Source organism: Bacillus sp. Pc3, from assembly GCF_000815145.1.
Lineage (GTDB): Bacteria > Bacillota > Bacilli > Bacillales > Bacillaceae > Bacillus > Bacillus velezensis.
Genome location: NZ_CP010406.1, coordinates 2,368,529 through 2,481,864 on the forward strand (window position 1 = coordinate 2,368,529; position 113,336 = coordinate 2,481,864).

Here is a 113,336-nt window from a genome sequence, read left to right on the forward strand (position 1 = left end):
ACTATTTTAAGAGTCTGGCTGATTTTGAGCATCCCGATTCGATTTACTGGGCTCATGAAGATCATGACAAACCTGAGGAAGAAGTCGTCGAAGAAATCGTCAAGGTGGCCGGCATGTTCGCGGTTGACGCCATTACGACCAACAATGAACTGTTTATCGCTCCGATGGCAAAAGCGTGTGAACGTCTCGGCCTGCGGGGAGCGGGCGTACAGGCCGCTGAAAATGCCAGAGATAAAAACAAAATGAGAGCCGCCTTCAACCGGGCCGGCGTCAAGTCTATCAAAAACAAACGGGTGACGACGCTGGAAGATTTCCGCGCCGCGCTTCAGGAAATCGGAACGCCGCTCATTCTGAAGCCTACATATCTGGCGAGCTCCATCGGCGTGACGCTCATCAAAGAGAGGGAAACGGCAGAAGCCGAATTTAACAGAGTCAATGAATACCTGAAGTCGATCAACGTACCGAAAGCGGTCACGTTTGAAGCGCCGTTTATCGCGGAAGAATTTTTGCAGGGCGAGTATGACGACTGGTACGAAACAAGCGGTTATTCCGACTATATCAGCATAGAAGGCATCATGGCCGACGGAGAATACTTCCCTGTCGCAATTCATGATAAAACACCGCAAATCGGATTCACGGAGACATCGCATATTACGCCGTCCATCCTGGATGATGACGCGAAGCGGAAAATCGTCGAAGCAGCCAAAAAGGCGAATGAAGGACTCGGCCTCGAAAACTGCGCAACACATACAGAAATAAAATTAATGAAAAACCGGGAAGCCGGACTGATTGAATCAGCGGCACGATTTGCGGGCTGGAACATGATTCCGAATATTAAAAAGGTCTTCGGCGTCGATATGGCGCAGCTGTTATTGGATGTTCTCTGTTTCGGAAAAGAAGCCGATCTGCCGAAAGGATTATTGGAGCAGGAGCCATGCTATGTTGCCGACTGCCACTTGTATCCTCAGCATTTCAAAGAAAACGGCCAGCTGCCTGAGACGGCTGTCGATTTCGTCATTGAAAGCATTGACATTCCCGACGGCGTCTTAAAGGGAGACACCGAAATCGTTTCTTTCTCGGCGGCCGAGGCGGGTACATCCGTGGATCTGCGGCTGTTCGAAGCGTTCAACAGCATTGCGGCGTTCGAGCTGAAAGGAAGCAATTCGGGTGACGTGGCCGAATCAATCAAACAAATTCAGCAGCAGGCGAAGCTGACTGCAAAGTATGCGTTACCGGTATGAAACAGCTGAAACCGAACTCTAAGTATTTGCTTTTCGGGCAGGCGCTTTCGTTTATGGGAGACTATTGCGTTCTCCCGGCTCTGCTCATTTTGTCTACATACTATCACGACTACTGGGTGACGTCCGGCGTCATCGCGGTCCGCAGTATTCCGATGGTGTTTCAGCCGTTTTTAGGCGTGCTCGTGGACCGGCTCGACAGGGTGAAAATCATGCTGTGGACGGATGTGATCAGAGGTGTCATCTTTTTGGGGCTGACATTTCTCCCGAAAGGCGAATATCCGCTGCTTTTTCTGGCGCTGCTGTTTGTTTCTTACGGAAGCGGCGTGTTTTTTAACCCGGCACGTCTCGCGGTCATGTCGTCTTTAGAAGCGGATATTAAAAATATCAACACTTTGTTTGCAAAAGCCACGACGATTTCGATTATTGTCGGCGCTGCAGCCGGCGGACTTTTTCTGTTAGGCGGTTCTGTGGAGCTTGCCGTCGCGTTTAACGGGGTGACCTATCTTGTCTCCGCGTTTTTCATCAGCCGCATTAAGCTTCAATACGTGCCGATTCAGTCAGAAAACGTGAGAGAAGCTTTTCAGTCGTTTAAAGAAGGCCTGAAGGAAATCAAAACAAATGCTTTTGTGTTAAACGCCATGTTCACGATGATTACGATGGCGCTTTTGTGGGGTGTCGTCTACAGCTATTTCCCGATTGTCAGCCGCTTTTTAGGGGACGGTGAAATCGGCAATTTCATCCTGACGTTCTGTATCGGCTTCGGCGGCTTTATCGGCGCCGCTCTTGTCAGCAAATGGGGCTTTAACAACAATAAAGGGCTGATGTATTTTACAGTGTTATCGATCGTCTCGCTTGCGCTGTTTTTGTTTACCCCGATTTTCGCCGTGTCAGTCATTGCCGCCATTCTTTTCTTTATCGCAATGGAATACGGTGAAGTGCTGGCGAAGGTCAAAGTTCAGGAGAACGCGGCGAACCAGATTCAGGGCCGGATTTTTTCGGTGGCGGAGGCCTCCATCGGATTGTGCATCGCCGTCGGTTCCATGCTGATCAACATTGTAGACGCGGCAGTCATCATGGCGTTTATCGTCCTTTTGGTCAGCGGGCTGTTTCTGCATACAAAACTGGTCAATAAATCCTTTTCAGAACGGAATAACGAATCAGAGCAAATTCATTTATAAGGAGCCTTTCAGATGGAAATCATACCGTCCGACGTCATCAAGACACTTCCGAAACAGGAATTTTCGCTCGTTTTTCAAAAGGTAAAAGAGATGGAGAAAACGGGAGCCCAGATCATTAACCTCGGGCAGGGGAATCCCGATCTCCCCACACCGCCGCATATCGTTGAAACATTGCGGGAGGCTGCGCTGAATCCTTCGTATCACGGATACGGCCCGTTCAGAGGCTATCCGTTTCTGAAAGAAGCCATCGCGGAATTTTATGAGAGAGAGTACGGGGTATCGGTCAATCCGGAGACAGAAGTCGCGCTGTTCGGCGGAGGGAAAGCTGGTTTGTACGTTTTGACGCAATGCCTGCTGAATCCCGGCGATATCGCCTTAGTCCCGAATCCCGGCTACCCTGAGTATTTATCGGGCATTACAATGGCCAGAGCGGAGCTGCATGAGATGCCGCTTCATCCGGAAAACGGCTATCTGCCGGATTTTGAGCGGATTGATCCCGCCGTCCTGAAAAAAGCCAAGCTGATGTTTTTGAATTACCCGAATAACCCGACGGGCGCGACTGCGGATCAGGCGTTTTATGAAAAAGCGGCAGCGTTTGCAAAAAAACATGACATCCACCTTATTCACGATTTTGCATACGGCGCGTTCGAATTTGATCAGAACCCGGCCAGCTTTCTTCAGGCGAAAGAAGCGAAAACGGTCGGCGCGGAGCTTTATTCATTTTCGAAAACCTTCAATATGGCAGGCTGGAGAATGGCATTTGCCGTGGGGAATGAGAAAATCATTCAGGCGGTCAATGAGTTTCAGGATCACGTCTTCGTCGGCATGTTCGGCGGTCTTCAGCAGGCGGCAGCGGCGGCGCTGTCAGGAAATCCTGAGCATACCGGGCGTCTGAAGCGCACATATAAAGAACGGATTGACTTTTTCACGGCGTTATGTGAAAAGGAATTAGGCTGGAGCATTGAAAAACCGAAAGGGACATTTTATGTATGGGCTGAAATTCCGAATGAATTCGAGTCTTCACACCAGTTTTCGGACTATTTGCTGGAGCATGCCCATGTTGTCGTGACGCCCGGCGAGATTTTCGGCAGCGGCGGAAAGCGTTATGTCAGAATATCAATGGTGGCAAAACAGGGTGATTTAAGGGAATTCGTGCTGCGGATTCAAAAGCTCGGTTTGTCCTTTCCTTCATTACAAGAAATATCCCGCTGAGAGCGGGATGTTTTTATTATATGCTTTTCATGCTGCCGCCGTCGGCTGATACTTGCTGTCCGGTAATATAGGAGGCTTCTTCAGAGGCAAGAAAGGCAGCCAGCGCCGCGGTTTCTTCCGCAGTTCCGACACGCTTCATCGGGACGCCTGAGGCAATCCGTTCTTCCGCTTCCGCTTTAGAAATGCCGTTTTGCTTCATGACATTCTTCACGAATTGGTGATAACGGTCTGTGGCGATAAACCCGGGATTCAGACAGTTGACAGTAATGTGAAAAGGCGCAAGCTGAATGGCGATGTTTTTGCTGGCATTAATTAAAGCGGCGTTCATCATGCTGTTGGTAAACATATTGGCGCCGGGTTCTTTCCATAGGTTTCCGACGATATTAATGATTCTGCCGAATTCGTGCTGTTTCATGATTGCTGCGGCCGTTTTCATAGAGTCGATATAGGCGATCGTTTTATTCGTAAAGGTATTTGTCATATCCTCTATATCGCAGTTTTCAAAGGTATCCGGCGAGCCGCCCGGAATGTTGTTGATCAATACATCAAGCCGTCCGCATTGTGATCTGATCTCTTCAAAAATGCCGGCTCTTGTCTTCTGGTCCGACATATCCCCGGCCAGAACGGTGACGCCCGCATCCGGATGTTTGGCGAGGATCTCTTCTTTTACCGATTCGATATTTTCGGGAACTCGTGAATTAATGACGGTATGAAAGCCATTGTCCGCCAGTTTCAGAGCGATCGCTTTGCCGATCCCCTGACTGGCTCCCATAATAAACGCGGTTCGTTTTGACAACTGTCTGCACCCCTTTACCAAAATGGTATCTCCTTTACATCGTAAAAAAAAATGATAAAAATAGCAAATTTTATTTAAATTCTGACAAAGAAAAAACCCGCCGGACAGGCGGGTGGGTCTTACACGTGCAAAAACTTCGGAAGCGTGTCGAGAGACAAGCGGTTTCCGACAAAAAATGAACCGAATTCGCCGTAGCGCGCGCTGACTTCATCAAAGCGCATTTCGTATACAAGTTTTTTGAACTGAAGCACATCATCGCTGAAGAGCGTGACGCCCCATTCGTAATCGTCAAAACCGACAGATCCCGTGATAATCTGTTTGACTTTGCCGGCATAGCTCCGTCCGATCAAGCCGTGGCTTCTCATCAGGTTTCTGCGTTCATCCATAGAAAGCATGTACCAGTTGTCATTGCCGCTTCTTCTTTTATCCATCGGATAGAAGCAGACGTATTTCGCTTCCGGCAGCTCAGGATACAGGCGGGCGCGGACATGCGGATTTTCATACGGATCGCCTTCTCCGCTTGCGAGGTAGTTGCTCAGCTCAACCACGGACACGTAAGAATAAGCCGGGATTGTAAATTCAGCAAGCTTTGATTTGTTAAATTCAAGCTCGATTTCGTTCAGCTCTTCCATTGTCGGGCGAAGAATCATCAGCATAAAATCAGCTTTCTGTCCGACGATGCTGTAGATCGTTTGCGAGCCTTTGCCTTCTTTTTGGGCGACGCCCCATTTTTCAAGCAGTCCCGTAAATTCGTGAATAATCGACAGGCGCTCATCGCTGGATAACATCTTCCATGACGTCCAGTCCATTGTGCGGAAATCGTGAAGCGCGTACCAGCCGTCAAGCGTTTGGGCGGCTTCGTTCGTTTTTTGCTGCTCACTCATGTATCTTCACTCCTATATCTTTTCATTACATTGATGCCTTCACTATATCACAGTTTAACCGTTTCGGCTGTGGAGAAACCTTGAATAATCCGAAGCCTTGTGTCAGAAACTAAGCCGTGAAACAAACCGTCAATTAAATTAGTTAGAAAAATAAGATTTCTTTTTGAAAGCGCTATAATAGAAGTTGGTTATTTGAATTTAGCTGGAAGAAGAGTATGCTGTAAAAGTAAGCGTTTTTTGTCAACATAGAGGAGGGTATATCGTGGCAGATTTATTTACAAGAGTACAAGAAAAAGTCGCAGGAAAAGATGTGAAAATCGTATTTCCTGAAGGGTTGGACGAACGTATCCTGGTTGCGGTCAACAACTTGGCGGGCAACAAGGTATTAAAGCCGATCGTAGTCGGCAATAAAGAAGACATTCAAGCAAAAGCGAAAGAATTAAATCTTACGCTTGACGGCGTGGACATTTTTGACCCGCATACATATGAAGGCATGGAAGAACTCGTTCAGGCTTTCGTAGAACGCCGCAAAGGCAAAGCGACGGAAGAACAGGCCCGCAAAGCTTTGCTGGACGAAAACTATTTCGGCACGATGCTTGTGTACAAAGGTCTCGCAGACGGACTTGTCAGCGGAGCTGCACATTCTACTGCTGATACGGTGCGCCCTGCACTGCAAATCATCAAAACAAAAGAAGGCGTGAAAAAAACATCAGGCGTCTTCATCATGGCCCGCGGTGACGAGCAGTATGTGTTCGCTGATTGCGCGATCAACATTGCTCCTGACAGCCAGGACCTTGCCGAAATCGCCATTGAAAGCGCCAATACGGCTCAAATGTTTGACATTGACCCGCGCGTTGCCATGCTCAGCTTCTCTACAAAAGGATCGGCGAAATCAGACGAGACGGACAAAGTGGCTGAAGCCGTGAAAATTGCGAAGGAAAAAGCGCCTGAGCTTACGCTTGACGGCGAATTCCAATTCGACGCTGCATTTGTGCCGTCTGTCGCGGAGAAAAAAGCGCCGGACTCCGACATTAAAGGAGACGCGAATGTATTTGTATTCCCAAGCCTTGAAGCAGGAAACATCGGCTACAAAATCGCTCAGCGCTTAGGCGGCTTTGAAGCGGTCGGACCGATTCTGCAAGGATTAAATATGCCTGTAAACGATCTTTCCAGAGGATGTAATGCGGAAGACGTCTACAATCTTGCGTTAATTACGGCTGCTCAAGCGCTGTAGTCCGCAAAAGCCGGCCTTTACGAGGGCCGGCATTTTTTTATAGAAAGAATGTCACTGCGGCCCAGCCGAACAGGGACAAACAGAGAGAACCGATCAAGCCTGCTGCGAGCGCCCGCCAGCCGTTATGACGAAACGCCGATATATGGACTTTCAAACCGAGACCCGCCATCGCCATGCCGATGAAAACATAAGACACTTGAACAAGAAACGCGGAAAACGAGGCTGAAATAACGCCTGATGTATGGATGGCGCTCATTCCGAGAAATCCGAAGATAAACCAAGGGATGGGGAGCGAAGCGGCAGAAGCCGTCTTTGACTTTCCGCTGCGGCGCGCCCGCATTCCGAGCATGAATGCGGCCGGGACGAGCAGCGCGACCCGGGTCAGTTTGACGATCACCGCCATCTCGACGGCTGCTTTTCCTCCGGCGCTGCCGGCCGCCGCCGCATGCTGTCAGCGTGCTGAGTGTCTGATCTATACGGAACAGCCGGGACAGTCCGTATACAACGGCACCCGCAAACATCATACAGCAGACGGCAATTGCAAATACGTGCCAGCCCGCATGATAGATATCCGCCAGATTCAGTCTCATGCCAAGCAGGATGATGCCTGCTTTCAGCAAGTATTTGCTTGAGAACGCGATCCCCGGCTCTAATGCCGCCCGCTGTCCGAATACGGCGCGCCAGAGCATGCCGATCAGCATTGCAAGGACAAGCATTCCGAGCATTTGCAAAAACGGCAGGCGGCTGACATAGAAAGCCGCAAACGCAATTCCTGCGGTAACTGAAACACCTTTTACCATCTTCATCTCAGTCACTTCCCATTATCTTGATAACTCCACTTTACTGCGGTCTTAATCATTAGTAAAATATATTTATATGATCTAAACGATTAGGAAAAATAATGATTAGGGGCGATGCTTTTTGTATTATGGGGAACTGAAAACATTCATTGCCGTCGTGGAAGAAAAAAACTTTACAAAGGCGGCGCAGAAGCTGATGATTTCTCAGCCGAGCGTCAGCCTTCACATTAAAAACCTGGAGAAAGAATTTCAAACCGCCTTGCTGAACCGCTCTCCGAAGCACTTTACGACTACACCGACGGGGGACATTCTCTATCAGCGCGCCAAGCAGATGGTCTTTTTGTACGAACAGGCGAAATCCGAAATTTACGCCCATCATCATTATGTCAAAGGGAAGCTCAAAATCGCCGCGAGCTTTACCATCGGCGAATATATTCTGCCGCCGCTTCTCGCAAAGCTTCATAACGAGTATCCCGAGCTGAACCTGGACGTCATGATCGGAAACACGGAGGAGGTCAGCGAAGCGGTTCGGATGCTTCAAGCCGATATCGGATTAATTGAAGGGCATACGGGGAAAAACGAGCTCGACATTCAGCCGTTTATGGAGGATGAATTGTGCATTGCCGCACCGAACGGACACCCGCTCGCCGACAGAAAAAACATCCCGGCTGCCGAATTGCAAAATCAAGCGTGGGTGACGAGGGAGAAGGGTTCGGGAACGAGGGAATATTTAGACCACGTCCTTCAATCAAACGGACTGCGGCCGAAATCCATGATGACGATCAGCAGCAACCAGGGCGTCAAAGAAGCCGTGATCAGCGGAATGGGTCTTTCCGTTCTGTCAAAAAGCGTGCTGCAAAAGGATCTGCTTCACGGCAGCATTTCCGTGCTTGAGATAAAAGGATTCTCCTTAAAACGGAAACTGTCTATCATCCAATCTTCCATTATGGAGAACACAAAAAACAAAGAAATCTTCATCGCTCTTTTGAAAAGCCAATTTCAATCATCTCAAGCGGAGTGATATAATAAATACATGGAAAGCCTATGACGAAAGGGATTTAATATAGATGGGAAAGCAACCGATTGATTTACTGATGCAGCCGAGCTGGAGAATCATTGACCAATCCAGCCTCGGCCCTTATTTTGATGCGAAGCAGTCATTCGCAATGGATGATACGCTGTGCGCCTCCGTAGGCAAAGGGGAATCGCCTGCGACGGCACGCTCTTGGGTGCACCACCGGACGATCGTGCTCGGCATTCAGGACACGCGCCTGCCGTTTTTAGAGGACGGCGTGAAATTGCTGGAGGACGAAGGCTACCGTGTCATTGTCCGCAATTCCGGAGGCCTCGCCGTCGTACTGGACGAAGGCGTATTGAATATCTCGCTTATTTTTGAAGACGAGAAAAAAGGCATCGACATCGACAGAGGCTACGAGGCGATGACAGAACTGGTGCGGAGGATGCTGCGTCCGCACCATGCCGAAATTGAAGCATATGAAATTAAAGGATCGTACTGTCCGGGCAGCTATGATCTCAGCATCGGCGGCCGAAAATTCGCGGGAATCTCACAAAGACGCCTGCGGGGCGGAACCGCGGTTCAGATTTACCTCTGCGCCGATAAAAGCGGAAGCGAACGCGCCGATCTGATCAGACGTTTCTATCAAGCCGCTTTAAAAGACAAAAGCAACGATACAAAAGGCGTATATCCCGATATCCGGCCCGAAACGATGGCTTCATTAAGCGAATTGCTGCAAACGGACATTACCGTGCAGGACTTAATGCTGGCGCTTTTGACTGAACTGAAGGAACTCAGCGGACGCCTGTATGCAGCCGGATTATCGCCGGAAGAGGAAATGGTATTTGAAAAAAATCTGACCCGAATGCTGGAACGGAATGAGAAGGTGTTCGGCACGCAGGAAAGCTTGGACTAAGTCCGGGCTTTTTTGTTTTTGGTAATTATATACTATTTAGTTATAGTGAAAAAGAATCGTTATATCAAAACTAGTTTACATTATATACCTTATTTGATTAATATATTTATGTAGGTTCCAAATAATTCTATAAACTGAAGGAGATGGAGATATGAACTTTAAAAAAATAAAAGAAGAAAAAAGAATCACGATCCCGACACATTTGTTAGCCGGAGATGCGGAACAATCAGGCAATTCTTTCGCTTGGAGCGGGTGGGTGCTTGTAGTGCCGAGCCAAGAAGACAATCAAAACCCGAATTTGAATTTCTCTGATTTAGCCGCTCAAAAGTAGGATAATCACTGTTTGGAGCCTACACATCTGAGACGAGGCGGTGAGAGTGTGACACAAGAGTATATAAGAGAAATTAAGCGGGGAGCACTGTCATGGATTGTTAAAAATATCCATTATTTTGATATGAATCATAAAGTAGCGAATGATTTCAGGTGGCGCCTTAAAACATTTATAGAACTCATTTTTCTTACCAATTACCTGATCAGAAATCAGGCAGATGATAAGGAAGTTGCTGTTTTAACGGAGTTTATTACAGAAAGGCTCCGTAATGATCAGCTTGAAGAATTTATTCATTTTGATCCGGACGGTCTCGCCGGATTGGCTATTGCGGGTGAATTTCTTACCTTGACTGATCACCCGTCACGGGCTTCGGTGATATGGGAGCTGGAAAAATTCACGGCAGCGCGTTTTGATTGCAGCCTTGCTAAAGTTCCCTTTCGGAAAATGGATCTGAAGTACAGTCTGCAAAGAGCAGGCGTAACCTCAGAAATAACGGATTTTTCTGACTTATATCACTGCACAGCAGCTGGTCAGGATATCCCAAATACATATATGACGGATCATGATGCGTACAGCATCACTCATACGATTTTTTATATAACAGACATGGGATGTTCTTCGCTTACGGATAAAGAGTATCATCTGCCGTCCTTAAAAGAAAAGGTCCTGAAATTTCTCGGGATCTATATCTGTCTTGAGAATTTAGATATTACCAGCGAATTATTGATGTGCAGCTCTTTTTTACATATCAACATGGATAAGGACAACCATAAACCGCTCTATGAAGCAGCCTGGAATAAAATCTATCAGGGCCGAATGAAAGAGGGGAATGTCCCGAGCATCACCTATCAACATAAACCCGGTTTGACAGGTGAACAGCGAAGAGAAGATGTGTTCAAACATTGCTATCATACAACACTTGTCGCCGCTGGTGCCGCGCATGCCTGTCTTAGAGCAGAAAGGAACGATTAACTTGAATAGATTAGCTGAAGAGACAGATCAATTTTTATTATCTTTTGCTGAACAATCGCTTCCGGATCAAAAGAGCATTCAGCTGTTTGCCGGCTTCTGCAAGTACTACAGGAAGACGAGCCATTCTTCCGCTGTAAAAGAACATACTGAAAGGATTGCCTCCGCTTTCGTTGATAAGTCATGCTGGGAAGATCTGTTTCACTGTAACACGGCCATTGTCAATGAGTTGATTCATATCTATTTAACGGCAAAAGCTTATAAAAAGAAGCAGGGAATGGATTCGGATGATCAGGTCATACGTCACGGATTGCAAAACGGCTATCTTATAAAAAAAGAATGGCCTTATTTTAAATACGCCGAATTCGTCGGTTTGCTGAGCGAGCTGGGAATGTCAACTGACCATGAAAAAGTGCGCTTTTACAAGAATTCGATGTTTCAGCCTTTGCTCCATGACGCATGGAAAAGAACAGCTGAAAACGAGCTGGAGTTTGTCGAGTGCTGTCTTCTTCATTTGAATGAGGGAGAGCATCTGCTTCATCCCGGCTTGAAGGCGTCCATTCAAAAATGGCTTGTGTTTTGTCTCGGCAGCCGAAAAATGAAACAGCTGTGCAATATGTTATTTATCCAATCGTGTATCGATCCATTTTTTTATGGCTGTCAAGCGGCTCTTCATCATATAAATAACGAGAATCCATCCATTCATTGTGCTCCGGCTCTTCTGCCGGCGATTGAGATTCTGAATCTGGAGTGTGGAACATGCAGATAGTCAAGGAACATTTTAATATAAAAAAAACAGAAGAATGGCTGCTGGGTTTTTGGAAGAACATTCAGCTGCAGCCGGAAGAAATGGAAGCAGATGATCTCATGCACCTGTTTTGCGGTTTAGCGGCATGTCATCGTTTTGAAAGCAGAAAGGATACAGAAGAAGTTATTCTATTCCTAGACCGTTATTTCGGAGAAAAAACACACGAATGCCATCCGGTCCTGTTCGCGTATGCGTATCATGTGTACCGCAGGATAGATGCCGCAAAAAGCATCTTTTTTCATAACGGACTTGAACAAATGGCCCGCGGTTTACAAGAGGAACTGAAATCAGAGCCCTCCTCTATGATCCTCATGGTGTTAGGGGCTTATTTTGGGGCGGTGACTCCGGAAGAACTGATCGTGTTCTTAGAAACCGGGATGAAACGTGAGGCCGATTTGCTCATGGCACCGGGCGGCATCCAGCAAGAACAGGCGGATGCCCTTTATGCCGTCACTTATTTGCAAATGAATGAATTGCAGCCTTTTCTCACGGAATGGTACAAAACATCAGACTTTGCTTTTTCAGGTTTAATGTTAGCCGAGTGCAGAAAGTATCACATTGACGCCGTTGCAAAATACACTGCCATTATGAAATTTCTCCGATTCGATGAGGCGCTTTTTATACGGGAAGGGCGGGAATTTCTACGCTTTCAGCAGCGAAGCAGCGGGAGCTTCGGTTATTTGAATCCATTAGCGATGGACCAAGGGGCGGTCAGCGGCAAATTGCTGGACCGGCAGTATTTCCTGCCGTCCGCTCATTATGCCGCCGCCTCTCTGTCTATGCTGTAATGTCTCTCTTTTGAAAGACGGAAAAAGAAATCAATAAACAAATAAGAAAGTAGATCGCTATAACCGTCACGGAATAGGGGATGTTTAACGTTGAAATCGCATCACCCGCGCTTTTATTTACATAAGCAACGAGATTTAAATGCGGAAAGAGCGTAAATTTATACCACGTAAATTGGGCAAGCAAATCAGTTCCGCCCAATATACTGCCGGCAAACAGCAGTAAAATCGATAAGCAAAGGGAGAGCGCCTGGCTTTTGCACAATACTGACAAAGTGAACGCAATGGTGACAATGCTAATAATTGATATGAAACGCAAAAGCAGAATGATTCCGGATGCTTTTATTGAACTGATAGTATACAGACTGTCATTTAAATGAGTATAGACGAGCGGATATGAAGCATTGGAAAAACCGAATAACACGCCGCCGATCAGCAAGCAGCTCACACAGTAAAATAAGTAAATCATACCGGTAAACAGAAGGGAGGCCAGAAACTTCGATGTTAAAATCCGCCATCTTCGGTTCGGGCTTGTAGCGATAAATTTAATCGTCCCAAGGGCAAACTCTTTAGAAACAACCCCGCTGACGGTTAAAATCGCGGTCAAGCTGACGAAAATCTCAAGCCCGTTTGAAGTAACCGTGCCGAAAAACCTCCAGCCGTTCCATTCATAAGGGTTGATGTTATGCTCCAAATAATAGTCTTTATTCTTAACATCAGCAGAATAATAAACGCCTGTCGTTTCAGCGGGTTTATCAATTTCTTCCTGTTTTTTTTCGGCGAGAAGCCGTTCTTTCCAATTGTTATCCGAGGAAGCATCTAACTCATGATTCATAATAAGGCCGGCCAGCAAAACGATGAGAAACAGGAAAAAAAGAGATAAAAGTGTGCCTTTTTTTCGGGTTATTTTTATGAATTCGTTCTGCGCCAGATGAAATATGCTCATACCGCGTCCTCCTGATCTGTAATCATCATGTATTTCTCTTCCAATGACAAAGTTCTTGCAGAAACGCGGGAAATCAGAATCTCTTTCTCTGCCAAAGATTTAATGACATACGGGATGGTATCTTCTTCCGCTTCCAATTCAATGATGCGGCTGTCTTTTTGCTGTACTTGAAGAATACCGTCCTGCTCTAATATTTCTTTCGCCCTTGCCGGATGATCGACCGTGACGGTAAACAGCTTTTTCTGACCAAGGTCATGTCTGTTCTTCATGTCTTCAATTCCTAAAATCCGTCCCTTTTTAATATAGGCAACCCTATCGCAAATCTCCTCCATTTCCGACAATAAATGGCTTGATAATAAAATGGAAACCCCTTGCTTCGCTAAATCGGAAAGAATGGTGCGCAATTCTTTCATTCCTTTAGGATCGAGGCCGTTCATCGGTTCATCCAGAATTAATAATCCGGGATTGTGAAGAAGAGAATAAGCGAGCCCCAAGCGCTGTTTCATGCCTAATGAGAAATGTTTCACTTTTTTGCGGGCAGCCTGCTCTAGTCCGACTTTTGCAAGGGTATTCATAAGGTCATCCGTTCGCAGCGAGGTGCTGCGCAGTTTAGTAAAATATTTTAGGTTTTGCAAAGCGGTCATATTCGGATACATATCCGGGCCTTCAATGATAACCCCGATATGTCTCATAAAATATTCAAAGTCGCTGTCCGGTCTGCCTCTGAATGAAATGGCTCCTTCTGTTTTTTTAATAAGCTGTACGATCATTCTGAAAATAGTGGTTTTTCCTGAGCCGTTCGGCCCTAAAAGGCCGAATATCTCGCCTTTTCTCACATCGAAAGAAATTGACTGTACAATAGGGGTATGATTGATTGTTTTGGAGACATCTTTTAATATCAGGGCTGGTTCAGTCATGATATTTGCACACCTTCCTTATGATTTAGGGTAAAAGCCGTCAAAACCGAAGAACATGCTTCCGATCAGGCCGGCAGCGATTAAAATGAGAGCAATGCTATACCACATTTTTCGATTCAATGGTTTCCCTCCTTACAACGCTGACATTCCATTTGAAATAGCGCAAAAAGATGCGGAATATCAGTTTCGAAAGATCAAATCCGGCCATAAACACCGCCATACCCGCTCCAAGAACCATACACCCGTTAAAAATGGCTGTTATAATCGGCACTTTTACAAGGAGAAAGAATGATCCGGTCATCAGCATCAGGCCGATCGCCATCAAACTTAACACCGCAACAGAGGCAAAAAGAAACGGTGTCAGCATAAACATGAAGTTGAACATGCCCATCCCCAGCATCAGGCCGAATGCTTTGAAAAAGGAGCGCCATGTTTTCTGCTCCTCGGCATCACTGATGAAAATATCCGCTTTTAAGGCGCGCGCAAGTGTTTTGGGATTTCCTAAATTGCCGGCGATTTGTTCATCGCTTTTTCCTTCAGCGCCGCCCATTTGGAATATTTCGCCGATATCGGCGAGTATCTCTTTTTGCTCAAGTTCCGGCAGATCTTTTATTTCCCGCCGGAGATATTTTAAATATTGGTCTTTACACATTCATTTTCCCTCCTTAATGATGCTGTTCACTTTTTCGGACAGGTCAAGCCATTCCGATTTTAATGTGTGATGATATAAGGCGCCTTCTTCTGTTACTTTGTAATATTTGCGTGACGGGCCTTGATCGGAAGCTGCTGTATACGTTTTTAGGTAGTTATTTTTTGTGAGTCTTCGTAATATGGGGTAGATGGTGCCCTCCGATACAGGGAACGTTTCACTTATGATCTTGATTAATTCATAACCATATAAATCTTCATAAAGAAGCAGGGACAACACACAAAGTTCCAACGCTCCTTTTCGTAATTGGCTACTCATTTACTATCATTCCCATCATATCTAATAATTGTATTCTCTATACAGTGTATTGCACAGTAGCTAATCGATCAATAATTCCCAAGAACCATTTGGGGTGAGGAATTGAAGCTTTATGCTTATGTGCGGGCGGGGACCGAGATGCGCAGCCCTTGCGGGAAGAAGGCCTCCTGAACAATGTTTACATTAATATAGATCAGGATGCGCGTCATTGACAAATGGTAAAAACCCCTTTTTCCATGACAAGGAAAGGGGTTTTTTCGTTATTCGGCCATTTTTTCTAAATTGCCGTTCCGGTCCATTTTAAAGGACGGAGAGGCATGTTCGTCGTCTTCAAATAAAACTAGTTTTCTGGCTCTGTTCATAATTTTCACCAAGGTTTCGTAGTCTTCCTGAATGGTTTTTTGATCTTTTTCAAGCTTTTCGACGGCCGCTTCCAGCTGCTCGGTTTTAGACTGAAGTTCTTGGTTTTCCCGTTTTAAACGGTCATTTTCCATTTGCAGGGCGGAAGTTTGCTTTCCGCTTCCTTCATAGCTCTGCAGAAATTGAATGACGTCTGCCATTGTAAGCTCCGCCTTTTGGCTCGGCTGCTGAGGCGCCAGCAAATGTGATAAACTAGCTAACTCTTCCTTGAAGCTTTCATCGACATAAGGCATATGTTCGCCGGACATGACGGCTTGCCGATCCTCTTTTGGCGCTTCCGTTTGAACCGTCTCTTCGGCTGCGGTTTCCTGCATGATGTCCGCATCCGGCGCAGGCGGCTGATATAATAGTTTCTTCTTTGCCGGCTGGCCGTTTCCGAGCGCGCGCATCCGCTGTTTGCGCTGTTTTTTGGCGAGCTGAAGCGCTTTTTCGTATTGATGGCGGACGACGGCATTCCATCTGAAACCGCACGCTGCCGACGTTCTGTTTAATTTATCGCCTACCTCTTCAAAGGCGTTCAGCTGCGTGCTTCCTTCCCGAACGTGCCGAAGCACGGTTTCCGCAAGCAGCAGGTCATTTTCCTCCGACCAGGCGTCCTGTCTTTGTTTTGTCAATGTTCTCAACCCCCAATATCTTTGATGGTATTAGAATGTCCAGATTGGAAAATATTTATACAAATTGGCTGAAAGAATGAGAGATACGCAGAGCCTTGCAGGATAAGATGAATCCTTGTACAATGAGATGTGATGTGATTTTTTTCGTTTTTAAAATTAAGATTTAACATAGAGGAACATTGAATGAAGGGAAGCGTACATCATGGCTAATGAATTCCGAGTGTGTGATGATTGCCAGGCCACCAATATTAAGACTTTGCTGCCGCGTTTGAAAGAAGCTGACCCGGATGCAAAAGTGGAGGTCGGATGTCAGTCATATTGCGGGCCCGGACGCAAAAAATCGTTTGCTTTCGTAAACAACCGCCCGCTGTCGGCGCCGACTGAGGATGAGCTGATTGAGAAAGTGAAAAAGAAGATCAAAAAGTAAATGTGTATTTTACGACAGCCTCGCCCGATGGGTCAGGCTTTTTTGCTTCAAAAAATCAATGACGGAAAACTGGAACAAAACGCCGGACAAATTCAAGGATGTTTTCAAATTACAGAGCCGATATAATAGAATCACGGCTAAAAAAAAGAGGGAATGACGATGGCGTATCCAAACGGAAAATTATCAGAAGAAAAAGTGTTTAAAGATCCCGTTCACCGCTATGTTCATGTGCGGGACAAGCTGATCTGGGATTTGATCGGCACCCGTGAATTTCAGCGGCTGCGCCGGATCAAACAGCTCGGTACGACGTATTTGACGTTTCACGGCGCGGAACACAGCCGTTTTAACCATTCTCTCGGCGTCTATGAGATTGTCAGACGAATGGTTGATGATGTTTTTAAAGGGCGTCCTGAATGGGATGACAATGAACGCGAACTCTGTCTCAGCGCCGCGCTTTTGCACGATTTGGGACATGGGCCGTTTTCGCATTCCTTTGAAAAGGTTTTTCATCTGGATCATGAAGACTATACGAGGGAAATCATTCTCGGCGACACCGAGGTGAATCAGGTTCTCAGAAAGGCGGGACCGGGATTTCCGCAGGATGTTGCCGAAGTCATTGCCAAAACATACAAAAACAAACAGGTGGTCAGCCTGATTTCGAGCCAGATTGACGCCGACAGGATGGATTACCTTCAGCGGGACGCATACTATACGGGCGTCAGCTACGGACATTTTGATATGGAACGGATTTTAAGGGTGATGCGTCCGCGAGAGGACCAAATCGTCATTAAGCAAAGCGGCATGCACGCCGTCGAAGACTATATTATGAGCCGCTATCAAATGTACTGGCAGGTGTATTTTCATCCCGTGACGAGAAGCGCTGAAGTCATATTGACGAAAATTCTCCACCGTGCGAAGCAGCTCCATGAAGAAGGGTATATATTCACTCATGCTCCCGTTCATTTTTATTCCATTTTTGAAGGGAAGCTGACGCTTGCGGATTATCTGAAGCTTGATGAAGCCATCATTTTATATTATTTCCAGGCTTGGGAAGAAGAAGAGGACCCGATTCTGTCCGACTTGTGCCGCCGCTTCATTAACCGCCAGCTGTTTCAATATGCCGAATTTAACCCCAATGAGGAAATGTCGGCTTATTTTGAACTGACCGCTCTGTTTAAAGAGGCGGGAATTGATCCCAATTACTATTTAGTGGTCGATTCTTCATCGGATCTGCCGTATGATTTTTACCGGCCGGGTGAAGAGGAGGAGCGTCTGCCGATTCACCTGTTAACGCAGAACGGCCAGATCAAAGAGCTGTCCAGGCAGTCCGCCATTGTCGAATCCATTTCGGGCAAACGCCGGACGGACCATAAGCTCTACTATCCGATGGACCTCATTTGCGACGATTCAGAAAACCCTGAAGCAAAATTAAAAATCCGGCAGCTGCTGGGACTGACATAGAAGGATTTTGGTAAAGAAGGAAAAGGAGATGTCGGGAATTTGTTGAAAGAACATGCAAAACTGATGAAGGTGTTCTCGGATTCTGGAGAAATCATCGGGCGGAAAAAGCTGCAGAAAATCATTTATATCGCGAAGAAAATGCAGTATCCTTTCTACGAAAAATATGATTTTCATTTTTACGGCCCGTATTCCGAAGAACTGACGCTTCGAATTGAAGAGCTGTGCAATCTTGGGTTTCTGGATGAGGTGAAGGAAAAAAAGGGCGGCTACTTTCAATACCGGTACTCGCTGACGGAGACGGGAGCCGAGTTTTTACATCATGCGGAGCTTACGATGCCGGATATGAAGAAGTACATCGACAGCGTCAACAGCCGCTCATCCCGGTTTTTGGAGCTGGTGTCTACGATTTTGTATTTTGACGGCCTTGAAGCTGAGGAAAAGAAAGAGAAAGTGTTTACGATAAAAAGCAAACAGAAATATACGGATGAAGAATATGATGAGGCGCTTCACTACATAGAAGAGCTGAAACACATTTGTTAAAGGCGATGGCTTTCGTCTTTTTTGATGAAAAAACCAGGCCGCACATAAAGCGGGCCTGGTTTTGTTTATTGTCTCAATTTGCTGTGCTTGTACGAATATAAAAAGTAAACGATGACGCCGATGATCAGCCAGACGGCAAAATAAAGCCACGTTTTCAGCGGCAGATTGACCATTAAAAACAAACAGCAGATAATGGCCAAAATCGGCAGTACGGGTACAAAAGGCACTTTAAATCCCCGCGGCAGATCCTTATGGGTGCGGCGCAGAATCAGCACGGACAGACTGACCATGGCAAATGTCAATAGCGCGCCGATGTTTGAGAGATCCGACAGCTCTTTCAGATCTACAAAACCCGCGATGCAGGCGCTGATCAGTCCGATCAGCCACGTATTAAAGATCGGCGCTCCCGATTTCTTTCCGACAATGGTAAAGACTTTCGGCAGCATTCCGTCTCTTGCCATCGCAAAAGATATACGGGTCGCCGCATAGGTATGGGCGAGAACGACGGCCATCAGTCCGATCACCGCACCGGCAGCGATAACGCCCGCCACCGCGTTTTGTCCGACAGACTGCAACACATAAGACATGGCTTCCGGCACATTAAGCTGTGAATACGGGACCATCCCCGTCATGACGAGACAGACGATGACGTATACCAATGTACAGATCACCAGTGAACCGATAATACCGATCGGCAGGTTGCGCTGCGGTTTTTTGACTTCTTCAGCCGAAGCGGAAATCGCGTCAAATCCGAGAAACGCAAAAAAGACGGCAGAAGCCCCCGTAATGACGCCTTTGATTCCAAAAGGCATAAAAGGATGCCAATTGCCCGGCTTTACAAAAAAGCTTCCTGTGATGATAAACAGCAAAACAATTCCGATTTTTACGAGAACCATTATATTATTAAAGGTTTTGCTCTCCTTGGAGCCGCGTGACAGAACGACGGCAATTAATAGAGTAATGATGATGGCAGGAAGGTTGACGATGCCCCCCTGGCTCGGCACGTGCAGCAGACTGTCCGGCAAAGGCATGCCGATTTCGGCTAACAGATTATTAAAATAACTTGACCAGCCGCTTGCCACCGCCGACGCCGTCACCATATAAACGGATAAGAGCGTCCAGCCCATTAAATGGCCGACAATTTCTCCCATGGTAGTGTAAGAGTAAATATAGGCACTTCCGTAAACCGGGAGAACAGAAGCGATTTCGGCGTAACATAATGCTGCAAGGCTGCAGACAACGGCTGCAATGATAAAAGAAAAGATTACGGAAGGCCCGGCGTTTTTCGCGGCCGTAATGCCTGTAAGAACCATGACGCCCGTCCCGATGACGGCGCCGATGCCCAGTAATGTTAAATCAAATCCACCCATCGTTTTGGCAGTCTGCCTGTTTCTGCTTTGTTCAAGCAGCTGGGTGATGTCTTTTTTTTGTAGGATATTCCGCAACACGCATCCCTCCATCCAAAAGTAAAAGCCAAGAGGGCCTCTTTGGCTTTTACCCGTGTCACATCTTCTGTGTAATCGACAATCCTGTGTTCTGTTTCCCCGTCTGTTCCGTTTCTTTTCCAGTCATATTGTCTGCCGCATCCGATCAGATTATCCTTTCCGTCAAACGCAGTCACCCTTAATGATTTTACCTGAATCATGTCTATAAAACCAGCATTGCATAAAATGGATGGGTAAAAAAGCAGGAGATAATAGTCTGTATAGGGCAGGATAAAAGTTGTGGGCTTTCCGGCGGGAATTTTGACTTTCTCCGTAAGGTATCAGTAAAATGTAATAAAAAACAAACAATGATGATGGATGCATCTTGAAATGGGGAGTTTCTGCATGAAGCACGATATATTGCAAGCAAATGTACTGGATTACGCGCTCACGAAATATTTAAAGAGCACGAAAAAGCTTGATGAGGCGACAATTCCGAAGAGTATAAACAATATCAGAGGATTTATTCTCAGGATTATTTACCGACATGGCACGTGCACGATTAAAGATATATTGCAGGAAGTCACATTATCGCCTTCAGCCACGACAACCGCTCTGAATCACTTAGAAAAAGAGGGTTTCGTGGAAAGGTCGAGAAATAACGAAGACCGACGCACGGTATGGATGACGCTTTCCGAATCGGGAAAAATGGCGGCCATGCAAATGATTGAAAACCGGCAGATGCTCATTGACGAGCTGTTCGAGGCATTAACAGAAGAAGAAAAGAATACCTTTTTCAGCCTCGTTGAAAAAGTAATGAAATAAGCCGGCCTGACATAGCAGCGCCGGCCGTTATCAAGGATTACTCCGTATCGCTGATCCGTTTGCCGGCGACGGCGTAATGATCCTTTCTCATTTCTTCAATCATGACAATGATCTTTTCTTCGGCTGCGCCTGTCGTTTCTTTTACGGCTTCTGTCACTTTTTCAACCAGATTCCGTTTTTGTTCATCTGTGCGGCCTTCAAGCATTTTAACGGTTACGAGCGGCATGGTGCTGATCCTCCTTTATCGTTTCCTCTCTTTGGAAGAGAGGTCACTTATAGTATACTGAATGAAGGACAATCTTGCATTTTTTAAAAAAGGGGATTTTTACATTTGGACAGATTTTTATATTATCCGCTGGAGCTTATGCCCTATGTCGTGATTACGCTGATTGTGGCATTTACGATGCATGAACTGGCGCACGCGTATGTCGCGTATCGGTTCGGAGACGATACCGCGGCGAGACAGGGCAGATTAACGCTCAATCCGATTAAACATCTTGATGTTTTCGGAACGATTCTAATTTTGGTCGCGGGTTTCGGCTGGGCCCGTCCGGTGCCGGTGAACCGCCGCGCCTTTAAAAGACCGCGGCTGGCGGGAGTGCTGGTTTCCGTCGCCGGGCCTGTAAGCAACCTGCTTCTTGCCTTTATCGGTTTCTTTTTGCTAGTGTTGATGCATGCTTACGGAATGGAGCTGCTTTCTGCATTCAGCATGGGGCTTGACCGCTTTTTCTCTATTTGGATTCAGCTGAATCTCGCGCTGTGTTTATTCAACCTGCTGCCGCTTCCTCCGCTTGACGGCTACCGGATTATTGAGGATCTCGTGCCGCCGGGGGTGCGCGCCAAAATGACTCAGTTTGAGAGCTACGGGATTATCGTGTTTCTCGTGCTGTTTGTGACACCGGTCGGCTCCTATGTCGTGTGGCCGCTGTTAAGCGAGGGGAGAGACTGGATTCTCAAGGTATTTGCCATTATATTTCAACCGCTTTTGTAGGAGGGTATTTTCATGGAAGAAAAAAAGAAGAAAACAATCGGATTTAATATTATTAAAAGTGATCCGACCGACGGACATGGCGGTTTTGGCGCCGGGGCGCTGAGCCTTGACAATATTTCTCCGGTATTTGTCGATGTGGAAGAGAAGGAAGCCTTCGTTGACATCGGCGCCATGCATGCCCGCAGTGTCGTTGAAAAAGGCATCAAATTCCTGCCGAACAAAGATGAAGTGCCGAACGGAAAACCGTACTGGCTCGTGTGGGTCACCATCGACAGAAAAGAAGAAGGCCCTTATTACGCGGGTGTGACGGCTTGTGAAATGACCGTGGACAGAAGTATCCGCAGAGGCTATAAGTCATTGCCGGAGCATGTGAATTTAATGGATAAATCAATGAAACGCTGCATTATCGTGGACAAAATGGACGCCAGCTCAAAGCAGGTGCTTGCTGAATATCTGCAGAAGCATGACCAAGGGCTCTGGGAACGTTCATCCGATGAATTGAAAACAGGTCTGCTTCCGGAAGAAAAATAATTTGTGAACTTTTTGTGAACTTTATAAATATTTGCACTATTTTGCAATTGTACTGAGTAAACTGTTGATACAGAATCAGGACATGGAAAGTCCCGAGCCGAACCAAGACTCGGGGTTTTTCATGTTTACGCGGAGGTTTCATCATGTTCACCGTCTTTGAAATCGGGCCATGGGTCATTGAAGCAGATGCGGCGGAAACGAGAAAACAATACGAAAAATCATGGCCTGATCCTTGCGATTGCGGGAGCTGCCGGAACTTTTCCGAGGCGGTGAATCTCCTTCCCGCCGAGATAACAAGATTGTTTACGCAGTTTGGGATTCGTCCGGCTGTCTGTCACGACTTGGGGGAGCATGGAAAGGAAAACGGCCTGCATCACTATGCGGGCAGCTATCCGATTGTCGGCAGGCTTAGGGAAGGCTGGCCGAAGTTTCATATCGAGAGGGCGGGAGATATCCGCTTTTCGTTTTCATTGCCGAGTACAACATTTTTTATACCGAAGGGTTTTCCTGACCCTATTATCCATCTCGACTTTTCACTCTTGCTCCCATGGGTGCTTGAGGAAGACGCGGATTAAAGCCCGGCGCGCAATGCACCGGGCTCAGTCTTTTTTGCCGAGCCACTTATCCCACCACTTTTTGCGCGGAGCTTCTTTGCGGGCGGGGGCGTGTTCCTTTTCTTTTTTAGAAGGTTCCGGTCCGTAGCACACATCCGCGGGCTCAGTGCCTGCGATGAAATACGTATAATGCTTTGCGGCGCAGCCGGGTCCCGAAGTGTAGCCGGAAGCGGGATCGATATAGACGCCCGTGACGCCCTTCGGCGGTTTAAGCGCTATTTCCGGTTCTCCTTCGAGCGCCTTCTCCATAAAGTCCGCCCAAATCGTCTTCGCATAGCTTTTTTCCTCTACTGAATCAATCGTGCTGCTTTTGTCATAGCCTGTCCATACACCGGCGGCAAGAGCCGGGTTAAAGCCGATCATCCAGCTGTCTGCGCTGGTCGTGCCTGATTTACCGCCATAGGTTCGGGTCAGCCGGTCCGAAATGGTGCGTCCCGTGACGGAAGTATAGCCGTTTAAATCCTGATCAAACATGCCCGTCATCATGCTCGCCGTCACAAAAGCGGCTTTTTTATCAAGCGTCTGCTGATGTCCGCGCGGCTGTTCATACAAGACGTTGCCGGCGGTATCCGTCACTTTTGTGATAAAGGAAGGGGTGATTTGTTTTCCCCCGTTTGCGAGCATCGCGTAGGCATTAACCATCTCAATCGGGCGCACGGGTTCAGTTCCGAGCGCCAGAGACGGAAGAGGCTTTAAATGTTCGCTGATGCCGAATTCCTTTGCCGCCGACACGAGCTTATTCATGCCGAGAAAGAGATGGGTCTTCACGGCATAAATGTTGTCTGATAATGCAAGCGCCTGAAGCAGCGTAATCGGTTTATTGGCGTAGTAGCCGTTGTAATTGCTTGGAGAATAAGTATCTCCGTTGTCGTCAATCTTGAACTCTGTGGCTTCGCTTTTCATCAGCGTGACCGGTGTAAAGCCGCTTTGAATCGCTTTGTAGTACAAAAGCGGCTTGATCGTGGAAGCCGGCTGCCGTTTCGCCTGTGTCGCCCGGTCAAACGGGCTTTTTTCGTAGTCACGTCCGCCGAGAAGCGCAAGCACGCGCCCTGTTGCCGGATCAATCGCGGAAAAGCCGACCTGAATGTCAGAGCCGGTACGGATCGTATGTGCCACAGTGTTTTCCGCAATCCGCTGCATGCGCTTATCAAGCGTCGTATAAACACGCAATCCGCTCGTTGCCAGCTGTTCGCGCGTCATGCCTAGCTTTTTCTCGAGTTCTTTCATCGCATCATCGTAAAAATAAGGCGCCGTTTTCGCCGCGGTTCTGTTTTTCAGCGGCTGATAGGCAAGCGGCGTTTTCTTAAGCCTTTCCGCCTTTTCTTTTGAGATCATTTTTTGGCCGATCATCAGTCGGAGAATGGTTTCCTGGCGCTGTTTGGCCTTCTTTTCGCTGACATATGGCGAATAGCCGGACGGGCCTTTCGGTATGCCCGCCAAAAGCACGGCTTCCGCATCGTTCAGATCTTTGGCGTGTTTGCCGAAATACAGGCGCGAGGCGGCTTCAATTCCATATGCGCCGTGGCCGTAATATATCGTATTTACATAACCTTCTAAAATCTCGTTTTTAGAATAGTTCTGTTCAAGGCGGATCGTGTAAAATGCTTCGTTCCATTTTCGTTTCCATGTCTTATCATGCTCAAGGTAGAGATTTCTCGCGTATTGCTGGGTGATGGTGCTTGCGCCCTGAACCTTGGCCATTGCCTTTATGTCAGCCAGCGCGGCGGCGGCCATCCGCCGGTAATCAAAACCGTGGTGGTTGTAAAAGTTTTGATCCTCCACCGCAATGGCGGCCTGCACCGCTATCGGATTGATATCTTTTAACCGCACCCAGTAGCGCTTTTCCCCGAAATCGGTCTCACCTAGCTTTGAGCCGTCATTTGCATAAAGAATCGTAGACTGAGGAACCCGGACGGAGGGGGCCCCCTGCCATTTCGCTGCAAGAAGAACGGATGTGAAGCAGACGCCGGCCAGCATTCCGCCGATCAGTGTCAGAAAGATGCAGGCGCGGATGATTTTGAATGTGATTCTGAGCTGTTTTCCAGATACTTTATCCACTTTTGGGAACCCCCTTTTTCATGATTCTATTATTATGTGAAAAAAGGGGGTTTTTTAAACATATCAAACCGGACACTTCTTTACTTTTTCCCCTCCATCCTCTATACTTTTTCCTTAGGTGAAAATGAGATTTTAACCGGAATAAAAGCGATACAGACGCTTACAATAAATGAAATAAGCCTTGAAAGGGAGATGACAATTGAGCGAGCTTTGGTATACGGAGAAGCAGACGAAGAATTTCGGCATTACATTAAAGGTGAAACAAACATTACATACGGAACAGACGGAATTTCAGCATCTGGAAATGGTGGAGACAGAAGAATTCGGCAACATGCTGTTCTTAGACGGAATGGTCATGACTTCTGAAAAAGACGAATTTGTCTATCATGAAATGGTTGCGCACGTTCCGTTATTTACGCACCCGAATCCGGAAAACGTCCTCGTTGTCGGCGGCGGAGACGGCGGTGTCATCAGAGAGATTCTGAAGCACCCAAGCGTAAAAAAAGCGACGCTTGTCGACATTGACGGCAAGGTTATTGAATACTCTAAAAAATTCCTTCCGTCCATTGCGGGCAAGCTTGATGATCCGCGCGTCGACGTGAGAGTCGATGACGGTTTTATGCACATCGCGAAATCAGAGAATGAGTATGACGTCATCATGGTTGATTCAACAGAACCGGTCGGACCGGCCGTCAATCTGTTCTCAAAAGGCTTCTATGCCGGAATTTCCAAGGCGTTAAAAGAAGACGGCATCTTCGTCGCGCAGACGGACAACCCGTGGTTTACACCGGAACTGATTACAAACGTTCAGCGTGACGTGAAAGAAATCTTCCCGATCACCCGCCTGTATACGGCTAATATCCCGACGTACCCGAGCGGCCTGTGGACATTTACGATCGGTTCTAAAAAGTACGATCCGCTTGAAGTGGAGGACAGCCGTTTCTTTGACATCGACACGAAATATTACACGAAAGAGCTTCACAAAGCGGCATTTGTTCTTCCGAAATTTGTGAGCGACTTAATCAAATAAAAACGTACGGCGCAGGAGCGAATCTTGCGCTTTTTTACAGGAAAGCGAGGGTTTTATCATGAGGTTTGATGAAGCATATTCAGGAAAAGTATTTATCGCAAGCCGCCCCGACTGGAAAGAGGCGGACGCCATCCTTTACGGCATGCCGATGGATTGGACGGTCAGCTACCGTCCGGGTTCACGATTCGGCCCGGGGAGAATCCGCGAGGTGTCTATCGGTCTTGAAGAATACAGCCCGTATCTCGACCGTGACTTAGCTGATTTGAATTTCTTTGACGCCGGCGACATTCCGCTTCCGTTCGGCAATCCGCAAAGAAGCCTTGATATGATTGAAGAATACGTGGACAGCATTTTAGAAAAAGGAAAGTTCCCGCTCGGCATGGGAGGGGAGCACCTTGTATCATGGCCTGTCATAAAAGCCATGTATAAGAAATTTCCGGACCTTGCCATCATTCATTTTGACGCGCACACCGACCTGCGCACGGATTATGAAGGCGAACCGCTTTCCCACTCTACTCCGATCCGCAAAGCGGCCGAGCTCATCGGGCCGCAAAACGTATTTTCATTCGGCATCCGTTCCGGAATGAAGGAAGAATTTGAATGGGCGAAAGAAAACGGCATGCACATTTCTAAGTTTGAAGTGCTTGAGCCACTGAAAAAAGTGCTGCCGCAGCTTGCGGGACGCCCTGTTTATGTCACCATCGATATCGACGTTCTTGATCCCGCTCATGCGCCGGGAACGGGCACGGTTGACGCAGGAGGCATCACGTCTAAAGAATTGCTCGCGTCCATCCATGAAATCGCGCGCTCAGAAGTCAGCGTAAAAGGCGCTGACCTCGTAGAAGTCGCGCCGGTCTATGACCACTCAGAACAAACCGCAAACACGGCAAGCAAGATGATTCGTGAAATGCTGCTTGGGTTTGTGAAATAAAAGAATTTCCCCCGCTTGAAACATGCGGGGGATTTTTATATTGTATATAAACTACTTAGAAGTTAGTAAAAGCAACATATTATTTTACCATTAATCATTGATGTTATTGATAAAAATTATATAATAGGGTATTATTTAGTAAATACATCTTTAGAAAGGAAGTTAGAATGAAAACAGCAGTAGAAAATGAATTGGAATTAAAAAAGATTGAAATTTCAGTAATTAAACTGATAATTGCTGAAAAACCTAATAAAGAGATCGCTAAGTCATTAAACTACTCGCAGCGTAATGTCGAATATATCATAGCCGGTCTCTGTAAAAAGTGGAATGTGAGTACTAGAGTCGGTATTGTTTCGGAAGCATATAAAAGGAACTGTATACAGTGAACGAAATGAAAGAAAAACCCCTATTGAGGGGGTTTATTTATATATGCTAAAAAAACATTCTATACAGGAATGCCGTAAAAATAAAAACTGAGATTGTCAGGTAGTTCAAATTTGTTCTCCATTTCAGAAGAATAAACAAAAGAAATAAGTATGCAATATTGAACAAATCAAAGATAGAAAAAATCAAATGATTACTTGTGAAAAATAAACTAGTATTTGGATGTTCTGCGAAAATGTTTTTGAATGATATAAGAAAAAACTTAATTGCGACCGGGATGTTAGAAAACATAAATAGGGAATAAAAGGTTTTAATCTTAATTTGAGCGCCAAGAAAATTTATAATGAGAAATAATACAAATCCTTCAAAAATCACCCCGAACATTAAAAGAAACAGTGCGGCTATCGCAATGATATAATCTAAATGTTTTACTTGCTCAACAACTTGTATAGGGATGTTTTTGGGAATTAAACTTTTCATAAAAGGTAAAAGGGAACTTAAATAAAAAGCTAACCCGATAATATAAAACAAAAACGAGGACAAAAAATTAATGTTTCGTTCCTTAAATGAGGATAATTCAATTTGCATAATCTTAAGAGGCTCCTTTTATAAAGATAGGTGTAAGAAATGTTTCTAACATAGCTGCTATCATTAAACCGAGAAATATAATACCAATATATTTAAAAGTGAATTTTAAATTTATTTTGAGGAGTAATAAATCCAAAGTTAATTTCATTCCTACAGAGGCTGCAAGAAGCAATACCGGCACTTCAATTATTCCATGGGGAATAACAAGCAGTAAAAGGTTTAAATTGTCTTTGATGTTTCCTATCGCATTCCCTAAAATTAATCCATTAATAATTAAAACAGCAACCGTGCCAAGCGACAGCGTCAACGGTCCTAAAAAAACAAGCAGACTCGCTACTTTAATATTATTAAAGAAAATCTGAAAAAAATCCGGACGGATATTTCGATTTAGATTATTTACATTTGAAGCGGGATCTGTATAAAAATATGCTGTAAATAAAGCAATTAAAAATAAGATCAGACAGAGTATGTACAATTTGACTAAAACGTTCTTTTTAAACAAAGTATTTTCATCCATTCGTTTAAGGGACTGCCAGGGATATTGAATTTAATGTTTTATATTAAGCTGCTGCTGTACTTGCTGCAGCCAATTGTTCTAAAACGGCTAATGGCAAGCCTGCACCAAGAGATCCTAAAACAGTAATGATAGCCAGGACTGAACCCGTTGCAGTGATAGCACTGACAATCCAACTAGGAGCTATTATTCCAGCTCTGTTTAAAATATCGATGACATCCATGCTTAAATGATTATGTTTTATACTGAAAAGAGCGAGAACAATGATTCCTGATGCTACTAATGTAAAAATCGCTTTACTATTTTGTGTTTTTAAAAGTAGACTCATTTTTTCCTCCAATTTTTTCAATATCCCCAGCAAGTTAAATAATAAAATATATTGGAAGCTATTTGAATTGCGGATTTCCGAAAAAATATTTAAGAGGTGAAATCCGTTAAGGTATCTGCTGGCTTATTTCAGTACAAAGAAAGCCGGACCATATGTATGATCCGGCTTTCTTTGTACTGAAACATTTATACTTTTTTTTCAAGAATAATATCAAAATAATCGGCTGCCCCATAACCTGAAATAGGAGGAGCAAATATTTGAACCAGCTTCCATCCTTGCTGCGAATACTTTTCAATAATTTCTTTATAGTCTTCTTTAGGCTTTCCTTTCCATCGGTTTACTTCTACTTTTATGAACTTATATTCGTACATTGCTGTATAATCCTCCGGAAGTGTATTGGAATTGTTACCTTGTTTTTCGATTATGATAAACTTGAATCCATAAATAGAGCGCGCAGCCTATTAAAAGTATTGGGAATTGCCATCCTGTATTTCCGTTTTTAAAATAATCTATTAATGACCATATCAGTAAAGCGACAGTATAAAAACTAAATGCTATTCTGGCGGCTATACCCGATTGGTGTTTTTGCATCTCATCCATTTTCTTCATAAGAACCGCTCCCTTACTTTTTTTTGGCGTTATAGTTGAATACTTTATCTATTCCCGTATTTAATGCGTGAGCTATCGAAAAAGCCAGACTTAAAGTCGGGTCATATTTATTATTTTCAATTGCATTGATGGTTTGCCTGGTCACATTGCAGAGCTTAGCCAGATCATTTTGTGAAATATCAGCTGCTGTTCTAAGTTTTTTAATATTGTTATCCACTAAAACCCTCCTTAAAAATTTTTGTTTTTATTTTAAACTTTCAAATTTATATATATTTATTTTAAATAATATATGTATATGTGTCAAATACTTTTTACACATTTGAATTTTAAGGTATACTTTTTGTTTTTGCAATTAGTTGTTTATATAAAAAACGGCTTGCAGTTTAACCTGCAAGCCTAAAAGTAATCATCATTTAAATCATTCCGCGCTGAGCAACTTCAAATTGATGTTTTGGTGCACTTGCGATGTCGGCTGAAACAAAAACAGTGCTTATTGCCAAGCAAGTAAGTGCTAATTTATACTTCAATTTCATACAACTTCACACCTCCTTGAATCTGCTGTCTTGTTTCTTCCACCTTTAAAAAATATGCGGAAGCCTTCTCGAAATTTTCTCTTTCATGATAATATTTTGCCACATCTAAGGCAAAATCTTCAAGATCAGCATACATCGATTTATCTCTGAGAAAGTCAAAACATTCCATGATTGCTTCTTCATCAGGCTCACCGACATATAAAGATTCTAAAAATTCATACTCGACGATATATAGGGAATCTTCTGCTTCCTCTGCATAAGATACCCCTTTGTCATGATATTGTCTGGCTATGGCCATATTTCCGATTTTATAATGTATTTGTGTGATTAAGAAATAGGCTTGCGGGAGAGAAGTGATAATGTTCCCATCTTCAAAAACAGCTATTGCCCGTTTTATGTAATCAATGGCTGGTTTGTAATTTTCTTGGCTGTTAAAACAAAGTCCGATATTATATAGAGTCCGGCCCATTAATTGTGGCTGCTGTTCTGCCTCTGCCATGGCATAAGCCTTTTTAAAATGCTGAATTGCTTCATCATATTGCTTTAAGTCAAGAAAGTTGGTAGCGAACAATGAATGGCACTGAAGCACCCTTATATTATATGCCTCCTGCTTATGATAAATTTTATAAGCCTGCCGGGCATAATCCATAGAAAAATAAGTCTGTTTCATATAATAGTAGGACTCTGACATCTTAAAATAAAATTCAGCTTTCTCGATACAATCTTTGACAAAATCAAGCTTATATTCAGCTTTCTTAAAAAACTGAATCGCTGAAAGATATTCACGGCATTCCAGCTCATACATCCCCCGGAAAAAATTAAAATAATAATCAAGACGTCCGGTCAGCCGGGCCTGCTTTTTATCAATATCCGCGAGCAGATCCGATAGTCTAGGCTGTTCTTCTATCCGCTGCGATTCCAGCGGTTCGAGGTATTCGAGCATCAGATTATGGCGGAATTCCATGAGAGAATAGTATAGATGAAGATCCTGATCATCTTCCAGACCTGCAAGTTCTTCTTTGATTTCTCTCCGCAAGTACTCGGCGTCCGGGATGCTGAACCTTCGAATGTACATATACCATTCGTTGATTTTTTCTCCAACCGCTGAAGATGATAAAACACTCGCCACTATTCCGAATCCCTCCCTTCCACGTTATGTATATGACATATTTTATCATTTTCATTCGGAAGGATAGCGCAAAAATACCGCAATGTTTTCTTTCGTTAAAACCGCATGTCTGCGGATATCATTTCAAAAATCCACTATTATCCCCACAATTTGTACAAGCAAACAAATACACCTTCCCATATTCTGTTGTATCTGCGTGAGCAGTGTATGTCTGAAAAGGAAGTGAAGATATGAGAAATAACAAGCTTTCCTTTAAAGAAAAAGCAGGAGCCGCACAAGAAGAATGTTTATGTTTTTGCGAGGAAGAAGCAAGCCGTGAAGCGATGTTTCAAGCGCCGATTGAATTGCCTGAGGGGTTTGTCGTTGATCCGGCTGAAGCTGTTGCAAACGTGACGTGGAATGCAGACAGCCTTTCTTGTGTCATTGAACGCTGTTTCATTGAGACGGGGCCAGAGCCTGATGAAATCGGTGTTCAATTCGCAGTGCGCCTGCAGGGAACTGTTACGCTTCTCGTCAGTGTCTCACCAGTGCGAAATCAATATGGACAAGGGAACGGGTCTGTTTCTGTCATCCGCAATGCAGAGATTGACCAAGTCGTCTATTATTCTGATGAACCCGATGATTGCCCGGATGTCAGTGACATTACGATCGAGAACCTTGTTGTCGTTCCGCCATTCTATGGCAGTCCTTTATCGGTGACGGGCACGATTGTGTTTGTTCCTGAGCCGGAACCCGTTTATGCGTTTACAGCGAATCCAAATGATCAATCAGTTTCTGTGATTGATACAAACACTCATACTGTTGTGACAACGATTGCTCTACCGTACCTGCCGACAGGTATTGAAATAACTCCGGATAAAAGTGCTGTGTTTGTTTTGCACTTCAACAATAATGTGATTTCTGTCATCGATTATGACACTTTAACAGTGACAGCATCCATACTGCTGGATCAGCCGCCTAGATCGATAAAATGTATCCCAAATCATGAGTTTGCTTATGTTCTCGGCGATACTGCGATTTATGTGATTGGAATTGATACGTTAACTGTGGATAGGTCGATTCCTGTGGAAGGATTTGATTTTGCAATTGATCCCAATGGGTTATTCGCCTATGTTCTTGATTTTGGTTTAGTGCAAAAAGTGGACCTATTCACCGGTGAAGTCACAGGAACGATTGAACGAGAGCTTATCGTATCATCCATAGAAACAAATTGGCCGGAGCGGTATGCGTATGTCTTAGAACAAGAATTCTTATTCAATTATTTGACGGTTATTGACTTAAATACGTTTACGATCAGCATTACCCAAGAGCTGGAGCCTGATGGCCAATATGTAATGTTTACGAGTGGATCAGAGGTGTATTTACATGACAGCTTCACTGGCAATTTATATGCTGTCAGTCCGAATGGTGCAGGCGTTATAGGAAATGTTCCGCAATCGGCAAGAGACTTTGCGTTTACTCCGAATGGCGAATTTCTGTATGCTGCTCATTTTTTAGAGCAGAACATCACTGTTTACAACACGGATGATTATTCTGTGGAAACTGTGATATCTCTTGGGGTTTCACCGGGAGATATTGTGATTTAACCAACTGCATGCTGTACATTTCTAAAAGGACGTGAATTCATGAAAAAGAATGATCTGTCTGCTTTACAGGAAAATTGTTTCTGTTTTTGTGATGAGGAAATTAGCAGAGAAGCGCCGTTTCTAGTGCCGATTGACATTCCCGAGGGGTTCACCATTGATTCTGCCGAAGCAGCTGCGACGGTTACATGGAGTACTGATCATTTATTATGTATCAGTGAGCCTTGCTTAATCCAGACTGGGCCGGAACCAGAAGATATCGGTGTTCGATATGCCGTGAGAGTAAAAGGGACCGTTACGCTTCTTGTCAGTGTGTCGCCTGTACGAAATCAATATGGACAAGGGGACGGGTCTGTTTCTGTGATTCATACTGAAGAGATTGATCAAGTTGTTTATTATGCAGCGCAGTCTGGCCGCTGTCCTGATTTCAGTCAAATAACAGTGGAAGATCTTCTCATTGTACCGCCTTTCTACGGCAGTCCGCTTACGGTGACCGGGACACTTGTTTTACCGCCACCGCCAGACCCTCAATCGTATGTGTTTACAGCCAATTCAGGAGACAGCACGGTTTCGGTTATTGATTCAGATTTAAACACTGTTGTAAAAACAATCCCTTTTTCTGACGTGCCAACTAATCTAGGCGTTACTTTCGATAAAGCTTTCACGTATGTCCTCCATGGGAATACCAACCTTGTCTCAGTGCTAGATAATAAAACATTAACCATCATAAATACCGTCACTGTTGGAGGAGGGCCGAGAAAGGTTGAATTTGATTCAACAGATGAGTTCGCGTACGTGATGGCCGCCGGATCTATATATATGATCAACATGGCCTCTCAATCGGTCATTGATGTCATTCCGATACCCGGCGCTTTAGACTTTGCTCTTGATCCGAATGGACAGTATGTCTATACCGCTAATGGAAGCAGTTGGTCGGTTGATAAATATGATGTAAATACTGGGCAGTTGGTAGAAAGTATCATAGATACATTTGAATTTCCCAGTTTAATTGCCACTCCTTACGCTGGAAATTTTGCGTATGTGTTGAATGGTGAGCTGCTGCCGAAAGGGGTAACGGAGATCAGTTTGTCACCATTAAGCAGGGGAGGCGACTTCAACCGTTTATTTGAAACTCTGAGGACGATTGTATTTTCTCGCGATAGCACTAGGGCTTATTTTCTAGAGCCATATAGTGAACCGTTTCTCATTAATAACTTATACGTAGTTAATACGGCTGGACAGAGGATCATTGCAAACGTGTCTCTGCCCGGCGCCTTTGACCTCGCCGTAACACCTGATAATCAGTACATTTATGCAGCACAGCCCGACGACAATACCGTAACCGTGTACCGCACGAGTGATTATACAGCCATGACGGTGATTCCGGTTGGGACTGGTCCGTCAGCGATTGCGATGTAGCTTATTTCACAGGTTGAGAGAAGCAGAGCTGCGATAAAAAAATCGTTTATAAATAAATGAGCCGATCTGCTGGATGGCAGCCAGGATGATTAAAAACAGCAGTTCACTTACAGTGAAACTGAGCATCCGCCAAACCCCGGCTCCTGTCAGCGCTCCCGCATGCCCTTTTTTGAACAGGCTGACATGCTGGAAAAGCTGCAGCAAGTACGTCCGCATAAAATACAATAAATACAAAATCAGTAACACCGCGAGTCCCATTGATACGGCAAGGGGCGTGTGAAAGCGGAAAGGGACGGCTTTGACGATTTCGAACACGCAGCCGAATATGATGACTTGGCATAATACAGCAGCCATCACGTGTGTTTGGCGGACGTTTTTATAGCTGTCACGCAGCGCTTTGACATCGTTGGCATTTCTGCTGCACAATCTATGTTGCCGGAAGTCGCAGCAGCTTCGATGAGACTGTGTGAGTTTCTGAAAAGCTGCTGTCATGTTTTTTACGGATTGGGTGACATAGTGATATGATTTTCTCTTCTCATAAGGAACTGCTTTTTATGAGGTTTATCTTCAAATCTAATGAGCAATGATGGTAAGATAGAAGCAGTTGAAGTTTACAAGCTGAATGATTATACTATTCAAGTCAAAGTGGAATGATGAAAAGGACGTGTCAAAATGAAGCAAGAGACACCGATAACACTCCATGTGAAGTCTGTGATCGAGGATGACGGAAATGATGAAGTCATCGAATTCCGTACTACCGGATTTTACTATGTAAAACAACAAAAAGTGTATCTATCTTATTATGAAGAACACGACCTAGGCAAAGTAAAAACGATTGTGAAGGTGAGCGAAGGCGAAGTCCTGATCATGAGGTCAGGCGCTGTTAAAATGAATCAGCGTTTCATAACGGGAGCTTCCACAATTGCGAAATATAAAATGTCATTTGGTGAGCTTGAGCTGGAAACAAGCACAAAATCGATTCAATCTGATCTCGGTGAAGAAAAAGGCCGAATCAGCATCGCATATGACATGCATGTCGGAGACGGGCAGCAGCATTTACATAATATGACGATCACGTATGAGGGAGGAACTCACGCATGAACATTGCGGAACAAATGAAGGACGTGCTGAAGGAAGAAATCAAAGCGGCCGTTCTGAAAGCGGGCCTGGCGGAAGAAAGCCAGATTCCAAGCGTACTGTTAGAAACGCCGAAAGAAAAAACACACGGTGATTATTCCACAAACATGGCGATGCAGCTGGCGAGAATCGCAAAAAAAGCGCCGCGCCAAATCGCTGAGGAGATCGTGGCGTCATTTGATAAAGGCAAAGCTTCCATTGAAAAGATGGATATTGCGGGACCCGGCTTTATCAACTTTTACATGAACAACAGCTACTTAACAAAACTGATTCCGTCCGTGCTTGAAGCGGGTGAACATTACGGAGAGACAAACATCGGACAAGGCGAAAAGATTCAGGTCGAATTCGTATCAGCCAACCCGACGGGAGATCTTCACTTAGGCCATGCGCGCGGCGCGGCGGTAGGTGACGCGCTGTGCAGCGTTCTTTCTAAAGCGGGCTATGATGTGAGCCGCGAATACTATATTAATGATGCGGGCAACCAGATTAACAACCTGGCGCTTTCCGTTGAAGTCCGTTATTTTGAAGCGCTCGGTCTCGAGAAACCGATGCCGGAAGACGGCTACCGCGGCGAGGATATTATCGCCATCGGGAAAAAGCTTGCCGAAGATTTCGGCGACCGTTTCGTACACGAAGAGGAGAGCGAACGTCAGGCGTTTTTCCGTGAATACGGCTTAAAGTACGAGCTTGATAAACTTCGCTCCGACCTGGAAAATTTCCGCGTGCCGTTTGACGTATGGTATTCTGAAACGTCCCTGTACGAAAACGGAAAAATTGATCAGGCGCTCGAGACGCTTCGCGAAAAGGGCCATGTATACGAAGAGGACGGCGCGACATGGTTCCGCTCCACAACGTTCGGCGACGATAAAGACCGTGTGCTGATCAAAAAAGACGGCTCATACACTTATCTGCTGCCGGATATCGCATACCATAAAGACAAACTTGACCGCGGATTCGACAAGCTCATCAATGTATGGGGCGCGGATCACCACGGGTATATTCCGCGTATGAAAGCGGCAATTGAAGCGCTCGGTTACAAGAAAGGCACATTGGAAGTTGAGATCATTCAGCTCGTTCATTTATACAAAAACGGCGAAAAAATGAAGATGAGCAAACGTACGGGGAAAGCCGTAACGATGCGCGACTTGATTGAAGAAGTCGGCTTGGATGCCGTGCGTTATTTCTTCGCGATGCGCAGCGCTGATACGCACATGGATTTTGACTTGGATCTTGCCGTATCCACATCTAACGAAAACCCTGTGTATTATGCACAATACGCACATGCACGTATTTGCAGCATGCTTCGCCAAGGGGAGGAGCAGGGACTTAAACCGGCGGCAGATCTTGATTTCAGCCATATTCAATCAGAAAAAGAATATGACCTGCTGAAAACGATCGGCGGCTTCCCTGAGGCAGTGGCAGAAGCGGCGGAAAAACGCATTCCTCACCGTGTCACAAACTATATTTATGATCTGGCTTCCGCTCTGCACAGCTTCTACAATGCGGAGAAAGTCATCGATCCGGAAAATAAAGAGAAGAGCCGCGCGCGTCTCGCTTTAATGAAGGCGACGCAAATTACGCTGAACAATGCGCTTCAGCTGATCGGCGTATCCGCTCCGGAAAAAATGTAATGATGATCAAAGGACAAAGTCTTCGGGCTTTGTTCTTTTTTTGTATATAAAGCGTGTGATGTAATTCACAATCCCGCACACTGAGTTTTTGTATGATAAGACTGATATTGAATCAGTGAAAGGGGCAAGCCGAATGATCAATCGTCAACATATTCAATTATCGTTGCAGTCATTAAGCTTAGTGGCAGGGTTTATGGTGTGGGTGCTGATTTCATCGCTCATTTCTCAAATGACATCAGATATTCATTTAAGCAAAGGCGAAATTTCATTGGTGACGGCGATTCCCGTTATTCTCGGATCGCTTCTCCGTATTCCTTTAGGATATTTAACGAACAGGTACGGGGCGCGGCTGATGTTTATGATCAGCTTCATCCTGCTTTTGTTTCCTGTATTTTGGATCAGTATCGCGGATTCTTTATTTGATTTAATCGCGGGCGGCTTTTTCTTAGGGATTGGGGGAGCGGTATTCTCCATCGGAGTGACGTCCCTCCCGAAATATTATCCGAAAGAAAAGCACGGTGTCGTCAATGGGATTTACGGTGCCGGAAACATCGGGACCGCCGTTACTACCTTTGCGGCGCCGGTTATCGCTCAAGCCGCGGGATGGAAAGCAACCGTGCAGATGTATCTTGTTTTGCTGGCTGTTTTCGCATTACTGCACGTTTTGTTCGGCGACCGGCATGAGAAGAAAGTCAAAGTTTCCATAAAGACACAAATGAAAGCCGTTTACCGAAATCATGTGCTGTGGATGTTGAGCCTGTTTTATTTTATTACGTTCGGCGCCTTTGTCGCCTTTACCATCTATCTTCCGAATTTTTTGGTTGAGCATTTTGGGCTGAGCCCTGCGGACGCCGGTCTGCGGACGGCCGGCTTTATTGCGGTCTCTACGCTGCTCAGGCCTGTGGGAGGGTTTCTTGCAGATAAACTGAGCCCGCTCCGCATTCTGATGTTCGTTTTCGCAGGGCTTACGCTGTCAGGGGTCATGCTGTCATTCTCCCCGACGATCGGCCTTTATGCGTTCGGATCGCTGACGGTGGCAGTCTGCTCAGGGATTGGAAACGGGACGGTATTTAAACTGGTGCCTTTCTATTTTTCGAAGCAAGCGGGGATTGCCAACGGAATTGTGTCTGCCATGGGCGGACTGGGCGGTTTTTTCCCTCCGCTGATTCTGGCAAGTGTATTTCAGGCAACAGGCCAATACGCGATCGGGTTTATGGCGCTTTCAGAGGTCGCGTTAGCCAGCTTTGTTCTTGTGATCTGGATGTATTGGCAGGAAAGAATGAAAACACATACGGAGAGAAACAGTCAGAGCCTCAATTCATAATGATCCATTCACAAGATTGTTAGTTTTTTCTGGGTGAGTGCAAATCAAGTCACGTTACAATATACATACGCAACGTGACTTTCTTCGAGGTGAGCTCATGAATATTCTCTCTGTCCGAAAATCTGATAAAGAACTTCTTTCCCGCGAACTGCATGAATTGCTGGAATCGATCAGTACGAAAAGGAAAATGAAAAAACATACTTATTTGTTTCAAGAAGGAATGGATGCAAAAGAGCTTTATCTGATTCAATCAGGACTCATTGAAATCGGCAAGCTGACGTCTGACGGAAAAGACCTGACGCTTAGAATCTGCCAAAAAAACGATATTGTCGGGGAATTGACGCTATTCACAGATGAGCCGAGATATATGCTCAGTGCGAAAGTGTTAGAGGATGGCGAGGTGCTCGTCATTAATAAAAACAAGCTGGAAAAGGAATTGATCCAAAACGGTGTTTTGACGTTTGAATTTATGAAATGGATGAGCACTCATCTTCGAAAAATCCAGTCCAAGATCAGGGACCTGCTTCTTCACGGCAAAAAGGGGGCGCTCTATTCCACCCTTATCCGCTTATCAAACAGCTACGGGGTGGAACGAAGTGACGGGATTCTGATTAACATTGTGCTGACAAATCAGGATTTGGCTAAGTTTTGCGCGGCGGCAAGGGAGAGCGTCAACCGCATGCTGGGAGACCTCCGCAAACAAGGGGTTATTTCGATAGACGAAACCGGAAAAATTATTTTGCACAAGCGGGACTATTTACGATGCGAGATCGAGTGTGAAAATTGTCCGCTGGAGATCTGCAATATTGACTGAAAAAAACAAGGGCAGCCGGTGTCCTTGTTTTTCAGCTTGTGATACATATACACATGACGGCGAAAAAGAAGCCGGCATTTACGATTTCCAGAATGCCGATCGTTTTCACCGGCCAGTCTCTTCCGTGAAAAAACCAGGCCCGCAGACTGCTTGGGATAAAAGAGAGAAACGCCCAGCCTGCCCCGAGAAGAGCCGATAAAAAGGGGAGCAAGAGGTGATATCCCCATGACCAGTATGCAAAGGTTCTGTTTTTTCTCTCCCGTATGACCGATTTCACATAAAAAGAACTCCCGACAAAAAATAAAGCGGATTGCAAGAATAGAAACCAGGCCCAGCCGTCAAGGGTTCCCGTTCCCAGCCAGCAGCTCGCAAGCCCGCCTGAACAAAAGAACAAAACACCCGCAATATCATTCGTGAGCGCCCGTTCGTTTTTTCGGCGGGCATAATGCGTATGTATGAGAAACAGCGGCAATAAAAAAACGCCGATCCAGACGAGCTGCGGCTTATGATAGACAGAAATGATCAAAAAGCAGCAGGCCGGAAAACCGTAATACCATATCCACTTTTGATAGGGCTGAAGCTGTTTCTTTTTCAAAGCGAGCGAAACGGGATAAACCGCTAAGTAAAGGAACAGCCAGCCCAGAAAGAGCGGAATATGCCAGAAAACCGGGCCACCCTTGACCATGCCGAGTAAAAATGGAATCAGCAGCATCGCCCATGCGCCGTGCTGCTTCGGAATCATCGCCTTCATCGAAACCCTCCTTTTTATTTCATTATAAGTACATACACTCTCCTGATAAGTGACTTTTATCATACAAGCTGTGAAATACATCACTGCCGCGTGGGCTCAATCGGGCTACACTAAAGCTATCCTTAGCACAGGAGGCTTTCCTATGAATCAGTGTGACTATTTATTATTTCTGAAACAACTTCCTATGTTTAATGAAGTGCCTCTGTCCATTGTCGAAACCTTGCTGAAAAACGGGACGTTTATCCGCGGCTCATCTGGCCAATCTCCATCCTTTCTTCATTCACAATCCGTTTATATTGTATTAAAAGGCAATATCCGTTTTACGGACAGCAGGCTCCCTGAAGGGTCGCAAACCGTTGCGCTGTGGGAAAAAGGCGATGTGTTTCCGATTGATGAAAAAGGCGGGCTCTATTTATCGCCTTTTATCTCAGTCAATGCCTCACCGGATATTCTGGTACTTCATATTCCATATTCCGTATTTAAGAAAATGATGTCTTACGATCCGCGGCTGCAAATGAACTTTTTGGCGATGCTTCAGCAAAATGTCTTCTGTTCCTATCAGTTGTTTTTGCGGTATCTGCATACATCACGGGATGAAAACGCCGAACCCGGTTCTTAAACAGAACCGGTTTTTTTTGATGACGCCGGGCGTCCCCATATCGTTTGAAAATCCTTCCTGCTGCTCTGTGTGAACGTTTTGTGAAAAAAGCAGAGTGTGTGACATAGTTCACAAGGTGATGCGACGTCTCTGTTTATAGTGTACATAGCATCACCTGACTCGGAAGGAGTGAACGATCATGAAGAAAAAGAAAATGAGTCCGTTGCTCAGGAGATTAAACTATTTTTCTCCTATCGAACATCATTCAAATAACCATAGCCAAACGACAAGCGAAGATCGTGATTGGGAGAATGTATACAGAAACAGATGGCAGTACGACAAAGTCGTTCGCTCCACCCACGGCGTCAACTGCACGGGTTCTTGCAGCTGGAATATTTATGTGAAAAACGGAATTGTCACGTGGGAAGGACAAAACTTGAATTATCCATCAACAGGCCCGGATATGCCTGATTTCGAACCGAGAGGCTGCCCGCGGGGGGCCAGTTTTTCATGGTACATTTACAGCCCGCTCCGTGTGAAATATCCATATGTACGCGGTGTGCTGATCAATTTATGGCGGGAAGCATTGCAGGCGCATCAAAATCCGCTGGATGCCTGGAAATCGATCGTTGAAAACCCTGAAAAAGCGAAGTCCTATAAACAGGCAAGAGGGAAAGGCGGCTTTGTCCGCGCGGAATGGCCGGAGGTGCTGAAGCTGATTTCAGCCTCTCTGCTGTATACAGTGATGAAATACGGGCCTGACCGGAATGTCGGTTTTTCTCCGATCCCGGCGATGTCCATGATCAGCCACGCATCAGGTTCGCGATTCATGTCGTTAATCGGCGGCCCAATGCTCAGTTTCTATGACTGGTATGCGGATCTTCCGCCGGCGTCCCCGCAAATTTGGGGCGACCAGACGGACGTTCCGGAGAGCAGTGATTGGTACAATTCAGGCTATATTATCACATGGGGCTCCAACGTTCCGTTAACGAGAACGCCTGATGCGCATTTTCTGGCGGAAGCCCGCTATAAAGGCGCTAAAGTCATTTCGATCAGTCCCGATTTTGCGGAATCCTCAAAGTTCGCAGATGACTGGCTGAGTATCCGCCAGGGGACTGACGGGGCGCTTGCGATGGCGATGGGTCACGTCATTTTGCAGGAATTTTACGTGAACCAAGAAACTGAACGTTTTATTGAGTACGCGAAGCAATACACCGATTTTCCATTCTTCGTCACTCTTTCAAAAGAGAACGGCGTGTATACAGCGGGACGGTTTCTGCATGCAAAAGACATCGGGCGGCAGACAAAAAATGATCAGTGGAAGCCGGCGGTCTGGAATGAACAGACAGGTGCGTTTGCCATACCGCAAGGCACAATGGGCTCCCGCTGGGACGGGCAGCAGAAATGGAATCTGCACATGATCGACGAAGACACCAGGGAACAGATTGAGCCCCGTCTCTCAGTGCTCGGAATAGAGGACGAAATCGGCTCAGTGCGCATTCCGTATTTTTCAGATGACGGAAACAAAGTGCTTGAGCGGGATCTTCCTATTAAAAAACTGGACCTGAACGGTGAAGAGACGTACGTCACGACCGTGTTTGACTTGATATTGGCCAACTACGGCGTGAACCGGGGCATCGGCGGACAATCAGCCGCATCCTATGATGATCCCCGTCCGTTCACACCTGCCTGGCAGGAACAGATTACGGGAATTAAAAGAGAAGCCGTTATTCAGATTGCCAGGGAGTTTGCCCAAAATGCGATCGACACAGACGGCAGATCCATGATTATCGTAGGGGCTGGCATTAACCACTGGTTCAACTCCGACACGATTTACCGTGCGGTGTTAAATCTTGTTTTACTCGTAGGCGCCCAAGGTGTAAACGGCGGAGGCTGGGCCCATTACGTGGGGCAGGAAAAACTCCGTCCGGCTGAAGGGTGGCAGACGATTGCAACCGCAAAGGACTGGGAAGGCGTGCCTAAGCTGCAAAACGGCACCTCGTTTTTCTACTTTGCGACAGACCAGTGGCGTTATGAAGACCAGCCGATCAGTGACTTGGCTTCACCGATCGCCGCGTCATCCCGCTACAAGCATCACGCCGATTACAATGTGCTGGCGGCGCGATTAGGGTGGCTTCCGTCTTACCCGACATTCAATCAAAACGGCATTGATCTGTACAAAGAAGCTGAGAAAGCGGGGGCGGCGACACCTGAAGACGTAGGTGCGTACGTGGCCTCACGGCTTCAAGAAAAAAAACTGAAATTCGCGATTGAAGACCCTGACAATGAAGTGAATTTCCCAAGAAATCTCTTCGTATGGCGGGCAAATCTGATCTCAAGCTCAGGGAAAGGGCATGAATATTTTCTCAAGCATCTGCTGGGGACGACGAACGGTCTGATGAATGACGACAGCGACAGCATCCGCCCTGAAGAAATCAAATGGCGGGAGCAGGCGCCGGAAGGCAAGCTCGACTTGTTAATCAATCTTGATTTTCGAATGGCGGGTACGGCGCTGTATTCCGATATCGTGCTGCCGGCGGCGACATGGTATGAAAAACACGATCTCAGCAGCACGGATATGCATCCGTTTATTCATCCATTTGCTCCGGCCATCTCGGCGCCGTGGGAATCGAAGTCAGACTGGGATATTTTTAAGGCGCTGTCAAAAGCCGTTTCCGATCTGGCGGAAGAAGTCGATATGGAGCCGGTAAAAGAGGTAGTCGCAACGCCGCTCCTCCACGACACCATGCAGGAATTGGCGCAGCCATTCGGCAAAATCAATGACTGGAGCAAAGGCGAATGTGAAGCCATTCCGGGAAAAACGATGCCGAACATCCATGTCGTTGAACGGGATTACAAACACATTTTTCATAAAATGACCGCGCTCGGCCCTCATACGGCTTTAAAACCGAGCGGAACAAAAGGGATGAGCTGGTCGATTGCGGATGAATATGAATCACTCAAACAGAGACTGGGAGAAACCGATTCAAACAGCGTTGCCAAAGGATGCCCGAATATAAGTGAAGCGAAGCAGGCGGCGGAAGCGATTTTAACCCTGTCGTCCACCTCAAATGGAAAAGTCGCCGTGAAAGCATGGGAATCACTTGAAAACATTACCAATCTGGAGCTGAAAGACCTGGCGGAAGAGCGCGAGGAAGAATGCTTTACGTTCGAGCAAATTACAGCCCAGCCGAAAACGGTCATCACCTCTCCGGCCTTTACCGGTTCAGAAAAAGGAGGGCGCAGGTACTCGCCGTTTACGACGAATGTGGAAAAATTAATTCCGTGGCGGACGCTGACAGGCAGACAATCCTATTATGTCGATCATGAACTGATGATGGAATTCGGTGAAACGATGGCGACATTTAAACCGATCCTCCAGCACCGTCCGTTCCTAAGCAAGCGGCCTGATCAAGAGGGCAAAGAAATCGTTCTTAATTATTTGACGCCGCATAATAAATGGTCCGTCCACAGCATGTATTTTGATTCTCTGCCGATGCTGACGCTGTTCCGCGGCGGGCCGACCGTGTGGATGAATAAAGATGACGCAGAGGACACGGATATCAAAGACAACGATTGGATTGAATGCTTCAACCGAAACGGCGTTGTCGTCGCGAGAGCGGTTTTGTCTCACCGGATTCCTAAAGGAATGGCGTTTATGCACCATGCCCAGGACCGCCACATCAATGTGCCCGGCACAAAACTGACGAATAACCGCGGAGGCACCCATAACAGCCCGACAAGGATTCACGTCAAGCCGACCCAGATGATCGGGGGCTATGCCCAGCTCAGTTACGGCTTTAACTATTACGGTCCGACGGGGAATCAGCGCGATCTGAATGTCGTCATCCGCAAGCTGAAGGAGGTCGATTGGCTTGAAGATTAAAGCGCAGATCGGGATGGTCATGAATTTGGATAAATGCATCGGCTGCCACACGTGCAGCGTCACCTGCAAAAACACGTGGACAAACCGTTCCGGTGCGGAATATATGTATTTTAATAATGTAGAAACAAAGCCCGGCATCGGCTACCCGAAGCAATGGGAGGACCAGGACAAATATAAAGGCGGCTGGACGTTGAAAAAAGGAAAGCTTGAACTGAAATCAGGCCCGAAAACAAACCGGCTTGCAGGCCTTTTCTATAATCCGAATCAGCCGACGATTGATGACTACTATGAACCTTGGAACTATGATTATGAAACATTAACAAACAGCCCGCAAAAAAAGCACCAGCCGGTGGCGCGGCCGAAATCGTCCTTAACGGGGGATTTCATGAATATCGAATGGGGCCCGAACTGGGAGGATGATCTCGCTGGCGGCCACATTACAGGGCTTGAAGATCCAAACGTGCAAAAGATGGAGGAATCGATCAAAACAGAATTCGATGAAGTCTTTATGATGTATCTTCCGCGTATTTGTGAGCACTGCATTAATCCGGCGTGCGTGTCCTCCTGCCCGTCCGGCGCCATGTACAAACGTGAGGAGGACGGCATTGTGCTTGTGGATCAAAACGCATGCCGTTCATGGAGATATTGCGTCTCATCCTGTCCTTATAAAAAAGTCTATTTTAACTGGCAAACGAACAAAGCGGAAAAATGCACACTCTGCTTTCCGCGCTTGGAGGCGGGGCTGCCGACCATCTGCTCCGAAACGTGTGTCGGCAGAATCCGCTATCTCGGCGTCATGCTGTATGACGCGGACAAAGTGGAGGAAGCGGCATCGGTTGAAAATGAAAAGGATCTCTACCATTCCCAACTGGACGTTTTTCTTGATCCGAATGATCCTGAGATTGCCAAACTGGCAAAAGAACAAGGCATCCCGGCTGAATGGATAGAAGCGGCGCAGCAATCGCCGATCTATAAAATGATCATTGACTGGAAGATTGCGCTTCCGCTTCACCCTGAGTACCGTACGCTGCCGATGGTTTGGTACATTCCGCCGCTCAGCCCGATTATGAATCTCTTTGAAGGAAAAGGCAGCCGGCAAACGGCGGAAGCGATTTTTCCGGCTATCGACCAAATGAGAATTCCGATTGACTATTTGGCGCAGCTGTTAACGGCGGGGGATACGGATCATATTCGATCAACGTTAAAGAAAATGTCTGTCATGCGCCAGTATATGAGAGCGATCCAGACGAATAAATCAATCGACCCGGAACTGATCTCCAGTGTCGGCTTAACAGAACAGCAAATTAAAGACATGTATCGGCTGCTGGCAATCGCCAAATATGATGACCGTTTTGTGATCCCGAGCAGCCATCGAGAAGAAGTGTCAGATTTATATGCTGAACAAGGGAGCTGCGGCTTATCATTTTCAGGCGGCCCGGGCTCTTGTTTCTAATTTTTCATAAATGAGGTGTAATAACATGAACACCACAGACCGGCAAATGACGTTCTCCGCTCTTTCCGTTCTTCTCTCTTATCCGGATGAAGAGTGGAGAGCCGAGATTCCCGATTGGAAGGCTCTTATCCATGACATCACCAATCAGCAAATCCGGGAGAAATTGCTGCACTTTTTAGAGGCGGCAGCAGGCTTTTCTCCGCAAGCGCTGATTGAACACTATGTGTATACGTTCGATTTCGGAAAGAAAACGAATATGTACGTCACCTACTTTAACTCAGGCGAACAAAGGGAGCGCGGCATTGAATTGCTGCATTTAAAAAACACCTACCAGCAATCCGGTTTCCTGTCGACAGAGAAAGAACTGCCTGATTACCTGCCGCTGATGCTGGAATTCGCCGCGGTTGCGGAGATTGAAGCGGCGAGAAGCGTGTTTGAAAAATACCTGTCCAACGTGAGGGAGCTGGCTTCCCGCCTCGAAAAAAATAACAGCATCTATGCTGAGCTGCTGCACGTGCTGCAGGCCGCACTGGAAAACATCGGTGTACATGCAAGCACTGAAGAAGGGGCTGTTCAGGCATGAGCGGGCAGATCCTGTGGGGCGTTATGCCATACATTGTATTGACGATCTTTATCGGCGGGCATATTTACCGCTATCAGCATGACCAATTCGGCTGGACGGCGAAATCAAGCGAGCTGTTAGAAAAGAAAAAACTCGCCGCTGGCAGCACACTTTTTCACTGGGGACTGCTATGCGTTGTCGGCGGACATATCATGGGAATTCTGATCCCGGAAGGCGTGTATGCTTCTCTTGGCATTTCCGAGCATATGTATCACAAAATGGCGATCGGCGCAGGCCTGCCGGCGGGGATCGCGGCATGTGCCGGACTTGTCATCCTGACATACAGAAGGCTGTTTGACAAAAGAATCCGCAAAACCAGCTCGCCATCGGATATCCTGACGCTTATTCTGCTGCTGTTCATGATGCTGTCGGGCGTTGCGGCCACATTTCTCAACATTGACTCGAAAGGATTTGATTACAGGGCAACAGTCGGGCCGTGGTTCAGGGAAATTGTTTTGTTCCGGCCTGACGCTTCTTTGATGGAGAGTGTCCCGCTATGGTTTAAGTTTCATATCATCATAGGGTACGTCGTTTTTATCCTTTGGCCGTTTACAAGATTGGTTCACGTGTTCAGCCTGCCCCTCAAGTATTTGACCCGCAGCTATGTTGTCTATCGGAAACGCACGTAAAAATCCCCCCTGCAAGAGAGGGGGATTTTTTATGGTGAAAAAATAAAAACATAAGATATTTTCTGCCAAGGTAATGGCTGGGCGGCGGGATTCCTGTTATGTTTTATTTGGAAATAACAGCAACAAAAGGAGAGTGAAGAATGAAGCGGATTTTCCTCATTTTAGCCGCCTGTCTGATGACAAGCGCCGGCGTCCTGACACTCAGACATTCTCAAGTATTAACCGGCGGCACAGCGGGACTGTCACTAAGCCTGTCATACTTGTTTCATTCCTCGTTTGCGATTATCTTCTTTCTGATCAATATCCCGTTTTATATATTTTCTCTCATCAGAATGGGAATCAAATTCACTCTATCCACCGTTTTTGCAGTCACAGTGCTGACTCTGTTTACAGGCGCGGATCACTGGCTGCCGCCGGTCTCTGTTTCACCGCTTGCCGGGGCAATTTGCGGCGGGGTGCTGATCGGGTTCGGCCTGTCGCTCATGTTTTATCAGCAGGCATCGCTCGGCGGCGCCAATATCCTCGCTTTATTTCTGCAAAAGCGCTGCGGATGGAATCCGGGTGCCGTTAATTTCCTCTTCGATTTTGGCGTCGTGCTGGCCGGCATTTTTTCCGTCGGGCTGCTGAAAGGGCTCTTCTCCTTAGTGTCGATAGCGGTCACCGGTCTGATCATCGGCATCTTCAAAAATAAAATCAAAGGCAGCTGCTCGCTCAATCCGGCATTGCTTCAGAACATCACACCCGGCCAATCACAGGAAGCTTCATCATAAGCCTTTCCGCTCGTGCGGAGAGGCTTTTTCATATGTTTACAAGCCGGAAAACAGAGGGTATACAGAGATATCGGATCAGATGGGAGAGAGTCGGGATGCTGAAAAGGAGACTGGAATTTTGCTTTTTATATATGATGCTTATCGGAGCATATGTCATATGGTTTTTTCCGGTTTCCAGGCTTGAGTTTTACGGAGGGGTGCTTTGTTATGCAAGCATTATTTTGTTCAGCATTTATTCGTTAATTCTTGAAAACCGCACCTCGCAGCACACGCTGTTATGGATTCATATTCTTGTGTTTTTTCCGATCGCCGGGTACTTATTTTACCTTTTTTCCGGCCAGCTTTATGAAAAAGGCAAGCTGTTCAGGTCGAAACGGACATACAACCGGGAAAAGCTGAGAACGATATTTGATATGGAACAAACTCCCGACCTGACCGGGCTGAAAGGAAATCAGAAGCGTTTCTTTCAATATTCAATCAAGGCGTCCCATATGAATATCAATACAAAAAGCAGGCTGAAGGTGCTCAAAAACGGGGACGAAACATTTCCGGAGCTGTTTGAGGCGCTCCGGGAGGCCGCGTCATTTATACATATTGAGTATTACATGTTCAAATCAGACATGCTCGGGCACAAGATGATGGACATTATGATGGAAAAGGCGCGTCAAGGCGTGGAAGTGCGGTTTTTGTTCGACGCGGCCGGCAGCCTGAAGCTGGCCGGAAAAGATATTAAAAAACTGAAACGCGCGGGTGTGAACATCGTCCCGTTTCTGCCGCTGAAATACGGTTTTTTCAACCAAAAATTCAATTTCAGAAATCACCGCAAGATCGTCATCGTTGACGGGAAAGTCGGTTTTGTCGGCGGGCTGAATGTCGGCAAGGAGTATATCGGCAAAGACCAAGATGTCGGCTTTTGGCGGGACACCCATATGAAAGTCGAAGGAGAAATCGTTCAGACGCTCCACAGCATTTTTATGCTTGATTGGGAATACGTTTCGGATGAGGTGCTGATTGATCAGAAAGCATATACCCGCCCGGTTGCGGCAGAAAGCGGCGGCGTCTATCAAGTCGTTCCGACAGGCCCCGATATGAAGGAGCGGATGAGCGATCTGTATTATGCCATGATAGCGGCGGCCGAATCGTCTGTATGGATCGCGACGCCTTATTTCGTGCCGAATGAGCCGATCCGCACAGCGCTAAAGGAGGCTGCTGCCAGAGGCGTCCGGGTGCGTGTCATGGTGCCGGAAACCAATGACGGATTTTTAACCCAGTACGCGACGAGATCGTATTTCCCCGAGCTTCTTCGCGAAGGAATCGAAGTCTATTCTTATCAAAAAGGCTTTATGCATCAAAAGGTGCTCATCACTGACGGAAACCTCGCCTCTGTCGGGACGGCGAATATGGACATGAGAAGCTTTCAGCTGAACTTTGAAGTCAATGTCTTTTTTACGGATCAAGAGGCGATCAAAGATCTTGAAGCGCATTATCTGGAGGATATGAAGGAGTCTGAAAAAATCAGCCCCGTCCGTTTCTATAAGCGCACATTATGGGAAAGAACGAAGGAATCCTTCGCACGGTTATTTTCCGGCGTTTTATAAAAAACGCTTTTAAAACTCCTTGTGTATAGTGTAATTGAGAAATATTATCATTAAGAACGAGGCACAAGGAGGACGGAATCGTGCTGCGACAATTTTTTTCTTATTATAAACCGTACAAAAAGCTGTTTTTTCTCGACTTCTTTTCTGCCATCGCCGGCGGATTGATGGAGCTGAGTTTTCCTCTGATTGTCAATTACTTTATCGATACATTGCTCCCGGGGCGGGATTGGAGTCTGATTATTTTGACTTCCGCTGCTTTATTCGGGGTCTACGCCCTCAGCTCGGCACTTCAGTATGTTGTGACGTATTGGGGCCATATGCTCGGCATTAACATTGAAACCGATATGCGGAAAAAGCTTTTCGACCATCTGCAAAAGCTTCCGTTCAAATTTTACGATAACAACAAAACGGGCAGTTTAATGTCCAAGCTCACCAATGATTTGATGTATATCGGAGAAACCGCCCACCACGGGCCTGAAGACCTGTTTATCGCGATCATGACGATTTTGGGCGCGTTCGGTGTGATGCTGTTCATTAATTGGCAGCTCGCGCTGTTGACCTTTATCATTATGCCGGTCGTCATATGGCTTGCTTTGTATTTCAATAAAAAAATGACCTCTGCATTTACAAAACTGAACAAAGACGTCGGAGACTTCAGCGCGAGGGTTGAAAACAATATCGGCGGCATCCGTCTTGTTCAGGCTTTCAGCAATGAAGCGTTTGAAACGCAGCGGTTTGACGTGAACAATCAGCGTTTCCGCAAAACAAAGCTGACGTCATATAAAATCATGGCGAAAAACGGCTCGATCAGTTACATGCTGACAAGATTCGTCACGCTGTTCGTCTTATTGTGCGGCACATGGTTCGTGATCCGCGGATCGTTATCTTACGGGGAATTCGTCGCTTTTGTGCTGCTGACGAACGTTCTGTTCCGTCCGATTGATAAAATCAACGCGATTATTGAGATGTATCCGAGAGGCATTGCCGGTTTTAAAAGCTTTATAGAAATACTGGAAACGGAGCCTGATATCAAGGACGCCCCGAATGCGAGACATGTGTCCGGTTTAAAAGGGAATATCCGTTATGATGGTGTGTCATTCGGTTACGAAGAAAACAGTCCGGTTCTGTCGGGAATCAATTTGTCCATTCATGCCGGGGAGACAGTCGCATTCGTCGGGCCTTCGGGAGCGGGAAAATCAACGCTGACAAGTCTGCTGCCGCGCTTTTATGAGCTGTCTGAAGGCGTGATTTCCATCGACGGAATCGATATTAAGGACATGACGCTGTCATCATTGCGCGGACAAATAGGCGTCGTCCAGCAGGATGTCTTTCTGTTTTCCGGCACATTGCGGGAAAACATTGCTTACGGGCGGCTCGACGCGTCTGAGGAAGAAATCTGGCAGGCCGTCCGCCAGGCGCATTTAGAGGACTTGGTAAACGGGTATCCCGACGGTTTAAACACGGTGATCGGCGAGCGCGGCGTGAAGCTGTCAGGCGGGCAGAAGCAGCGGCTTTCCATCGCCAGAATGTTTTTGAAAAATCCGTCGATCTTAATTTTAGACGAGGCTACATCAGCCCTCGATACAGAAACGGAAGCCGCCATTCAAAAATCGCTGCAAGAGCTGTCTGAAGGACGCACAACGCTTGTGATCGCCCATCGGCTGGCTACGATTAAGGATGCGGACCGGATCGTCGTCGTCACGAAAGATGGCATCGCTGAACAAGGTCATCATAAGGAACTGCTGGCATCCGGCGGCATGTACCAGAGACTTCATCAGGCCCAATTCGGCGAGCTGATTCATTAATAAAAGAAAAAGGATAGACAAAAGGGGCCGGGCAGCCTCCTGTCTATCCTTTTTTTTATGTAGTCCGTATTTAATGGGCTTCTTTTTGCGCAGGTTCGATGATATGTTTGAAACGGTCAACAAGCTGCACCGCTTTTTTTCCTTCCACTACAATTAAATATTCTTGTTCTTTATGGGCCATTCTGAACGTTTCCAGCTCAATGATATCTTTGATTTTGCACATCGTTTTTTTAGAGTAGATATACAGCTCATGGCCTCCCGTGTGGCAAAGCTGATAAAGCTGAAGCATGTTTCGTAAAGTGAACTTCTTAGCGGCTATTTTCAAAGATGTAATGTTTTTCATATGTTTTCTCCTCCGTCTGATGGTCTGTTATTTCGGAAATTCCCCATATAAACGGGTGATAAACCTGGTTATGCCTTCCACTTCAGCACTCCGCCCGCCAGGCGTTTGACTCCGCGGATGGCGCTTAATTCTTCGACGAGCCGGAGCAGCGCCCGGTCTTTCTCTTTCGCCTCAATCATAAAATCGATGTCCGTATCCCATTGTCTGAACCGCTCCAGCACCGGGAGAATAAAATTCGCATCTACATAGTCCGCATGACTGCGTACGGCTGATTCTGATTTTGGCGAGGAGAGATGGACCTTCGGCTTTAAGCCGATCCGCTGCCATGTTTTGATCATCCGCGGAAGAATGTCATCTAAATCAGCGTCATCGGTCGGATTGGCGTAAAAATGGTGATAATCAAACACAAACGGAATGCCTTCTTGTTCACATACACTGAGTGTTTCCTCGGACGTATATGTTTTATCATCGTTTTCTAAAGTCATCCGCTGTTTGATGACATCGGGAAGTTCTTTCAGATTCACGCGGAAACGGCCAAGCGCGCTTTGTTTGTCACCGTAAGCGCCTCCGACATGGATGTTGATGACGGAACGGTCCGCGATGCCCATTGCGTCCAGCATGTCATAATGATAGGCCATATCCTTGACCGCATTTGCGGTAATCTCCTGTTTCGGGCTTGTAAAAAGCGTGAATTGGTTCGGATGAAAGCTCGTTCTGAGGTCATATTTTCTGACCAGCCCGCCGATCTCACGAAACTCCTGGCGAAACGGCGTGACAAAATCCCACAGCACATCCGGATGGGTGGCGAGCGGCACAATCGAGCTTGAGAACCTGTACAGCGGGATGCCGTGGCCGACCACATAGTGGATGGTGCGCAGCGTATTGGTAAGATTTGCTTTCGTCACAGAAAGCAGGGCGTCTTTCCGCTCACTGCGGGAAAGCTTGGTATAGCGCGCATATGTTAAGGTTTTTGCGGGGGACGCGTCCCAAAGGCACATGGCGTTTGCGACGAATCCGAATCTGAACAGCATATGGTTTCTCCTTTATAAAAAGTAAGATATGGCCTTTCCCAGCCATTCTGCAGGAAGCTGTCTGACGGAGCGCTGTTTCACTTTTTCTAATGTGAGAAGCTCGGATTTTTCGATGTCCTGCTTTATGGTTGAAAGCACTTTCTTTGTAAAGGCTTCATCATGAATGATGACATTCACCTCTTCATTCCAGAACAGACTCCGTTTATCAAAATTCGGCGTGCCGATAATGCTGATGCGGTCATCAATAATGAAAGCTTTGACATGATAAAAGCCTTGATAATACCGATAGATGAGGCAGCCGGCCTTCAGAAGCTCGGGATAATAGGTAAAAGCTGTTTCCCGAACGAACGGGTGGTCTGACTTCATCGGCACGATCAAGATGACTTTGATGCCTTTTCGGCAGGCTGAAATAAGCGCTTCCTGAAGCTTTTTGCTCGGTACATAATAAGGCGTGCCGATAATGATTTTTTTCTCCGCCTTACGGATGCAGTTTTCATAATGCGATTCAAGCGAAAAACCGTCAGACGCATATGTCCTATGAGAGATATTCCCTTCGGATAATGCCGGATAAACCCCGGGTGATCCGGGTGCTTTTCCGGTGTTTCGTTTCAGATCGCTTACAAAAAGAGTCTGAAGATCCGCCGTGCCTTCTCCGGTCATCCGCAGGTGATAATCCTCCCAGTTTCCGAACTTCGCTTTTTTGCCGAGGTACTCTTCAGCGATATTAAAACCGCCGACATAGCCGATTTTGCCGTCAATGACGGTCACTTTCCGGTGATTCCGTTTTTGCAGCCTGAAAAATAGAAACGGAAATGCCGGTTTATTTAGAAAATGAACGTGAACGCCGGCTTTTTTCATCGTTTGAATGGAAGGCTTTTTCACTTGGCGGCTGCCCGCCCAATCGAGCAGCAGATATACGGAGACGCCGGCCTGGGCCTTTTCCTTCAATAAATGAAACATCTCATGGCTGACTTGGTCGTTCTTCATAATAAAAAACATCATATGAATAGAAGAGACGGCTTGGCGGATATCAGCCGTCATCTGCCGCACAAGCTCGCTGCCGCAGTGAATGAGTGTGATATCACTCTTTTTCGGGTCAAAAACGGGCTCATACGCCTGTTTTTTGTACGCCGCCCGGCCAAGCAGCATATCAAGCAGCATAAGTGCGATCAATATGATAAAAATGACAAGCAACACAAAAATGACCTTCATACCGACGCTCCTTTCCGAAGTATTCGTAGTGTGCCCTGAGAATGTGAATTTAATTATTGACTGAACACTCATTCATTATTTATGATAAAGTAAAGATATGACAATGAAGAGGGGTATCAGAACAAAGGGGGAGACAAGATGAACGCATTTCTCATGGTAAACGCGCTGCTGTTTTCAGCTGTAACCGCTTACGCCGTTTATTTATTCGTTTACCTGATCAGAACGAGGATCGCTTATATTAAGCTCGGCCAAAGGGAAGAATTTGATAAACGCCTGAAAGAACGTCTTCAGAAGATATGGGTGAATGTGTTCGGACAGAAAAAACTGCTGAAAGATAAAAAGAGCGGCATCATCCACGTTCTGTTTTTTTACGGTTTTATACTCGTTCAGTTCGGCGCAATTGATTTTATTCTGAAAGGGCTGCTTCCTGACCGCCATCTGCCGTTCGGTCCGCTTTATCCGGCGTTTACCTTTTTTCAGGAAATCGTCACGTTTCTGATTTTAGTCGCCGTAGTCTGGGCGTTTTACCGGCGCTACATTGAAAAACTCGTCAGACTGAAACGCGGGTTTAAAGCGGGGCTTGTCCTGCTGTTTATCGGCGGACTGATGGTGACGGTGCTTCTCGGGAACGCTATGAACCTTTTATGGCACGATCATTCTCTGTCTTGGACGGAGCCGATCGCCTCCTCCATTGCGATTGTGCTCGGCGGTCTTTCAGCGCCGGCGGCCGCCGCCGTGTTTTATGTTTCATGGTGGCTTCATCTGTTGTTTTTGCTCAGCTTTTTAGTGTACGTGCCGCAATCAAAGCATGCGCACTTAATTGCGGGTCCGGCGAATGTTTTCCTCAGCAGGCTGGATTCAAAAGGAAAGCTGGAAAAAATCGATTTCACCGATGAGACGAAAGAAAGCTACGGCGTCGGAAAGATTGAAGACTTCCGCCGCTCTCAGCTTGTCGACCTTTACGCCTGCGTCGAATGCGGCCGCTGTACAAATATGTGTCCGGCCTCCGGTACGGGCAAGATGCTCTCGCCGATGGACCTCATTTTAAAGCTCAGAGACCATTTGACGGAAAAAGGCGCTGCCGTGACGTCAAAATCTCCGTGGGTGCCCGCGCCCGTTTTTCAGCACACGAAGGCGAATCAGCTCGCCGCGGCTTCCTCAGGGGGAGGATCGCGTGAAGCGGCGGCAGCCATCGATTACAACCCGAGCTTAATCGGCGAGGTCATCACGGAAGAGGAGATTTGGGCGTGCACCACTTGCCGCAACTGTGAAGATCAATGTCCGGTCATGAATGAACACGTTGATAAAATTATCGATCTGCGACGTTATCTTGTGCTTACGGAAGGGAAGATGGACAGCGACGCGCAGCGGGCCATGACTAGCATTGAAAGACAGGGAAACCCGTGGGGCTTAAACCGGAAAGAGCGGGAGAACTGGCGGGAGCAGGCCGATACAGAGATTCCGACAGTGAAAGAAATGAAAAAACAAGACAAAGAGTTCGACTATTTGTTTTGGGTAGGCTCAATGGGTTCCTACGATAACAGGAGCCAAAAGATTGCCGTCTCATTTGCAAAGCTGCTTAATGAAGCGGGCGTATCCTTTGCGATTCTCGGCAATAAGGAAAAAAACTCAGGCGATACGCCGCGCCGTTTGGGCAACGAGTTTCTGTTTCAAGAGCTGGCGGAACACAACATCGGCGAATTTGAAAAACACGGAATCAAAAAAATCGTGACGATTGATCCGCACGCCTATAATATGTTCAAAAATGAATATCCTGATTTCGGATTCCGGGCCGAAGTCTATCATCATACTGAATTATTAGCCGAGCTTGTGTCACAGGGGAAACTAAAACCGCTTCACCCGGTGAATGAAACGATTACCTTCCATGACTCGTGCTATTTAGGAAGATACAATGAAGTGTATGAGCCGCCGAGAGCGATCTTAAAAGCCATTCCGGGCGTTCAATTGAAGGAAATGGAGCGCAGCCGCGAAAACGGGATGTGCTGCGGCGCCGGGGGAGGGCTCATGTGGATGGAAGAAGAAACGGGAGCGAGAATCAACACGGCCCGGACTGAGCAGGCGCTTTCTGTCAGTCCGACGGTCATCAGCTCCGGCTGTCCTTACTGTCTGACCATGCTCGGTGACGGTACGAAAGCGAAAGAAGCCGAAGACGCTGTCGGCACTTATGATGTCAGTGAATTGCTCGCCATGTCTGTATTCGGCGCTGAAAAACAAGAGTCTTTATAGAAAGAAGCGGGCCGCCGGCGCATATGCCGGCGGCTTTGTTTTCGCACATCAGCCCATTTATGAAGGGACAGCTCTAAAATTTCTTAAATTACGCTGTTAAGGGTAGCATATTCTGTTTTAATTTGTTTATAATGAGAGGTATGGTTTATGAACAAAACAATACAAATTCGTTCTTATTATAGGATAGAAACAGATACATATAAGTAATAGAAAGGGAGTGTCCGACCTTGAGTATCAAACAATATTCTCAGGAACAGCTGAAGCAGATGGCTTTAGTTGAAATCGCTCACGAAATTTTCTCAGAACATAAAAAACCGGTTCCGTTCCAGGAGCTGCTGAATGAAATGATCTCCTTGCTCGGTGTTACGAAAGAGGAACTGGGCGACCGTATCGCCCAATTTTATACAGACCTGAACATTGACGGCCGCTTTATTGCTCTGTCAGACCAGACGTGGGGGCTTCGCAGCTGGTATCCGTACGATCAGCTGGACGAAGAAACACAGCCGACTGTAAAAGCGAAAAAGAAAAAAGCGAAAAAAGTCGTTGAGGAAGATCTCGACCTTGATGAATTCGAGGAAGTTGACGAAGATGACATCGATCTCGATGAAATAGAAGAAGATATTGACCTTGACGCAGACAGCTTTGACGACGAAGATATCGATGAAGAAGATGACGACGAGCTTGAGATCGAAGACGAGATGATTGAAGAAGATGAGGAAGATTATGATGATGAGGAAGAGGATCGCAAAGACTGATTTTATATCAGCAAAACGATCTTGACTTTCATTGTCGAACTATGTAGTATGTATTTTGGGCTCTTCAAAAAGAAGAGAATTCATAAGAGTGCTACGCTCCCTTTCAAGAAATTGAAAGGGAGCTTTCTTATTTTCATCTCCCAAATTCTTTTACACATCATTTGTTTTTAGTGAAATGATTTTCTATAAAACGGCACATTTTAAGGAATGTAGCGCAGACCGAAGAGAGGAGCAAACGAAATGACGAAATATATTTTTGTAACCGGGGGAGTTGTATCATCACTCGGAAAAGGAATTGTGGCTGCATCACTTGGCCGCCTTTTGAAAAACAGAGGCATGAGCGTCACCATCCAAAAATTTGACCCTTATATCAACGTTGACCCGGGAACGATGAGCCCGTACCAGCACGGTGAGGTATTCGTTACCGATGACGGCGCTGAGACTGACCTTGACTTAGGGCATTATGAGCGTTTCATTGACATTAATCTGAACAGATTCAGCAACGTGACGACCGGTAAAATCTATTCCGCCGTATTGAAAAAAGAGCGCCGCGGGGACTACCTCGGCGGAACGGTTCAGGTCATTCCGCACATCACAAATGAACTGAAAGACCGCGTGTACCGTGCAGGCAAAGAAACAAACGCAGATGTAGTCATTACTGAGATCGGCGGAACAGTGGGAGACATCGAATCCCTTCCGTTCCTTGAAGCCATCCGTCAAATGAAAAGCGACATCGGCCATGAAAACGTGATGTACATTCACTGTACGCTTGTTCCGTACATCAAAGCGGCGGGCGAGCTGAAAACAAAACCGACGCAGCACAGCGTAAAAGAGCTGAGAAGCCTCGGTATTCAGCCTAATATCATCGTCGTGCGCACGGAAATGCCGATTTCTCAAGATATGAAAGATAAAATCGCGCTCTTCTGCGATATTGACACGAAAGCGGTCATCGAGTGCGAAGATGCGGACAACCTTTACTCCATCCCGCTTAACCTTCAGGAGCAGGGACTCGATAAGCTTGTCTGCGATCATATGAAATTAGAATGCAAAGACCCGGATATGACGGAATGGAAAGACCTTGTCACGAAAGTGAAAAACTTGTCTAAAACCATTACAATCAGCCTAGTTGGTAAATACGTCGAGCTTCAGGACGCTTACATTTCAGTCGTTGAATCACTGCGCCACGCGGGCTATGCGTTTGACGCTGATGTGAAGATCAAATGGATTAACGCCGAAGAAGTGACAGAAAGCAATATTCAAGAGCTGACTGGCGGCACAGACGGAATCATCGTGCCCGGCGGTTTCGGGGACCGCGGCGTAGAAGGGAAAATCATTGCCGCCAAGTATGCGCGTGAGAATAAAATTCCGTTCTTCGGCATCTGCCTCGGTATGCAGATTGCATCCATTGAATATGCTCGAAACGTATTAGGCCTGGAAGGGGCTCACTCTGCGGAGATCGATCCGTCCACCCCTTATCCGATCATCGACCTTCTGCCAGAACAAAAAGATGTCGAGGATCTTGGAGGAACGCTTCGTCTCGGACTGTACCCTTGTAAGCTTCAGGAAGACACGAAAGCCTTCGAAGCGTATGCGGATGAAGTGGTATACGAACGCCACCGCCACCGTTATGAATTCAACAACGAATACAGACAGCAAATGGAAGAGAACGGTTTTGTGTTCTCAGGAACAAGCCCTGACGGCCGTCTTGTGGAAATCATCGAGCTGAAAGACCATCCTTGGTATGTCGCTTGCCAGTTCCACCCTGAGTTCAAATCAAGACCGACAAGACCTCAGCCTTTATTCAAAGACTTTATCGGCGCTTCCGTACAAGCTGCAGAACAGAAGTAATAAAAAAAGACTTGCCTCCTTTAAAAGCGGCAAGTCTTTTTTCTGCATCAGGCATATTCCTGCATCATTTCCTTTAACGTAAAGGATAGCGCGTGATAGACATACAGGCCTGTCATTAATGAAGGAAAGCTGTATCTTGTCCCGTCTTCATCGGGCAGAAGCGGCATTTTTAATTTGCTGTCAATATGAACATCACAAAATTCCTCAATCCCGGTTTGATCTTTGATGACAGGAGATACGCAAACGAGGCCGACCCCTTTTTCATAAAGCTTTTGAGCCAGCGTCTGTTCTTCAGCTGTTCCCGGACCTGAACAAAACATCAGCACCCTGTCGCTTTCTGTAATCGAATCAGCTGTATCCGGAAACGCTTTGACGGAAGGCATCGGTTCTGAGCCGAGTTCCGCCTCGCACAAAATGCCCTGCATCTCATTTGCGCCGTATAAATAAATGGTATGACCGCTGACGGCTGCCTGCGCCAGCAGGCGCGCGCCGTCTTCTATTGCTTCGGATTCCTTATCCTGAATGCGGGAAAAAATGCCTGCAAGCTGTGTCGTAAATATCTTTAACATGAGTGAAACCTCCTTTACACATACAAGAACAGTATACAACAAAAGAGAAAATGCTCAGAAAATGTCGGAAAGTAGACTATTATAATTAAAGGAAATGTGAAAATCAAACAGAATACATAAACAACTGCTTCCTTTTGACGAAAATGATAATATTGGGGTGTAAAATGATGAATGAAAAGATTTTAATCGTAGATGACCAATACGGTATACGCATATTGCTCAATGAAGTGTTTCATAAAGAAGGGTACCAGACGTTTCAGGCCGCCAACGGCATACAGGCGCTGGACATTGTAACGAAAGAACGGCCCGATCTCGTGCTTTTAGATATGAAAATCCCCGGCATGGACGGTATCGAAATTCTCAAGCGCATGAAGATGATCGACGAATCCATCCGCGTCATTATCATGACCGCTTACGGAGAACTCGATATGATTAAGGAATCAAAAGAGCTCGGAGCGCTGACCCATTTTGCGAAACCTTTTGACATTGATGAGATCAGAGACGCGGTGAAAAAATATTTACCTCTAAAATCGAATTAATAAAATTAGAAACAATTATGTCATTGTGTTGCCGATTTGTCGAAAAGTTGGTATCCTAGAGATGGAGAAAAAGCGATCTGTTGTTTTACATATGACAGGTTTTTATGGTCATGCTATAGGTGGAAAGCTTTTTTCGAGAAGAAGCAAATCAGGCTACATAAGGAGGACTTTCGACATGCCTTTAGTTTCAATGACGGAAATGTTGAATACAGCTAAAGAAAAAGGATATGCTGTTGGACAATTTAACTTAAATAACCTTGAGTTCACTCAAGCTATTTTACAAGCAGCAGAAGAGGAAAAATCCCCGGTTATTCTTGGTGTTTCAGAAGGCGCGGGACGCTACATGGGCGGCTTCAAAACAGTGGTTGCCATGGTTAAAGCTCTTATGGAAGAATACAAAGTGACAGTTCCTGTCGCGATTCACTTAGACCACGGTTCAAGCTTTGAATCTTGTGCGAAAGCGATTCATGCAGGTTTCACTTCTGTAATGATCGACGCATCTCACCATCCGTTTGAGGAAAACGTAGCAACTACAGCTAAAGTGGTTGAGCTTGCTCATTTCCACGGCGTTTCAGTTGAAGCTGAGCTTGGAACTGTAGGCGGACAGGAAGATGACGTGATCGCTGAAGGCGTAATCTATGCTGACCCTAAAGAGTGTCAAGAACTTGTAGAGCGCACTGGCATCGACTGCCTTGCACCTGCACTGGGTTCTGTTCACGGTCCTTACAAAGGCGAACCGAACCTCGGTTTCAAAGAAATGGAAGATATAGGAAAATCAACCGGCCTTCCGTTAGTACTTCACGGCGGTACAGGAATTCCGACTGCCGACATTAAAAAATCAATCTCACTTGGTACGGCTAAAATCAACGTAAACACTGAAAACCAAATTTCTTCTGCAAAAGCTGTCCGCGAAACATTGGCAGCTAAGCCGAACGAATACGATCCTCGTAAATATCTTGGACCTGCTCGTGAAGCAATCAAAGAAACGGTTATCGGCAAAATGCGTGAGTTCGGTTCTTCAAACCAAGCTTAATTCAATGTAACATCCATAAACCGCCTGACAGCATTGACAGGCGGTTTTATGTCTTACCTTTAGAAAGCGCAATCATGTTTTACAGTTCTGAAAATTTATTACTGGGGAGGCTTTCCTTATGTTATTTTTCATTGATACAGCAAACATTGACGAGATTAAAGAAGCTTATGAACTTGGCGTTCTTGCCGGAGTTACGACAAACCCTAGTTTAGTGGCGAAAGAAGCTGACGTGTCTTTCCATGACAGACTTCGTGAGATTACGGAAGTCGTGAGCGGATCAGTAAGCGCGGAAGTCATTTCCCTGAATGCTGAAGAAATGATTGAAGAAGGTAAAGAACTTGCGAATATCGCGCCGAATATTACGGTGAAAATCCCGATGACGTCTGAAGGGTTAAAAGCCGTAAAAGCGCTGAGCGACCTGAACATTAAAACAAACGTAACGCTCATTTTCAGCGCCAACCAAGCGCTTTTGGCGGCAAGAGCCGGAGCGACTTATGTATCTCCGTTCTTAGGCCGTCTGGATGACATCGGCCATAACGGTCTTGAACTGATTTCAGAAATAAGACAGATTTTTGACATTCATGACATTGATACACAAATCATCGCAGCTTCCATCCGTCATGCACAGCACGTGACTGAAGCCGCTTTACGCGGTGCGCATATCGGTACGATGCCGCTGAAAGTCATTCACCAGCTGACGAAACACCCGTTAACGGATAAAGGCATCGAGCAATTCTTGGCTGACTGGAATAAATAAGGGGGAAAAGGGCGGCAAACCGGTTGCATCCGTTTGCCGCACCCTTATGTTTTCCTGTTTGGCAGCGGGCCTTCAGTATCAAAGTGAAGAGTGTGTTTCCCCGGAATATGAACCCGGCGGGCCTCTGTGCATCCTGTGTTAAAAATGCCCCGCAAAGCTTCGCTATTTTCTTCCTGTTATTTTATAATGTCCTTGTATTCTTTCTCTACGAATTGGCTACATTTTGGACAAGAGCTTTATTTGCAGAGACAGAATAAAATGCCATTTTATTTACGCTCCGCAGCTATCTTCTTATGGAAGGAGACTATCATGGAAAAGTTGAATATTGCCGGCGGCGATCCGTTAAACGGAACCGTACATATCAGCGGCGCGAAAAACAGCGCCGTCGCATTGATACCCGCAACCATTCTGGCAAATTCCGAAGTAACGATCGAAGGGCTTCCGGAGATCTCAGATATTGAAACGCTGCGTGACCTGCTGAAAGAAATCGGCGGAAACGTCCATTTTGAAAAAGGAGAAATGGTCGTCGACCCTTCCCCGATGATCAGCATGCCGCTTCCCAACGGCAAAGTGAAAAAACTCCGCGCTTCCTATTACTTAATGGGCGCGATGCTCGGCCGCTTCAAACAGGCGGTCATCGGACTGCCGGGCGGATGCCATCTCGGGCCGCGGCCGATTGACCAGCATATCAAAGGGTTTGAGGCGCTTGGGGCGGAAGTCACCAATGAACAAGGCGCGATTTATCTGCGCGCCGAAAGGCTGAGAGGCGCACGGATTTATTTAGATGTCGTCAGCGTCGGAGCGACGATCAATATCATGCTTGCCGCTGTACTGGCTGAAGGTAAAACCGTGATAGAAAACGCCGCCAAGGAACCTGAGATTATTGATGTTGCCACATTGCTCACCAGCATGGGCGCAAAGATCAAAGGCGCGGGAACCAATGTAATCAGAATCGACGGCGTAAAAGAGCTGCACGGATGCAGGCATACGATCATTCCGGACAGAATTGAGGCGGGCACCTTTATGATCGCCGGCGCCGCGATGGGGAAAGAAGTCATTATTGATAATGTCATACCGACTCACCTGGAGTCTTTAACGGCGAAGCTCAGGGAAATGGGTTTTTACATCGAGACGAGTGACGATCAGCTTCTTATGCTCGGCGGGCAGAAGCAGATAAAACCGGTCGACGTAAAAACGCTTGTTTACCCGGGATTCCCGACTGATCTTCAGCAGCCGATGACATCTCTGTTAACGAGAGCCAGCGGCACGAGCGTCGTAACCGATACCATCTACTCGGCCCGATTTAAACATATAGATGAGCTGAGACGGATGGGGGCCAATATGAAAGTGGAAGGCAGGTCGGCCATTATCACCGGTCCGGCCGAGCTTCAGGGCGCAAAAGTAAAGGCGAGCGATCTGCGTGCAGGCGCTTGTCTGGTCGTCGCCGGACTCATGGCTGACGGCGTAACCGAAATTACCGGTCTCGAGCATTTAGACCGCGGCTACAGCAATCTTGAGAAAAAACTCGAAGGTCTGGGCGCCACAATCTGGCGGCAAAGGCTGACGGACGAAGAGATAGAACAGCTCCAAAATTCATAGAAATGCGGACTTTTGAGAGGAGATCGTGTTGAAATGGAAAGAAGCTTATCGATGGAATTGGTTCGAGTCACTGAAGCGGCGGCTTTAGCATCTGCCAGATGGATGGGCCGCGGGAAAAAAGATGAAGCTGATGATGCGGCGACAAGCGCAATGCGTGACGTGTTTGACACGGTGCCGATGAAAGGCACGGTCGTGATCGGGGAAGGCGAGATGGATGAAGCGCCGATGCTTTACATCGGCGAAAAGCTCGGAAACGGATACGGCCCGCGCGTCGATGTCGCCGTCGATCCTCTTGAAGGCACAAACATCGTAGCGAGCGGCGGCTGGAATGCGCTGACGGTGATCGCGGTCGCCGACCATGGAACATTGCTGAACGCCCCGGATATGTATATGGAAAAAATCGCGGTCGGTCCCGAAGCGGTAGGCTGCATCGATATCGAAGCGCCTGTCATTGATAACTTAAAAGCCGTTGCGAAAGCGAAAAATAAAGACATTGAAGATGTCGTGGCAACCATTTTAAATCGTGACAGACACGAAAAAATCATCTCTGAATTGCGTGAGGCGGGCGCCAGAATCAAATTGATCAACGACGGTGATGTCGCGGGCGCCATCAATACGGCCTTTGACCATACGGGAGTAGACATTCTCTTCGGTTCAGGCGGGGCTCCTGAAGGCGTGCTGTCTGCCGTTGCGTTAAAAGCGCTCGGCGGCGAAATCATCGGCAGGCTTCTGCCGCAAAGTGCGGAAGAGCAGGCCCGCTGTGAGCGAATGGGCCTTGATGTATCCAAAGTGCTCCGGATGGAGGACCTTGTGAGAGGGGATGACGTCATTTTTGCCGCAACGGGCGTGACGGACGGAGAGCTGCTGAAAGGCGTTCAGTTCAAAGGCTCCGTCGGCACGACTGAAAGCCTGGTCATCCGTGCGAAATCAGGAACGGTCCGATTCGTTGACGGAAGACACAGCCTGAAGAAAAAACCAAATCTTGTGATCCGGCCATAAATAGAGAAAAGCGGGACGGAAAGTCCCGCTTTTCTTTTGCAAAAAAGAGTCAACCCTATCATTTATATGTCAAAGCATTATTTAAGTTGAATAATTTTTTGAAATGAGGTAAAAATAAAGAGTGCTGCGATTTTTCTGTGTCATTCCTTCTTTTGAGTACTGGGAAATTTTCAAATTCTACCGCATACAGACGATATAAATATTGATCTTCTCAAGTTTTTGTCCTCGCTTCCTTCAAAACTCATTAAGACATTCCTTTTTTAAAAAAGCGCCGATCATGGGTGGAAGTGTTACCGATAGAAGTTCCTGAACGTTTTATAAAAGAATGTGCTTTGGCGGAATCATGCGAAGCAGCCGATTTGAATGAAAACAGCAATACATTGACTATGAAAAGCGTGGTGTTTTTATGAAAGACGTATCTATTTCCTCTTTGGAAAATATGAAATTAAAAGAACTATATGAACTGGCCAGACATTATAAAATCTCCTACTACAGCAAACTGACTAAAAAAGAATTAATCTTTGCCATCCTGAAAGCCAACGCCGAGCAGGAGGATCTTCTGTTTATGGAAGGCGTGCTCGAAATCATCCAATCGGAAGGATTCGGCTTCCTCAGACCGATTAATTACTCGCCAAGCTCAGAAGACATCTATATTTCTGCTTCCCAGATCCGCCGCTTTGATTTAAGAAACGGTGACAAAGTATCCGGCAAGGTGCGTCCGCCGAAAGAAAACGAACGCTATTACGGACTTTTGCACGTTGAAGCGGTAAATGGAGACGATCCGGAATCTGCGAAAGAGCGCGTTCATTTTCCCGCGCTGACACCGCTTTATCCGGACCGCCAAATGGTGCTTGAGACGAAACCGAATTATCTCTCAACAAGAATTCTCGATATGATGGCTCCCGTCGGTTTCGGCCAGCGCGGTCTGATCGTGGCGCCGCCGAAAGCCGGTAAAACCATGCTGTTAAAAGAAATCGCTAACAGCATTACGACAAATCAGCCTGACGCTGAATTGATCGTTCTCTTAATTGATGAAAGACCGGAAGAAGTAACGGATATTGAACGTTCCGTAGCGGGCGATGTCGTCAGCTCGACGTTCGATGAAGTGCCGGAAAATCACATTAAGGTAGCGGAGCTTGTGCTTGAACGGGCGATGCGTCTCGTTGAACACAAAAAAGACGTTATCATTCTGATGGACAGCATTACCCGCCTGGCACGGGCCTACAACCTCGTTATCCCGCCAAGCGGACGTACGCTTTCCGGCGGGATTGACCCGGCTGCGTTCCATCGTCCGAAGCGCTTTTTCGGTGCCGCGAGAAACATTGAAGAGGGCGGCAGCCTGACCATTTTGGCGACGGCGCTCGTAGACACGGGTTCCCGGATGGATGACGTCATCTATGAAGAGTTTAAAGGAACGGGCAACATGGAGCTTCACCTTGACCGTTCTCTCGCGGAAAGACGGATTTTCCCGGCGATCGATATCCGCCGCTCCGGCACGCGGAAGGAAGAGCTGCTCGTGCCGAAAGAGCATCTTGACCGTCTATGGGCGATCCGCAAATCGATGTCTGATTCTCCGGACTTCGCAGAGAAGTTTATGAGAAAAATGAAAAAAACAAAAACGAATCAGGAATTCTTCGATCTGATCAACCAAGAATGGAAGCAGGCAAACCTTTCATCATCAGCCCGCCGCTGATAAAAAATGTATTTGCAAATGCAGTAAATGACTGATATAATTCTCTCATATGCGTTCCGGATTCGCTCCGGAATAATAACTCTGTTTCCACACGGGATTCAGGGCGGAAGGAGATGGATACAATGAAAGCAGGAATTCATCCTAATTTCAAAAAAGCAACAGTTAAATGCGCTTGCGGAAATGAATTTGAAACAGGCTCAGTAAAAGAAGAGGTACGCGTTGAGATTTGCTCTGAATGCCACCCATTCTACACTGGACGTCAAAAATTCGCTTCTGCTGATGGTCGTGTTGATCGCTTTAACAAAAAATACGGTCTTAAGTAATAATAGATTTTACAGGCAGGCAAGAATTGCTTCTTGCCTGTTTTTTATGTCCATAAACAGGAAAAAAAGGGGAGCGGATAGCCTATGTACATAATGAAGCAAAGCGGATGGCTTGAGCTGATATGCGGCAGCATGTTCTCTGGGAAATCAGAAGAGCTGATCCGCAGAGTGAAAAGAGCGACTTATGCGAAGCAGGAGGTCAAGGTGTTCAAACCTGCCATTGATAATCGCTACAGTGAGGAGGCTGTCGTTTCTCACAACGGCACCTCCATGACAAGCCACGTCATCTCGTCTTCGGCTGAAATATGGGATCATATCAGTGAAAGCACGGACGTCATTGCGGTAGATGAAGTGCAGTTTTTCGGCGAATCGATCATCGGCGACTTATCCTCGCTTGCGGATAAAGGCTATCGTGTCATCGCGGCCGGACTTGATATGGATTTCCGGGGAGAGCCGTTCGGCGTGGTGCCGAATCTGATGGCGGTTGCCGAATCAGTGACGAAGCTGCAGGCGGTCTGCTCCGTTTGCGGGTCGCCGGCAAGCCGTACGCAGCGTTTGATTGACGGGAAGCCCGCTTCCTATGATGATCCGGTCATTTTAGTCGGCGCGTCGGAGTCATACGAAGCGAGATGCAGACATCATCACGAAGTGCCGAAAAAACAGTCTGATAAATAACCCTTTTCATGAAAACATCGGTAAAAAATCCGGTGTTTTTTTGACGTTTTTTCAAAAATTGTAGTTAAATAACTTAAAAAAGAGTATGAAAAAATTAAGTAATTTTCATCTCTTGAATTTTCATTTTTACAGGCATAAAATGACTAAGTAATGTAAATAGTTATGAGACATTGTTCGAATAATTGTCAAAAAAAGATATAGCAGATCGCGATCACACTGGCCAAAATGGGTAATTACTTAACTTTGTTAACTATTTGAAGAAAGAAGGAGATTTTCTTGAATAATATTAAAGTAACGAAGGAAGGCAACTTAGAAACTACTTTAAGAGGAAAAGAAGTTCTATCTATCCCTACTTTAAATAAAGGTGTTGCGTTTTCAGCAGAAGAAAGAAAAAGCCTTGGATTAGACGGGCTGCTTCCTCCGACCATTCTGTCTCTTGATGAGCAGGCAAAACGCGCATACGAGCAGTTTCAAGCTCAGCCGGACCGCCTTCGCCAAAACGTATATTTGAATGATTTGCAAAACCGTAACGAAGTTCTTTTCTTTAAATTGCTTCAAAACCATCTTCGTGAAATGCTGCCGGTTGTTTACACACCGACTGTCGGTGAAGCGATTCAAGAATACAGCCATGAGTACAGAAGACCTCAAGGGATTTACCTTTCTATCGACAATGTAGAAGGAATCGAAGAGGCATTTGAAAACCTTCATGCCACTGCCGGAGATATTGATTTGATCGTTGCGACAGACTCAGAAAGCATCCTCGGAATCGGTGACTGGGGTGTAGGCGGTATCAACATCGCCATCGGTAAATTAGCCGTATACACAGCGGCTGCCGGTATTGACCCAAGCCGTGTTATTCCTGTCGTTCTTGACGTCGGTACGAACAATGAAAAACTTCTGAACGATCCTTTATACATCGGTAACCGTCATGAACGTATCCAAGGCGAACGTTATGAAGCTTTCATTGACGCTTATGTAAAAGCTGCGCTTAAATATTTCCCTAAAGCTCTTCTTCACTGGGAAGACCTTGGAAACAAAAACGCGCGCAATATCATGAAGAAATACAACCATGAAATTCTTACATTCAACGATGACATTCAAGGAACAGGCGCGATTACGCTTGCAGGTGTGCTTGCGGCTATGAAGAAAACAGGCGCGTCTATTAAAGACCAGCGTGTGGTTGTCTTCGGTGCGGGATCTGCCGGAATCGGAATCGCTGACCAAATCCGCGACACTATGGTGCTTGCCGGTCTTTCTGAAGAAGAAGCCAACAAAGCGTTCTACACAATGGACTACAGAGGCTTGTTAATTGAAGGTATGGAAAACATTCTTGATTTCCAAGAGCCGTACCTGCGCACAGCTGAAGAAATTAAAGATTGGAAACGCGATGAAAACGGACAAATTCCTTTCATTGAAGTGATCCGTCAAGCGAAACCGACAATCTTAATCGGTACATCAGGCCAAAGCGGCGCGTTCAGTGAAGAAATCGTCAAAGAAATGGCAAAACACGTTGAGCGTCCGGTCATCATGCCGATGTCTAACCCGACACCGCTTGCTGAAGCCGTTCCTAGCGATCTTTTCAAATGGACTGACGGCAAAGTGCTTGTGGCGACAGGAAGCCCGTTTGAGAATGTAGAGTACAATGGCGTTTCTCATGAAATCGGACAATCTAACAACGCATTTGCGTTCCCTGGACTTGGTCTCGGTTCAATCGTTGTAGAAGCGAAAGTGATTACTCCTGCAATGTTTGCGGCAACTGCTGACGCAATCGCAGAAAGCGTTGATTTTGAAACACCGGGTGCAGGCCTTCTGCCGAGCATGAGCGACTTACAAGAAGTTTCAATTAAAGTTGCGATCGCCGTAGCGGAAACTGCCATTAAAGAAGGCGTGGCAAACCGCATTCCTGAAAATGTAGAACAAGCCGTTCTTGATGCAATGTGGAAACCGCAATATAAACAAGTTATCGCTAAATAATTTTACGATTAATTTTACAGTCCGAGGGAAAGCTTTTATGTAAAGGCTAAAGTATACGGACATTAAGGATTTGGAGGAGAATATTTTGAGCTTCTTAGATATTTTAATCCTCCTGGCGCCGATCTTTTTCGTGATCGTGCTGGGATGGTTCGCAGGTCGCTTCGGAAGTTATGACGCGAAGTCAGCAAAAGGGGTAAGCACCTTAGTTACGAAGTACGCGCTTCCGGCGCATTTTATCGCAAGTATTTTAACCACTTCAAGAAGTGCGTTTTTATCACAGGTTCCTTTAATGATCGCTTTGATCATTGGGATTGTCGGATTCTTTATCGTCATTCTGTTGGTTTGCAAATTTATCTTCAAGTATGATTTAACGAATTCATCTGTATTTTCTTTAAACTCTGCACAGCCGACATTTGCATTTATGGGTATTCCGGTACTCGGAAGCTTATTCGGAGCAAACGAAGTAGCGATTCCTATCGCCGTTACGGGTATCGTGGTTAACGCCATCCTTGACCCGCTTGCGATCATTATCGCTACTGTCGGAGAGTCATCTAAGAAACAAGACAGCGAAAACGAGAACTTCTGGAAAATGACTGGTAAGTCTATTCTTCACGGTCTTTCCGAACCGCTTGCGGCTGCACCGCTTATCAGTATCATCCTGGTACTCTGCGGTGTGACACTCCCTGGCTTGGGTGAAAAAATGCTTGATCAGCTCGGAAGCACAACATCAGGTGTTGCACTCTTTGCCGTCGGTGTAACTGTCGGTATCCGCAACATCAAGCTCAGTCTGCCGGCTTTCGGTATCGCTTTGTTAAAAGTTGCCGTTCAGCCTGCGCTGATGTACTTGATCGCTCTTGCAGTCGGACTTCCGGCTGACCAGATCACGAAAGCGGTATTGCTCGTTGCATTCCCTGGATCTGCGGTAGCGGCGATGATTGCCACACGTTTCGAAAAACAAGAGGAAGAAACTGCGTCCGCGTTCGTGATCAGTGCGATTTTATCTCTCATCTCACTGCCGATCATCATTGCGCTGACTGCATAATGAAAAGCTCCCTGTTTCAGGGAGCTTTTTTGATTAGAATTGAAATTTAAAAGGCGAAAATCTCGTTTTTTTTCTGGGTTTCTTATGTTCTGAAGAAGCGGCTGTTTCTGAGAGGGGAGCTGTCTGGGCAAGTTCCTGGATGCGGGAGGCCAATGTCTGCAATTCGGTATTGAGGTCGTCAATTTCCCGTCTGTGCTGAAGAAGCTGATAAGACACCCCTTCATCCGCCTTTTGTTTCAGCTGGCGTTCAAGCTCCTCTATCCTTGAAAGCAGATGGTTCTCACCTTGTTTCTCTTTCGTGAGAATGTCCAGTTTGCGCTCCAGCTCTGCCAACCTTTGTTCAGCGCCGCCATTGATTTTCGGACGCTGCAAAATGAAGCCTGTCCGTTTTTTCGGCTGCCGGGGCACTTGAACGTCCAGAAGGGCAGTGCCTTCAGAAATTTGCCGTTTGACCGATTTCAGCACATCAAGATCTTCAGGTGTAAAGGAATAATGTCCGAGCTCATTCCGCTCAGCCGGAAGATTCAGCTGCTTGACCCACCTTTGCACCGTTTTTGCGGAGACACCGAGCTCTTTCGCGGCCATGTTTGTATTCATGATCACATACCTCCTTTTTGCTAGGTATTCGACCATGAGGCGGCGTTCCCTTCATGTTAGACAAAACAAGAAGGAATTCGCCAAAGAAAGCGGCATTTCTTCAAAAAACGTTACGCTTCATACAATTCAAGCGGAAGCTTGTCGGGATCGAAGAAAAAGGTAAACCGTTTCCCCGTCAGAGGATCGGTTCTGATCGGTTCTGTGCCGACGCCCTTTTCCTTTAACTCCCTGACGGCTGCTTCAAGATCGTTTACGGTGAAGGCGAGATGCCGGAGACCCGCGGCTTCCGGTCTGGTCGGCCGTTCGGGCGGATCGGGAAAGGAAAACAATTCAATCGCATACACGCCGTTCAGCGCCAGATCGAGTTTATAAGATTCCCGTTCCTTTCGGTATGTTTCTTTTATAATGCCGAAACCGAGTATCTCGGTGTAAAAAGCTTTCGACTTTTCATAATCAGAGCATATGATTGCTATATGGTGTATGGATTTCAGCATATCCGCCCCTCCTTTTTTGCTTCAGTATAACAGAGGCGAATTGCTTTTGACTGGTGATAAGCCCTATACTATAATGAGAATGTTACGCACAGGAAAACAGAGGTGAAGACCGTGTTAGACCGTTTACAGTCAATTGAACAACGATACGAAAAATTAAATGAGCTTTTAAGTGATCCGGAAGTGGTCAACGATCCGAAAAAGCTTAGAGAATATTCGAAAGAGCAATCTGATATACAAGAAACCGTTGAAGTCTATAGACAATACAGAGACGCATCAGAACAGCTTGCCGATGCAAAAGCGATGCTTGAGGAAAAGCTTGATGCCGATATGAGAGAAATGGTGAAGGAAGAAATCTCCGAACTGCAGGGAGAGACGGAAACCTTATCAGAGCGTTTGAAAGTGCTCCTCATCCCGAAAGACCCGAACGATGACAAAAACGTAATCATGGAGATCCGCGGAGCAGCGGGAGGAGAAGAAGCCGCGCTGTTTGCGGGAAATCTCTACAGAATGTACTCCCGTTACGCCGAAATCCAAGGCTGGAAGACTGAAGTCATGGAAGCAAACGTGACCGGAACGGGCGGTTACAAAGAAATCATCTTTATGATTACGGGAAAAGGCGCATACTCCAAGCTGAAGTATGAAAATGGCGCGCACCGCGTACAGCGTGTGCCGGAAACGGAATCAGGCGGCCGTATTCATACATCCACGGCGACGGTGGCGTGTCTTCCTGAAGCGGAAGAAGTAGAAGTGGACATCCACGAAAAAGACATCCGCGTCGATACATTCGCATCAAGCGGACCGGGCGGACAAAGCGTAAACACGACGATGTCGGCCGTACGCCTGACGCATTTACCGACCGGTGTCGTCGTATCCTGTCAGGATGAAAAATCTCAGATTAAAAACAAAGAAAAAGCGATGAAGGTGCTCCGCGCCAGAATCTATGACAAATTCCAGCAGGAAGCTCAGGCTGAATATGATCAGACCCGTAAATCAGCCGTCGGATCAGGCGACCGTTCCGAGCGTATCCGCACATACAATTTCCCGCAAAACCGTGTGACGGATCACCGCATCGGCCTGACGATTCAAAAGCTGGATCAAATCCTGGAAGGCAAGCTTGATGAAGTGGTTGAAGCGTTAATCGTAGAAGACCAGTCAAGCAAGCTCCAGCAGGCGGAAAATTAAGATGAAGACCGTTTTTGAAGCCCTAAGCTGGGCTTCTTCTTATTTAACCGAAGCGGGAAGAGAAAAAAACGCGGCCGAGCTGCTGCTGTTAAATGATACTGGAATGGATCGGAGCAAGCTTCTCGCAAGTCTGCAGGAGCCCGTCGGCGAGGACGAGCTTTATCGATTCAGGCGGCACGTGGAGATGCATAAAGAAGGTATTCCGATTCAATATATTATCGGGAAAGAACAGTTTTACGGCAGGGAATTTTTTGTGAATGACGATGTTCTCATTCCGCGTCCGGAAACGGAAGAAGTCGTCTTTCATCTGCTGGACAGACAGAAGCGGGCATTTTCCGAGGCAGAACGCCTGAACGTCATTGATATCGGTACGGGGAGCGGTGCCATTGCGGTGACGCTCGCCCTTGAATGCGGACATTTTTCAGTATCGGCTTCGGATATTTCAAAAGAAGCGCTGCAGGTGGCGGAAAGAAATGCGCAAAACCTCGGAGCGGACGTCTGTTTTTTGCAGGGAGATCTGTTAACTCCTTTTATTTCATCAGGGAAAAAAGCGGATATTATTGTTTCCAATCCGCCGTATATTTCTGAAGAAGAAATGGCCGATTTGTCGGATATCGTCCGTTTCCATGAGCCGCTTCATGCTCTTACGGACGGCGGTGACGGTTTGAAATTCTACAAGCGGTTTATGGAGGAGCTGCCTCTTGTCATGAAAGATAAAGCGCTTGTCGTCTTTGAAATCGGATATAATCAGGGGAAAGCCGTGAAAGACCTGTTCCGTCATTCCTTTCCGAATGCGGAAGTGGAAGTCGTACAGGACATCAACGGAAAAGACAGAACCGTATCCGCGGTCATCACATCATGAAAAAAGCCCGCCGGTGACGCACACGGCGGGCTTTTGTTACAATGGAAAGAAAATGAAAGGGGCATCCGCCTTGAAAAAAGCGTTCGCCTTCGGATGTATACTCGCCGCCGCAGCTTATGCGGCGGGGTTTGTTCTGCCGTTTGGCGTTGATATCATTTTCGGCGCCGTTACGGCTGTTCTTATCGTCACAGCGATCATCGTTTCAGGGCTGGCCGTAAGCGGAGCGGAGCAGCGGGCCAATTATCATTCTGAAACAGAAGAAGGACGGCACGCCCGTTTAAAGATGGCCGCCGTTTTCTTTTGCGCCGCTCTCCCTTCAGCCGGCTGTCTGCTGATTACGCTTCTGTAGCCGGATTTTGTCTTTGCAGCAATACGGAATCCCATACCCAATAGACGACGGCTGTTAAAACCGCAAAGATATAAAAGGCTGAATTAGAAAACAGAGATTGGCCTGACGGCTGCAAAAGACCGAAGATGATCCCGTTTGCAATGAATGACACCCCTAAATAATAAAGAAAATACAGCGGATGAAATCTCTTCGGCTTTTTATTCAGAAAGTATTGAAGCGGCAGCGCAAAAATCAAATAAGGAAACAGAAAATAAAACGCCATCGAAATGAAAGCCGCGATAATGAATTGATGAACATACAAAATAGAATAAATGACAGACATACATGCCGCCGACAGCAGCACGGTGTAATTATATTTCATCTGAAAACCTCCTATCAAAATAATATCGTACCATATTTTGAATCTGTCAATGCAGATTATCAGCTTGCTAGATTTTTTTCTTCCCGCCGGTTTAAACCTTTTTCGTCATGTCCATAATGGGACTAGATAAAAAAAGCACGGAGAGGAACGGTGGGGACCGATGAAACAGACAATGATGATCTGCATATATATTTTTCTTTTATTATCAGGAGCGCTTGCGGGTTTGACAAAAGAAGAAACGGCGCGGGCATCAGCCGATGAGCCCGTCGTCATACCGGATGAAGCGATCCGGCTCAGAATTTTGGCCAACAGTGATAACGATGAGGATCAAAAGCTCAAGCGCCAGATCAGAGATGCTGTAAACAAGCAAATCACGGACTGGGTGAAAGATATAACTTCCATTGAAGAAGCGCGGCGGCTCATTCGTTCGAAGCTTCCTGAAATTAAAGAAATCGCCAAACAGACGATGAAAGAAAAGGGTGCGCATCAATCCGTTTCAGTTCAATTCAATAAAATCTCGTTTCCGACAAAGCTCTACGGCAATATGGTCTATCCGGCCGGAAAATATGAAGCGATTTTAATTACACTCGGCAATGGCGAGGGCGCCAACTGGTGGTGCGTCTTGTTTCCGCCGCTGTGCTTCCTTGATTTCTCAAACGGCGAAGCGGTGAAAGATCAGGAAGACGGCGGACAGAAGCAGGAAGAAACGCAGAAACAGACTAAAAAAGTGCTGGATGACGTAAAAGCAAAGGCTGATAAAGCGAAGAAAGAAAATAAAGATGACGATGATACCGAAGTGAAGTTTTTCCTCGTCGATTGGATTTCAGATCTATTTTCCTGAAGCAAAAGGCATAAATCCGGATTCGATTCATAGATTGGAAGAAAGAGTTGATCGAAACGGAGGGAAATATATGTTTTATCAGCTGAGAGTGGCAAGAGATCAAGATACGGAGGCGCTGGAGGCCTTTTTGAAAAAGGCTGATACGGCACATGCGGAAATCGATCAGCAGATCAGCCGTTTTATCGTGCTGGAAGACAGTGAAAAAAAGATTGCCGCCTGTCTCGGGATCGAAAAATTCAGCGGCGGAAAAGGGCTTCTCCGTTCACTCGTCATGTCGGACAGGCTGAATCAAAGCCATATCGTTACACTGTTTCAAAGTATGGATGTGCTGTGCAAAAAACATGAGATTCAAGATGTCTACTTAGTCGCCAATCAGCCCTCATCTGCTGAGTTTCTGAATGTGATGGGATTTGAAGCGTGCGCCGATGCGCCTGATGAACTGTATACGTCCGAACATTTCCGCAACTCGTTATGCACAGAAGGTTCGTTTTTAATGGTGAAAACCTCTGCCTGATCTAACTTATACACAAGGTTATCCACTTATTAAAAAGTGTTGTCCACAGTTTGTGGATAACACTTGTTTTATTAAAGGACATCTTTTATACTTTCAAAAGGAATACACGAGAGAAAATAAAGTTTTATCGCTTTAAAATAAGGAGTTTGGTTATACATGAAAACAAGAAGATGGTTTGTGGATTGTTCCGCAGAATTATCCACAACCGATCCCCAGATTACACAAGCCGCGGAATTGCTCCGGCAGAATGAGGTTGTGGCTTTTCCGACAGAAACCGTTTACGGACTGGGCGCTAACGCTGAAAATACGGAAGCCGTAACGAAAATATATGAGGCGAAAGGAAGGCCGAGCGATAACCCGCTGATTGTGCATATATCCCATATCAGCCAGCTTGATCGTTTTATCAGCCATATTCCTGAGACGGCGAAAAAGCTGATGAAGCTATTCTGGCCGGGGGCGCTGACCCTTGTTCTGCCGTGTAAGCCCGGTGTGCTGTCACCCCGTGTCACCGCGGGACTTGAGACGGTAGCGGTCAGAATGCCTGATCATCCGGTAGCATTAGCCCTCATCAGCTCGGCCGGACTGCCGATCGCCGCGCCGAGCGCCAATTTATCAGGAAAACCGAGCCCGACGAAGGCCGAGCATGTAGCTCATGATTTAAACGGCCGCATTGCCGGTATTGTGGACGGCGGCGCGACGGGAATCGGAGTGGAATCAACCGTTCTGTCCTGTACGGGGAAACAGCCCGTGCTGCTTCGTCCGGGAGGCGTGACAAAAGAGCAGATTGAATCCGCCGCCGGTCCGGTTCTTGTGGATAAAGGGCTGACAGAAGAAGATGAGGTTCCTATTTCTCCCGGTATGAAATATACACATTACGCGCCTTCTGCGCCGATGGCTATTGCCGACGGCGGCGCCCGGAGAATTCAAGAACTGGCAGACGCATATAAAAGCCGGGGAAAACGAATCGGCATTTTGACAACAGAAGAGAACGCCGATAGTTACCAGGCTGATTATATCAAGGTCTGCGGCAGACGCGCCGACCTTGAAACAGTGGCGTCCGCCTTATACGATGCGCTCCGCAGCTTTGATGAAGCGGAAGTGGATATGATTATTTCTGAGTCCTTTCCGGATACCGGAGTGGGGCTCGCCGTTATGAACAGGCTGATGAAAGCCGCAGGCGGCACCGTTATCCATTAACTTGTTCTACCCCTTATCGGACATGCATAAGCTAAACAAGCGGGCACGTCCAAGGGGGTTTTTATTCATGTCGAATCTATTCATCGGGGAACTTGTCTCCTTAAGCATCATGGCATTTGCTTTGGGGACGGATGCCTTTTCCGTCGGGCTCGGAATGGGAATGATTCAGCTGAAGAAAAAACAGATTTTTCATATAGGGGTTGTCATCGGGCTGTTTCATGTCATGATGCCGCTGGCGGGAATGGCGGCCGGGCATCTGCTGTCCGGTTTTCTGGGGATGCTCGCCGTTTACATCGGCGGATCTCTTCTTTTCATTTTAGGGGTGCAGATGATGATCGCCGCGTTTAAACAATCGGACGGGCCGCTCATATCTCCGGCAGGCTCGGGACTGTTGCTGTTTGCGGTCGGTGTCAGTCTGGACAGCTTTTCTGTCGGGCTCAGTCTCGGGATGAACGGCTCCAATCCGTTTCTGGCCGTTACGCTGTTCGGGGTCTTCAGCACCGTTTTAACATGGGCGGGCCTTTTGGCGGGAAGAAAGGTGCAGTCGTGGCTCGGCTCCTACAGCGAAGCGCTTGGCGGAGCCATTTTGATCGGATTCGGGCTGAAACTGCTTTTACCGATATAAGATACGTAAAAAAAGAAACGAAGATGCCGTTTCTTTTTTCTTCATTTATAATAGGCAGTAAGAGGTGACGGACATGAAAATAATCTTTGTTTGTACAGGCAATACGTGCCGCAGTCCCATGGCTGAGGCTCTTTTTAAATCCATAGCAGAAACGAAAGGGCTGGATGTCAGCGTAAGCTCGGCCGGCGTATTCGCGTCTCCGCACGGAAAAGCGTCGGCTCATGCCGTAGAAGCGCTGTTTGAAAAACGGATCGCCCTCAATCACAGTTCATCTCCCTTATCGGAAGAACATATCGAGACGGCCGATCTGGTGCTGGCGATGACCGAACAGCATAAACAGCTGATTGAAGGCCGATATCAAAACAGTCAGGGCAAAGTCTTTACCATTAAAGAATACGTAACGGGGGAAAACGGCGATATCTCTGACCCGTTCGGCGGTCCGCTTGATGTTTATAAACAGACGCGGGACGAACTGGAGGAGCTGCTGACTCTTTTGGCTGATCAATTGCTTGACGGGAAAAGCAAGTAATCTGTCAGAAAATCTGCAAACAGGTCATTTGCAAAACGAATGTGAAAGAGTAGAATGAAATCAACGGATTTCGTAATAAAAAGGACAAGCACACTGGGCTGTCTTCGCCCAGCCACACCTAGGAGGTAAATGAATGAAAGTAGCTATTGCGTCAGATCACGGCGGCGTCCATATCCGCGAAGAAATAAAAAGTCTTTTGGATGAATTGCAGATTGAATACATTGATATGGGCTGTGAATGCGGCGCCGGCTCTGTCGATTATTCAGACTACGCTTTTCCGGTAGCGGAAAAAGTGGTGAACGGCGAAGCTGACAGGGGAATTTTAATTTGCGGCACAGGCATCGGCATGAGCATCTCCGCAAATAAGGTAAAGGGCATACGCTGTGCGCTTGCCCATGACACCTTCAGCGCAAAAGCGACGCGTGAACACAATGACACGAATGTTCTTGCGATGGGCGAACGCGTCATCGGCCCGGGGCTGGCGCGCGAAATCGCAAAAGTCTGGCTGACGACTGAATTTACGGGCGGCCGCCACGAACGGCGGATCGGCAAAATCGCAGATTACGAAGAAAAAAATCTGTAAGAGGTGCTGGACAATGGAAGAGATGAAGCAAAAATGGACGGACATGCTGACTGAGTTTCAAGAGCAGGCAGGACTGACGGACGGCAGTCTGCTGGTGATCGGGTGCAGTACAAGTGAAGCCGCCGGAAGCCGGATCGGCACCGCCGGAAGCGGGGATTGGGCTGAATTGATATACGGCGGACTTAACCGGTTTAAGGAAAAAACGGGTGTGCATCTTGCTTTTCAATGCTGCGAGCATTTAAACAGGGCGCTTGTCATTGAAGCGGAAACGGCCGAGCGATTCAGGCTCCCCATTGTTTCAGCCGTCCCCGTCCCGAAAGCGGGCGGAGCGATGGCCTCTTATGCATACCGGCAGATGCGTTCTCCAGTGCTCGCTGAATCGATTCAGGCTGACGCTGGGATTGACATCGGTGATACGTTCATCGGCATGCATCTGAAACCCGTTGCCGTCCCTGTCCGGATATCGAGCCGTGAGCTTGGAGAAGCACATGTGACGATGGCCCGGACAAGACCGAAGCTGATAGGCGGAATTCGCGCCGTTTATGAATGCGAATGATGAAAATGCTTTTCCTGTATAATGTTCGTGTTTTCTAATTAAATTTTGTGATTTTTTTAAATAAGCTGTTACATTCACCTGAAAAACCATGTACAATAAGGGTGGTAAAAATAAAGAACAGGAAACGGATAGGAGAGGATCTCGCTGATGAAACATTTACCTGTACAAGATAAACAAGTGTTTAACGCCATCAAAGATGAGCGTAAGCGTCAACAGACTAAGATCGAATTAATTGCTTCTGAAAACTTCGTGACGGAAGCGGTAATGGAAGCACAAGGCTCTGTTTTAACAAACAAATATGCTGAAGGCTACCCCGGCAAACGCTACTACGGCGGCTGTGAGCATGTTGATGTCGTTGAGGACATCGCCCGCGACCGCGCGAAAGAGATTTTCGGAGCTGAGCATGTAAACGTTCAGCCGCACTCAGGCGCTCAGGCGAACATGGCTGTTTACTTCACGATTTTAGAGCACGGCGACACGGTGCTCGGGATGAACCTCTCCCACGGCGGCCACTTAACACACGGAAGCCCGGTTAATTTCAGCGGCGTTCAATACAACTTTGTAGAATACGGTGTCGATAAAGACACGCAATATATAGATTATGAAGATGTGCGTGAAAAAGCGCTGGCGCATAAGCCGAAACTCATCGTTGCCGGAGCGAGCGCATACCCCCGCACGATCGACTTTAAAAAATTCCGTGAAATCGCTGATGAAGTCGGCGCTTACTTCATGGTAGACATGGCGCATATCGCGGGTCTTGTCGCAGCCGGTCTTCATCCGAATCCGGTTCCTTACGCTGACTTTGTAACGACAACGACTCACAAAACACTTCGCGGACCCCGCGGAGGAATGATCCTTTGCCGTGAAGAGTTCGGCAAGAAGATTGATAAATCCATTTTCCCGGGAATCCAAGGCGGACCGCTTATGCATGTCATCGCGGCAAAAGCCGTTTCTTTCGGAGAAGTGCTTGAAGATGATTTCAAAACATATGCGCAAAACGTCATCTCGAACGCGAAGCGCCTGGCTGAGTCTCTGAACAAAGAGGGCATTCAGCTCGTATCAGGCGGAACGGATAACCATCTTGTGCTTGTCGACCTCCGTTCTCTCGGACTGACCGGAAAAGTCGCTGAACACGTTCTTGATGAAATCGGCATTACATCTAATAAAAACGCGATCCCTTACGATCCGGAAAAACCGTTCGTCACAAGCGGAATCCGTCTCGGTACGGCAGCTGTGACAAGCCGCGGCTTTGACGGTGACGCGCTTGAAGAAGTCGGCGCCATCATCGGCCTCGCGCTGAAAAATCATGAAGACGAAGCAAAACTTGAAGAAGCGAGACAGCGCGTATCTGCCTTGACTGAAAAGTTCCCTTTATATAAAGAACTGGACTATTAATAAGGAAGAAACCCGCCGGAACCTTAATCCGGCGGGTTTTTTTATGATTTTCTTGAAACTGTTTGTCTTTTTCTGTAGAATCAATAGAAGTGTGAAAAAGTCACTCGGACAACAAAAAAGGAGCTGAACACAGTATGGGAAAGGTTTACGTATTTGATCATCCTTTAATCCAGCATAAGCTGACATATATTCGGAATGAAAATACAGGCACAAAGGATTTCAGAGACCTTGTGGACGAAGTCGCATCACTGATGGCGTTTGAAATTACACGTGATCTTCCTCTTAAAGAAGTGGAAGTGAAAACACCTGTTCAAACAGCGACATCCAAAGTGATTTCAGGGAAGAAACTCGGTATCGTGCCGATCCTGAGAGCGGGTCTCGGAATGGTTGACGGCATGCTGAAATTAATCCCGGCCGCTAAAGTGGGACATGTCGGATTATACCGTGATCCGGAAACCTTAAAACCGGTGGAATACTATGTCAAGCTTCCTTCTGATGTAGAAGAACGCGAATTTATTGTCGTGGATCCGATGCTTGCTACGGGAGGCTCTGCGGTGGAAGCGATAAACAGCCTGAAAAAGCGCGGCGCGAGAAACATTCGTTTTATGTGTCTTGTAGCGGCTCCAGAAGGCGTGGAAGAGCTGCTGAAACATCATTCTGACGTTGATATTTATATCGCCGCCCTTGATGAAAAACTGAATGAAAAAGGCTATATCGTTCCGGGCCTCGGTGACGCGGGTGACAGACTGTACGGAACCAAATAAATCGGAAAACCTCATTCAGGGGGTTTTCTTTTTTTATCCAGATATTTGCTGAATGGGCAGAGTTCATACATTTATAGGTGAATTTGTGAACATTCTGTGTATGCTTTCGGTATAAAAAGTTTTTTAACTTTAAACAGATTGACACATGTTAGGGGCTATTGTATGCTAAACGAGGGTATTATGAGAAGGTTTTCATTCCTTTCATTTCTAGTATCCATCCTCAATTTAAATCCTCCAAAAAACCCGTTATATGAGGATTTATCTAAGCGAATGAAACAGCATCCCGTGGCATCAGGAGGATGAGTGGTTTTTTCGAACAGGCCGTTTTGCGGGACAAAAAAAGGCCTTCTGCAAAGGGTTAACCGCATGTTTTGCCGTATCCAGGAATTATATTACATTTTCATCAGGAGACAGATAGTTGATGGACGATCCCAATCTTACATTCAGCAGACAACGGAGATATGTATTTGTAATCTTAGCAATCTATTTGCTGGGATATGGTCTTACGGCGTATAAAACTGTTTTTTTAGGCCTCTTTTTGGGAACTGTTTTCAGTTTGTTTAATTTGTGGCTCTTGACCAGAAGAATGAATGCTTTTGACAAGGCCGTGGCGAAAGGAAAGTCCATACGATCACTCGGGAGCGCAGCGCGTTGGTGCAATGCGATACTTGCGATGGCTGTCGCCTTTAAATATCCCGATAAAGTCAGTGTGGCAAGTGTGATTATTGGATTAATGACAATTTATCCCGTCATTATGATAGATTCCATTATTCAGCTCAAACGTTCATCAATGGAAGAGAGGTGAAAACCCATTGAATCACGATTACAGAACTATTGATTTGTTTGGTCTTACTTTTAATCTGACAAACATTCTGATGATTACTGTGGCAAGTGTGATTGTGCTGCTGATTGCGATTCTCACCACGAGAACGCTGTCCATCCGTCCGGGAAAAGCCCAGAACTTCATGGAATGGATTGTTGATTTTGTCCGCAATATTATAGGCAGTACAATGGATTTAAAAACAGGGGCTAACTTCTTGGCGCTTGGTGTAACCTTGCTGATGTACATATTTGTATCAAATATGCTGGGGCTGCCGTTTTCTGTAACGGTCGGACACGAGCTTTGGTGGAAATCACCGACGGCCGATCCGGCTATTACTCTGACTCTAGCCGTTATGGTTGTGTCGTTAACGCACTATTACGGCGTGAAGATGAAAGGTTTGAAGGAATACTCTAAGGATTACCTCAGACCGGTTCCGCTTATGTTCCCGATGAAGATCATTGAGGAGTTTGCGAATACGCTGACACTCGGACTTCGTCTTTACGGTAACATTTTCGCCGGGGAAATTCTTCTTGGCCTGCTTGCGAATCTGGCGACGAATTTCTACTCAAACAGCTTCTTTCTCGGTTTGGTCGGCACAGTCGGAGCCATTCTTCCGATGCTTGCATGGCAGGCGTTCAGCTTGTTCATCGGTACCATCCAGGCATTTATCTTTACGATGCTGACGATGGTGTACATGTCACACAAAATCAGTCATGATCATTAAAATCATATATCCATTCGGATAACATTTTAAAGGAGGAACTTTTTCATGAATTTAATAGCAGCTGCAATTGCAATCGGTTTAGGTGCACTTGGTGCAGGTATTGGTAACGGTCTGATCGTTTCACGTACGGTAGAGGGAATCGCCCGTCAGCCGGAAGCAGGAAAAGAACTTAGAACTCTTATGTTCATGGGTATCGCATTGGTTGAGGCCCTTCCGATTATCGCTGTCGTTATCGCGTTCTTAGCGTTCTTTGGCTAAGCAAAAAAGCCTTATATGAACTAAAAATGGCGAAGATCACTCTAAGAGAACCTTCGCCATTGCTTTATGTCTGATAAGCACGCCGTCCCAAAACGGCTTTTTATCAGCAGAGAAAACCTGCAGAAGGGAGTTGCCGTAGTAGATGTCTCAATTACCTCTTGAATTAGGACTGTCGTTTAACGGCGGAGATATCCTATTCCAATTGTTAGCTATGCTAGTTTTATTAGCGCTTCTCAAGAAATTCGCTCTTGGACCGCTATTAAATATAATGAAACAGCGTGAAGATCATATCGCCGGCGAAATTACGTCCGCTGAAGAAAGAAATAAAGAAGCGCAGAAGCTGATTGAAGAGCAGCGCGTTCTTTTAAAAGAAGCGAAACAGGAATCACAATCACTCATTGAAAATGCGAAAAAACTGGGTGAAAAGCAGAAGGAAGACATTATCCAGGCTGCACGCGCCGAGTCTGAAAGATTGAAAGAAGCGGCGAGAACCGAAATTGTCAAAGAAAAAGAACAAGCGGTTTCCGCACTTCGCGAGCAAGTCGCATCACTATCTGTCTTAATCGCATCGAAAGTGATTGAAAAAGAGCTTGATGAACAAGCCCAGGAACAACTGATTCAGGACTATCTTAAAGAGGTAGGAGAAAGCCGATGAGTGGATCTGCTGTCTCTAAACGATACGCGTCAGCGCTTTTCGACATTGCCGTTGAGACTTCTCAAATCAATGAAATCGAAGAAGAGCTTACCGTACTAAAAGAAGTGTTCCGGAACGAAGCCGGATTACAGGAAGTGTTAAGCCATCCGAAGGTATCGGCCGCTAAGAAAAAAGAGCTGATTCAGCAATCGTTCGGCGCACTGTCTGAGTCTGTGCTGCATACGATTTTTCTTCTGATTGACCGCCGCCGGTCTTCGATTGTGCCTGATCTCACAGACGAGTTTATCAAACTTGCCAATCAGGCTCGTCAGACAGAGGACGCGGTTGTTTATTCAGTAAAACCGCTGTCAGAAGCGGAAATGTTATCATTGTCTCAAGTGTTTGCAAAAAAAGCCGGAATCGCTTCGCTCAGAATCAGAAATGAAGTGCAGACGGATTTAATAGGCGGCATTAAAGTCCGCATTGGAAACCGGATTTATGACGGAAGCGTAAGCGGAAAGCTTGAGCGCATGGAACGTCAACTTGCCGGAGGAAATCGATAGAAGGGGTGAAACCTAAGTGAGCATCAAAGCTGAAGAGATTAGCACGCTGATAAAGCAGCAAATTCAAAATTACCAATCTGAAATTGAAGTTCATGACGTAGGTACAGTCATCCAAGTCGGAGACGGTATTGCGCGTGTGCACGGCCTTGACAATTGTATGGCCGGTGAACTTGTTGAGTTTTCAAACGGCGTTTTGGGTATGGCTCAAAACCTTGAAGAATCCAACGTAGGTATCGTTATCTTAGGACCTTACAGAGATATCCGTGAAGGTGATGAGGTCAAAAGAACGGGCCGCATCATGGAAGTTCCTGTAGGTGAAGAATTAATCGGACGTATCGTCAATCCGCTCGGACAGCCGGTAGACGGACTGGGTCCGATTCTGACAAGCAAAACACGTCCGATCGAAAGCCAGGCTCCAGGCGTAATGGACCGTAAATCGGTACATGAGCCGCTGCAAACGGGTATCAAAGCGATCGACGCGTTAATTCCGATCGGCCGCGGACAGCGTGAGCTGATTATCGGTGACCGTCAGACAGGTAAAACATCTGTTGCGATTGATACAATCTTAAACCAAAAAGATCAAGATATGATCTGTGTGTACGTAGCGATCGGCCAGAAAGAATCTACAGTGCGCGGCGTAGTGGAAACACTTCGTAAGCATGGCGCGCTTGATTACACGATTGTCGTGACGGCGTCCGCTTCACAGCCGGCTCCGCTTCTGTACCTTGCACCGTATGCAGGGGTGACAATGGGTGAAGAATTCATGTACAACGGCAAGCACGTTCTCGTCGTATATGATGATTTATCCAAACAAGCGGCCGCTTACCGTGAGCTGTCATTGCTTCTTCGCCGTCCGCCGGGCCGTGAAGCATTCCCTGGGGATGTATTCTATCTTCACTCCCGTCTGCTTGAGCGCGCAGCCAAGCTGAGTGACGCAAAAGGTGCAGGATCAATTACGGCGCTGCCGTTCGTCGAAACACAAGCAGGAGATATCTCCGCTTATATCCCGACAAACGTCATTTCCATTACTGACGGACAGATTTTCCTTCAATCCGACCTATTCTTCTCAGGCGTGCGTCCTGCGATCAATGCCGGATTATCCGTATCCCGTGTCGGCGGATCAGCCCAAATCAAAGCGATGAAAAAGGTAGCGGGAACATTGCGTCTTGACCTGGCTTCATACCGTGAACTTGAAGCGTTCGCCCAATTCGGATCTGATCTTGATCAGGCGACTCAGGCGAAACTGAACCGCGGTGCGCGTACAGTTGAAGTGCTGAAACAAGACTTGAATAAACCGCTTCCGGTTGAAAAACAGGTAGCCATTCTTTATGCGCTGACAAAAGGATATCTTGATGATATTCCGGTTGCGGATATCAGACGTTTTGAAGAAGAGTACTACATGTACCTTGATCAAAACCATAAAGATCTGCTTGACGGCATTGCGAAAACAGGAAACCTTCCTGCTGATGAAGACTTCAAAGCTGCAATCGAAGGCTTCAAACGCACATTTGCACCAAGCAACTAACCCTTAGAAGATGAGAGAAAAAGGTTCTCTTTTTCTCTCTTTTTACGCAAATGAAGAATAAAGGTGGTGAAATCTTTGGCCTCATTACGCGATATTAAGTCAAGGATCACGTCAACGAAAAAAACAAGCCAGATTACAAAAGCCATGCAGATGGTATCCGCTGCGAAGCTGAACCGTGCGGAAACCAACGCGAAGTCATTTGCTCCGTATATGGATAAGATCCAGGAGGTTGTGTTTAACGTCGGAAAAGGCGCGAAAAACGCGAAACACCCGATGCTTGTCTCAAGAGAAGTGAAAAAGACGGCGTATCTCGTCATTACGTCTGACCGTGGGCTTGCGGGTGCGTTTAACAGTTCGGTTTTGCGAAACGCTTACCGCACCATTCAAGAACGCCATCAGTCTAAAGATGAATACACGGTGATTGCAATCGGCAGAGTCGGCCGCGATTTCTTCAAAAAACGGGAAATGCCGATTATGTCTGAGTTAGTGGGGCTTGGCGACGAGGTCACTTTTGCTCAGATTAAAGATTTGACCCGTCAGACGGTTCAAATGTTTATCGACGGCGCTTTTGATGAACTGCATTTGGTGTATAACCATTTCGTCAGTGCGATTTCACAGGAAGTGACGGAGAAAAAAGTGCTGCCTTTAACGGATTTCGGAACGAGCGGCGGGAAGCGCACGCCTTCTTACGAGTTCGAACCGGATGAAGAAGAGGTGCTCGAAGTGCTGCTTCCTCAATATGCGGAAAGCTTAATTTACGGCGCGCTTCTTGACAGTAAAGCAAGTGAACACGCTGCGAGAATGACAGCAATGAAAAATGCGACTGATAATGCGAAAGAACTCATTGATTCACTTTCGCTTTCATATAACCGCGCGCGTCAAGCGGCGATTACACAAGAAATTACCGAAATTGTCGGCGGTGCAGCCGCTTTAGAATAGAAAGATTTTGTCAGGAGGGATAGCGATGAAGAAAGGACGCGTAAGTCAGGTGCTTGGACCGGTTGTCGACGTACGTTTCGAGGACGGCCACTTGCCTGCGATTTATAATGCGATTAAAGTTTCACAGCCAGCTACAGGCGAAAATGAAGTAGGCATCGACCTAACGCTAGAGGTTGCTCTTCATTTAGGCGATGATACAGTCCGTACAATTGCCATGGCATCTACGGACGGAATTCAGCGCGGAATGGAAGCTGTTGATACAGGTGCGCCGATTTCCGTTCCTGTCGGTGATGTGACTCTCGGACGCGTATTTAACGTACTGGGAGATAAAATTGATTTAAATGAACCGCTGCCTGCGGATGCTCAAAAGGACCCGATCCACAGATCAGCTCCTTCATTCGATGAGCTTTCAACTGAGGTTGAAATTCTTGAAACGGGAATTAAGGTTGTTGACCTGCTCGCTCCTTACATCAAGGGCGGTAAAATCGGATTGTTCGGCGGCGCCGGCGTAGGTAAAACCGTATTAATCCAGGAATTAATCAACAACATCGCGCAAGAGCACGGCGGTATTTCCGTATTCGCCGGTGTAGGAGAGCGTACTCGTGAGGGGAACGACCTTTTCTACGAAATGAGCGATTCAGGCGTTATCAAGAAAACAGCCATGGTCTTCGGACAAATGAACGAGCCGCCGGGCGCACGTATGCGTGTAGCACTGACGGGTCTAACAATGGCTGAGCATTTCCGTGATAAACAAGGACAGGACGTACTGTTCTTTATCGATAACATTTTCCGTTTCACACAAGCGGGTTCAGAGGTTTCCGCGCTTCTCGGCCGTATGCCTTCTGCGGTTGGTTATCAGCCGACGCTTGCGACAGAAATGGGTCAGCTTCAAGAGCGTATTACGTCTACAAACGTTGGTTCAGTTACATCTATCCAGGCGATCTACGTGCCTGCCGATGACTATACTGACCCGGCTCCGGCGACAACGTTCGCTCACTTGGATGCGACGACTAACCTTGAGCGTAAATTAACTGAAATGGGTATCTACCCTGCGGTTGATCCGCTGGCTTCCACTTCCCGCGCGCTTGCTCCGGAAATTGTCGGAGAAGAGCATTATGCGGTGGCGCGTGAAGTCCAGTCAACGCTTCAGCGTTACAAAGAACTTCAGGATATTATCGCGATTCTCGGTATGGACGAATTAGGTGAAGAAGACAAGCTTGTCGTTCACCGCGCACGCCGTATCCAGTTCTTCCTTTCTCAAAACTTCCACGTAGCTGAGCAGTTTACGGGACAAAAGGGTTCTTACGTGCCTGTTAAAGAAACGGTACGAGGCTTTAAAGAAATCCTTTCCGGTAAATATGACCATCTTCCGGAAGATGCATTCCGTCTTGTGGGACGCATTGAAGAAGTCATTGAGAATGCAAAAGAGATGGGTGTAGAAGTTTAATCTGGTCCTAGGAGGGTAAAAGCATGAAGACCGTTAAAGTCAATATCGTTACTCCCGACGGCCCAGTATATGATGCTGATATTGAAATGGTAAGTGTAAGAGCCGAGAGCGGTGATCTCGGTATCTTGCCTGGCCATATTCCGACCGTGGCTCCGCTTAAAATCGGCGCTGTCCGTCTTAAAAAAGAAGGGCAGACCGAATTGGCGGCTGTCAGCGGCGGATTTTTAGAAGTCCGTCCTGATCAGGTCACTATCCTTGCACAAGCCGCTGAAACAGCGGAAAGCATTGATAAAGAGCGCGCCCTTGCTGCGAAAAAGCGGGCGGAAGACCGTTTGAACAAACGATCAGATGATACTGACATTCGTCGGGCTGAGCTTGCGCTACAGCGGGCTGTAAACAGATTGGATGTTGCAGGAAACTAAAAAAGAATCCTTCTCGGCTGTCTGAGAAGGATTCTTTTTCTATATTAACGCATAAGAGATTCATAGACGCCGATAAGCGGATGATCCTCTTCTTTTTGCAGATATAAATGTTCGCAGCAGTTGTCGGTGTGCCACGTTTTGTTTCCTCTCCGCACACCCGTCGTATAGGCGCCGTCCGTATACGGATAAGGTTTGACGACCCATTCGGCATCGTCATGGTGTCTGATGGCGCAATCGATGACATACACACTGAGCATTTTCTCAAATTCGTCAATCGGCAGGTTCCAATCCGCCAAAAGCAGCTCTTGTATGCTGCGGAAGTAAAGAGCTTCCACTTCCAGCAGGCTGCCGCGTGAATAATCAAGAGAAATGTTGAAAAACTGACATAATTCTTTCAGTTCCTCTGTTTGAGACTGTCTATAATCATAGTAGAATGCTATCGCTTCCCACTCGTGGTCAAATACGGGAAGAGTTTCTCCATACTGCTTTTCCGGATGAAAAAAGGAATGATTCATATTCCCATCTCCTTTCCAAAAAAGTATACCATGCCGGAGAACGGACATTTAAGCGGGGATTGCCCCTAATTTTGGATAAAAATTCTGATGTAAAAATGATCATCTTTCTCTCTTCTTCTTATATAATAAGAGAGGATATGAGGGGCGGAAAAAATGAAAGGAGATGGGATTTGTGAATGTATTGGGGCAGCAGGCCGCAATCAGCATCCTGGTTCACCTGGTATGCATTGCGGTGACATGGTGGGCGCTTCAGGCCGTCAACTTTGATCCGCTGATCCGAAAAGGAAAAATAGTGCAGGCGAGGCTGCTGATCATTCTTCTTACCATTGCGATCGGTACGGCAGTCGCTGACTTCTTTTTAGATTATCTTACCTATTCGAAACAGCTTCCATACTTATTTTAAGATGTTTCGTCTGTTGAAATGAAGGGAATCGCTGGGTGAGAAACCAATTTTTCTTCACCCGCTTGGCGAGTTTTGACGAAGTTTTCCATGTATTGCTTTCCCCGGCTCCGGCAAAAATGGGAGTAAGGGGGAGAGATCGATATGAAGAAAAAAAGAGCAGGCCGCATCATCTTATTTTTTGTTTTTTTAAGCGCCTTAATAGCGGTATTTCATTCCATTCATGCAAGTGAGCTGTCTCCGCTTGCCCAGATTGCCGAAGGAATGGAGCGGCAGCAGGTCACTGTAGATGAATGGACGCTTCATGCGAAAGAAAATCTGAACCTGTCACTGAGTGAATTTGATGACAAGGTAAAAGAACTGAAGACGCAGTATCCGCAATATCATTGGGAATCCGCGCGGGAAGATAAAATCGTAAAGACCGTCGGCACGTATTCTGACAAAAAAAATCACACAACTTTTAAACTGCAGCTCGTCACTACCCTCAAAAACCAGAACCCAACTTCGTATTTATTATATGAGCAAATGAGCCCGGAGCAACCGGAAAACTGGAATGATACATATGAACAGTTTGAACGGCAGGCACATGACATATTTCAAAATAAAGTATTTATTTTTACTTGTCTAAAGGGTCATTTAAATGATAATATGAGTATTGTTTTGCAAAAAAAAGCAGAACAGCTCATGAAAGAATTTGAAGCAAGTCCAGTTGAACATGTAGTTGAGCCTCATTTCGTTTCTGTTTCTGCATTTACATATAAGTGGACAGATTACATCATGACATCGAAACATAAGATGAATGTGCAAGTTGCGCTTAGAAGTGCGGGAATGGGCGAAAAACATACCGTTACGGTTGGCACACCAATCGTGACGACTGAATATTAATATAGAGAATATAGGGACGCGGAGGGGAATACCTTGGAAAAAATCATCGTCCGCGGCGGTCAGAAGTTAAACGGCACAGTGAAAGTTGAAGGAGCAAAAAATGCCGTTTTACCAGTTATCGCTGCATCTTTATTAGCAAGTGAAGAAAAAAGCGTAATATGTGATGTACCTACGCTCTCCGATGTATATACAATTAATGAAGTGTTGCGTCATTTAGGAGCAGATGTGCATTTTGAGAATAATGAAGTTACCGTAAACGCTTCTTACGCTTTAGAAACAGAAGCACCTTTTGAATATGTGCGCAAAATGCGTGCGTCAGTGCTTGTTATGGGCCCTCTGTTAGCCCGTACGGGTCATTCAAGAGTAGCGCTTCCGGGCGGCTGCGCAATCGGCTCAAGACCGATTGATCAGCATTTAAAAGGCTTTGAAGCAATGGGTGCAAAAATCAAAGTAGGCAACGGCTTTATTGAAGCAGAAGTAGAAGGCCGTCTGCAGGGCGCAAAAATCTATTTAGATTTCCCAAGTGTGGGTGCGACAGAAAACTTGATTATGGCAGCTGCTTTAGCTGAAGGAACAACAACGCTTGAAAACGTGGCAAAAGAGCCTGAAATCGTTGACTTAGCGAACTATATCAATGCGATGGGCGGAAAAATCCGCGGAGCCGGCACAGGCACCATTAAAATTGAAGGTGTCGAGAAGCTTCACGGCGTAAGACACAACATCATTCCTGACCGTATTGAGGCGGGTACTTTCATGGTGGCTGCGGCTATCACGGAAGGAAATGTATTAGTGAAAGGTGCGGTTCCTGAGCATCTTACGTCTTTAATTGCGAAGATGGAAGAAATGGGAGTCAAAATTACGGATGAAGGAGAAGGCCTTCGTGTCATCGGTCCTGCCCAGCTGAAGCCGATCGACATTAAAACGATGCCTCACCCAGGATTCCCGACTGATATGCAGTCGCAAATGATGGCGCTGCTTCTCCGTGCGAGCGGAACAAGCATGATTACTGAAACTGTGTTTGAAAACCGTTTTATGCATGCTGAAGAATTCCGCCGGATGAATGGCGACATTAAAATTGAAGGACGTTCTGTGATCATTAACGGTCCTGTACAGCTGCAAGGCGCAGAAGTTGCCGCTACGGACCTGCGTGCGGGCGCGGCGCTGATTCTTGCGGGATTAGTGGCTGAAGGTCATACACGCGTCACGGAACTGAAGCACTTGGATCGCGGTTATGTGAATTTCCATAAAAAACTTGCGGCTCTCGGCGCTGACATCGAGCGTGTCGTTGATGAAACGGCCGCTGAACAAGAAAGCAAAGAAGTCGTAACTGACCTAAACGCATAATGGCTGTAAAAACAGTATGTCAATCTGGCATACTGTTTTTTTATGGTTTATCATCATTATTATGCTCTGATTTCCAAAAAAGAATACGTTTTTCGCTTGAAAAATGGAATAAAGATTCTGTCCAAAAGGAAGTCATATTAGCTTGTCCCTGCCCATAAGATGAAGTAGAGTCGAATCCCAAGCAGGAGGCAGCTGATATATGAAACCGATTGTATTTCTACTATCCGGGCTGTGTATACTTATTCTTCTAGTCCCCACCATTCTCGTCCTTCCGTTTCAGGCAGAAAAAGGAGCAGCCGTAAACAGAGAGCCCGGACACAAAACAGCACACACCACACGAGAAACAAAAGGAGCAGAAACATTGAAAGAATCACCTGTATCCATTCCGGTTTATCGGACATCCAATCATTCTGTAGAGAACATTCCGCTTGAAGAGTACGTGATCGGTGTCGTGGCTTCCGAAATGCCCGCAAACTTTAAACCGGAAGCCTTAAAAGCCCAGGCGCTCGCCGCCCGGACTTTCATCGTCAGACTGATGGTCGCTGACTCAGCCGTTCAGGCGCCGAAAGGATCACTGGTGGATGATACGCAAATGTTCCAAGTCTATCAAAGCAAAAGCCAGCTGAAAAAAGAATGGGGTTCTAAGTACGCACACAACCTCAAGAAAATCACAAACGCGGTCGCCGGCACGCAAGGAAAGATTTTAACGTACGACAACAAGCCGATTGAGGCATCTTTCTTCTCTACGAGCAACGGGTATACGGAAAATGCGGAAGCCTATTGGACAAGCGCCATTCCTTATTTAAAAAGCGTGAAAAGTCCGTGGGATAAGCAATCGCCGAAATATCTTGCCACCCAGACCTTCAGTGTGCCGGAGTTTCAGCAAAAGCTCGGCGTACAGCTCTCAGGACAAAACACGGTGGGACAGATTACAGCCAGAACGCCGGGCCATCAAGTGGCAACGGCCGTCATCAACGGCAAAAAGCTGAAGGGAAGAGACATCCGGGAAAAACTCGGACTCCGTTCTGCCGACTTTGAATGGAAACGAAACGGCGGCAGCATCACCATTACGACAAAAGGATTCGGCCACGGCGTCGGCATGAGCCAGTACGGGGCCAATTACATGGCGGAGCAGGGAAAATCAGTGGCGGACATCGTCAAGCATTATTATCAGGGAGTGGACATTTCCGAAGCAGATTCATTTTTAAACAAATATATGGCGAAAAAATAGACGCTTTCATGAGCGTCTGTTTTTTTGAAAACTATTCCATAAACGGTAAAGCAACCAACAGACTCATATAACGAAAGCCTAAAGGCTGACAAATGTCGATTGAAGGCTGAGCGCCGGGTGTAAATCACTGATAAAAATGCCGCTTCTATGTGAATATACGCAAAAATAATGAGGAACGCCGTCCTATTTATTTCCCTTTTCATCTCATTTACGATAAATATTGTTCGGCGTTGAACGTAAATCTATTGAAAAGGGGAAAAAGCAATGAAAAAAACATTTTCACTCATACTCATGCTCGGATTGATGCTGACTGCTGCATCTCCTGCTTTTGCTGCCGAGAATGCAAACGAGAAGACATTTTTATTTAAAAACAATATCGCTATTTTGCTTGATGCGAGCGGCAGTATGGCGAAACGGATTGACGGCGTTTCTAAATACAATATGGCAAAAGATGAAATTGTCCGTTTTGCGGATCGAATTAAGTCTACATCACAGGTCAGAATGACGGTTTTCGGTTCGGAAGGCAATAATAAAAACTCCGGAAAAGTTCAATCTTGCGAATCCATTCGCGGTGTATACGGATTCCAAAGGTTTGACAGACAGAGCTTCCTCAACTCTCTGAACGGAATCGGGCCTACGGGGTGGACACCGATTGCAAAAGCATTAGAGGATGCGAAAGCTTCTTTTAACGGCGTTCATAAATTCGGCTTTAAATCCGTTTACCTGTTGACAGACGGTGAGGAGACATGCGGAGGAGATCCTATTAAGACAGCGAAAGAACTTCGCAAACATCATATTAAAGTCAACGTGATCGGCTTTGACTTTAAAGAAGGCTTCAACGGACAGCTTCACGCAATTGCCGGTGCGGGCGGAGGAAAATATTACGAAGCTCACAGCCAAAAGGATATGAACCGCATCTTTACCCTGGAAGCGAGTTCATTAGCGGAATAAGAAAGGTGCCGTTTAGCGGCCCTTTTTTTTATTTTTATTTAACAAAAATTTCAAGAAAAGATGAAGAGAAAACTGTAAAAAGAATCAGATTCCGGACTTATATTACAAAAAGGGCGAAAAAGGCATTAAATCTGTCATCATTTATCCAATCTTTTTAGGATGATGCGCATAATTCTGTTCATTTTTAACGGTGTACAGCCGCTTATACAAAAGGAATCCCGCCCTATATCTTTTTGCATACTCCTCATCTAGCATAGAGAAGAGCCGGGGGCCCATCGGCCAAAAACAAACGGAGAGGAATGAAGGAAATGAAAAAAATGTTCACTGCGGGGATTGTCGGACTTTTGACGCTTTCACTCGGATCACCTGTTTTTGCAGCTGAGAAAAAGCACGAAGAAACAAACGTTGCCGTGCTGTTTGATGCAAGCGGAAGCATGATACAAAAAACAGGGGGAGAGCGTAAAATAGATGTCGCGAAAGAGTCTGTCACTTCTTTTGCGGAAGTTCTTCCTGAAGACACGAATCTGATGCTTCGGGTATTCGGGCATAAGGGCAATAATAAAAACTCAGGCAAAGCCGTATCATGTAATGCGACAGAAACGTTATACGGCCTTCAGCCGTACGCCGTGACTCCATTTGAGCAATCACTCAGCAAGATTAAACCGACCGGCTGGACACCGATTGCGAAAGCGCTCTCTGATACGCGTGAAGAATTTGAGCGGGCCGGCGCCACAGGGAAAAACGTCGTATATCTGATCACAGACGGTGAAGAAACATGCGGCGGTAATCCTCAGGCCGAAATTCAAAAGCTCCGTAAAGCGAACGTCAACACGATCGTCAATATCATCGGCTTCAACTTCGGCATGAAAGGAAGCGAAAGCCTTGAAAAAGCGGCGGAAGCGGGAGGCGGCACATATGTCTCAGCTGACACCGCGGACGAGTTCAAACAGGCTTGGGAAGACGCTGCAAAGGATTTAGCAAAAGAATAGGTTAAAAAAGGACGCCCGCGCGGCGTCTTTTTTGTTTAGAAAACGGAACCGCGGGAATGATACGGATAAAAGGAGATGAACGCTGTTGTTAAAAGGAGCAGGCATTATATTAGTGCTGGCGGCAGTCGTTTTTGTTCTGATGGGAATTTTTCTGAAGCTTGCCGCCTTCATATTCGTCAGTATATTGGCCATTATCGCCGCAGTTATTTTATTCACCATTCTGAGCAGACATCATCGCAATGAAACATAGAGTCCTAAGGGGGCTCTTTTTTTAAACCGCAAATTCGACAAAATACAGGGATTGTGGAAGAATAAAAGAGAAGGATACTGCGGAGGGGAAAACAGTGGATGAAAAAACAACAGCGGTAAGAGACATATACCGCTATGAAAAAGGGGTATTAACAAAGACGGCAGATCGGATGGTTTCAGAGTATCCGCTGACCGTCATGGTGAACGGACAGGAATTTGTTACGCTCGTCTGCACGCCTGACCATTTAGAGGAACTCGTCATCGGATTTCTCGCATCAGAAGGCGTCATTCGTTTTGAAAAAGAAATCAAAAGCTTTACTATAGATGAAAGTCTCGGGTTTGCATATGTTGAACTGACGAATCCCGGAGTGCTTGAGCAAAAAGACTATACGAAGAGGGTCATCGGTTCATGCTGCGGGAAAGGCCGCCATTTTTACTTTCAGCAGGATGTGAAAACGGCCAAAACCGCCGTCAGCCGTATCACCATAACTCCTGAGACGTGCCTTCGCCTGATGAAGGAGATGCAAAGCGGGAGCGGCACCTTCCGGGAAACGGGCGGCGTCCATAATGCGGCGCTGTGCGATACGGAAAAGCTGCTCTTCATGAGGACGGACATCGGGCGCCACAACGCGCTGGATAAGCTGTACGGCTGCTGTTTGAAAAACGGAATGCCCGTCCGTGACAAGCTGATCGTCTTCAGCGGCCGGATTTCCTCAGAGGTTTTATTAAAAGCCGCAAAAATCGGCGTGTCGATTGTCATTTCAAAATCGGCGCCGACGGAGCTCGCGCTGCAAATGGCGGAAGAGCTGAACATAACCGCGATAGGTTTTGTCAGAAACGGATCATTTAACGTATATACACATCCTGAACGGGTTGAACAATAGAAAGGGGTCTTGGGCTTATGAATACAGAAACGCGCCGGGTGACAGACAAAAGGGAAAGGCCGCTCAGGGATCTTCGTATCTCTGTAACCGACCGCTGCAACTTCAGATGCACGTACTGTATGCCAGCCGAATTATTCGGACCGGATTATCCATTTTTACAAAAGACGGAATTGCTCTCCTTCGAGGAGCTTGAGCGGCTAGCGAAGCTGTTTGTCGGCCGCTTCGGCGTTGAAAAAATCAGGCTGACGGGCGGAGAGCCGCTCATGAGAAAAGATATGCCTGAATTGATCAAAAAACTTGCGCGCATCCCCGGACTTAAAGATATCGCGATGACGACAAACGGCTCTCTTCTTCCCGTGTATGCGGAAAAACTGAAGCAGGCGGGGCTGCATCGCGTGACAGTCAGCCTCGATTCTTTAGAGGATGAGCGGTTTAAGGCCATTAACGGCCGCGGGGTTTCGGTGAACAAGGTGCTTGAGGGCATTGAGGCGGCAAAAGCGGCCGGACTCGGTGTGAAAATCAATATGGTTGTTCAAAAGGGCGTCAATGAAAAAGATATCCTGCCGATGGCCCGCTATTTTAAAGAAAAGGGTCATATTCTCCGGTTTATTGAATTTATGGATGTAGGCAATACGAATCAATGGAATAAAAAAGACGTGATCACGAAGGCAGAGATTATTGATCTGATCAACCAGCACATGCCAACGGAGCCGATAGAAGCGAATTATAAAGGAGAGGTCGCTTCCAGGTTTCGCTATCTTGACGGTTCCGGCGAAATCGGCGTGATTTCCTCCGTCTCGGATGCATTTTGCGCCTCCTGCAACAGAGCGCGCCTGTCGGCGAGAGGCGAGCTGTTTACGTGCCTGTTTGCGTCAAGCGGCTATGATGTTCGGAAACTCGTGCGCGGCGGTCTGACCGATGATGAATTGACGGAATCCATCGCTTCTGTCTGGAGAAATCGCGCGGATCAGTATTCAATTGACCGCGCGCTTTCTAAAACGGATGGGAAAAAGAAAGTGGAAATGTCTTATATAGGCGGATGAAGAAAAGCTTGCCCGGACAAGGGCAGGCTTTTTTATTCACAATATGAGAGCGGTCTGTTCAAAAAATACCGGTGACAGCCGAAATATATGATAGGAATTTTGATGCAGGACAATCAAGTTATGCAATTCCAAAGCCATACAATATGTTAAAATATAACCAATAGAAATTAGAAAAGGTTGTGAAAGGGGCATGACCGCATACGAGATTCCGTCATCTCAAGTTGGAGTCAAGATCAACAAATGGTACAAGCACATTTTAGCGTTTCAAGCGGCTGATGCCATAAAGCTGAAAGAGGAAATTGATGAGGATATACAACGTATGGAGGAAGACCAGCTGCTGCTGTTATATTATCAGCTGATCAGCTACCGCCATCATATTATGCTTGATTACGTCAAGCCGGAATGCACCGAACAATCACAGATTCAGTACAGCGAGCTGCAAAAGACGATCGAAAGCACGGACAGCATATCGGGACTGTCTGAGTATTATTTCCATTTGTTCAGAGGGATGTATGAATTCGATCACAATAACTATGTTGCGGCTATTTCTTTTTACCGGAAAGCGGAAAAACTCCTTTCATTTGTCGAGGATGATATAGAGAGGGCGGAATTCCATTTCAAGATGTCTGAAGTGTTTTATGTCATGAAGCAGACTCATTTTTCCATGAATCACGGGATTCAAGCGCTGGATACGTATATGAAACACGATTTCTACAGAGTGCGGAGAATTCAATGCCATTTCGTCATCTCAGGAAACTACATCGACTGCAAAAACTACGACAAAGCGCTTGAGCATTTAGACGAAGCCCTCCGCCTTTCTTTGCTTGAAGGACAGCCCCGCCTGATCGGGTCTTCGCTTTACAATCTGGGGAATTGTTATGCTGAAAAGCGGGATCTGGATGAAGCGGCCCGGTACTTTAGAAAAGCGGTTCCCGTTTTTGAAGAGCATCAGCTTGAACAGCTTCCGAAGGCGCTGTTCAGCTTAACGCACACCCTTTTCAGGCTGCATGATGACCAAGCGGCCCTTACCTATTATGAAAGAGGGGTCATGATCGCGAAAGAACGGGGCGATCGATTCAGTTTAGAGAAGTATAAGTTTTTACAAGCGCTTTATTTGGAGTCGCTCAATATGGAGTTAATCCATGAAGTGTTTGACTATATGAATGAAAAATCGCTGTATGTGTATATTGAAGATTTCGCCTTGGAGGCCGCCGTTTACACAAGCGCACATGAGCAATATAAAGAAGCGGCGTATTTTTATGAAAAAGCGATTCGCATGAGAGAAAACATTCAAAAAGAACAGTGTTTATACGATATATAATTTTCTTAACCATCTGATCAGCAGATGGTTATTTTTTTATGCACATCAGGACGTTTGATCATAGAAAAAATCGGAAAAATCGCAAAAGAGGGAAAAAAGTACGATGGGAAGGAGGGATTTGTTGTTCGGATTTAATGATATGATAAAGTTTTTCGTATCTTTTCTCATCATTCTGCCGATGGTGTCTGTCATCCATGTGTCGGGGCACAGCTTTATGGCCATGCTGTTCGGAGGCAAGGCGTCATTGGATATCGGAATGGGGAAACGTCTTTTAAAAGTAGGGCCGATTCAGGTTCGGCGTATCTACTTCATAGATTCTTTCTGCAAGTTCGGCGAATTGCGGATAGATAACCGTCTGACGAGCGCGCTCGTCTATTCCGGAGGCTGTCTGTTTAATCTCGCTTCTATCTTTTTAGTAAATCTGCTGATCATGAAAGATGTCCTCGAGCCAAACTTATTTTTTTACCAATTTGTCTATTTTTCAACTTATTATGTTTTCTTTGCTCTTCTGCCGGTGCAATACGGGGATAATAAGCTGTCAGACGGATTGGCTGTTTACAAAGTGCTCCGCTACGGGGAACGCTGTGAAATCAATAATTGAGAGTTGAAATGTTTGCTATCAGGCTGAGAGGGAAGAACACAAGTACACAACAACAAAAGGAGTTGAAGATATTATGAGTCAAGATAACGGTTTAAAAGACAAAGTAAAAGGCGGCATGAACAAAATGAAAGGGGAAGCAAAGGACAAAGCAGGCGACATGGCAGACAAGTCCGACTTAAAAGCGGAAGGTAAAAAAGACAAAGCGAAAGGCAGCCTGCAAAAGGGTGTCGGCAAAACGAAAGATAAACTCAGTGATGACTAATTTGATAGTGAAACACAGCAAAAGCCCAAAATATTTTGGGCTTTTTGTTATGAGAAATGACAAAAATTCCAGTTCATTTGGTTAATATTCACTAAATTTTTAAATATTCTATAAATTCCCCGGCGATTTCTTTATAATATTCACATAGAATGTAACCTTTCTTCACATTTGATTAAACGTTTGTTGAAGAAAAAAATGAGAAATCGGTAATTTCTGCAAAAGGAATCGGGCCGTTCACCGTCGAATAACTTTTATCACTTAACATTTCATGAGGTGAAGGGGGTGACGGCCGCCTGCATCGTTTCGGTATGACCATGCGGATTGTGTTTGACTATCACTAAGGGGGAATACAGATGAAACTGACACCGGTTGAACAAGAAAAATTGCTTATTTTTACGGCGGGAGAGCTCGCTAAGCAGCGGAAGGCGCGCGGCGTTCTGCTGAATTATCCCGAAGCCGCCGCATATTTGACCTGTTATCTGATGGAAGGCGCGAGAGACGGAAAAAGCGTTGCTGAGCTGATGGAATCCGGCCGCAATGTATTGACGGAAAAAGATGTTATGGAAGGCGTTCCGGAAATGCTGGACAGCATTCAGGTGGAAGCGACGTTCCCGGACGGGGTTAAGCTTGTCACCGTTCATCAGCCGATCAAAGCGGAGGTGAAGTCATGAAGCCGGGAGCGATTCAAGTCGCAAAGGGGATCATCACCATTAACGAAGGCCGGAAGACGCTGGAGGTGTCAGTCACCAATAACGGAACACGGTCAGTGCAGGTAGGATCGCATTTTCATTTTGCCGAAGCCAACGGCGCCCTTTCCTTCAATCGGGACAAAGCAATCGGCATGCGCCTTGATATCCCGTCAGGCACATCTGTCCGTTTTGAACCGGGAGAAGAGAAAACCGTCACGCTCGTGGAAATCGGAGGGCGAAAAACGGTCAGAGGTCTCAACGGCATGGCCGATACGTATATGGATGAGCGCGGAAAAGAGAAGACTCTGTCAAATCTTAAAAAAGCCGGATGGATGGAGGAGGCGATCCGATGAAAATGTCACGTGAGCAATACGCAGAACTGTTCGGACCGACAACGGGAGACAAAGTCAGACTCGGAGATACGGATTTATGGATTGAAGTCGAAAAAGATTTCACGAATTACGGGGAAGAAATGATTTTCGGCGGAGGGAAAACAATCCGGGACGGCATGGGGCAGAACGGGCGTATCACCGGGAAAGACGGAGCGCTTGATCTGGTCATTACAAACGCGGTTATCCTGGATTATACCGGAATCGTCAAGGCGGATATCGGGGTGAAGGACGGCCGGATTGTCGGCGTCGGAAAAAGCGGCAACCCTGATATTATGGATGGGGTGGACCCGCAGATGATTATCGGTGCCGGAACAGAAGTTATTTCCGGCGAAGGGAAAATCGTAACGGCCGGCGGGGTGGATACGCATATCCACTTTATCTGCCCGCAGCAGATGGAAGTCGCGCTTTCTTCAGGCGTGACCACGCTTCTCGGCGGCGGAACGGGTCCTGCGACGGGAAGTAAAGCGACGACTTGTACATCCGGTGCATGGTACATGTCGAGAATGCTGGAAGCGGCCGAGGAGTTTCCGATCAACGTCGGTTTCTTAGGAAAAGGGAATGCATCCGATAAAGCGCCGCTGATCGAGCAGGTGGAAGCAGGCGCGATCGGCCTGAAGCTGCATGAAGATTGGGGATCAACGCCAAGCGCCATTAAAGCTTGCATGGAAGCAGCGGATGAGGCGGACATTCAGGTGGCGATTCACACAGACACGATAAATGAAGCGGGCTTTTTAGAAAATACGCTTGATGCGATCGGCGACCGGGTTATCCATACATATCACATAGAGGGAGCCGGCGGAGGCCACGCACCGGATATTATGAAACTCGCATCTTACGCCAATATCCTGCCGTCCTCTACAACGCCGACGATTCCGTATACCGTCAACACGATGGACGAGCATCTTGATATGATGATGGTCTGCCATCATTTAGATTCAAAAGTGCCTGAAGACGTGGCGTTCAGTCATTCACGCATCAGAGCGGCCACCATTGCGGCGGAGGATATTCTGCACGATATCGGCGCGATCAGCATGACGTCATCTGACTCGCAGGCGATGGGCAGGGTGGGAGAAGTGATTATCAGGACATGGCAGGTGGCCGATAAAATGAAAAAACAGCGCGGCGCTCTATCAGGAGAAAACGGCAATGACAATGTGCGCGCCAAACGCTATATCGCCAAATACACGATCAACCCGGCCGTCACTCACGGCCTGAGCCATGAAGTCGGTTCCGTTGAAAAAGGAAAGCTCGCCGACCTCGTACTATGGGACCCGGTTTTCTTCGGCGTCAAACCTGAACTTGTGCTCAAAGGCGGCATGATCGCCCGCGCCCAGATGGGAGATCCGAATGCTTCCATTCCGACGCCTGAGCCCGTGTTTATGCGGCAGATGTACGCATCATACGGTAAAGCAAACCGAAATACTTCTATTACATTTATGTCCCAGGCCGGTATCGCAAACGGTGTGCCGGAAAAGCTCGGCCTTGAAAAAATGATTTCTCCCGTACGGAATATCCGTAAGCTGAGTAAGCTCGACATGGAGCTGAATGACGCGATGCCGAATATACAAGTCGATCCGAAAACTTATCAGGTGTTCGCCGACGGAGAAGAGCTGGCATGCCAGCCCGTCAGCTATGTTCCGCTCGGACAGCGTTATTTCTTATTTTAATCCCTCTCCGGCCGGTTTCCCGCCGGCCTGTTTACACCTCTATTGCCAACTTGATTTCATCCTGCCGCCCGTTTTAGTGTATATTAGTAGTTGACAAACAAATGAAATGTAACTATTGCAGTTACAACGGTGGTGAAAAACATGATTAACAGCCGTCTTGCTGTGGCCATTCACATTCTATCGCTGATCTCAACGGATGAACGGGCGTCATCGGATATGATTGCGGGCAGCGTAAACACCAATCCCGTCGTCGTGCGGAGAACGATCAGCCAGCTGAAAAAAGCGGGTATTCTGACATCCCGGGCGGGTGTTCCGGGAGCCAGCCTGAAAAAAGATCCGTCGGAGATCACCCTCTTAGAGGTTTACAGGGCGGTGCAGAATAAGGAAGAGCTTTTTGCGGTTCACGACAATCCGAACCCCGACTGTCCGGTCGGAAAAAATATTCAGCGCGCGCTCGATGAGACGTTCGGAAGCGTACAGCGGGCAATGGAGAATGAACTTGCGAGCAAGTCCCTTTATGATGTAATGAATCATCTCTTTTGTTAAAAAGAGATGGGTTCATGCTGCTATAGGTGTAATAAAAATGGTTACAAGTTATAATGAGGAAATCACGGTTTTGGCTCCATATTCAGACACGCCTGGATGCGGATTGCGATCTGTTTAATGAAGAAATCCTCCGAAACTAAAGGAGGCGGTTGCCGGGATATTTTTATTTTGCTTAAGACTTATGTGAAGGTGTCAGCTGTGAGCAAGTTAAACAAAAAATGATATCCTGCCTCCGGCAATGCCAAAACCGTTCGCCTCTTAACAATGATTATAAAATTTCTCTAGGAACGATCAGCAGCCCGTTAGCTGCCCCTAATTAAAGATGAGCTGTTACCACACTGTTACATTAGAACTTCCGCTGCTTTTATATCCTTCTGTCGCTAAGACTTGATAAGCCCAATTACTGCCCAGATTCATTCCATGGCTCTTCCATGCGTTAACATGATTGCTGAAAGTGATTGCAGCGTTGCTTCCGGTCGGTCTCTTCGACTGGCGAACACTCCAGTACTGCGTAAAAGTAGTGTTATCGCCATCAATGGAAGGTGCGTTATAACGTGTCGTTGTATATATGTCATATGTACCTCCATCACTCTTTACAGTACCTTTATACGTTCCGGTAGGTCTGTAAGTACCCCATGAATCCACTACATAATATTCGATGAGAGGTGCTCTCGTCCAGCCATATAAAGTCAAATATCCATTGCCATTCGGCGCCCAGACTCCGGCATTATAGTTTATTGTTCTAAATGGCGAGCCTGTAGTCCAGCCTTTACCAACAACGAAATTTCCGGTATTAGACCAATTAACACTGTAATTCCCGCCAGATCCATTGACAGCGTTGACTGTTCCGCCCCCATCAGTCCAATTTTGCCAGTAATCTGTGCCAGCTGCAGAGGCGGTTGCCGAAAACATGCTGATACTCATGAAAGCAGCCGTTAATCCAACTAAGAATTTCTTTTTAAACTTAAACATATGTTACCTCCTATACTATTTTTTCTGACTTTGACATGAGGAGCACTCGTAAATATTTAACGAACGCCAACGCTTTTGATCGTTCCTTTCAATATAATAGCATGAATACATGAGTGAATATTAAGAACAATTGTAATTTAATTACAAAGACCCAAAAAACTGTATGATAAGTGGTCTTGTTCCATCAGGGCTTTTATCCTTATTTTGCAGAATCACAATTCTTGCTTCTAAACCTGATCAGGAACAGTCGAACAATTGAGTGATTTCAGTTGAAACTCTGAGGAAAAGCTTTTATTTGAATAAACTTTTTTGAGCTGAAGCCGGAATGTCTGAAAGATTATTTGCAGACAGCTGCATCAGCTGCGCCATTATGCCATCGTCGTATTGGAAAATCCAGAGCAGAAAAACTTTCCCGTAGTCGAAGAAGCGGAATAAGAAAAAATCCCGGGCGGATGCGCCGGGATTTTCCTTTTTAATATGTATTGGCATCAATATTATTAAACACGCCGTCCACGATGCCGAGCGTCATGAGGACAATGAAGAGAACGATACCGAGAACGGACAAGCCGACCGTCACAATCAGGTAGATCCCCTGCATTTTCACGAACTTTGCATAATTTTCCAGCATATGTTCCTCTGTCAGTTCATTGAACTGCTCCGCCATCTGTCCCGCTTCATTTGCCGAGCGCATCAGAAAAATGCCGGCAATGATCTGCAGAACGCCGGGAATGGCTCCGATTAAAAAGAAAAACGCGCCCGACAGCGCCGCAAACGCACCCACGGTAATAAATAAAATACCTGTCGCTTTTCCCCATTTCGAAATAGAAATAAGCGAACGATTCACTGATTCAGGTTTCAAACTATGGCACTCCTTTACAAAAAAATACTCACTTTTCATTTATACACTATTCGGTCATTCTTTTGAATATAAAATGTGTTTTTTCATGCCGTGTCCGTTTTTGTATCAGAAAATTCCCGAGAAACACCCCGGGAATTACAAAATCGGCGAAAGAAGTCTTGAAATCGATTCTTTAATGCGGATCCGCAGCGAACGCTCCTGATATTCTTCATACGTATATTTTCTGGAGACGAGCAGATCTTCTTTAAATGAGGAAATGAGTTTTTTCGCAATGGTGACGTCATAAATAAAGGCGTTGACTTCAAAATTAAGTCTGAAGCTTCTGACGTCGATATTCGCCGTACCGACTGAAGCCGTCTCATCATCGACGACAATCGTTTTTGCATGAATAAAGCCGTTATCGTAAATGTAGACTGAGGCTCCGGCTTTCAAAAGATCGCCGATGTAAGATAAAGTCGCCCAGTAAACGAAAGCGTGATCCGGCTTGTTCGGAATCATGATTTTGACGTCGATGCCTGACAGACAGGCGATCCTGAGGGCATCTAAAAGACTTGAGTCAGGAATAAAGTAAGGCGTCTGAATCAGGATTGACCGTTTGGCCGTTGAGATCATCTTGATATAGCCGTTTTTAATTTGTTCCCATTCTGAGTCCGGTCCGCTCGTGACAATCTGCATCCCGACGTTGCCCTTCGGCTCGCATTCCGGAAAATGATTCGGAACGTATGTGAGCGTATGATGATGGGAGGCTTGGTTCCAATCGAGGATAAACCGTGTCTGAATGGCGTGTACCGCCGTGCCTTGAAGCCTGAGGTGCGTATCGCGCCAGTAGCCGAATTTCGGATTCAGGCCGAGATATTCATCTCCGACGTTAAAGCCGCCGACATAGCCGGTTTCGCCGTCAATGATGACGAGCTTGCGGTGATTCCGATAATTGAGCCGCAAATTAATCGGACGAAGCCTGGAAGGAAAAAAGACTTCCACATGGCCGCCGGCGTCCCGCAGCGGTTTGAAGAATTTTTTTCTGAGTGATCTTGAACCGAGTTCATCATATAACACTCTGACTTTTACGCCTTCACGTGCTTTTTTCACTAAGGCATCGCGCAATTTTTTTCCCAGTTCATCACCTTTATAAATATAGTATTGAAGGTGAATGTGATCTTTTGCGTTGGAAATGTCCTTCATTAAGCGTTTGAACTTATCGCGCCCGTCCGTCAAAATCTCCACCGAATTATCCTCTGTAAAGACTGCGTGGTTGTTCATGACAAGCATATAGATGAGGTCTTTATTATCCACAGTCGCCCTGTTGTTAAATTGGAATTGCCTCGACTTCAGATCTTTCAGCTGAAACTTCAGCAGCTTTTCTATCCCGATTTTTTTACGGTCTTCCCACTGAAACAGATGCTTGCGTCTCAGGTTATGGCCGAATAACAGGTATAAAATAAACCCTAAAATGGGAATAAAAAAAAGAACCAAGAGCCAAGCCCATGAAGCGCTGGCATCGCGTCTTTCTTTGAAAATCATGATGACGGCCAAAAGTATATTTAAAACGAAAAAAAATCCGAATAAAATAAATGAAATGCTCACTTTGCAACCCCGCTATATCATATTTATCAAGACTGTGCCCATTAGTATTCCGACAAGTGCAGCAATCTGATTCCCATTTCAAATTATAACATTGACATTTTGAAAGAATAAAGAGCCGGAATCAAAGATGAATGCAGTTTTCTTTCAAAGAAAGTTCCGGGTGCGGTAAAATATGCATATATGAAAAAGAAGACAAAAATGACAGCAAAGGGGAGAGGGCATGAAGCTGGAGCATGCGGAACAATTGCCGGGATTCATAAAAAAAGAAATTCAGAAAATACAAATCGCCATCGCGCCGCTGATGAAAAAAAGCATCATTTACCGTTTTCTTGCTTTCCCGCTCGCCGCTTTTAGTCTGTTTCATCTGGCATCGCTTTTGATTCAGGCCCCTTCCGGGAGAGGAGCTCTCGTATCGGCCGGCATTTTTGCCCTCCTTGCGGCTCTGGGTCTTGCGTTTTTTAAGGAAGCCGGCCATCAGCGGAAACAGGTGCAAAAAACGATCCGCCTTTATATGCTGAACAGAATCAGAAAAAGCGACATTCTGTCCGAGGAACGGAAAAGCGCCTATACCCGGCTGATTGCCGAGGAGCCGTCTGCGATGAAGAGCTTTATTGAATTTTTAACGGAAGAAGACCGGAAAAAAGAAATGCTTTATTAAAAAAGAGCTGACGCGCGATCAGCTCTTTTTGTCATTCAAACACCGGGTCGTTCTCATAGTAATATGAATCAGGCGTGTCATACGTATCAGTGCTGTGATAAGCGATAATTCCGATGACAGCGAAGATGACGACTAAAATAAAAGCAAGAATGCCCAATACCACACTGGATGCCGCGTAAAAAAACTGCATTTTGATAAATGACGCGTAATGTGCAAGCATATTTTCTTCCGCGTTTTCTTCTAGTCCTTCCTGAAGGGCGGCAGCCGCTTTTGCCGAGCGCATCAGCATGACGCCGGAAATGATGAGCAGAACCCCCGGAATGGCTCCAAGCAGCGTCACAATGGCTGACAGAGCGGAAAGAGAGCCCGTGATGATCAGAAACACGGCGGTGATCTTTCCCCATTTGGCGATGTCGGCAAGGGAACGGGCTTTTTTATTGAGCGGCTGGTTTTCGTCTTTGTCTTTATCGATGGTGATCATGACAGTTCTCTCCCTAAAATGTTCAAGTCATATCGTTTTCCGTCCATTTCGGCGATACCCGGGAATACGCCCCATTCGGTAAAACCGAATTTTTCAAACAGCTTAATGCTCGGCACATTATGTCCGAAGATAAAAGCCATCAGGCTGCGGATGCCGATTGCCGGAGCGAGTGCCAGGGCTTCTTTCAGCAAAAAGCTTCCTGCTCCTTTGCCGCGGCAATCCTGATGCAGATAGATGCTGATCTCCGCCGTTTTGTCATAGGCCGGACGGCCGTAAAACGTTTCAAAGCTGATCCAGGCCGCCACTTTGCCGGTCTCATCTTCCGCGACCATCAGCGGGCGCCGGTCCGTGTGCCGCAGAAACCAATCCATCCGGTCTTCGGGCGTCACTTCTTCCGTATCAGCCGTTACCATTCGTGAGGCAATCGTCGAGTTGTATATGGCCACCACCGCATCTAAATCCTCCAATACGGCTTTGCGCAGGGTCAAATTCATATTCCGGGATCTCCCTTCACATTTTATTACATAATCAAGTGCAATCTGCACATACTATTTCCAAAAAAGTTTTTTATGGATGTGTATATATTTTCAGAAAAGTGTTCAGAATGTTGCTGAGGTGATGAACAAATGAGAGAGGAAGAAAAGAAAACTTCTCAAGTCAAAAAACTTCAGCGGTTTTTTCGCAAACGCTGGATATTCCCTGCAATCTACTTAGTCAGTGCGGCCGTCATTTTAACAGCTGTCCTTTGGTATCAATCCGTTTCGAATGATGTGAAGGACAATCTGACGAACAACGGCGGAAACTCCGCGTATGACAGCGGCAAAGACGATGCCGTCGAAGTAGGCAAGTCAATGGAAAACGTCGCAATGCCGGCTGCTCATTCTGAAAATGTTTCTGTTGTGAAAAAGTTTTATGAAACTGATGCCGCAAAAAAAGAGAAAGAAGCAGCACTTGTTAACTATAATAACACGTACAGCCTCAGTAAAGGAATTGACTTAGCTGAGAAAGACGGAAAATCATTTGATGTTTCTGCTTCTCTGAGCGGTACGGTTGTTAAAGCTGCTAAAGACCCGGTACTGGGATATGTGGTTGAAATTGAACACTCAGACGGCCTGTCTACTGTCTATCAGTCTTTATCTGAAGTCAGCGTGGATCAGGGCGACAAAGTAAAGCAGAACCAGGTCATCGGTAAATCCGGAAAAAACCTTTACAGTGAAGAAAGCGGAAATCACGTGCACTTTGAAATCCGCAAGGACGGCGTAGCGATGAACCCGCTCAATTTTATGGACAAGCCGGTAACATCTATTGAAAAAGCGGCGGCTGAAGAGAAAAACGCTGTGACAGAAGAAACGGAAGGGTCAATTCAGCAGTCTTCCGAGAAAAAAGATGTGACGCCTAAAAAAGAAACCGAAGAAAAACCAGGTGACAAAGAGGACGGCACAAAAGACAAGACAGATGGTAAAGATGACGGCTCAATGAAAGATTCGGGCAAGTAATCTTGATCCCAAAGCGCCTATCAGCTCAGATAGGCGCTTTTCATATTGCCGCATGTGCCTTTATACTAGTAGAAAACGAAGGAGATGCTGAATGAATAAATGTCTGGCGGCCGGGTGGCTCGTCTTTGTTTTCGTTTCGGCTTTGACGGAAAGCTTTCACGATATGATTGTGTCACAGACGGTGTCCTTCCGTTTCACGCCGCATCCGGATGTGTCCGGTTTCTTTGTGTTCGATATGGCGGAGCTCGCCATACCGGAAGCGGCGATTCAAAAGCTCGGGCACGCGTTTTCATTTTTTGTGCTCGCCTATTTGTTTTTCAGGGAGCGCAGGCGCATGAAGAGGGCGGTGCTGTATGCATTGGCCGCCGCTTTCCTGACAGAAATCGTCCAGCTCTTTTTCGGCAGAAACGGATGTCTCCGCGATGTGCTGATTGACAGTCTCGGCATTGCCGCATTCTGTGCTTTACAAAGGAAAAAGCATACAGCCAAACATACAAAAACCGGCAGTCTGTGACAGACGCCGGCTTTTTTTATATATTATGGTTTGTCGATTTGCTTTTATGAACGATACTTTCATAGATTCGCACGATCAGATCGACAATCGGACGAAGCACATTTGAAAATCTGAACAGCAGGAATCCGACAATGAGGGAAACGATAATGCTTCCGAGCACATCGATCGGATAATGGTGGCCGACCCAAATTCTTGAGAAGCCGGTCAAAAGGCCGAAAATCACAAGCGGCCAGCCGAGTTTTTTGTTGCGGAACAGAATCGCAATTGAAATCGCCAAAGCGCCTGTCGTATGGTCACTCGGAAATGAAGCATCCGCGGCATGAGGGATCAGCGTATGAACCGTATGTTCGACAAAGGGGCGCGGCTCGACATAGACTTTCGTGATGAGGTAGTTGACGATAAGCGCTGCAACACCCGTGAAGCCCGCGTACAGGGCGTTTTGTCTGCCTTTTGTGCTTCCGAACAGCCACATGGCAAGCAGGAAAAGGGCGTAGGCGTAAATGGCGTATTCCGTAATAAATACCATGATAGAGTCGAGAATGGCACTATGGTGCGACAAACCATTGATCGCTTTAAATAGTTCGTAATTCACAAATATCACCTTTTATCTTTATTTTATATGAACAGTGTAATGCTTTTTTCTATGAGACACAATTGGTATTAAAAATAATCATAAAAAAGTAAACAGAATGAAACGTGACTGTATTAATGTGCGTCAAGTATGCGGGAAAAGAATAGCCGAAGGAGTTTTGTCCGTTGCTGAAACGTTTGAAAAACGCCGATCTGCCGCTTGTGTTTGTCATTATGCTGCTTTGCGGATTCGGCTTGTTAATGGTGTACAGCGCCAGTGATGTGATGGGGTCTCAGCGGTACGGAGATCCATCCTATTTCTTCCATAAGCAGAGTGCCTCTTTACTGATCGGATTATGCTTATTTCTATTTGCCGCCTGTCTTCCGTATAAGCGGTATGCGCGGCTTGTACCGCTGTTTGTGGTCGGTTCGCTGGTATTGCTGCTGCTCGTCTTGATACCGGGAATCGGGCTGGAGCGGAATTTTTCCCGCAGGTGGCTGGGAGCGGGCCCGCTTGTCGTACAGCCGTCTGAATTGGCGAAGATCGCCATGATTTTGTATTTCGCTTCGATTTATACGAAAAAGCAGCCGTACATTCATCAATTTGTGAAAGGGGTTCTGCCGCCATTAGTGATTTTGGGGACCGCTTTTCTGCTGACATTGGCGGAGCCTGATTTAGGGACGGCTTCCTTAATCCTGGCGGCGTGCGGGTCGATTTTATTATGTGCCGGCTTGAAAAAGCGCCATCTGTTCGTGCTCGGCGCGACGGCGGTGTCGGGGGTTGTTTATCTCGCATTTTCCGCTTCCTATCGTGTGAAGCGCCTCGTTTCCTTTACCAATCCGTTTGGTGACGCGAATGGGGACGGCTATCAGCTGATTCAATCCTATTTTGCTATTTCCGGAGGCGGGTTTTTCGGAAGAGGGCTTGGAAACAGTGTTGAAAAAATGAACTATCTGCCTGAGGCGCATACCGATTTCATTATGGCCGTGATCAGCGAAGAGCTGGGGATATTCGGTGTTCTGATCGTTTTGGGATTATATTTTGCGTTAATGCTTCTCGGCGTAAAAACGGCCGTGCGGGCTGATGACCCGTTCGGGAAGCTTCTTGCCATCGGAATTACGTTTCAATTAATGTTTCAGGTTGTATTGAATTTGGGAGCGATGAGCGGACTTCTCCCGGTTACGGGTGTGCCGCTTCCGTTTATCAGCTACGGCGGTTCTTCATTGATTATGACGCTGTTTTTGTGCGGCATACTGGTCAATATCAGCACATATGCGAAAAAACAACCCGTACGGCATAAGCGGCCTGTCCCGCATGAAAAAAAGGTTTCTTCTTTTTAATGAAGCCCGAAAAAAACGCCCGGGACATTTCTGTCTCCGGGCGTTCTGCCTGTTTATAAAGCTCCTGATCCTTCTTCTCCGGTGCGGATATTAATCGTGTTTCCGATTTCATAGACGAATATTTTGCCGTCTCCGGGCTCTCCCGTTTTCAGCACTTTCTTCGCCGTTTCCACGACTTGATCAACGGGGACCTTGCTGACAACGATTTCCACTTTCAGCCGTTCATACACATTGCTCTCAATTTTGACTCCGCGGTACAGTTCGGTGTGGGCTTTTTGAAGGCCGCAGCCGTGTACGTTGGAGAAGGTCAGCGATGTGACTCCGATTTTACCGAGTTCCTGTTTCAATGTTTCAAACTTAGCCGGACGCGTAACGATTTCTACCTTGAACATTTGACCGCTCATCTAAGCCACTCCTCACTTTATAAGTCCTGATATGCTTTTTCCCCGTGCATCGTTAAATCAAGACCAAGTGACTCTTCTTCTTCACTGGCGCGCAGGGGAATGAACAGACCTACAATTTTAATGATAACGAAAGTGACAATAAATACAAATACATAGGTTGCCGCAATGGCCGCAATCTGCTTCCAGAGCAGTCCCGGATCGCCGTAAAACAGCCCGTTTGCCCCGCCGTCATTGACGGAAGTGGTTGCGAATAAACCGGTCGCGATGCCGCCCCATGTCCCGCCGATCCCATGCAGGCCGAAAGCGTCAAGCGCATCATCATAACCGAAAGTCTTTTTGAGCCAATAAACGCCCCAAAAGCAGACAAGCCCGCCGATGAAACCGATTACGATGGAAGAGAAAGGCGTAACGAACCCGGCAGCCGGCGTAATGGCGACAAGCCCGGCGATAGCGCCTGATACAGCGCCCAGCATGGTCGGTTTTTTATTCAGCATCCATTCGATTAAAATCCAGCCGATAATTCCGGCTGCAGCCGCGGTGTTTGTGTTAATGAAGGCAAACATCGCGATACTGTCAAGCGTGAGGGCGCTGCCGACATTGAAGCCGAACCATCCGAACCAGATGAGCGCTCCGCCCAAGAACGTGTAAATTAAGTTGTGAGGCGAAGCCGCCGTGCCGTCCTTGCGTTTCCCGAGCACAATCGCCAGCACAAGCCCGGCGACTCCGGAAGAAATGTGGACGACGTTTCCGCCTGCGAAGTCAAGAGCGCCCATTTGGCCGATCCAGCCGCCGCCCCATACCCAGTGCGCAACGGGCGTATATACGAGGGAAGCCCACAAAAAGGAAAATACAAGAAAAGCACTGAATCTCATGCGTTCAGCAAATGCTCCGGAAATAATGGCCGTCGTCAGTACGGCAAACGTCATTTGGAACATCATGAACAAGGAATGCGGGATCGTATCACTATAACTTCCGGGTTCAAAGCCGACCCCCTTCAGCCCCGCCCATTCAATCCCGCCAAGCCATGTATTCCCGGGGGCAAAAGCAAGTGAATATCCGTACAAAACCCAAACGACGGATACGATGGCGAGAGAAGAAAAACTATGCATCGCCGTGCTGAGCACGTTTTTGCTTTTTACCATTCCCCCGTAAAACAAAGCCAGCCCGGGGGTCATCAGCCACACGAGTAAAGCGCAAAAGAACATAAATACTGTATCGCCCATCTGCATGTTGTATTCCTCCGTCTCATTCAGAATGTAATTGTGATTAATTCATTATTATAGAGAAAAAAGAACGATAAAACATTTTCATGTAAGGTTATCTGACATGGTTTTTTGCGTTCATAATGCTGCTTTTTCAAATGGGTGCCGTGCGACTTTATATCCATAAAAAGAGCGCCGGAGCACGGCGGAAGAAATCCTGTCCGGGAAAGAGTAAAATAAACGGGGTGAGAAACACTAACTGCATCAGGAGGAATCATTATGACAACATCATTAAATCTGCAATTTGAAAAAACGGCTTTGGTCCTTATTGATTTACAAAAAGGCATTGTGCCGATGGATAAAAGCGGTACCGTTGTGCCGAACGCGAAAAAATTAATTGATGTGTTCCGGGAAAAAGGCGGATTTATCAGCTTTGTGAACGTGGATTTTCATGACGGAGCGGATGCGCTGAAGCCGCTGACGGATGAAGAGGCGGCGGGCCATTCGGCTCCGCCGGCGGACTGGGCTGAATTTGTGCCTGACATCGGAGTGAAAGAAAATGATTATACGGTAACAAAACGGCAGTGGGGCGCGTTTTTCGGCACGGACCTGGACCTTCAGCTCAGAAGACGGGGGATCGACACGATTGTGTTATGCGGGATTGCGACAAACATCGGTGTGGAAAGCACGGCGCGAGAAGCTTTTCAGCTCGGGTATCAGCAAGTTTTCGTAACTGACGCGATGGCGACATTCAGCGATGAACAGCACGAAGCGACACTCAAGTTTATCTTCCCGAAAATCGGCAGAAGCCGGACGACGGAAGAATTTATCACACAGACAAAATGACAATCTCCAAAAAAAGCCGCGTCCTGTTCTTGACAGCCGTGGCTTCGGGGACGATGCTGAACCCATTGAACTCGTCGATGATTTCTCTTGCGCTTCACAGTATTCAGCATGAATTTCACCTGTCGTTTACAACGGTGTCCTGGCTGATATCGTCCTTTTATCTGGCCAGCGCGGTGGCGCAGCCTGTTACCGGGAAGCTCGGTGATATGCTCGGCAGGAAGAAGCTGTTTTTGATCGGGCTTCTGCTTGTTGCTGTCTCGGCGGTCGGCGCGCCGTTTGCGCCGACTTTTATGACTTTGCTGATCATGCGGCTTTTTCAATCGATCGGAAGCAGCGCGATATATCCGTCCGGCGTCGGATTGATCCGTTCAAATATACGGGAGAAGCAGGCTTCGGCGCTGGCCGTCCTGTCAATCTTTGCATCAGCCATGACGGCGCTCGGTCCGACTCTCGGCGGTTTTCTGATCGTTTGGGGAGGGTGGCCGGCAATCTTTTTTGTCAATCTGCCGTTTATCATTCTCAGCTTTTCTCTCGGAATGTATATGTTTCCGAAAGATGAAAAACGCGAGATCGGCGGCTTGAAAGGCGTGCTCCGCCAGCTTGATACGATCGGGATACTCCTGTTTGCCGGAGCGATTATCCTTCTC

The 113,336-nt window shown here is 46.6% G+C and carries 124 protein-coding genes and 3 pseudogenes (2 of these 127 running past the window's edge); 91 read left to right on the forward strand and 36 right to left on the reverse strand.

Annotation, left to right across the window (positions count from 1 at the left end):
* The 3 genes in view from SB24_RS11245 to SB24_RS11255 are tightly spaced (at most 12 nt apart) and all read left to right on the forward strand, a layout consistent with a single transcriptional unit that may run on beyond the window.
* Window positions 1-1,241 carry the 3' portion of an alanine--anticapsin ligase gene (locus tag SB24_RS11245; RefSeq protein ID WP_007407672.1) on the forward strand. Its footprint begins 178 nt before the window's first position, so the window shows 1,241 of its 1,419 coding nt (coding positions 179-1,419); its start codon lies beyond the left edge, outside the window; it ends in the stop codon at window positions 1,239-1,241.
* A complete protein-coding gene (locus tag SB24_RS11250; RefSeq protein ID WP_007407671.1) occupies window positions 1,238-2,419 on the forward strand; it encodes a bacilysin exporter BacE in 1,182 nt (393 codons plus the stop codon). The genes SB24_RS11245 and SB24_RS11250 overlap by 4 nt, the downstream gene beginning before the upstream one ends.
* Before the next feature lie 12 nt (window positions 2,420-2,431).
* A complete protein-coding gene (locus tag SB24_RS11255) occupies window positions 2,432-3,631 on the forward strand; it encodes a transaminase BacF (RefSeq protein ID WP_039253428.1) in 1,200 nt (399 codons plus the stop codon).
* A gap of 16 nt (window positions 3,632-3,647) precedes the next feature.
* On the opposite strand, the gene SB24_RS11260 is transcribed toward SB24_RS11255, so the two are convergent.
* Window positions 3,648-4,427, reverse strand: a complete 780-nt coding sequence (locus SB24_RS11260; protein ID WP_007407669.1) for an NADPH-dependent reductase BacG — start codon at window positions 4,425-4,427, stop codon at window positions 3,648-3,650.
* Between the two features lie 119 nt (window positions 4,428-4,546).
* Entirely contained in the window at window positions 4,547-5,311 is a 765-nt protein-coding gene (gene hemQ / locus SB24_RS11265; RefSeq protein WP_003151011.1) for a hydrogen peroxide-dependent heme synthase, read from the reverse strand.
* A gap of 262 nt (window positions 5,312-5,573) precedes the next feature.
* Between hemQ and pta the strand changes: the two genes are divergently transcribed.
* Complete coding sequence (gene pta / locus SB24_RS11270; protein ID WP_039253431.1) at window positions 5,574-6,545, forward strand: phosphate acetyltransferase; 972 nt, start codon at window positions 5,574-5,576, stop codon at window positions 6,543-6,545.
* Between the two features lie 37 nt (window positions 6,546-6,582).
* On the opposite strand, the pseudogene SB24_RS11275 reads toward pta, so the two are convergent.
* Window positions 6,583-7,351: pseudogene (locus tag SB24_RS11275) on the reverse strand (YeiH family protein).
* 115 nt (window positions 7,352-7,466) lie between these two features.
* On the opposite strand from SB24_RS11275, the gene SB24_RS11280 reads away from it, so the two are divergent.
* From SB24_RS11280 to SB24_RS11305, 6 genes are all read left to right on the forward strand, one after another.
* A complete protein-coding gene (locus SB24_RS11280; RefSeq protein WP_039253434.1) occupies window positions 7,467-8,366 on the forward strand; it encodes a cysJI operon transcriptional regulator CysL in 900 nt (299 codons plus the stop codon).
* Between the two features lie 46 nt (window positions 8,367-8,412).
* Complete coding sequence (locus tag SB24_RS11285; protein WP_007407665.1) at window positions 8,413-9,276, forward strand: octanoyl-[GcvH]:protein N-octanoyltransferase; 864 nt, start codon at window positions 8,413-8,415, stop codon at window positions 9,274-9,276.
* Window positions 9,277-9,427: 151 nt separating this feature from the next.
* Window positions 9,428-9,607 carry a hypothetical protein gene (locus SB24_RS11290; protein WP_003151018.1) on the forward strand — a complete coding sequence of 60 codons (180 nt, stop codon included), beginning with the start codon at window positions 9,428-9,430 and terminating at the stop codon, window positions 9,605-9,607.
* Between the two features lie 48 nt (window positions 9,608-9,655).
* Window positions 9,656-10,579: a DUF6895 family protein gene (locus SB24_RS11295; RefSeq protein ID WP_031378572.1), complete on the forward strand. Its 924-nt coding sequence runs from the start codon at window positions 9,656-9,658 to the stop codon at window positions 10,577-10,579.
* The gene (locus SB24_RS11300; protein WP_039253437.1) at window positions 10,548-11,345 is read left to right on the forward strand and encodes a hypothetical protein; all 798 of its coding nucleotides are present in this window, start codon (window positions 10,548-10,550) and stop codon (window positions 11,343-11,345) included. Before SB24_RS11295 ends, SB24_RS11300 begins: the two co-directional genes overlap by 32 nt.
* Complete coding sequence (locus SB24_RS11305; protein WP_039253442.1) at window positions 11,336-12,172, forward strand: hypothetical protein; 837 nt, start codon at window positions 11,336-11,338, stop codon at window positions 12,170-12,172. The genes SB24_RS11300 and SB24_RS11305 overlap by 10 nt, the downstream gene beginning before the upstream one ends.
* Here the strand turns inward: SB24_RS11305 and SB24_RS11310 are convergent.
* The 5 genes from SB24_RS11310 to SB24_RS11330 form a co-directional block, all read right to left on the reverse strand.
* On the reverse strand, window positions 12,162-13,115 hold the full coding sequence (locus SB24_RS11310; RefSeq protein WP_014419138.1) for an ABC transporter permease: 954 nt from the start codon (window positions 13,113-13,115) through the stop codon (window positions 12,162-12,164). The two genes, SB24_RS11305 and SB24_RS11310, sit on opposite strands and share 11 nt — an antisense overlap.
* The gene (locus SB24_RS11315; protein ID WP_020957981.1) at window positions 13,112-14,032 is read right to left on the reverse strand and encodes an ATP-binding cassette domain-containing protein; all 921 of its coding nucleotides are present in this window, start codon (window positions 14,030-14,032) and stop codon (window positions 13,112-13,114) included. The genes SB24_RS11310 and SB24_RS11315 overlap by 4 nt, the downstream gene beginning before the upstream one ends.
* A 97-nt stretch (window positions 14,033-14,129) precedes the next feature.
* Window positions 14,130-14,684 (reverse strand): HAAS signaling domain-containing protein, encoded by a 555-nt coding sequence (locus SB24_RS11320; RefSeq protein WP_033574375.1) that lies wholly within the window; start codon window positions 14,682-14,684, stop codon window positions 14,130-14,132.
* On the reverse strand, window positions 14,685-14,999 hold the full coding sequence (locus SB24_RS11325; protein ID WP_015418447.1) for a PadR family transcriptional regulator: 315 nt from the start codon (window positions 14,997-14,999) through the stop codon (window positions 14,685-14,687).
* 260 nt (window positions 15,000-15,259) lie between these two features.
* Window positions 15,260-16,033, reverse strand: coding sequence for an RsfA family transcriptional regulator (locus SB24_RS11330; RefSeq protein WP_012118695.1), 774 nt, complete (start codon window positions 16,031-16,033; stop codon window positions 15,260-15,262).
* Window positions 16,034-16,235: 202 nt separating this feature from the next.
* Here SB24_RS11330 and SB24_RS11335 point away from each other — a divergent pair, with 202 nt between their 5' ends.
* The 3 genes from SB24_RS11335 (at window position 16,236) to SB24_RS11345 (ending at window position 18,461) form a co-directional block, all read left to right on the forward strand.
* Complete coding sequence (locus SB24_RS11335; protein ID WP_003151034.1) at window positions 16,236-16,460, forward strand: YuzB family protein; 225 nt, start codon at window positions 16,236-16,238, stop codon at window positions 16,458-16,460.
* Window positions 16,461-16,619: 159 nt separating this feature from the next.
* Window positions 16,620-17,921: an HD domain-containing protein gene (locus SB24_RS11340; RefSeq protein WP_003151035.1), complete on the forward strand. Its 1,302-nt coding sequence runs from the start codon at window positions 16,620-16,622 to the stop codon at window positions 17,919-17,921.
* 39 nt (window positions 17,922-17,960) lie between these two features.
* On the forward strand, window positions 17,961-18,461 hold the full coding sequence (locus SB24_RS11345) for a YwgA family protein (RefSeq protein WP_007407653.1): 501 nt from the start codon (window positions 17,961-17,963) through the stop codon (window positions 18,459-18,461).
* 65 nt (window positions 18,462-18,526) lie between these two features.
* Here SB24_RS11345 and SB24_RS11350 read toward each other — a convergent pair whose 3' ends face one another.
* The gene (locus SB24_RS11350) at window positions 18,527-19,906 is read right to left on the reverse strand and encodes an amino acid permease (RefSeq protein WP_032865071.1); all 1,380 of its coding nucleotides are present in this window, start codon (window positions 19,904-19,906) and stop codon (window positions 18,527-18,529) included.
* Window positions 19,907-20,290: 384 nt separating this feature from the next.
* Here SB24_RS11350 and SB24_RS11355 point away from each other — a divergent pair, with 384 nt between their 5' ends.
* Window positions 20,291-20,710, forward strand: coding sequence for a MarR family winged helix-turn-helix transcriptional regulator (locus SB24_RS11355; protein WP_012118692.1), 420 nt, complete (start codon window positions 20,291-20,293; stop codon window positions 20,708-20,710).
* A gap of 37 nt (window positions 20,711-20,747) precedes the next feature.
* On the opposite strand, the gene SB24_RS11360 is transcribed toward SB24_RS11355, so the two are convergent.
* Window positions 20,748-20,936: a 2-hydroxymuconate tautomerase gene (locus tag SB24_RS11360; protein ID WP_003151042.1), complete on the reverse strand. Its 189-nt coding sequence runs from the start codon at window positions 20,934-20,936 to the stop codon at window positions 20,748-20,750.
* A 105-nt stretch (window positions 20,937-21,041) separates the two neighbouring features.
* Between SB24_RS11360 and SB24_RS11365 the strand changes: the two genes are divergently transcribed.
* From SB24_RS11365 to SB24_RS11375, 3 genes are all read left to right on the forward strand, one after another.
* Entirely contained in the window at window positions 21,042-21,701 is a 660-nt protein-coding gene (locus SB24_RS11365; protein ID WP_012118691.1) for a site-2 protease family protein, read from the forward strand.
* Window positions 21,702-21,713: 12 nt separating this feature from the next.
* A complete protein-coding gene (locus SB24_RS11370) occupies window positions 21,714-22,232 on the forward strand; it encodes a YwhD family protein (RefSeq protein ID WP_015418445.1) in 519 nt (172 codons plus the stop codon).
* A 143-nt stretch (window positions 22,233-22,375) separates the two neighbouring features.
* The gene (locus tag SB24_RS11375) at window positions 22,376-22,807 is read left to right on the forward strand and encodes a hypothetical protein (RefSeq protein ID WP_015418444.1); all 432 of its coding nucleotides are present in this window, start codon (window positions 22,376-22,378) and stop codon (window positions 22,805-22,807) included.
* A gap of 24 nt (window positions 22,808-22,831) precedes the next feature.
* Here the strand turns inward: SB24_RS11375 and SB24_RS11380 are convergent, their stop codons facing one another.
* Window positions 22,832-24,904 (reverse strand): transglycosylase domain-containing protein, encoded by a 2,073-nt coding sequence (locus SB24_RS11380; protein WP_033574377.1) that lies wholly within the window; start codon window positions 24,902-24,904, stop codon window positions 22,832-22,834.
* A 199-nt stretch (window positions 24,905-25,103) separates the two neighbouring features.
* Here SB24_RS11380 and speE point away from each other — a divergent pair, with 199 nt between their 5' ends.
* The 3 genes from speE (at window position 25,104) to SB24_RS11395 (ending at window position 27,251) form a co-directional block, all read left to right on the forward strand.
* Window positions 25,104-25,934 (forward strand): spermidine synthase, encoded by an 831-nt coding sequence (gene speE / locus SB24_RS11385; RefSeq protein ID WP_003151052.1) that lies wholly within the window; start codon window positions 25,104-25,106, stop codon window positions 25,932-25,934.
* Window positions 25,935-25,992: 58 nt separating this feature from the next.
* Window positions 25,993-26,865 (forward strand): agmatinase, encoded by an 873-nt coding sequence (speB, locus tag SB24_RS11390; RefSeq protein ID WP_007407646.1) that lies wholly within the window; start codon window positions 25,993-25,995, stop codon window positions 26,863-26,865.
* Window positions 26,866-27,032: 167 nt separating this feature from the next.
* Window positions 27,033-27,251 carry a helix-turn-helix transcriptional regulator gene (locus tag SB24_RS11395; protein WP_003151056.1) on the forward strand — a complete coding sequence of 73 codons (219 nt, stop codon included), beginning with the start codon at window positions 27,033-27,035 and terminating at the stop codon, window positions 27,249-27,251.
* 590 nt (window positions 27,252-27,841) lie between these two features.
* Here the strand turns inward: SB24_RS11395 and SB24_RS11405 are convergent.
* The 7 genes from SB24_RS11405 to SB24_RS11435 all read right to left on the reverse strand — a co-directional run bounded on the left by SB24_RS11405 (window position 27,842) and on the right by SB24_RS11435 (window position 30,950).
* Window positions 27,842-28,354: a stage II sporulation protein M gene (locus SB24_RS11405; protein ID WP_039253458.1), complete on the reverse strand. Its 513-nt coding sequence runs from the start codon at window positions 28,352-28,354 to the stop codon at window positions 27,842-27,844.
* Between the two features lie 43 nt (window positions 28,355-28,397).
* Window positions 28,398-28,679: a hypothetical protein gene (locus SB24_RS11410; protein ID WP_007407643.1), complete on the reverse strand. Its 282-nt coding sequence runs from the start codon at window positions 28,677-28,679 to the stop codon at window positions 28,398-28,400.
* Window positions 28,680-28,864: 185 nt separating this feature from the next.
* The gene (locus SB24_RS11415) at window positions 28,865-29,050 is read right to left on the reverse strand and encodes a DUF4177 domain-containing protein (RefSeq protein WP_007407642.1); all 186 of its coding nucleotides are present in this window, start codon (window positions 29,048-29,050) and stop codon (window positions 28,865-28,867) included.
* A gap of 34 nt (window positions 29,051-29,084) precedes the next feature.
* Complete coding sequence (locus SB24_RS11420; protein WP_007407641.1) at window positions 29,085-29,288, reverse strand: hypothetical protein; 204 nt, start codon at window positions 29,286-29,288, stop codon at window positions 29,085-29,087.
* Between the two features lie 13 nt (window positions 29,289-29,301).
* On the reverse strand, window positions 29,302-29,505 hold the full coding sequence (locus tag SB24_RS11425; RefSeq protein ID WP_007407640.1) for a helix-turn-helix transcriptional regulator: 204 nt from the start codon (window positions 29,503-29,505) through the stop codon (window positions 29,302-29,304).
* Window positions 29,506-29,701: 196 nt separating this feature from the next.
* Entirely contained in the window at window positions 29,702-29,821 is a 120-nt protein-coding gene (locus SB24_RS11430; RefSeq protein WP_015240778.1) for a PhrC/PhrF family phosphatase-inhibitory pheromone, read from the reverse strand.
* A complete protein-coding gene (locus SB24_RS11435) occupies window positions 29,805-30,950 on the reverse strand; it encodes a response regulator aspartate phosphatase (RefSeq protein ID WP_033574379.1) in 1,146 nt (381 codons plus the stop codon). Before SB24_RS11435 ends, SB24_RS11430 begins: the two co-directional genes overlap by 17 nt.
* Window positions 30,951-31,180: 230 nt before the next feature.
* Between SB24_RS11435 and SB24_RS11440 the strand changes: the two genes are divergently transcribed.
* Together SB24_RS11440 and SB24_RS11445 are read left to right on the forward strand one after the other, a co-directional pair.
* Window positions 31,181-32,536 carry a YncE family protein gene (locus SB24_RS11440; RefSeq protein WP_039253463.1) on the forward strand — a complete coding sequence of 452 codons (1,356 nt, stop codon included), beginning with the start codon at window positions 31,181-31,183 and terminating at the stop codon, window positions 32,534-32,536.
* A 39-nt stretch (window positions 32,537-32,575) separates the two neighbouring features.
* On the forward strand, window positions 32,576-33,952 hold the full coding sequence (locus tag SB24_RS11445; RefSeq protein ID WP_039063793.1) for a YncE family protein: 1,377 nt from the start codon (window positions 32,576-32,578) through the stop codon (window positions 33,950-33,952).
* A 6-nt stretch (window positions 33,953-33,958) separates the two neighbouring features.
* On the opposite strand, the pseudogene SB24_RS11450 reads toward SB24_RS11445, so the two are convergent.
* Window positions 33,959-34,471, reverse strand: a pseudogene (locus SB24_RS11450) (bacteriocin biosynthesis protein AlbG); the annotation flags it as partial.
* Between the two features lie 153 nt (window positions 34,472-34,624).
* Here SB24_RS11450 and SB24_RS11455 point away from each other — a divergent pair.
* The 4 genes from SB24_RS11455 (at window position 34,625) to SB24_RS11470 (ending at window position 38,858) form a co-directional block, all read left to right on the forward strand.
* Window positions 34,625-35,053, forward strand: a complete 429-nt coding sequence (locus SB24_RS11455; protein WP_007407634.1) for a YwiB family protein — start codon at window positions 34,625-34,627, stop codon at window positions 35,051-35,053.
* Window positions 35,050-36,720, forward strand: a complete 1,671-nt coding sequence (argS, locus tag SB24_RS11460; protein ID WP_039063792.1) for an arginine--tRNA ligase — start codon at window positions 35,050-35,052, stop codon at window positions 36,718-36,720. The genes SB24_RS11455 and argS overlap by 4 nt, the downstream gene beginning before the upstream one ends.
* A gap of 133 nt (window positions 36,721-36,853) precedes the next feature.
* Window positions 36,854-38,044, forward strand: a complete 1,191-nt coding sequence (gene narK / locus SB24_RS11465) for a nitrate transporter NarK (protein ID WP_007407632.1) — start codon at window positions 36,854-36,856, stop codon at window positions 38,042-38,044.
* A 97-nt stretch (window positions 38,045-38,141) separates the two neighbouring features.
* A complete protein-coding gene (locus SB24_RS11470) occupies window positions 38,142-38,858 on the forward strand; it encodes a fumarate/nitrate reduction transcriptional regulator Fnr (protein ID WP_007407631.1) in 717 nt (238 codons plus the stop codon).
* 31 nt (window positions 38,859-38,889) lie between these two features.
* Here SB24_RS11470 and SB24_RS11475 read toward each other — a convergent pair whose 3' ends face one another.
* Window positions 38,890-39,609 carry a YwiC-like family protein gene (locus SB24_RS11475; protein ID WP_039253468.1) on the reverse strand — a complete coding sequence of 240 codons (720 nt, stop codon included), beginning with the start codon at window positions 39,607-39,609 and terminating at the stop codon, window positions 38,890-38,892.
* Between the two features lie 142 nt (window positions 39,610-39,751).
* On the opposite strand from SB24_RS11475, the gene SB24_RS11480 reads away from it, so the two are divergent.
* The 8 genes from SB24_RS11480 to SB24_RS11515 all read left to right on the forward strand — a co-directional run bounded on the left by SB24_RS11480 (window position 39,752) and on the right by SB24_RS11515 (window position 50,970).
* Complete coding sequence (locus SB24_RS11480) at window positions 39,752-40,228, forward strand: cyclic nucleotide-binding domain-containing protein (RefSeq protein ID WP_039253471.1); 477 nt, start codon at window positions 39,752-39,754, stop codon at window positions 40,226-40,228.
* A 178-nt stretch (window positions 40,229-40,406) separates the two neighbouring features.
* Window positions 40,407-44,093: a nitrate reductase subunit alpha gene (locus SB24_RS11485; RefSeq protein WP_039253473.1), complete on the forward strand. Its 3,687-nt coding sequence runs from the start codon at window positions 40,407-40,409 to the stop codon at window positions 44,091-44,093.
* Window positions 44,083-45,546: a nitrate reductase subunit beta gene (gene narH / locus SB24_RS11490; protein ID WP_031379126.1), complete on the forward strand. Its 1,464-nt coding sequence runs from the start codon at window positions 44,083-44,085 to the stop codon at window positions 45,544-45,546. The genes SB24_RS11485 and narH overlap by 11 nt, the downstream gene beginning before the upstream one ends.
* Before the next feature lie 25 nt (window positions 45,547-45,571).
* Entirely contained in the window at window positions 45,572-46,129 is a 558-nt protein-coding gene (gene narJ, locus SB24_RS11495) for a nitrate reductase molybdenum cofactor assembly chaperone (RefSeq protein WP_039253476.1), read from the forward strand.
* The gene (gene narI / locus SB24_RS11500) at window positions 46,126-46,797 is read left to right on the forward strand and encodes a respiratory nitrate reductase subunit gamma (RefSeq protein ID WP_012118678.1); all 672 of its coding nucleotides are present in this window, start codon (window positions 46,126-46,128) and stop codon (window positions 46,795-46,797) included. Before narJ ends, narI begins: the two co-directional genes overlap by 4 nt.
* A 140-nt stretch (window positions 46,798-46,937) precedes the next feature.
* On the forward strand, window positions 46,938-47,567 hold the full coding sequence (locus SB24_RS11505) for a YitT family protein (RefSeq protein WP_039253480.1): 630 nt from the start codon (window positions 46,938-46,940) through the stop codon (window positions 47,565-47,567).
* A gap of 95 nt (window positions 47,568-47,662) precedes the next feature.
* Entirely contained in the window at window positions 47,663-49,165 is a 1,503-nt protein-coding gene (gene cls, locus SB24_RS11510) for a cardiolipin synthase (protein ID WP_014419119.1), read from the forward strand.
* 80 nt (window positions 49,166-49,245) lie between these two features.
* Complete coding sequence (locus SB24_RS11515; RefSeq protein WP_033574386.1) at window positions 49,246-50,970, forward strand: ABC transporter ATP-binding protein; 1,725 nt, start codon at window positions 49,246-49,248, stop codon at window positions 50,968-50,970.
* A 70-nt stretch (window positions 50,971-51,040) separates the two neighbouring features.
* On the opposite strand, the gene SB24_RS11520 is transcribed toward SB24_RS11515, so the two are convergent.
* The 3 genes from SB24_RS11520 to cls (SB24_RS11530) all read right to left on the reverse strand — a co-directional run bounded on the left by SB24_RS11520 (window position 51,041) and on the right by cls (SB24_RS11530) (window position 53,556).
* Entirely contained in the window at window positions 51,041-51,313 is a 273-nt protein-coding gene (locus tag SB24_RS11520) for a hypothetical protein (protein WP_003151087.1), read from the reverse strand.
* A gap of 68 nt (window positions 51,314-51,381) precedes the next feature.
* On the reverse strand, window positions 51,382-52,344 hold the full coding sequence (gene uvsE / locus SB24_RS11525; protein WP_015418426.1) for a UV DNA damage repair endonuclease UvsE: 963 nt from the start codon (window positions 52,342-52,344) through the stop codon (window positions 51,382-51,384).
* A 12-nt stretch (window positions 52,345-52,356) separates the two neighbouring features.
* Window positions 52,357-53,556, reverse strand: a complete 1,200-nt coding sequence (gene cls, locus SB24_RS11530; RefSeq protein WP_031379128.1) for a cardiolipin synthase — start codon at window positions 53,554-53,556, stop codon at window positions 52,357-52,359.
* A gap of 138 nt (window positions 53,557-53,694) precedes the next feature.
* Here cls (SB24_RS11530) and SB24_RS11535 point away from each other — a divergent pair, with 138 nt between their 5' ends.
* The 3 genes from SB24_RS11535 to pyrG all read left to right on the forward strand — a co-directional run bounded on the left by SB24_RS11535 (window position 53,695) and on the right by pyrG (window position 58,406).
* Complete coding sequence (locus tag SB24_RS11535; protein ID WP_033574387.1) at window positions 53,695-55,803, forward strand: (Fe-S)-binding protein; 2,109 nt, start codon at window positions 53,695-53,697, stop codon at window positions 55,801-55,803.
* Window positions 55,804-56,030: 227 nt separating this feature from the next.
* Window positions 56,031-56,558, forward strand: coding sequence for a DNA-directed RNA polymerase subunit delta (gene rpoE, locus SB24_RS11540; protein WP_015418423.1), 528 nt, complete (start codon window positions 56,031-56,033; stop codon window positions 56,556-56,558).
* Window positions 56,559-56,798: 240 nt separating this feature from the next.
* Entirely contained in the window at window positions 56,799-58,406 is a 1,608-nt protein-coding gene (pyrG, locus tag SB24_RS11545; protein WP_003151098.1) for a glutamine hydrolyzing CTP synthase, read from the forward strand.
* A gap of 47 nt (window positions 58,407-58,453) precedes the next feature.
* Here the strand turns inward: pyrG and SB24_RS11550 are convergent, their stop codons facing one another.
* Complete coding sequence (locus SB24_RS11550; RefSeq protein ID WP_039253487.1) at window positions 58,454-58,975, reverse strand: DUF2529 domain-containing protein; 522 nt, start codon at window positions 58,973-58,975, stop codon at window positions 58,454-58,456.
* 164 nt (window positions 58,976-59,139) lie between these two features.
* On the opposite strand from SB24_RS11550, the gene spo0F reads away from it, so the two are divergent.
* From spo0F to SB24_RS11600, 11 genes and pseudogenes are all read left to right on the forward strand, one after another.
* The gene (gene spo0F, locus SB24_RS11555) at window positions 59,140-59,514 is read left to right on the forward strand and encodes a sporulation initiation phosphotransferase Spo0F (RefSeq protein WP_012118670.1); all 375 of its coding nucleotides are present in this window, start codon (window positions 59,140-59,142) and stop codon (window positions 59,512-59,514) included.
* 175 nt (window positions 59,515-59,689) lie between these two features.
* Window positions 59,690-60,547, forward strand: a complete 858-nt coding sequence (locus tag SB24_RS11560) for a class II fructose-bisphosphate aldolase (protein ID WP_003151102.1) — start codon at window positions 59,690-59,692, stop codon at window positions 60,545-60,547.
* Window positions 60,548-60,665: 118 nt separating this feature from the next.
* Window positions 60,666-61,304 carry a fructose-6-phosphate aldolase gene (fsa, locus tag SB24_RS11565; protein WP_039253490.1) on the forward strand — a complete coding sequence of 213 codons (639 nt, stop codon included), beginning with the start codon at window positions 60,666-60,668 and terminating at the stop codon, window positions 61,302-61,304.
* A gap of 309 nt (window positions 61,305-61,613) precedes the next feature.
* Window positions 61,614-62,903: a UDP-N-acetylglucosamine 1-carboxyvinyltransferase gene (locus SB24_RS11570; protein ID WP_014306008.1), complete on the forward strand. Its 1,290-nt coding sequence runs from the start codon at window positions 61,614-61,616 to the stop codon at window positions 62,901-62,903.
* 33 nt (window positions 62,904-62,936) lie between these two features.
* Window positions 62,937-63,902 (forward strand): class II fructose-bisphosphatase, encoded by a 966-nt coding sequence (glpX, locus tag SB24_RS11575; protein WP_039253495.1) that lies wholly within the window; start codon window positions 62,937-62,939, stop codon window positions 63,900-63,902.
* A 201-nt stretch (window positions 63,903-64,103) separates the two neighbouring features.
* Window positions 64,104-64,312: pseudogene (locus SB24_RS20660) on the forward strand (hypothetical protein).
* A complete protein-coding gene (gene rho, locus SB24_RS11580; RefSeq protein ID WP_003151107.1) occupies window positions 64,309-65,595 on the forward strand; it encodes a transcription termination factor Rho in 1,287 nt (428 codons plus the stop codon). The pseudogene SB24_RS20660 and the gene rho overlap by 4 nt, the downstream one beginning before the upstream one ends.
* 122 nt (window positions 65,596-65,717) lie before the next feature.
* Window positions 65,718-65,918, forward strand: coding sequence for a 50S ribosomal protein L31 (gene rpmE, locus SB24_RS11585; RefSeq protein WP_003151132.1), 201 nt, complete (start codon window positions 65,718-65,720; stop codon window positions 65,916-65,918).
* An 84-nt stretch (window positions 65,919-66,002) separates the two neighbouring features.
* Window positions 66,003-66,593 carry a thymidine kinase gene (locus SB24_RS11590; protein WP_014419111.1) on the forward strand — a complete coding sequence of 197 codons (591 nt, stop codon included), beginning with the start codon at window positions 66,003-66,005 and terminating at the stop codon, window positions 66,591-66,593.
* 276 nt (window positions 66,594-66,869) lie between these two features.
* The gene (malS, locus tag SB24_RS11595) at window positions 66,870-68,567 is read left to right on the forward strand and encodes an oxaloacetate-decarboxylating malate dehydrogenase (protein WP_039253498.1); all 1,698 of its coding nucleotides are present in this window, start codon (window positions 66,870-66,872) and stop codon (window positions 68,565-68,567) included.
* Between the two features lie 85 nt (window positions 68,568-68,652).
* Window positions 68,653-69,609, forward strand: coding sequence for an AEC family transporter (locus tag SB24_RS11600; RefSeq protein ID WP_003151136.1), 957 nt, complete (start codon window positions 68,653-68,655; stop codon window positions 69,607-69,609).
* A gap of 33 nt (window positions 69,610-69,642) precedes the next feature.
* On the opposite strand, the gene racA is transcribed toward SB24_RS11600, so the two are convergent.
* Window positions 69,643-70,206 (reverse strand): chromosome-anchoring protein RacA, encoded by a 564-nt coding sequence (gene racA / locus SB24_RS11605; RefSeq protein ID WP_015418422.1) that lies wholly within the window; start codon window positions 70,204-70,206, stop codon window positions 69,643-69,645.
* Between the two features lie 110 nt (window positions 70,207-70,316).
* Entirely contained in the window at window positions 70,317-70,700 is a 384-nt protein-coding gene (gloA2, locus tag SB24_RS11610) for an SMU1112c/YaeR family gloxylase I-like metalloprotein (protein WP_039253500.1), read from the reverse strand.
* 111 nt (window positions 70,701-70,811) lie between these two features.
* Here gloA2 and prfA point away from each other — a divergent pair, with 111 nt between their 5' ends.
* The 3 genes from prfA to SB24_RS11625 all read left to right on the forward strand — a co-directional run bounded on the left by prfA (window position 70,812) and on the right by SB24_RS11625 (window position 73,093).
* Entirely contained in the window at window positions 70,812-71,882 is a 1,071-nt protein-coding gene (prfA, locus tag SB24_RS11615; protein WP_003151139.1) for a peptide chain release factor 1, read from the forward strand.
* Between the two features lies 1 nt (window position 71,883).
* A complete protein-coding gene (gene prmC / locus SB24_RS11620; RefSeq protein ID WP_015240760.1) occupies window positions 71,884-72,744 on the forward strand; it encodes a peptide chain release factor N(5)-glutamine methyltransferase in 861 nt (286 codons plus the stop codon).
* Window positions 72,745-72,814: 70 nt separating this feature from the next.
* Complete coding sequence (locus SB24_RS11625; protein WP_020954349.1) at window positions 72,815-73,093, forward strand: DUF5316 family protein; 279 nt, start codon at window positions 72,815-72,817, stop codon at window positions 73,091-73,093.
* Here SB24_RS11625 and SB24_RS11630 read toward each other — a convergent pair.
* Window positions 73,080-73,454 (reverse strand): UPF0715 family protein, encoded by a 375-nt coding sequence (locus SB24_RS11630; protein WP_003151143.1) that lies wholly within the window; start codon window positions 73,452-73,454, stop codon window positions 73,080-73,082. The genes SB24_RS11625 and SB24_RS11630 overlap by 14 nt on opposite strands.
* Window positions 73,455-73,614: 160 nt before the next feature.
* On the opposite strand from SB24_RS11630, the gene spoIIR reads away from it, so the two are divergent.
* From spoIIR to SB24_RS11720, 18 genes are all read left to right on the forward strand, one after another.
* Window positions 73,615-74,295, forward strand: coding sequence for a stage II sporulation protein R (gene spoIIR / locus SB24_RS11635; protein WP_007407604.1), 681 nt, complete (start codon window positions 73,615-73,617; stop codon window positions 74,293-74,295).
* 70 nt (window positions 74,296-74,365) lie between these two features.
* On the forward strand, window positions 74,366-74,809 hold the full coding sequence (locus SB24_RS11640) for a GNAT family N-acetyltransferase (protein WP_007614382.1): 444 nt from the start codon (window positions 74,366-74,368) through the stop codon (window positions 74,807-74,809).
* A gap of 156 nt (window positions 74,810-74,965) precedes the next feature.
* On the forward strand, window positions 74,966-76,006 hold the full coding sequence (locus SB24_RS11645; RefSeq protein ID WP_039253503.1) for an L-threonylcarbamoyladenylate synthase: 1,041 nt from the start codon (window positions 74,966-74,968) through the stop codon (window positions 76,004-76,006).
* A 67-nt stretch (window positions 76,007-76,073) separates the two neighbouring features.
* The gene (locus SB24_RS11650; RefSeq protein ID WP_039253506.1) at window positions 76,074-76,631 is read left to right on the forward strand and encodes a manganese efflux pump MntP; all 558 of its coding nucleotides are present in this window, start codon (window positions 76,074-76,076) and stop codon (window positions 76,629-76,631) included.
* Window positions 76,632-76,704: 73 nt separating this feature from the next.
* The gene (locus tag SB24_RS11655) at window positions 76,705-77,160 is read left to right on the forward strand and encodes a low molecular weight protein arginine phosphatase (RefSeq protein ID WP_003151148.1); all 456 of its coding nucleotides are present in this window, start codon (window positions 76,705-76,707) and stop codon (window positions 77,158-77,160) included.
* A 133-nt stretch (window positions 77,161-77,293) separates the two neighbouring features.
* Window positions 77,294-77,743 carry a ribose 5-phosphate isomerase B gene (gene rpiB, locus SB24_RS11660; protein WP_003151149.1) on the forward strand — a complete coding sequence of 150 codons (450 nt, stop codon included), beginning with the start codon at window positions 77,294-77,296 and terminating at the stop codon, window positions 77,741-77,743.
* A 13-nt stretch (window positions 77,744-77,756) separates the two neighbouring features.
* Window positions 77,757-78,299 (forward strand): TIGR01440 family protein, encoded by a 543-nt coding sequence (locus SB24_RS11665; RefSeq protein WP_007407598.1) that lies wholly within the window; start codon window positions 77,757-77,759, stop codon window positions 78,297-78,299.
* 147 nt (window positions 78,300-78,446) lie between these two features.
* A complete protein-coding gene (gene glyA, locus SB24_RS11670) occupies window positions 78,447-79,694 on the forward strand; it encodes a serine hydroxymethyltransferase (RefSeq protein ID WP_007614376.1) in 1,248 nt (415 codons plus the stop codon).
* 134 nt (window positions 79,695-79,828) lie between these two features.
* Window positions 79,829-80,458 (forward strand): uracil phosphoribosyltransferase, encoded by a 630-nt coding sequence (gene upp, locus SB24_RS11675; protein WP_015418415.1) that lies wholly within the window; start codon window positions 79,829-79,831, stop codon window positions 80,456-80,458.
* 421 nt (window positions 80,459-80,879) lie between these two features.
* Window positions 80,880-81,263 carry an ATP synthase subunit I gene (gene atpI / locus SB24_RS11680; RefSeq protein ID WP_003151155.1) on the forward strand — a complete coding sequence of 128 codons (384 nt, stop codon included), beginning with the start codon at window positions 80,880-80,882 and terminating at the stop codon, window positions 81,261-81,263.
* 7 nt (window positions 81,264-81,270) lie between these two features.
* On the forward strand, window positions 81,271-82,005 hold the full coding sequence (gene atpB, locus SB24_RS11685) for a F0F1 ATP synthase subunit A (protein ID WP_014419099.1): 735 nt from the start codon (window positions 81,271-81,273) through the stop codon (window positions 82,003-82,005).
* 45 nt (window positions 82,006-82,050) lie between these two features.
* Entirely contained in the window at window positions 82,051-82,263 is a 213-nt protein-coding gene (gene atpE, locus SB24_RS11690; protein ID WP_003151167.1) for a F0F1 ATP synthase subunit C, read from the forward strand.
* 142 nt (window positions 82,264-82,405) lie between these two features.
* The gene (atpF, locus tag SB24_RS11695) at window positions 82,406-82,918 is read left to right on the forward strand and encodes a F0F1 ATP synthase subunit B (protein WP_003151168.1); all 513 of its coding nucleotides are present in this window, start codon (window positions 82,406-82,408) and stop codon (window positions 82,916-82,918) included.
* The gene (locus SB24_RS11700) at window positions 82,915-83,460 is read left to right on the forward strand and encodes a F0F1 ATP synthase subunit delta (RefSeq protein ID WP_003151169.1); all 546 of its coding nucleotides are present in this window, start codon (window positions 82,915-82,917) and stop codon (window positions 83,458-83,460) included. Before atpF ends, SB24_RS11700 begins: the two co-directional genes overlap by 4 nt.
* Before the next feature lie 16 nt (window positions 83,461-83,476).
* Entirely contained in the window at window positions 83,477-84,985 is a 1,509-nt protein-coding gene (gene atpA, locus SB24_RS11705; protein WP_003151170.1) for a F0F1 ATP synthase subunit alpha, read from the forward strand.
* Window positions 84,986-85,060: 75 nt separating this feature from the next.
* Entirely contained in the window at window positions 85,061-85,924 is an 864-nt protein-coding gene (atpG, locus tag SB24_RS11710) for an ATP synthase F1 subunit gamma (protein WP_033574394.1), read from the forward strand.
* A 25-nt stretch (window positions 85,925-85,949) separates the two neighbouring features.
* Entirely contained in the window at window positions 85,950-87,371 is a 1,422-nt protein-coding gene (atpD, locus tag SB24_RS11715; RefSeq protein ID WP_003151173.1) for a F0F1 ATP synthase subunit beta, read from the forward strand.
* A 23-nt stretch (window positions 87,372-87,394) separates the two neighbouring features.
* Window positions 87,395-87,793: a F0F1 ATP synthase subunit epsilon gene (locus SB24_RS11720; RefSeq protein WP_033574395.1), complete on the forward strand. Its 399-nt coding sequence runs from the start codon at window positions 87,395-87,397 to the stop codon at window positions 87,791-87,793.
* Window positions 87,794-87,837: 44 nt separating this feature from the next.
* Here the strand turns inward: SB24_RS11720 and SB24_RS11725 are convergent, their stop codons facing one another.
* Complete coding sequence (locus tag SB24_RS11725; protein ID WP_007407595.1) at window positions 87,838-88,308, reverse strand: hypothetical protein; 471 nt, start codon at window positions 88,306-88,308, stop codon at window positions 87,838-87,840.
* Between the two features lie 172 nt (window positions 88,309-88,480).
* Here SB24_RS11725 and SB24_RS11730 point away from each other — a divergent pair, with 172 nt between their 5' ends.
* The 16 genes from SB24_RS11730 (at window position 88,481) to SB24_RS11800 (ending at window position 101,762) form a co-directional block, all read left to right on the forward strand.
* A complete protein-coding gene (locus tag SB24_RS11730; protein ID WP_007614366.1) occupies window positions 88,481-88,711 on the forward strand; it encodes a DUF1146 family protein in 231 nt (76 codons plus the stop codon).
* A gap of 141 nt (window positions 88,712-88,852) precedes the next feature.
* Window positions 88,853-89,593, forward strand: a complete 741-nt coding sequence (locus tag SB24_RS11735) for a YwmB family TATA-box binding protein (RefSeq protein WP_007407593.1) — start codon at window positions 88,853-88,855, stop codon at window positions 89,591-89,593.
* 33 nt (window positions 89,594-89,626) lie between these two features.
* Window positions 89,627-90,937 (forward strand): UDP-N-acetylglucosamine 1-carboxyvinyltransferase, encoded by a 1,311-nt coding sequence (gene murA, locus SB24_RS11740; protein WP_007407592.1) that lies wholly within the window; start codon window positions 89,627-89,629, stop codon window positions 90,935-90,937.
* A 199-nt stretch (window positions 90,938-91,136) separates the two neighbouring features.
* Window positions 91,137-92,168 carry a stage II sporulation protein D gene (gene spoIID, locus SB24_RS11745; protein WP_012118658.1) on the forward strand — a complete coding sequence of 344 codons (1,032 nt, stop codon included), beginning with the start codon at window positions 91,137-91,139 and terminating at the stop codon, window positions 92,166-92,168.
* Between the two features lie 264 nt (window positions 92,169-92,432).
* Window positions 92,433-93,119, forward strand: coding sequence for a VWA domain-containing protein (locus tag SB24_RS11750; RefSeq protein ID WP_015418411.1), 687 nt, complete (start codon window positions 92,433-92,435; stop codon window positions 93,117-93,119).
* A 308-nt stretch (window positions 93,120-93,427) separates the two neighbouring features.
* Entirely contained in the window at window positions 93,428-94,108 is a 681-nt protein-coding gene (locus SB24_RS11755) for a VWA domain-containing protein (RefSeq protein WP_039253514.1), read from the forward strand.
* Window positions 94,109-94,193: 85 nt separating this feature from the next.
* Entirely contained in the window at window positions 94,194-94,358 is a 165-nt protein-coding gene (locus tag SB24_RS20235; protein WP_007407587.1) for a hypothetical protein, read from the forward strand.
* 94 nt (window positions 94,359-94,452) lie between these two features.
* Complete coding sequence (fdhD, locus tag SB24_RS11760; RefSeq protein ID WP_017418742.1) at window positions 94,453-95,241, forward strand: formate dehydrogenase accessory sulfurtransferase FdhD; 789 nt, start codon at window positions 94,453-94,455, stop codon at window positions 95,239-95,241.
* 17 nt (window positions 95,242-95,258) lie between these two features.
* Window positions 95,259-96,284, forward strand: coding sequence for a GTP 3',8-cyclase MoaA (gene moaA, locus SB24_RS11765; protein ID WP_039253519.1), 1,026 nt, complete (start codon window positions 95,259-95,261; stop codon window positions 96,282-96,284).
* A gap of 190 nt (window positions 96,285-96,474) precedes the next feature.
* On the forward strand, window positions 96,475-97,605 hold the full coding sequence (locus SB24_RS11770) for a response regulator aspartate phosphatase (protein ID WP_039253522.1): 1,131 nt from the start codon (window positions 96,475-96,477) through the stop codon (window positions 97,603-97,605).
* A gap of 121 nt (window positions 97,606-97,726) precedes the next feature.
* The gene (locus SB24_RS11775) at window positions 97,727-98,206 is read left to right on the forward strand and encodes a hypothetical protein (RefSeq protein ID WP_039253524.1); all 480 of its coding nucleotides are present in this window, start codon (window positions 97,727-97,729) and stop codon (window positions 98,204-98,206) included.
* Window positions 98,207-98,279: 73 nt separating this feature from the next.
* The gene (locus SB24_RS11780; protein ID WP_015418407.1) at window positions 98,280-98,468 is read left to right on the forward strand and encodes a CsbD family protein; all 189 of its coding nucleotides are present in this window, start codon (window positions 98,280-98,282) and stop codon (window positions 98,466-98,468) included.
* A 353-nt stretch (window positions 98,469-98,821) separates the two neighbouring features.
* Complete coding sequence (gene ureA / locus SB24_RS11785) at window positions 98,822-99,139, forward strand: urease subunit gamma (RefSeq protein WP_007407581.1); 318 nt, start codon at window positions 98,822-98,824, stop codon at window positions 99,137-99,139.
* Entirely contained in the window at window positions 99,136-99,510 is a 375-nt protein-coding gene (gene ureB / locus SB24_RS11790; protein WP_012118652.1) for an urease subunit beta, read from the forward strand. The genes ureA and ureB overlap by 4 nt, the downstream gene beginning before the upstream one ends.
* Window positions 99,507-101,216, forward strand: coding sequence for an urease subunit alpha (gene ureC / locus SB24_RS11795; RefSeq protein ID WP_039253528.1), 1,710 nt, complete (start codon window positions 99,507-99,509; stop codon window positions 101,214-101,216). Before ureB ends, ureC begins: the two co-directional genes overlap by 4 nt.
* Window positions 101,217-101,357: 141 nt before the next feature.
* Window positions 101,358-101,762: an Rrf2 family transcriptional regulator gene (locus SB24_RS11800; protein ID WP_003151203.1), complete on the forward strand. Its 405-nt coding sequence runs from the start codon at window positions 101,358-101,360 to the stop codon at window positions 101,760-101,762.
* A 330-nt stretch (window positions 101,763-102,092) separates the two neighbouring features.
* On the opposite strand, the gene xynA is transcribed toward SB24_RS11800, so the two are convergent.
* The 3 genes from xynA to cls (SB24_RS11820) all read right to left on the reverse strand — a co-directional run bounded on the left by xynA (window position 102,093) and on the right by cls (SB24_RS11820) (window position 105,177).
* Window positions 102,093-102,734, reverse strand: a complete 642-nt coding sequence (xynA, locus tag SB24_RS11805; protein WP_007407578.1) for an endo-1,4-beta-xylanase XynA — start codon at window positions 102,732-102,734, stop codon at window positions 102,093-102,095.
* A 472-nt stretch (window positions 102,735-103,206) separates the two neighbouring features.
* Complete coding sequence (locus SB24_RS11815) at window positions 103,207-103,593, reverse strand: DUF5362 family protein (RefSeq protein ID WP_039253536.1); 387 nt, start codon at window positions 103,591-103,593, stop codon at window positions 103,207-103,209.
* Between the two features lie 135 nt (window positions 103,594-103,728).
* Window positions 103,729-105,177, reverse strand: a complete 1,449-nt coding sequence (gene cls, locus SB24_RS11820) for a cardiolipin synthase (RefSeq protein WP_003151210.1) — start codon at window positions 105,175-105,177, stop codon at window positions 103,729-103,731.
* 220 nt (window positions 105,178-105,397) lie between these two features.
* Between cls (SB24_RS11820) and SB24_RS11825 the strand changes: the two genes are divergently transcribed.
* Complete coding sequence (locus SB24_RS11825) at window positions 105,398-105,835, forward strand: DUF5392 family protein (protein WP_007407574.1); 438 nt, start codon at window positions 105,398-105,400, stop codon at window positions 105,833-105,835.
* Window positions 105,836-105,866: 31 nt separating this feature from the next.
* Here the strand turns inward: SB24_RS11825 and SB24_RS11830 are convergent, their stop codons facing one another.
* Window positions 105,867-106,316 carry a DUF5362 family protein gene (locus SB24_RS11830; protein ID WP_007407573.1) on the reverse strand — a complete coding sequence of 150 codons (450 nt, stop codon included), beginning with the start codon at window positions 106,314-106,316 and terminating at the stop codon, window positions 105,867-105,869.
* On the reverse strand, window positions 106,313-106,804 hold the full coding sequence (locus tag SB24_RS11835) for a GNAT family N-acetyltransferase (RefSeq protein WP_089072492.1): 492 nt from the start codon (window positions 106,802-106,804) through the stop codon (window positions 106,313-106,315). The genes SB24_RS11830 and SB24_RS11835 overlap by 4 nt, the downstream gene beginning before the upstream one ends.
* Window positions 106,805-106,942: 138 nt before the next feature.
* On the opposite strand from SB24_RS11835, the gene SB24_RS11840 reads away from it, so the two are divergent.
* Window positions 106,943-107,812, forward strand: coding sequence for a stage II sporulation protein SpoIIQ (locus SB24_RS11840; RefSeq protein ID WP_007407571.1), 870 nt, complete (start codon window positions 106,943-106,945; stop codon window positions 107,810-107,812).
* 91 nt (window positions 107,813-107,903) lie between these two features.
* A complete protein-coding gene (locus SB24_RS11845; protein ID WP_007407570.1) occupies window positions 107,904-108,326 on the forward strand; it encodes a VanZ family protein in 423 nt (140 codons plus the stop codon).
* Between the two features lie 16 nt (window positions 108,327-108,342).
* Here the strand turns inward: SB24_RS11845 and SB24_RS11850 are convergent, their stop codons facing one another.
* Window positions 108,343-108,918 (reverse strand): undecaprenyl-diphosphatase, encoded by a 576-nt coding sequence (locus SB24_RS11850; RefSeq protein ID WP_007407569.1) that lies wholly within the window; start codon window positions 108,916-108,918, stop codon window positions 108,343-108,345.
* A gap of 164 nt (window positions 108,919-109,082) precedes the next feature.
* Here SB24_RS11850 and ftsW point away from each other — a divergent pair, with 164 nt between their 5' ends.
* Window positions 109,083-110,237 (forward strand): putative lipid II flippase FtsW, encoded by a 1,155-nt coding sequence (ftsW, locus tag SB24_RS11855; RefSeq protein ID WP_007407568.1) that lies wholly within the window; start codon window positions 109,083-109,085, stop codon window positions 110,235-110,237.
* A 53-nt stretch (window positions 110,238-110,290) separates the two neighbouring features.
* On the opposite strand, the gene SB24_RS11860 is transcribed toward ftsW, so the two are convergent.
* The gene (locus SB24_RS11860; RefSeq protein WP_015240748.1) at window positions 110,291-110,641 is read right to left on the reverse strand and encodes a P-II family nitrogen regulator; all 351 of its coding nucleotides are present in this window, start codon (window positions 110,639-110,641) and stop codon (window positions 110,291-110,293) included.
* A gap of 17 nt (window positions 110,642-110,658) precedes the next feature.
* Entirely contained in the window at window positions 110,659-111,870 is a 1,212-nt protein-coding gene (locus SB24_RS11865; protein WP_003151223.1) for an ammonium transporter, read from the reverse strand.
* Window positions 111,871-112,122: 252 nt separating this feature from the next.
* Between SB24_RS11865 and SB24_RS11870 the strand changes: the two genes are divergently transcribed.
* Together SB24_RS11870 and SB24_RS11875 are read left to right on the forward strand one after the other, a co-directional pair.
* Window positions 112,123-112,689 (forward strand): isochorismatase family protein, encoded by a 567-nt coding sequence (locus tag SB24_RS11870; protein ID WP_032867424.1) that lies wholly within the window; start codon window positions 112,123-112,125, stop codon window positions 112,687-112,689.
* Window positions 112,686-113,336, forward strand: partial view of an MFS transporter gene (locus SB24_RS11875; protein WP_039253540.1) — the beginning only. The gene runs 714 nt beyond the window's last position; 651 of the gene's 1,365 nt are visible here — the first part of the coding sequence; the start codon lies at window positions 112,686-112,688; its stop codon lies beyond the right edge, outside the window. Before SB24_RS11870 ends, SB24_RS11875 begins: the two co-directional genes overlap by 4 nt.

What these genes read in the sequence shown, in the direction of transcription:
- SB24_RS11395 (WP_003151056.1), top strand. Translation starts at nt 27,033, where the DNA reads ATGAAAACAGCAGTAGAAAATGAATTGGAATTAAAAAAGATTGAAATT.
- SB24_RS11485 (WP_039253473.1), top strand. Translation starts at nt 40,407, where the DNA reads ATGAAGAAAAAGAAAATGAGTCCGTTGCTCAGGAGATTAAACTATTTT.
- pyrG (WP_003151098.1), top strand. Translation starts at nt 56,799, where the DNA reads ATGACGAAATATATTTTTGTAACCGGGGGAGTTGTATCATCACTCGGA.
- rpmE (WP_003151132.1), top strand. Translation starts at nt 65,718, where the DNA reads ATGAAAGCAGGAATTCATCCTAATTTCAAAAAAGCAACAGTTAAATGC.
- SB24_RS11570 (WP_014306008.1), top strand. Translation starts at nt 61,614, where the DNA reads ATGGAAAAGTTGAATATTGCCGGCGGCGATCCGTTAAACGGAACCGTA.
- SB24_RS11640 (WP_007614382.1), top strand. Translation starts at nt 74,366, where the DNA reads ATGTTTTATCAGCTGAGAGTGGCAAGAGATCAAGATACGGAGGCGCTG.
- SB24_RS11250 (WP_007407671.1), top strand. Translation starts at nt 1,238, where the DNA reads ATGAAACAGCTGAAACCGAACTCTAAGTATTTGCTTTTCGGGCAGGCG.
- SB24_RS11305 (WP_039253442.1), top strand. Translation starts at nt 11,336, where the DNA reads ATGCAGATAGTCAAGGAACATTTTAATATAAAAAAAACAGAAGAATGG.
- SB24_RS11445 (WP_039063793.1), top strand. Translation starts at nt 32,576, where the DNA reads ATGAAAAAGAATGATCTGTCTGCTTTACAGGAAAATTGTTTCTGTTTT.
- SB24_RS11410 (WP_007407643.1), bottom strand. Translation starts at nt 28,679, where the DNA reads ATGAGTCTACTTTTAAAAACACAAAATAGTAAAGCGATTTTTACATTA.
- SB24_RS11375 (WP_015418444.1), top strand. Translation starts at nt 22,376, where the DNA reads ATGTTCACCGTCTTTGAAATCGGGCCATGGGTCATTGAAGCAGATGCG.
- SB24_RS11420 (WP_007407641.1), bottom strand. Translation starts at nt 29,288, where the DNA reads ATGAAGAAAATGGATGAGATGCAAAAACACCAATCGGGTATAGCCGCC.
- SB24_RS11505 (WP_039253480.1), top strand. Translation starts at nt 46,938, where the DNA reads ATGAAGCGGATTTTCCTCATTTTAGCCGCCTGTCTGATGACAAGCGCC.
- SB24_RS11415 (WP_007407642.1), bottom strand. Translation starts at nt 29,050, where the DNA reads ATGTACGAATATAAGTTCATAAAAGTAGAAGTAAACCGATGGAAAGGA.
- SB24_RS11700 (WP_003151169.1), top strand. Translation starts at nt 82,915, where the DNA reads ATGAGTGGATCTGCTGTCTCTAAACGATACGCGTCAGCGCTTTTCGAC.
- SB24_RS11735 (WP_007407593.1), top strand. Translation starts at nt 88,853, where the DNA reads ATGAAGAAAAAAAGAGCAGGCCGCATCATCTTATTTTTTGTTTTTTTA.
- ureA (WP_007407581.1), top strand. Translation starts at nt 98,822, where the DNA reads ATGAAACTGACACCGGTTGAACAAGAAAAATTGCTTATTTTTACGGCG.
- SB24_RS11750 (WP_015418411.1), top strand. Translation starts at nt 92,433, where the DNA reads ATGAAAAAAACATTTTCACTCATACTCATGCTCGGATTGATGCTGACT.
- SB24_RS11310 (WP_014419138.1), bottom strand. Translation starts at nt 13,115, where the DNA reads ATGAGCATATTTCATCTGGCGCAGAACGAATTCATAAAAATAACCCGA.
- SB24_RS11255 (WP_039253428.1), top strand. Translation starts at nt 2,432, where the DNA reads ATGGAAATCATACCGTCCGACGTCATCAAGACACTTCCGAAACAGGAA.
- speB (WP_007407646.1), top strand. Translation starts at nt 25,993, where the DNA reads ATGAGGTTTGATGAAGCATATTCAGGAAAAGTATTTATCGCAAGCCGC.
- atpI (WP_003151155.1), top strand. Translation starts at nt 80,880, where the DNA reads ATGGACGATCCCAATCTTACATTCAGCAGACAACGGAGATATGTATTT.
- SB24_RS11520 (WP_003151087.1), bottom strand. Translation starts at nt 51,313, where the DNA reads ATGAAAAACATTACATCTTTGAAAATAGCCGCTAAGAAGTTCACTTTA.
- SB24_RS11720 (WP_033574395.1), top strand. Translation starts at nt 87,395, where the DNA reads ATGAAGACCGTTAAAGTCAATATCGTTACTCCCGACGGCCCAGTATAT.
- SB24_RS11845 (WP_007407570.1), top strand. Translation starts at nt 107,904, where the DNA reads ATGAATAAATGTCTGGCGGCCGGGTGGCTCGTCTTTGTTTTCGTTTCG.
- SB24_RS11645 (WP_039253503.1), top strand. Translation starts at nt 74,966, where the DNA reads ATGAAAACAAGAAGATGGTTTGTGGATTGTTCCGCAGAATTATCCACA.
- ureC (WP_039253528.1), top strand. Translation starts at nt 99,507, where the DNA reads ATGAAAATGTCACGTGAGCAATACGCAGAACTGTTCGGACCGACAACG.
- SB24_RS11335 (WP_003151034.1), top strand. Translation starts at nt 16,236, where the DNA reads ATGGCTAATGAATTCCGAGTGTGTGATGATTGCCAGGCCACCAATATT.
- SB24_RS11320 (WP_033574375.1), bottom strand. Translation starts at nt 14,684, where the DNA reads ATGTGTAAAGACCAATATTTAAAATATCTCCGGCGGGAAATAAAAGAT.
- SB24_RS11780 (WP_015418407.1), top strand. Translation starts at nt 98,280, where the DNA reads ATGAGTCAAGATAACGGTTTAAAAGACAAAGTAAAAGGCGGCATGAAC.
- upp (WP_015418415.1), top strand. Translation starts at nt 79,829, where the DNA reads ATGGGAAAGGTTTACGTATTTGATCATCCTTTAATCCAGCATAAGCTG.
- cls (WP_014419119.1), top strand. Translation starts at nt 47,663, where the DNA reads ATGCTGAAAAGGAGACTGGAATTTTGCTTTTTATATATGATGCTTATC.
- SB24_RS11480 (WP_039253471.1), top strand. Translation starts at nt 39,752, where the DNA reads ATGAATCAGTGTGACTATTTATTATTTCTGAAACAACTTCCTATGTTT.
- SB24_RS11470 (WP_007407631.1), top strand. Translation starts at nt 38,142, where the DNA reads ATGAATATTCTCTCTGTCCGAAAATCTGATAAAGAACTTCTTTCCCGC.
- SB24_RS11535 (WP_033574387.1), top strand. Translation starts at nt 53,695, where the DNA reads ATGAACGCATTTCTCATGGTAAACGCGCTGCTGTTTTCAGCTGTAACC.
- moaA (WP_039253519.1), top strand. Translation starts at nt 95,259, where the DNA reads ATGAATACAGAAACGCGCCGGGTGACAGACAAAAGGGAAAGGCCGCTC.
- atpD (WP_003151173.1), top strand. Translation starts at nt 85,950, where the DNA reads ATGAAGAAAGGACGCGTAAGTCAGGTGCTTGGACCGGTTGTCGACGTA.
- SB24_RS11800 (WP_003151203.1), top strand. Translation starts at nt 101,358, where the DNA reads ATGATTAACAGCCGTCTTGCTGTGGCCATTCACATTCTATCGCTGATC.
- SB24_RS11865 (WP_003151223.1), bottom strand. Translation starts at nt 111,870, where the DNA reads ATGCAGATGGGCGATACAGTATTTATGTTCTTTTGCGCTTTACTCGTG.
- SB24_RS11325 (WP_015418447.1), bottom strand. Translation starts at nt 14,999, where the DNA reads ATGAGTAGCCAATTACGAAAAGGAGCGTTGGAACTTTGTGTGTTGTCC.
- narJ (WP_039253476.1), top strand. Translation starts at nt 45,572, where the DNA reads ATGAACACCACAGACCGGCAAATGACGTTCTCCGCTCTTTCCGTTCTT.
- cls (WP_031379128.1), bottom strand. Translation starts at nt 53,556, where the DNA reads ATGAAGGTCATTTTTGTGTTGCTTGTCATTTTTATCATATTGATCGCA.
- SB24_RS11860 (WP_015240748.1), bottom strand. Translation starts at nt 110,641, where the DNA reads ATGAGCGGTCAAATGTTCAAGGTAGAAATCGTTACGCGTCCGGCTAAG.
- SB24_RS11355 (WP_012118692.1), top strand. Translation starts at nt 20,291, where the DNA reads ATGAAGCACGATATATTGCAAGCAAATGTACTGGATTACGCGCTCACG.
- xynA (WP_007407578.1), bottom strand. Translation starts at nt 102,734, where the DNA reads ATGTTTAAGTTTAAAAAGAAATTCTTAGTTGGATTAACGGCTGCTTTC.
- SB24_RS11405 (WP_039253458.1), bottom strand. Translation starts at nt 28,354, where the DNA reads ATGGATGAAAATACTTTGTTTAAAAAGAACGTTTTAGTCAAATTGTAC.
- SB24_RS11870 (WP_032867424.1), top strand. Translation starts at nt 112,123, where the DNA reads ATGACAACATCATTAAATCTGCAATTTGAAAAAACGGCTTTGGTCCTT.
- rpiB (WP_003151149.1), top strand. Translation starts at nt 77,294, where the DNA reads ATGAAAGTAGCTATTGCGTCAGATCACGGCGGCGTCCATATCCGCGAA.
- ureB (WP_012118652.1), top strand. Translation starts at nt 99,136, where the DNA reads ATGAAGCCGGGAGCGATTCAAGTCGCAAAGGGGATCATCACCATTAAC.
- SB24_RS11475 (WP_039253468.1), bottom strand. Translation starts at nt 39,609, where the DNA reads ATGAAGGCGATGATTCCGAAGCAGCACGGCGCATGGGCGATGCTGCTG.
- SB24_RS11560 (WP_003151102.1), top strand. Translation starts at nt 59,690, where the DNA reads ATGCCTTTAGTTTCAATGACGGAAATGTTGAATACAGCTAAAGAAAAA.
- SB24_RS11755 (WP_039253514.1), top strand. Translation starts at nt 93,428, where the DNA reads ATGAAAAAAATGTTCACTGCGGGGATTGTCGGACTTTTGACGCTTTCA.
- SB24_RS11825 (WP_007407574.1), top strand. Translation starts at nt 105,398, where the DNA reads ATGAAGCTGGAGCATGCGGAACAATTGCCGGGATTCATAAAAAAAGAA.
- SB24_RS11440 (WP_039253463.1), top strand. Translation starts at nt 31,181, where the DNA reads ATGAGAAATAACAAGCTTTCCTTTAAAGAAAAAGCAGGAGCCGCACAA.
- atpF (WP_003151168.1), top strand. Translation starts at nt 82,406, where the DNA reads ATGTCTCAATTACCTCTTGAATTAGGACTGTCGTTTAACGGCGGAGAT.
- SB24_RS11360 (WP_003151042.1), bottom strand. Translation starts at nt 20,936, where the DNA reads ATGCCGCTCGTAACCGTTAAAATGCTTGAAGGCCGCACAGATGAACAA.
- uvsE (WP_015418426.1), bottom strand. Translation starts at nt 52,344, where the DNA reads ATGCTGTTCAGATTCGGATTCGTCGCAAACGCCATGTGCCTTTGGGAC.
- SB24_RS11655 (WP_003151148.1), top strand. Translation starts at nt 76,705, where the DNA reads ATGAAAATAATCTTTGTTTGTACAGGCAATACGTGCCGCAGTCCCATG.
- SB24_RS11630 (WP_003151143.1), bottom strand. Translation starts at nt 73,454, where the DNA reads ATGAAATATAATTACACCGTGCTGCTGTCGGCGGCATGTATGTCTGTC.
- SB24_RS11650 (WP_039253506.1), top strand. Translation starts at nt 76,074, where the DNA reads ATGTCGAATCTATTCATCGGGGAACTTGTCTCCTTAAGCATCATGGCA.
- fsa (WP_039253490.1), top strand. Translation starts at nt 60,666, where the DNA reads ATGTTATTTTTCATTGATACAGCAAACATTGACGAGATTAAAGAAGCT.
- narK (WP_007407632.1), top strand. Translation starts at nt 36,854, where the DNA reads ATGATCAATCGTCAACATATTCAATTATCGTTGCAGTCATTAAGCTTA.
- SB24_RS11315 (WP_020957981.1), bottom strand. Translation starts at nt 14,032, where the DNA reads ATGACTGAACCAGCCCTGATATTAAAAGATGTCTCCAAAACAATCAAT.
- glyA (WP_007614376.1), top strand. Translation starts at nt 78,447, where the DNA reads ATGAAACATTTACCTGTACAAGATAAACAAGTGTTTAACGCCATCAAA.
- SB24_RS11840 (WP_007407571.1), top strand. Translation starts at nt 106,943, where the DNA reads ATGAGAGAGGAAGAAAAGAAAACTTCTCAAGTCAAAAAACTTCAGCGG.
- SB24_RS11370 (WP_015418445.1), top strand. Translation starts at nt 21,714, where the DNA reads ATGGAAGAAAAAAAGAAGAAAACAATCGGATTTAATATTATTAAAAGT.
- rho (WP_003151107.1), top strand. Translation starts at nt 64,309, where the DNA reads ATGAAAGACGTATCTATTTCCTCTTTGGAAAATATGAAATTAAAAGAA.
- SB24_RS11455 (WP_007407634.1), top strand. Translation starts at nt 34,625, where the DNA reads ATGAAGCAAGAGACACCGATAACACTCCATGTGAAGTCTGTGATCGAG.
- SB24_RS11340 (WP_003151035.1), top strand. Translation starts at nt 16,620, where the DNA reads ATGGCGTATCCAAACGGAAAATTATCAGAAGAAAAAGTGTTTAAAGAT.
- SB24_RS11830 (WP_007407573.1), bottom strand. Translation starts at nt 106,316, where the DNA reads ATGATCACCATCGATAAAGACAAAGACGAAAACCAGCCGCTCAATAAA.
- atpE (WP_003151167.1), top strand. Translation starts at nt 82,051, where the DNA reads ATGAATTTAATAGCAGCTGCAATTGCAATCGGTTTAGGTGCACTTGGT.
- SB24_RS11285 (WP_007407665.1), top strand. Translation starts at nt 8,413, where the DNA reads ATGGGAAAGCAACCGATTGATTTACTGATGCAGCCGAGCTGGAGAATC.
- SB24_RS11290 (WP_003151018.1), top strand. Translation starts at nt 9,428, where the DNA reads ATGAACTTTAAAAAAATAAAAGAAGAAAAAAGAATCACGATCCCGACA.
- hemQ (WP_003151011.1), bottom strand. Translation starts at nt 5,311, where the DNA reads ATGAGTGAGCAGCAAAAAACGAACGAAGCCGCCCAAACGCTTGACGGC.
- SB24_RS11665 (WP_007407598.1), top strand. Translation starts at nt 77,757, where the DNA reads ATGGAAGAGATGAAGCAAAAATGGACGGACATGCTGACTGAGTTTCAA.
- racA (WP_015418422.1), bottom strand. Translation starts at nt 70,206, where the DNA reads ATGAATACAAACATGGCCGCGAAAGAGCTCGGTGTCTCCGCAAAAACG.
- spoIID (WP_012118658.1), top strand. Translation starts at nt 91,137, where the DNA reads ATGAAACCGATTGTATTTCTACTATCCGGGCTGTGTATACTTATTCTT.
- narI (WP_012118678.1), top strand. Translation starts at nt 46,126, where the DNA reads ATGAGCGGGCAGATCCTGTGGGGCGTTATGCCATACATTGTATTGACG.
- SB24_RS11725 (WP_007407595.1), bottom strand. Translation starts at nt 88,308, where the DNA reads ATGAATCATTCCTTTTTTCATCCGGAAAAGCAGTATGGAGAAACTCTT.
- argS (WP_039063792.1), top strand. Translation starts at nt 35,050, where the DNA reads ATGAACATTGCGGAACAAATGAAGGACGTGCTGAAGGAAGAAATCAAA.
- SB24_RS11550 (WP_039253487.1), bottom strand. Translation starts at nt 58,975, where the DNA reads ATGTTAAAGATATTTACGACACAGCTTGCAGGCATTTTTTCCCGCATT.
- spoIIR (WP_007407604.1), top strand. Translation starts at nt 73,615, where the DNA reads ATGAAACAGACAATGATGATCTGCATATATATTTTTCTTTTATTATCA.
- SB24_RS11300 (WP_039253437.1), top strand. Translation starts at nt 10,548, where the DNA reads ATGCCTGTCTTAGAGCAGAAAGGAACGATTAACTTGAATAGATTAGCT.
- prmC (WP_015240760.1), top strand. Translation starts at nt 71,884, where the DNA reads ATGAAGACCGTTTTTGAAGCCCTAAGCTGGGCTTCTTCTTATTTAACC.
- glpX (WP_039253495.1), top strand. Translation starts at nt 62,937, where the DNA reads ATGGAAAGAAGCTTATCGATGGAATTGGTTCGAGTCACTGAAGCGGCG.
- SB24_RS11590 (WP_014419111.1), top strand. Translation starts at nt 66,003, where the DNA reads ATGTACATAATGAAGCAAAGCGGATGGCTTGAGCTGATATGCGGCAGC.
- gloA2 (WP_039253500.1), bottom strand. Translation starts at nt 70,700, where the DNA reads ATGCTGAAATCCATACACCATATAGCAATCATATGCTCTGATTATGAA.
- SB24_RS11430 (WP_015240778.1), bottom strand. Translation starts at nt 29,821, where the DNA reads ATGAAATTGAAGTATAAATTAGCACTTACTTGCTTGGCAATAAGCACT.
- spo0F (WP_012118670.1), top strand. Translation starts at nt 59,140, where the DNA reads ATGATGAATGAAAAGATTTTAATCGTAGATGACCAATACGGTATACGC.
- SB24_RS11770 (WP_039253522.1), top strand. Translation starts at nt 96,475, where the DNA reads ATGACCGCATACGAGATTCCGTCATCTCAAGTTGGAGTCAAGATCAAC.